Source organism: Hymenobacter jeongseonensis, from assembly GCF_015694725.1.
GTDB classification, from domain to species: Bacteria; Bacteroidota; Bacteroidia; order Cytophagales; family Hymenobacteraceae; genus Hymenobacter; species Hymenobacter jeongseonensis.
In genome coordinates this window covers 286,464-401,806 of record NZ_JADQDQ010000001.1, presented here as the reverse complement: position 1 = coordinate 401,806, position 115,343 = coordinate 286,464, and the positions used below count along the sequence as shown (strand labels likewise).

Below are 115,343 nucleotides of genomic sequence, written 5' to 3'. Positions count from 1 at the left end.
CCGACACGGCAATGGCCCGAATGGTAGTATTCGGCGCTTTGGTCTGGCCCAGGCCGAGGGTGCTCCACGCCCTGCCGTTCCACAGCGCCAGGTTGGGCGCCGGGCGGCCGTCGGCCTCCGTAAAATAGCCACCGACATAGAGCACATTGTCGGCCACCGTCAGGGCCTCCACCCGGCTGTTGACGCCGGGCGTATTGCCGGTGCCCACGGCGGCCCAGGTTCGGCCGTCCCACTGGGCCAGGTACTGCACCAACTGCGCCCCAGGAGGATATACATGAAAGCTGCCGCCGGCAAAGAGCTTGCTGCCCATCACGGCCAGAGTTACTACTTCGCCCCGTAAGCCGTTGGTGGCGCCCATCAGCAGCGGGCTCCAGGCCGTACCATTCCACTGGGCAATGAAGTTGGCCTCGGCGCCGCCGGCTTCGGTGAAACTACCGCCCGCGTACAGCGTCGGCCCGTCCACGGCCAGGGCATACACCAGCTCGTTGGTACCCGCGCCCAAGGGGCTCCAGGTGGTGCCGTTCCACTTCGCCAGGTGCCGGGCCGGCACCCCGCCCGCAGCGGTAAAATCCCCGCCCACGAATAAGTCGGGCCCGGCCACCGCCAGGCACAGCACACCTTTGTTCACGCCGTTGGCCGGACCCGTGCCCAGCGTGTGCCAGGCCCGGCCGTCCCACCGGGCAATGTTGTTGGCCGACACCGCACCGGCCGTACCGAAGTAGCCGCCCACGTACACGTCGGGGCCCATCACCGCCACGGCGGCCACCACGCCCACACTGCTCAGGCCCAGGCCCCCGCCCAGCGAGTTCCAGCTTGTGCCGTTCCATTGCGCCACGTACGACGCGGCCACGCCGCCCGCTACCGTCAGTTCACCGCCCGCGTAGAGCGTGGTGCCGGCCACGCACAAGACATTCACTTGCGCGTTGGCGCCATTGGCTGCGGCAGTGCCTACCGCGCTCCAGGCCGTGCCATTCCAATGGGCCACCGAATTGGCCGACTGGCCCCCAGCCTGCGCAAAATCGCCCCCCACGTAGAGGCCACTGGCTGAAGATTCCAGCGCATACACAATGCCGTTGATGCCCGCGCCGAGCGCGGCCCAGCGGCTACCGTCCCAGCGCGCTATCCGCTGGGCTGGCACGCCGCCCGCTTCCCAGAACTGACCGCCCACAAACAGCTCCGTGCCCTGCACGGCCAGCGCGTTCACGCCACTGTTGGTACCCGCGCCCAGCGCACTCCACACCGTACCGTTCCACTGCGCCACGTGTTCGGCCGGCAAGCCGTTTGCCTTATTGAAGAAGCCGCCCACGTACAGCGTGGAGCCCAGCACAGCCAATGCCTTCACGACGTTGTTTACCCCGCCGCCCACGGCGCTCCAAGAGGTGCCATTCCACTGGGCCAGGTGGGAAGCTGGCAGTCCCCCGGCCGTGGTAAAGCCGCCGCCTACGTACAGCGTGGTACCCATCACCGCCAAAGCGTACACCTCATTTCCGACGCCCATGGCCGGGGCCGGCCCCAGGCTGCTCCACGCCGTGCCGTTCCAGCGGGCCATGTTGCTCACAGGCACCCCGCCGGCTTGGCTGAACCGGCCGCCTACGTACAATGTGTTGCCTATGATGGCCAGCGCATTCACCCGGCCGTTCACGCCGTTGGCCGCGCCGGTACCCACTGCGCTCCAGGCGGTGCCGTCCCACTTGGCTATGTGGTTAGCACTAACTTGGCCAGCAGTTGTAAACTCGCCGCCGATGTAGATGTCCGTACCTACGCGGAGCACGGCATGCACCACGTAGTCCGTGCCGGGAGTGTTGAAGCCCGCCTGCCAGTTTTCATCGCCGGCGCCGGCCGGCCCAGTTGTTTTGGACGGACGAAATACGGGCTGCCCATCGGCGGCTGTAAACATGGTGTAGTCGCGGGCACTGAAGGGGCCGGCCGCACCCTTGCGCAAGGTGCCATCCGGATTGAGGGCGGTGCTCAAGGCCGGGGTTTCGCCCTGAGCTATGCCGGCAACGCTCCCATTCTGCGCCTTGGTGGCCCCCATCGTCAGCACCCACATCCAGACCAGCAACAGCCCGCGACGGAAGTGCGCGCCCCTCCTGCTTGGCCACAATGCTTCCACTAAATCCCCGTCATTAGAACGTAGCATTTTAATCATAATGAGCTGTTTCTATTTTGCGCGGTTAAAGATAGGCCGCAGCCCATCCTAGCGACGCCTCGATGGATTGCTATTTGCCAAGTGCCTACCAAACGCACAAAAAAAGGCCCGTCTCCAGCGGAAACGGGCCTTTTGCGTTGTTCAATACCTAAGGCTTAGCCAGCCGCTAGGGCTTCGGCGCCGCCCACGATTTCGAGAATCTCGGTCGTGATGGCTGCCTGACGCGTCCGGTTGTAGGTTAGCTTGAGGGCCTTGAGCAATTCACCGGCGTTGTCGGTGGCTTTGTCCATGGCCGTCATGCGGGCGCCGTGCTCCGAGGCGTTGCTTTCCAGCACCGCTTTGTAGAGTTGGATTTTCAGCGACTGCGGAATTAGCGTTTGAATGATTTCCTCTTTCGAAGGCTCGAAGATGTAGTCCACGTTGGCGGTGGCTTCCACCAGCGCACTCACGGCTTTGGCATCCCGGGGGGTAGCGGGCGCCGCCAGGGCTTCCACTTTCACCAGGGGCAGCAATTGCTCGGTGCGCACAATCTGGGTGGCCACGTTCTTGAACTCGTTGTACACCATCACCACCTCATCGAAGGTACCGCTGCGGAAGCCGTCCATGGCCAGCTCCGCCGCCTCGCGCACCGTGTCGAACGACAGCTTGGCGAACACGTGGGTGAAGTTGCCCACCACGCCGCCCTTGCGGGTGTAGTAGTCGTGCGCCTTCTTGCCGATGGCCAGGTAGGAAATGTTAGCCGCTGGCAGGCCAGCATAGCGTTCCGCAATGGCCGCGTTCACGCCCTTGAACACGTTCGAGTTGAATGCACCCGCCAGACCACGGTCCGAAGTAACGGCAATGACCAGCACCCGGCGCACCTCGCGGGCCACGCCGTATTCGCTCACGATGTCGTTATCGGTCGTCCGCGTCAGGTTCGCCAAAATGGCGTTCAGGCGCTGGGCGTAGGGCCGCATCCGGATGATGTTGTCCTGGGCACGACGCAGCTTGGCGGCCGCCACCATTTTCATGGCTTTGGTAATCTGCTGCGTGCTGCTCACCGACTGAATGCGGCTGCGGACTTCTTTTAAGCTTGCCATTTATCCTTATTTAGTGTATCCAGGAGTGATTGCGCACTCGCCGTTCAACCCACTCCAAAAGTCGTTGGCCACACGGCTAACATCCATGCCATTCGCAACAGCACTCATCAAAGTCACCATCAGAACAACCCGCCAAAACGGGTTGCCTGATTTTTGGTGTTTAGAAGTTGATGCGTTGTCCATAGGAGCACGAAAACAGGCTACTGGAGTGTAATTCTTGACTACTTAACTGCGTAGTTCGCCGCCACGTCCTTGGCTACCTCGCGGATGGCCTTGGTGCCGGCGTCCTCCAGCTTGCCAGCCTTGAGGGCCTTGAGCACGTCGGGGTAGCGCGAGTTCATTACCTGACCAAACTCCTTCTCGAATTCACGCACGCGGTTCACGGGCACGGTGTCGAGCAGGCCGTTGGTCGAAGCGTAGATGATGGCCACCTGGTCTTCCACCTTCACGGGCGAGAACTGGGGCTGCTTCAGTATTTCGAGGTTGCGACGGCCACGCTCAATGGTGAGCTTGGTCGAGGCGTCGAGGTCGGAACCGAACTTGGCGAAGGCTTCCAGTTCGCGGAACTGAGCCTGGTCCAGCTTCAAGGTGCCGGCCACTTTCTTCATCGATTTAATCTGGGCGTTACCACCCACGCGCGATACCGAGATACCCACGTTGATGGCCGGACGCACACCCGAGTTGAACAAGTTCGTCTCGAGGAAAATCTGGCCGTCGGTGATGGAAATAACGTTGGTCGGGATGTAAGCCGATACGTCACCTGCCTGCGTCTCAATCAGGGGAAGAGCCGTGAGCGAACCACCGCCTTTCACCAAGTGCTTGATGCTGTCGGGCAGGTCGTTCATGTTCCGGGCGATTTCGTCCGAAGCGTTGATTTTAGCGGCCCGCTCCAGCAAGCGGCTGTGCAGGTAGAATACGTCGCCGGGATACGCTTCACGTCCGGGAGGACGACGGAGCAGCAGCGACACCTCGCGGTAAGCCACGGCCTGCTTCGACAAATCATCATAAACCACGAGGGCGGGACGACCCGTGTCGCGGAAGAATTCGCCGATAGCAGCACCGGTGAAGGGGGCGTAGAACTGCAGCGGAGCAGGGTCAGCGGCCGGAGCAGCTACTACCACCGTGTAGTCCATGGCACCGCCTTTGGTCAGCGACTGCACCACCTGGGCGATGGTCGACGCCTTCTGGCCGATGGCCACGTAAATGCAGAATACGGGCTGACCGGCTTCGAAGAATTCGCGCTGGTTCAGGATGGTGTCAATGGCCACGGCCGACTTACCGGTCTGGCGGTCACCGATGATCAGCTCGCGCTGGCCACGGCCAATCGGAATCATGGCGTCAATCGACTTGATGCCGGTTTGCATCGGCTCGGTTACAGGCTGGCGGTAGATTACACCGGGAGCCTTGCGCTCGAGGGGCATTTCGTACACCTCGCCCTGGATGGGGCCGCGGCCGTCGATGGGCAGACCGAGGGTGTTAACCACCCGGCCCACAATGCCCTCACCTACTTTAATCGAAGCAATTTTGTTGGTACGACGCACCGTGGCGCCTTCCTGAATGCCCGAGTAGTCGCCGAGCAATACGGCACCTACGTTGTCTTCTTCGAGGTTGAGCACGAGGCCCTGCAGGCCGGTTTCGAACTCAATCAACTCGCCCGCCTGGGCTTTGCTCAGGCCGTAGATGCGGGCCACGCCGTCGCCGACTTGCAGCACGGTGCCAACTTCTTCCAGCTCGGCTTCGGACTTGAAATTGGACAGTTGCTGCCGCAGGATTGCGGAGACTTCGTCCGGACGTACTTCTGCCATGTTTTTGGGAATTGAGTATGTAGTATTGAGTAGTCGGTGGGCCGGAGCGCAAACCCTGTGGTTTGCGTTTCTGCGCCAATTGCTTGGTGCTGTCGGCGCGAAGACGCGAGCCGCAGGGCTCGCGCTACACCGACTGTCAGCCTACATCTTTTGTTGAAAAGTAGTGTCTTGCAAAGAGATGCGCATTTTGCGGAGGCTGGTGCGCACGGAATCGTCGATTTGCTGGTCGCCCACCCGCAGGATGAAACCGCCGATGAGGTCGGGGTTTACCTTCTCAGTGAGCTTCACCTGGGTGAGGCCAGTTTGCTGGGTTACCAGCTTCTCCATCTCGGCCCGCGACGCTGCCGTGAGCGGGGTAGCCGAAGTCACTTCCGCCATCTGGATGCCCTGCATGGCGTTGTACTGCACCTGAAACTCGGTGCCCATGCCTTCCAGCGCGGCTTCCCGGTTTTTGTTGGTGAGGATGGTGAAAAACCGCATAGTCATGTCCGACACCTTGCCGCCGAAAATGGCGGTCAGGATGGCGAGCTTCTTGTCGTGCTTCACAATCGGGTTGCGCAGCAACAGCCGCAGCTCGCGGCTTTCGGCCATGGTCTTGCTGAGCAGGTCCATGTCTTCTTTCACGCTATCCAGCGTGCCCATTTCCTGGCCTAAGTCGAGGAGCGACTTGGCGTAGCGGGCCGCTACTCGTTGGTCAGCCATTGGTTATTGAGGTTTTGTCAGGCTGAGCTTGCGAAGCATCTTATCGGGTTCGCAGGGCTCGGTAAATCTAAATCTGACGAAAGCAGCGTTGATAAGATGCTTCCTTCGCCAGCATGACAGGCGTTAGTTGAGTTTAACGTCTTTCAAATACGAATCAACCAGCTGCGTTTGCGCGGCTGGCTCGGCCAGCTCGCGGCGCAGGATGCGCTCGGCGATGTCGACGGACAGCTTGGCGGCGGTGTTTTTCACTTCGGCCAAGGCCGCGTTTTTCTCCTGCTGGATGGCTTCGCGGGCTTGGGTGATAATGCGGTTGGCTTCTTCGGTGGCGCGGGCCTTTTCGGCGTCGCGGTGCTGGTTGGCCATCACGGTGGCCTCCTGCATCATGCGGTCGCGCTCGTGGCGGGCGTCGGCGAGCAACTTTTCGTTGCCAGCTTTCAGCTGCTGCATTTCAATTTTGGCCTGGTCGGCCATGCGCAGGGCGTTGTCAATGGTGTCTTCCCGCTCTTTGAGCGACAGCAGGATGGGCCGCCAAGCGAACTTCGCCAGCAGAAACAATACCAACAGGAAGATAACCAGTTGCCAGAAAATCAGGCCGAGTTCAGGATTTAAGAAAGCTGGCATAGGGAATTTGGAATTAAAAAACCGTCGGATAAGGCCGGTTAAGCTTGCTACTTGTTGTAGGAGCAGGTAAGCCCGCCGCGCCAACTGCAATAGCAGCAGCGGGCGGCGGGCTTCCAACTACTTCCGGGCCCAAAGCCCGGCATTGCATCTTAGAGCTTGGTCCAGATAAGTACGCAAACTACCACTGCGAACAGGCCAAGGCCTTCAATCAGAGCGGCGGCGATAATCATAGCCGTCTGGATTTTGCCCGAAGCATCGGGCTGACGACCGATAGCATCCATGGCGCTGCCGCCGATGCGACCAATACCCAGGCCTACGCCCAAAGCAACCAGACCGGCACCGATACCGGCACCCATTACGGCCAAACCAGGACCGTAGTTAGTAGCCATTTGAGCAACAGCCTGCAACAACAAAGAAAGAAGCATAAAAAAAGAAAAAATGGGGAAGAGAAAAAGCTAGCCAATCCCGCAGCGGGGGGGGGGGAGTGCTGCGGTCTGACTAAAGCAGCCGGCAGGTCAGGCGCGAGGCACCTGCCTAATAAGTCTTGGAATTAGTGTGCGGGTACGTGGGCTTGGTCGGCACCGTCGCCGCCGCCAATCTGGAAATCAGCGTCGTGGTGTTCTTCTACTGCGCCGCCGATGTACATGGAGGTGAGCAGCGTGAAGATGAAGGCCTGCAGAATGGCCACCAGCAATTCAAGGATGTTGATAAACAAGCCGAACGCCAGGGTAACCGGGGCCACGGCCCACGATTTGAAGATGAACACCAAGCTGATAAAGCTCAACACCACGATGTGTCCGGCCGTGATGTTGGCAAACAGACGAATCATCAGGGAGAAGGGCTTGGTGAAGATGCCTAGGAATTCCACCACAATCATGATAGGCAGCAGCGGCTTCGGCACGCCGGGTGTGGCGAAAATGTGGGCCCAGTAGTTCTTGTTGCTGGAAGCCAGCGTGATAATCAGGGTGAGCACCGCCAGCACCATGGTCACGGCGATGTTGCCGCTCAGGTTGGCCGCGCCGGGCATCAGGCCGAGCAGGTTGTTGAACCAGATGAAGAAGAAGGCCGTGAGCAGGTACGGCATGTAGCGCTCGTACTTGGGGCCGATGTTCTTCTTGGCAATTTCATCGCGGATGAAGATGATAACCGGCTCAAAAAACGATTGCAGGCCGCTGGGCGCGCGGCCGTGGTTCTTCTTATAGCCACGGGCTACGGCCGTGAATACAAAAAGCATCAGCGCGGCGCTGAAGAGCAGCGAAGCGGTGTTTTTGGTGATGGAGAAGTCGTAAACTTTGCTGCCGTCTTCGGCTACCAGCTTGTCGTGCTCCAGTTTCAGGCCGTTGTGGCTGTGGCCGTGGGCCAATTGGCCGCCCGAAAACATGCTCAGGCCTTTGGTGGGCTGGTAGGCGATGATGGGCAGTGGAACACTGACGTGGGTGGCGTGCTCGCCTTCGCCGAGGGTGGCCAGGTGCCACTCGTGCGAATCGCCGATGTGTTCCAAAATCATTTCGCCGGGATTGAAGCCTTCCCCTTTGGAGGCCTCAGCGGCAGGTTCGTTCGCAAAAACGGACAGGGATACGAAGCAAAGAAGAATCGAGAGTAAACGCTTCATTCAAAGTAGATTAATGAGTGATTCCGGGCTAAAGCGCTATGTTTGCGCTACTTGCTTTTTCGAAATCGGCCGCAAGTTACTCAAAATAGCCCAGATTTCAAACCCAGCCCACGAAAAGTAGAGCACGAAGAAGGCTCCGAGGAAGGTCCAAGTACCTCGTCCTTCCTGGGCGCCGCCACGGGCCAGATGCACCGTAATCAAGGCCAGCGACGACAGCATGCGGACGGTCATACCGATGAGGTAGCCAAGGCCCAAGTTAGTGGGCGACACCGCCACCAAGCGCGCAGTCAGGCTGTAGATAAGGACCGTGAGCCCGGCCATAAAGCCAAACAGCAGCCCCGTGCGTGGATGCACAATGGCCGGACCGTAGATAAAGTGCAAAGCATATATGAGGACGCCTAACACGCTACCAAACAAGAGAAACTGGCGCAGAAACCGCATCATAAGCAAACCGAATGGAAATAAAAAAGCAGGACTGCGTTGCTCAGGACGCGCCTTTGGTGAGGCTGCGAATAATCTGGAACATGGCCAGAAATACGCCGACTAGCATGAGCCCCACCGTGAACCAGGGATTTTTGGACTGGTACCGCTCGTCGAGCCACATGCCCAGCCAGGTGAAGCCGCCGATGATGCCGAGCATCTGAAAGGCAATGCCCGAATACTTGGCAAACGAGCGGGCGCGGCTGGAGCCCGTGGGCTTATCAGCAGGCTCAGGAACAGACGGTGTGGACATAATTGGGAGGAGGTGCGGCAGCCACGCAAAGGTACGACGTGTGAGAGGCGGAGTTTGGCCGGGGAAAAACGTAATTTTACCCCTCCGCCTTCGTTAGTTAGCCGCTGCTTCTTACACGCCAACGAACAATTCGGGTTGCCTCCTGCGTTTCGGGAGCTGCTGGTTGCTTTTACCCTTCCCTTTGGCTTTGATACAACATCTGCTGACATACCGCTGGCCTGCGCTTCTCATCTTCCTTCTGGGATTGGGCGCGGCGGGCTGCGCTTCCGACAAAAATCTGGTGGCGCACGCGTTCAACAACGTAGCAGCCCGGGACAATGCCTACTTCCTCGCACGCGAGAGGCTGCAAGAAACCGAAGCCAAGCTCTACGAAGGGCGAATCAACGACTACAACCAGACGCTGCCGCTGTTTCCGACCCTGGATAGCACCACCGTGCGGGCCAGCCGCGCCGACTTGAACGACATTATCAAAAAGGCTTCGATGCCCATTCAGCACCGGCCGGGTTCGGACTGGACCGATGACGCCTACATTCTGGTGGGCTGGGCGCGCTTCTATCAAATGCAGTTTGACGATGCTGCGCTCACCTTTAAGTACGTCAACTCCACGAGCAAGGACGCCAATGCCAAGCACGAGGCACTGATTGGGCTGATGCGCACGTTTGTGGCGCAGGGCGAATACGAGAGTGCCAAAGCCGTGTCAGACCTATTGGATAAGGAAACGGGCCTGCCCAAAGACGCACGCCAGCTGTTTCTGACTCGGGCCGACTATTACATCCGCACCGAAGAGCCCGCGAAAGCCATTCCGCAGCTGGAAAAAGCCATTCCGCTGATTGAGCTGAAGAACGAACGGTCGCGCACGCGCTTTGTACTGGCGCAACTGTACCAGGATGCGGGCGAAAACAAGAAAGCCTACGAACAGCTGGACCAGATTTTGGCGCGCAATCCGCCGTATGAGCTCGACTTTCAGTCGAAACTGATGCTAAGTCAGGTTTCGGACCTAAACGCCAAAGACCGGGAGCGGCTCAACAAGAACTTCGCGGCATTGCTGAAGGACTCAAAAAACAAGGACTACCGCGACAAGATTTACTACGAGATGGCGCGGTTGAACTACCGCGAAAAGAAATTCCCGGAGGCGCTGAAGCTGCTGCGTGAGTCCATCAAGGCCACCACCACCAACCGGCTGCAGAAAAGCTACACCTACCTGCTGGCCGGTCGCATCTACTACGAAGACCTGCAGAAGTACCGCCTGGCCGCCGCTTACTACGATAGCACGGTGCAGAACTTGGCGCCGGAGGCGAAAACCTACACCGCCATCAAGGAGCGCAGCGAAATTCTGCGGGAATTTGCCAAGCAGTACACCATCATCGAAACGCAGGACAGCCTGCAAGCCCTCGCCAAACTGAGCAAGGAAGCACTGGACGAGAGGCTCAACCTCTACGCCGACGCTGAAATTGCAAACAAGGAGCGCGAAGCTGCCCGCCTGGCGGCGCTACAAAAGGTGAACGACCGTACCGCGGAGCTTGCCGGGCGCACCACAAGCAGCGGCGCGACCTCCCTGCCCGGCAGCACCATTGGGGGCGGCGATACCGACCCGTTGGCTTTTGACCCCACTGCCACGGCTTCGGGGGCGAAGTGGTACTTCGACAACCCGGCTACGCTGGGCACAGCGCGGGCCGACTTCATTCGGAAGTGGGGCGACCGGCAGTTGCAGGACAACTGGCGCACCAGCAGCCAGGCCAGCAGTTCGCCCAACAGTCCCGCCAACGTCGGAGCGCCCGTTTCGCTCTCCAGCCGCGACCTCAATGCCCTCAATGCCAGCCGCGCAGATTCTGCCGCCCTGGCCACCGCCAACGACCCCGCCGCGCAAAAGCAAACGCTGGTGGCCCAATACCGCAACAACCTGCCGCTCACGCCCGAGCAGCTCAAGCTCTCGGACACCCAGGTAGAAACCGCCCTCTACGAGCTGGCCGGCATCTACAAAGAGCAGCTGAAGGAGCGCGAAAAAGGCTTTGAAACCTACGAAAAGCAGGTGGCCCGCTACCCCAGCGGCGAGCACGCCCCCGATGCCTACTACCTGCTCTACCTCTACTACAAGGACAAGCCCGATGCCGCGAAAATGGCGCAGTACGCCGCGGCCCTGCAGCGCGAGTTTCCCACGTCCATTTATGCCAAGCTGATTGCCGACCCGCTCTACCGCGAGCACGAGCTGGCCTTGCACAATGCCGTGGCCGCCCGGCTCGATTCGGCCTTTACCTACTACACCAAGCAGGATTTCAAGAAAGCCTCGGCGGTGCTGGCCCGCACCGAAAAGCAGTACCCCAAAAGTGACCTCGCCGACCGGGTGGCCTACGTGAAAATGCTGCTGGTTATCCGCACCCAGCCGCCGCTCACGGCCCGCTCGTCGGTGGAGAAATTCTACCGCGACTACCCGGAAAGCCCGCTGGTTCCACAGGCCCAGGCCTTGTCGGAAACCTACCGCAAGCAGAGCAACGGTCAGATTGCTGGCGCCCTGGCATCGACGGAAAAGCCCGTGGTGTCGATTTTCCGGCCGGGAGAAGTCGACAACCGCATGCGTATTCAGTACCGCGAAAACGAAACGCCGGCCAAAGCGCTGAACACTGCGCCGCCCGTGCCCGACGCGGCCAAAACCCCACCCAAAACGGCTCCAACTCCCCCTGCAGATAAGCCGACACCCAACACTGCTCCGACCTCCGAGCAGCTGAATCAATCAGCTCCAAAATCGGCACCTGCTCCGCTCAATCCCGCGGCTGCTCCAGCTTCCGTAGCCGGTACGCCAGCGGCCGGCGGCGCGGCCCCGGTGCCAGCGGCTGGCACACCGCCCCCGGCCGAGCCGACGGCGGCGACCACGGCCTACGTTACCCAGCTTAGCGGCGCGCACGCGGTGGTGCTGGTATTCCCGAAAACGGCCCCGGCCGCTGCCGATTTGGTGACACAGCTGGGTACTTACAACAGCCGGTTTTTCCGAGCCAATAACTTGAAAATTGAAACCCCGACGCTGGGCGCCGACCAGGACCTGGTGGTGGTGCGGTCGCTGCCCGGTGCCAAAGTGGCCCAGAGCTATGCCACCAAGTTGCGTGGACCGCAGTCGCCGCTAGCGCGCCTGCGCGGGGCGGGCTACCAAACTTTGGTCATCAGTGCCGAGAACCTGGCCTTGTTGCAGGCCTCGGGGGATTTGGCGGGGTATTTGAGCTTTTATCAGCGCGTGTACAAGTAGGCGGTGGGTTGCTGGCATCTTCTTCCTATCGGTCATCCTGAGTGTAGCAAAGGCCTTTCTCACTGCCTAACAGCTTGCCCTTATTCCACAGAGAGCTGCCGCGATAAAGTCCTTCGCGCCGCTCAGGATAACCGGTAGGAATCCGGTCCATTCTATGCAACTTCTACCCAAAGCCTTCCCGCCCACGCTGGAGGCTTTATTTTTACGGAATTATTTCGCTTTTGCCCCTTATGCCTACGTCCTCCCCCGCCCGCCGTCCCAAACCGTCGCTTCTGAAACCAGCGCGCAACGGGCGGTTCACGGCCTTTGCGCGCACCATGTGGCTGCTGTTTGGGGCGGGCGTGGTGGGCCTGGCGCTGTTTGTGCTGGCCGTGAGCGGCAACTTCCTGGAGCTGTTCGGGCGCATGCCCAACCTCAAAACCCTGGAAAACCCGCGCTCCGAGTTGGCGTCCGAAATCTATTCGGCCGACGGGGTGCTGCTGGGCAAGTATTTCCGCGAAAACCGCACCCCCGTCGAGTTCAAAGACCTGCCCCAAAACCTGATTGACGCCCTCATTGCCACCGAAGACGTGCGCTTCGAGCAGCATTCGGGCATCGACATGAAAAGCGTGTTCCGGGCCGTGGCGGGCGTGGCCACGTTCAATCGCAACGGCGGCGGCTCCACGCTCACGCAGCAGGTGGCCAAGGTGCTGTTTCGGACCCGCGCCGACCTCAACGACGGCCGCCTGAACGGCAATGGCAAGCTGGGCCTGCTCATCACTAAAACCAAGGAATGGATTCTGGCCATCCGGCTGGAGCGCAATTACACCAAGCGCGAAATCCTACGCATGTACCTCAACACCGTGGAGTACGGTTCAAACTCGTTCGGCATCAACACGGCCGCCAAAACCTTCTTCAACAAGAAGCCCAAGGACCTGACCAACGCCGAGGCCGCCACGCTGGTGGGCATCGTGAACGCGCCGGGCCGCTTCAGCCCCGTCACTCACCCGCAACGCTCCAAAAAGCGGCGCAACTGGGTGCTGCGCCAGATGGCGAAGTCCAACTACATCACTTCGGCTCAACTGGTGGCCGACACGGCCAAGCCCATTGTGCTGAAGTATTCGGTGGAAAACCCCAGCAAGGGCCTCGCGCCGTATTTCCGGGCCGAAGTGGCCAAGTCGCTGCTGGCCTGGGCCAAGGAAACCGACCACGACTTGTATTCCGACGGCCTGAAAATTTACACCACCATCGATTCGCGGATGCAGACCTACGCCGAGAAGTCGGTGGCCGAGCATCTGAAGCTACAGCAGAAATGGTTCGACCAGCACTGGAAGGGCCAGTTGCCCTGGCGCGACGAGAACGGCAAGGTCATCCCCGAGTTTCTGAACATCTCGATGCGACGCACCCAGCGCTACAAGTCGCTGATGAACCAATACGACGGCAACCGCGACTCCGTGAACTACTACCTGCGCAAAAAGTACAAGATGCAGGTGTTTACGTGGCAGGGCGAGAAGGAAATGATGATGTCGCCGCTCGACTCGCTGGCGTACTACAAGCGCATGTTGCGCGCCGGCTTCCTGGCCGTGAACCCGCTCAACGGCCAGATTAAGGCCTGGGTGGGCGGGGCCAACTACAAGTTCTTCAAGTTCGACCACGTGCGCCAGGGCAAGCGCCAGCCCGGCTCCACGTTCAAGCCGATTGTGTACGCGGCAGCCATCGACCAGGGCTATTCACCTTGCTTCCCGCGGCCCGATGTGGCCACCACCTTCCCCGCCGTGGCCGGCCGCGAGCCGTACACCCCCAAGAACTTCGAGGGCGGATTTTCAGGCCGCGTGTTCACACTGCGGCAGGCGCTGGCCCGCTCCATGAACTCCATCACGGCGTGGCTGGTGATGAAGCTGACGCCCGAAACCATCGTGAGCTACGCCAAGCGCCTGGGCATTACCTCGGAGATTGACGCCGTGCCAGCCATCGGCTTCGGCTCTTCCGATTGCAGCATTTACGAGCTGTGCGGGGCCTACGGCACCTTTGTCAACAAGGGCGTGTGGACGTCGCCCATCATGGTCACCCGCATCGAAGACAAAAACGGCAACGTGCTGCGCGAATTCGTTCCCCGCACCAAGGAAGTCCTCAGCGAGGAAACCGCCTACCTCATGACCTACATGCTGCAAGCCAGCACCACCGAGCAGGGCGGCACGAGCACCATTCTGCACACCGGTTTCAAGTTCCCGTATGAAATCGGGGCTAAAACCGGCACCACCTCCAACTACTCCGACGCTTGGTTCATGGGCATCACCCCCGACCTCGTGTGCGGCATGTGGGTGGGCGGCGAAGACCGCAGCATTCACTTCCGCAACGGCACCTACGGCCAGGGCGCACGCATGGCCCTGCCGCTCTACGGCCTCTTCATGCAAAAGGTGTACAAGGACAAAAGCATTGGCGTGAGCACCGCACCCTTCCCCAAACCCGCGGCGCCGCTGAGCATCGAAATCGACTGCGCCAAGTACTACGGCGGCCAGCGCGACACCATTCCCGACGACCAGAAAATGGACCGCCGCGACCCGCTCGACCTCAACGAGGAAGAAATCTAGAACCCTAAGGCACGCCCGCGGAAACGCAGTTCGTTCCGAACGACCAATTAGAGGCTCGGAGTGAGCAACTGGTTGCTCCGAACGAACTGTTTGTGGTTCTGCACCTCCTGGCACTCGTTCTAATCCCGTAATTACTTGGTTGGAACGAGCAACTGGTCGTTCCGAACGACCTTTTTCAGGTAATGCCGTTTTTATGGTGTGCTTCGGGCCACTTCCTGGCACAAGTGCCGCTCCGTTCTTGTTTCAGTCCGTAGTCTTTCCTTCATCCTCGCCTCCGCATGGCCGCCAACCCCGAACTGCAAGCCCTTATTAACGCCCTGCCCCACAAGCCAGGCGTGTACAAGTATTTCGACGACGAGGGCATCATCTACGTGGGCAAGGCCATCGACCTGCGCAAGCGCGTGAGTAGCTACTTCACCAAAAACGACCACAACAAAAAAACCCAGCAGCTGGTGCGCAACATCAAGCGGCTCGAGTTCACCATTGTTGATTCCGAATCCGACGCCTTTCTGCTCGAAAACAACCTCATCAAGCAGCACCAGCCCAAGTACAACATCCTGCTGAAGGACGGCAAAACTTACCCCTTCCTTTGCCTCACCAACGAGCGGTTTCCGCGCCTCATCCCCACCCGCAACAAGATTAACGACGGCTCGCGCTACTACGGACCCTACGCCAACGGTACCGCCCTTAACGTGCTGCTGGAGCTCATCCGGGCCCTCTACCCGCTCCGCACCTGCAACTACAACCTCAGCGTCCAGAACGTTGAAGCCGGCAAGTTCAAGCCCTGCCTGGAGCTGCAAATCGGCAACTGCAACGCCCCCTGCATCGCCCGCGAAGACGAGGCCACCTACAACACCTACATCCAGCAAATCCGCAACATCCTCAACGGCGACCTGCGCATTCCTAAGCAATATTTCCGGGAGCGCATGAGCGCCGCCGCCCAGGACATGCAGTATGAGCTGGCCCACGCCTTCAAGGTGAAGCTCGATAAGCTGGAGGCCTTCCAAGCCAAGTCCACCATCGTAAGCGACACGCTCACCAACATCGACGTCTTCGCCATCGCCAGCAACGAGAAATCGGGCTTCATCACGTATTTGAAGGTGATGAATGGCAGCATCATCCTCACCCAATCCCTCGAAGTCACCAAAAAGCTCGATGAAGAGGATGCGGAAATCCTCGCCCCGCTCATCATGCAGCTTCGTCAAGAGTTCGAAAGCGAGTCGCGTGAAATCCTCACCAACGTCGCCGTAGAGCTGCCCCTGCCCGGCGTGAGCCTCGCCGTTCCCCAAATCGGCGACAAGCGGAAGTTGCTCGAACTCGCCATCAAAAATGTGCTCTACGCCCGCAAGGAGAAGGAAAGCATGAACGAGAAGAGCAAGGACGTGAACGAGGTGCGCATCATGGAAACCATCAAGAAGGACCTGCGCCTCACGGAGCTCCCCAAGCACATCGAGTGCTTCGACAACTCCAACTTCCAGGGCGACAACCCGGTGGCGGCCATGGTCTGCTTCCGCAACGCTCGTCCCAGCAAGAAGGACTACCGCCACTACCACATCAAAACCGTCATCGGCCCCAACGACTTCGACAGCATGTACGAAGTCGTCACCCGCCGCTACCGCCGCCTCGTTGATGAAGGCGCCAGCCTCCCCCAACTCGTCATCGTGGATGGCGGCAAAGGCCAGCTCAGCATGGCCGTCAAAGCCCTAAAGGACCTCAACCTTTGGGGTCAGATTCCCGTCATCGGCATCGCCAAGCGCCTCGAAGAAATCTATGTCCCCAACGACCCGCTTCCCATCTACATCGACAAAAGGAGCGAGTCCTTGCGCCTCTTCCAGCGTATGCGCGACGAAGTCCACCGCTTTGGCATCACCTTCCACCGCTCCCGCCGCGACGCTGGCACCCTCAAAACCGAGCTGACCGACGTCAAAGGCCTCGGCCCCGTCACCGCCGACAAGCTGCTCAACAAGTTCAAGTCTGTCAAGAAAATCCGCGAGCTCACCGAAGCCGAGCTAATCGCCGAAGTTGGCAAAGCCAAAGCCAAAGTTCTGCAGAACTACTTCGCCCTGAACGAAGCTCCCTCCCACCCCATGCCCGCCCGCCAGCTACCCAGCTAGTCCGCACGTTCCATTACACAAAAAAGGCCCTTGCATCGCTGCAAGGGCCTTTATCATGTAAGCGTACCAGAAGCTTTAGAAGCTCCACAAGTTGTACTCGTACTCAATCAGGTCAGCCGAGGTCTGCTGTGCAGCCAGGATGCCCTGCTGTGCACCGCCGTAAATGTCGTCCAACCGGCTATCGCCCGCGTTCGACACTTTGGTGATGTAAGAGTTGAACAACCACAGTTCGAAGGCGTCTGCTAGGTTCTTGTGTTGCGCATCGTTCTCGGGGTTGAACCAGATAGCATTTTCTGGATTGGCGCGGAACACCTTCACCAAGTCGCTGTACTTGAAAGTGCCAATTGGCTTTTCAATACCCGACACGTTCGAAGGCAGCGTCGAAGGCACCAGCAGAGTGATGGACTTGATATCGTGGTACATTCTCGACCGTTTCTTGTCGAAAATCATATCCTCTTTTACTTCCATCTCATACAAGTCCTTGGGACGGTACTCGTTGCCAATCGGAGCAGCAGGAGCAGGAGGCGCAACGGCCACCGTTTCCATAATCACTTTGCCCTTCTTGTCCTTCATCGGCTTGCCATTAGCACCCAACTTGGGCTGCCGAACGGTTTTGGCAGCAGTGCTTTTTGCTCCTGCTTTCGGGGCAGGGGTGCCCCAACCGTCGTCGCTGCCACCATTCAAATCCTTCTCGCTGAAACCGGCTGCTTTTTCTTCATCGGTCAGTTTCACCGCCTCGTCAACATACGAAGCGTTGCCTCTTACTTCCTGCGAATTGAAGGTAGACGTCAGCGAGTCGTTCTTGTAAGCTTGCAGTTCACCGCGCTTTACTGCATCCAGAATGATGCGGGTGATTTCCTTGCCTTCCGAGAACATCGGCTTATTCTGCTTCTCGCGCAGGTCCACTTGGCGCCAGATACTCTTGCGAAACATCTGGTCGGAAGGTGGAATGGGCCGGTGCGAACCGGTGCTGCTTGCCGTAGTGGCTTGCTCCTGGGCCGAAGCCGTTAGCGACAGTGATAAGCCCGCCGCAATAGCGGCCAAGGTGTGGATGGATTTCATAACGGGCAAAAGCAGATTTACTTTAAGATAGTTCGCTAACGTGGCCGAAGCCGATATTATTACAACAGGGGCACGTTGAACTGTTTGGATACGTTCACCGACTCCACATTGCCTTGGAAGTTCAAGCGCTGCACGCCCTTCACTTCGATGTAGATTCGGTCACCTTCACGATAAGCGTTTACGATGTCGCTCAAATTAGCCTCTGGGCCATTGATGGTGCGCGGGGGCAAAGCCGGACGACGGCCCCTAACCAGCGTTACCTCGTAGCTCGACACGCGGAAACGTGCATCGTCGGGCAGGAAGGTTGCGAAACCGGCATCTGGAATAGCTCGCAGGGTCATGGAGCGCACGGCGGTACCAGGAGTACCCTGCTTCTCGTTTACCTGACGGCCACCCACGTAGCATTCAATGGTAGGCTTGGGAATGGGACGCACTTGGAAAGTTTGCGAACCGATGGCATTGCCAGCGCTGCTCACGTTCAGGGTTACCTCTTTCGAGTTAGGTACCAGCGTCACGTCGCCTACCTTGCTGCCGGCAATTACCGAAGCACCCGAAGCAGAGAAGCTCGGCTTATACTGCGCGCCGAGGGCTGGAACCGACACGCTCAGTTTGTTGCCACACTTGAAATACAGCGCCTGCACCGAAGCCGACTGAATCTGCATTACCGGCTTGGTAATGGTGTAAGGCACTTTCACGGTGAAAGTGGTATCGCGGCCGTTCTGGTTGAAGCGGATGGTACCCGTCCACGAAGATTTCGCGTTGCCGGAAGCATCAAATGCGCCGGGACGGGCGGTGAACTCCACCTTGCCTTTGCCGTCGGGACTAACTGGGAGCGGGCTACCGTTCAAGGTCATGCGGGGGCGGATGCTGGAAGCCGAAGCCGTCAGGAACAACTCCGCTTTGTACTTGGTGCCGGCCGCTACCGTATTCGACTCAGCGCTGGCGAAAGCTCCGATTTTGTCGAATACAATGGTTTTAGCGCCTACTTTCTCGGCCTGCTTCTGGAGCGCTTCGGCTTCCATTTTCAGGATTTCCGTTTCCTTCTGCGAGATAGTAGCCAAAGCAGCTACTACCGGCGTGTTCTCGAAGTTGAGCTCAGCGAAGTTCTTGGTGCGCTGGTCTTTGGTTACGCGGGTGTCTTCTTTTCCGTCGAGCGCCAAAGGAGCGGCATCGGGCACGAATTGCTTCATGTACGCGGCGTACTCATTCAGCTTGGGCTTCATGGTGGTGTAAGCAATGCCGTTCTTCTTACCGCCGAGCATGGTAATGGCTACTTTGTCTTCACCGCTCATGTTCTTCACATCGGCCGCGGTGTTCTCGGTTGCTTTCAACAGCTCTTCCCGAACACCACGTAGGTACGACACCAACTCCTTGGTCTTCTGGCGAATTTCTTCGCTTTGCACCAAGACGGCCTTATCCCGGGCTTGGTTTTGGTTTTTCACCACCGCTGCCTGTATACCTTTCACGGTGCCATCGGCAGCCACCGAGGTCTTGTCATTGACGCTCAGCAAGCTGTCGTCAATAAACTTGAACTTCAGCAGGATTGCTGAGTTCACTTGAAGCGCCAGAAGAGCCGTTAGCACGAGGTACATCATGCCAATCATCTTCTGCCGCGGAGTTTCTTTTCCGCCTGCCATTATCTGTTTCCTCTAAAATTGAATGGAGAACTGAGTTATGCTGCCCAGCAATTAGGCTTGGGCCGGAGCCCGCATGGCGTTCAGCATGTTGCCGTACACCCGATTGAGCGACGTCAGGTTGCTCGTCAGGTCAGACACTTGCTTCTGGAACTGCTCGGTGTCTTTGCCAGCCTGGGTCATGTTGTCCATGGCCTTGCTGAGCGTACCGTAGAACTGGTTCATGGACTTCAGGTGCGTGTTGGCATCCTGTAATTCCATTTCGTACACCGCGTTCAGAGCGCCCAAGTTCTTGGTCACGTTCTGCACCTGCATGTGGTACTCCTTGGCATCCGAAGTAGCATTCGACATGGCCGAAATGGCTTCTACCGTGTTGCCGTAAGCTACGTTGATTTTGTCTAGCGAATCAGCCGCCGAACGCACCTTCTTGGTGTACTCATCGGTAACGTTGGTAGCCTCGCCCAATTGCGACAACTGCGAAGTAGTAGTGCTGAGGCGGTTCAGGCCCTGGCCCAGGTTGGTGAGTGCCTCGGGAGTAACGTTGGCATTCTTCAACATGTCATCCAGCTTCATCGTCAGGCCTTTGCTGTTGTTATCCAATGCCTTGTTGCCAGTGGAAGGGTCGTAGCCTTCGTTCAGCTCTGGGTAAACCAACGACCAATCGTGTTCCTTCGACTGGGGCTGGAATGCACTCAAAAAGAAGATAATAGCCTCGGTACCAAGACCAACAATAAGCATTTCGTCGGCACCTTTCCAGTGCTCAATTTTGAACAATGCACCGATGATTACAACGGCTGCACCGATGCCATAAATTTTGGGCATCAGCGTATCATAGAGAAAACTTCCTTTAGCTGCCATGAGAATTTAACTTTGAAAGGGATTGAAGAAGGTGTTGAGGGGGGGTGGTTCAGCTGTGGCGTTGGCCCGTAAGAACGTTAGTTGAGCGAGCTGTTGCTGCCCATTCCAATTTGAATCATGGAGCAACGGAAGCCGATGTAAGAACGAGCCGAGTCCTGGTATTCGAAGTTGCGAGTACCCGTTTCGAGGAAGTATGCAATGTCCTTCCAAGAACCTCCCCGGACTACTTTGCGGGGCTCGTTATCATCTGGGTTAGTAGGGTTCAAGTCCCAAACAACCGGCACCGAAGCTTCCATGTAGGCGTCATCGCACCACTCCGACACGTTACCGGCCATGTCATAGAGGCCAAAATCGTTGGGGAAAAACGAACCAACTTCGGAGGTATAAGCAAAGCCATCGGAAGCATAATCACCACGGCCGGGCTTGAAGTTAGCCAGCATGCAGCCCTTGCTATTGCGCAAGTAGGGGCCACCCCAAGGGTAAGTAGCCAAATCACGGCCACCGCGAGCAGCATACTCCCACTCCGCTTCGGAAGGAAGACGGAAGTTGGGGTCGTTGGCATAACCGGCTTCCTCACGTGCTACGTTGCGGAACTTGGTGCGCCAGTTGCAGAAGTACTTAGCAGCAAACCAGTCCACTCCAACCACGGGGTATTCGTCAAAGGCCGGGTGGGTGTAATAATATTCCAACAGGGGGTCGCCCATGTGGTAGGTAAAGTCCCGCACCCATACCGTAGTATCCGGGTACAGTTCCGTCATCACGTATTCTTCTCCCAACACGTCCAAAGAGTCCATCTTGATGGCGTCCATGAACTGACGGTATTCGTTGTTAGTAATTTCCGTTTCGTCCATATAGAAGCCGGCGATAGTCACCTGCTTGTTCATATTGACCATAGAAGCGGAAATATCCTGGTCGGTCTGGCCCATGTGAAAAGTACCACCCGGACAAGGAACCATGCCAAAAGGCACTTCTTGTGGGTTGAAAATGGGCCGGTCGTCGGATCCAATCAGCTCACCCTGAGGACCCTTGCCAAATCCGCACCCACCCAATAATGCTCCGGAGATAGCGAAGAGGGATATTGCTAGAAGCTTGTTCATGAGAAGTTAATTTCTGTTTTAATTGCCAATACTGCTAAAGTACAGTTGGATGGGTTGGCAAATCTACACTTTTTTGGGATGATGTGCAATACCTGGTTTTCCATGCAGGCGACGAAATCGGTGACAAACACGCTGAATGGCGCGAATAACTCGGTTAATCCGTTTTGCAGGCAAGACGCCCGACTAGAATTTATCCTAACTTACGATAAAAAAGGCAGTACCAGTGGCAAGACCATAAAATAGGAAAATTAGAAGCTATAACGAGGCGTACGGATAGCCGGACGTGTATTCAGAATTGCCTTAGGCAAACGATAGGAAAGCATAATTTCGTGTGAGCTAAATGCTCGGGCATCTTGGTTGAAGGCTATAAAATCGAAGGCATAACCAAACCGCATGGCGTTATCTTTTCCGAAACCCAGCCCAACCAGGGCTGATACTGATTCTTCGTGCCGGTAGTTAAGGCCAGCCCAATATTTATCATCAATAGTGGCCCGAACGCCGCCTTCAAAGGAGTAGTTCTTGGCATCGGCAAATTTGCTACTGCTAGAAAACTCGCCGGGCAACACGGCCTTTATCAGTGCGGTGGGCGTCACAACAACGTTTGAAGACGCATCGATATTATAACCAGCTGTTAAATACGCATGATTTTCAGCCAGGTACTGGCTAGGAGTGCCCTCGGTGCCGCCGCTTTTGAAGGAGTATTCGGAACGAAGCAGGTTGTTAACGCTCAGCCCGGCGTAGAACTTTGGCGATTCATACCAAAACCCGGCACCCAAGTCAAATTTGCTGTCGGAAGCATTCTTGGGCACGTTGACGTCGTTCTCGTCGATGGCGATGTAAGTGCCTTTGCCCAAATAAGTGTAAATCCCTTGCAGGCCGATGCCCAGCGTTCCGGCGCCTAACTTGACGTGCTGCGAATACGAGAGCGCCGCATTGGTCATTTTCGCCATGCCGGCTTGGTCATAATACACGGCCAACCCCACGCCGCCATTCGTGGCCAGCACCGGCAGCGACCCGGTAATCAGCCCGGTGCGGGGCGAGCCGTTGGCATCGCCGTAAGTTCCGTAATTAAAGTACTGGTAACGGCCAATCAGGTTGAACTCCCCGTAGCCCTTGATGCCAGCGTAAGCTGGGTTGAGGAACATGCCATTCATCCCGTATTGGGTAAACTGCGGCTGCTGTTGCGCAAAAGCAGAACCGGCTGCAACAGAGAGCAGCAGCGTCGCGAATAACGTTACTTTCATGGTGCAGGGATGGGGAGATAGAAGAAGAAGGGAAGGAAGGCGTGCCAGGAGAATAGCTACCAAATGTAAGCCAAAAACATTCTCTAAAGAAACAGCACAAGGGTAGCTTGCGGCACGGCTTCTTGCTTTGGACTTACTAACCGTTGGAACTGGCGTTTTTGGAACTCGTTTTTCCGGTTTCGCTTTGGGCATGCCGCCGAATATAGGCTTCGATGGCTCCGGTCATCGACGGGGCATTTGGGTGGGGAGCTTCGATATCAAGGATTAGGCCAGCATCGGTTACGGCTTTGGCCGTGGTGGGTCCGAACGCAGCAATGCGTGTGCCATCCTGCACAAAGTCGGGGAAGTTGATGAAGAGGGAGCTAATGCCCGACGGACTGAAAAAGGCGATGCAGTCGTACTTCACATCCGAAAGGTCGGACAGGTCGCTGGCGACCGTGCGGTAGATAACGGCCTCTGAGAATTTCAGGTTGTTGGCGCGCATAAACACCGGCAAGTCGTCTTTGCGGATATCGGAGCAGGGGTACAAGAACTTCTCCCCTTTGTGCTTTTTGATAACGTCGAACAAATCAGCCGCCGTGCGCTCGCCCACAAACAACTTGCGCTTGCGTAGCACGATGTACTTCTGCAAGTAGTTAGCTGTTTGCTCCGAGATGCAGAAATACTTCATCTCAGCCGGCATTTCCAACTTGGCTTCCTGGCAGATGCGGAAAAAATGGTCAACGGCGTTACGGCTGGTAAAAATAACAGCAGTAAATTCCAATATATTTATTTTCTCGCGCCGGAAGTCCTTGTAGGACACAGGCTGTACCTCAATGAACTCCCGAAAATCCACCTGAATGCCATATTTTTCGGCAATTGCGAAGTAGGGAGATACGTCGTTGGTGGGCTTGGGCTGGGTAACCAGGATACTCGTGATGCGCTTGGCATGCCGGCCTGTGCCCGGCTTCTCTGCACTCTCGGCCATACAGGAATGGAAAGGGTAATATTAGGACAATAAGAGGAGGCGAAATGGGCTAATACGACGTATACGGCGACAGCCTATTAGTAGGTAAAAACAATAAGCTTAAGCAAAACCAGCAAAGGCAGTACTTCAGTTGCACAAAGGTAGGCAAACAAATGTAGATTCAGCAGCGACGCGTGGTGGTGCAGGGTGCGGCCAACGCGCAGGACAGTACCAATAAGCACGATTCCAATTGCGGCGCTGGCCACCCAGGCCACCGGTTGCGGGTAGCTGCTATTCAGGCTTAGGTAGAGCAGCAACACCAAGGGCAGCGCCAAACCGGCCAGCAACGTGGTGCGCAAAAATTCCCGATATTGCATATTTACAAGCGACTGCAACCCGAAAATGTATCCCAAAACGCCCACATACAAGTACTTACCGAAGACAAAAGCGGCAATAATGACCGTATAAAGCAGCACCCGCGCCGCAATGGCCGTTTCGGGCACGTTGAAGAAGCGCCGCAGCAAGGGCAGATTTTGCAGGTCGGTGTGAATGGCGGTTAGCAACAGGCCAAACGACAAGGAAAACAACAGGACCAGCAGCAGATTGAGCAGCGAGAAGGCCGGCTTGCTAAGAAACGCCTGCTGGTCGCTGCCGTTGCCGAATAGTTCTTCAATCTGAAAAATGCGCGCCATTCCCGATTGGTAGGTGGAGCGCACGGCCCCATAGGACAACCCAAGCACCAGCAAAAACCCCAAATAAACGTTTTGCCCCTGCGGGCCGGGCACCCGCGGCTGGGCCTCCCCTACGCGCGCTTTCGCTTGGCCATCGACGGCAACAGCGTTGCCCCCCGAGAAGGAAGCCAACGCCGGGGTACCGTCGGGCTGCCAAACGGCCAGCAAATGCCGGCCCGGAGCCAACTGCGCGGGCAGCAGTTGCGCAATGTCGACCGAATATGTGGTGGCGGTACGGGCCGTGAAAACCAATTGGTTGTCCAGAAATAAACTCAAGCCCGGCTGAGCAGCGAAGGACAGCGGGAAAGGCTGGTTCCGCTCAACTAGCACCCACTGGTAATACACATGGGAGGGCTGATGATAGCCCGGCAGGTAGAAGATGAGCCGATTGCGGGCGGCATCGTGAATAAGCCACTCATCGGTGAGGGCGGTGGGCGAAGCGGGCGGCAGCTGTTGGTACTCGCTGGCTCGTGCCGGACTCAGGGCCGCCGCCATTGCCAGCAACAGGCTGCCAATAAGCAGGCAGTAGGTGCGCAATGAGCCCGGGGTTACCATTTGAATGCGGGAAACTAGCTCGTGGTGGTTTCGGCGGCCAGCAGTTGGCGGCGGGAGATACGGCTTTGGTAAACGCCAAAGAAGATGCTCAGCAAAGCTGAGAATGCGGCCAATGCCAGAATAATGACGGTGTTGCCAAGGGCGGCAAATCGAATAACGAATAGAATGACCAGAATATTGAGCAAGCCCAGCAATAGCACGGTGCTGATTTGCTGAAAGCCCATGGCCAGAATGCGGTGGTGAATGTGGTTTTTATCCGGGGAAAAGGGCGAACGGCCCGCCAGCATGCGCAGCGAAAAGACCCGTAGCGTATCGAACAATGGTACAAACAAAATGCCGACAGCCACCGAGGGCGCTGAAGAACCAAAAGGCTCGTCTACCCGCAGGCCCATTTCGATGAACTGAATGGCCAGTACGGACACGATAAATCCGCACACCAACGACCCCGTGTCGCCCATGAAAATGGGGGCGCGATGGAAGTTGTAACGCAGAAAACCCAGCAAGCCCCCAATCAGGCAGACGGCTACAAAAGCGTAGTTACCGTAGCTGGAACCGCCATACATATAGAAATAATACCCAAACGTACTGCTGATTATCAGCACAATAGTACCGGCCAATCCATCCAGGCCATCGATGAGGTTGATGGCGTTGGTGATGCCGACAATGACCCCTAGCGTGAAGGCGTAGCTGATGCCAATCGGCAAACTATGCACCCCCAGAATCCCTTGAAAGCTGGTGATGCGAACGTCGGCCATTATCATCACAATGCCGGTGGCCAGCAATTGGCCCACGAATTTCTTTGAAACCGACATCCCCACCAAATCGTCCTTGAGGCCCACGAAGAAGAGGATAATGCAGCCCGCCAACAGCTCCTTGGCGCCGTTTTCTAACGGGGCGAAGATGGTGAGGGCCGACATGAAGCCCGCGAACACCGCCACGCCGCCCAGCCGCGGGGTGAGCGACATGTGCACGGTGCGCCCATTGGGGGTATCGAGCATATTTTTGAGGTGGGCAATGTAGATAATGGACGGCACGGCAAAGAGCGACACCAGCAGTGCCCACATCCAAGACAGGCCCAAAGGAATATCGAAGTGATTCATATAAAGGTTTTTGTGTTATAAATCGGCGGCTAGCCGAACGACTGTAACGCCGAGCCGGCTAGCTATGCAATACTCCCGCCCGGTTGAGCAAAGCAATGTGGGTGCAGTTGTTGGCGACAATGGAATCAGGGACGAAAATGAATTTCTTGTCAAAAATCTGAGGTCCAGCGTAGTAACTCACCCAGTATTGATTGTTCAAATGAAACAAGGCAGCTTCGATGGGCTCCACGGGGACGGCCGCGTGGGGCGGCACCTCCTCAAAAAGATAGCGCAGAGTAGAAGTACGCACCGGCTCACCGTCTTCCCGCGAGCCGTAGCCATTGGCATTGACAATGACATTTTGCAAAGGGAAATCATTGTGGTTCAACAAGTAAACTTGCCAAATCGGCTGCCCGTCGGGCGTTCGGCCCTCCTCATCGGGAACGATGGCCACCGAAACGCCTGCTACTGGCTCAAAAGGAATATCTTGTTTCACAGAATCAGAGATTTAGCCAGCTTGTACCGCCACCTAGGGCGCAGCGCAAGTTAGGCTTTTGAACTATCGGGAGCGGGGAGATAAGACAATAAATCGGCGCCCAGCAACGCTACTACATGAGGCAGCAGGCGTTCCTGGACCTCGGCTACGGACACGGGCGCCGAATACCCCAACTCTTGTGCCAGAGACGTCACAGCTTTGTCGGTGATGCCGCAGGGCACAATGTGGCCAAAATACGCGAGGTCCGGATTCACGTTCAGTGCGAAGCCGTGCAGCGTCACCCAGCGGCTGCACTTCACGCCCAGGGCGCAAATTTTGCGGGGGTTCGGGGCGCCCTCTTCCCAATCGAGCCACACGCCGGTAAGCCCGGCAATGCGCCCGGCATTAAGGCCGTACTCCGCCAAGGTGCGGATAACGGCCTCCTCCAGCATGCGCAGGTACCAGTGAATATCGGGCCGGAAGTTATCGAGGTCCAGAATCGGGTAGCCCACCAGTTGGCCGGGCCCGTGGTAGGTAATATCGCCGCCCCGGTTGATGCGGTGGTAGCTGGCTCCGTGTGCTGCCAAGGCCGCGTCATCGAGTAGCAGGTGTTCGGGCTTGCCGCTTTTTCCTAAAGTGTACGTGTGCGGGTGCTCGCAGAGCAGCAAGTGATTGGGCGTTGGTGCCGGCGGCAGGCCGTTGGTTTCGGCTTGGCGGTTTTGCGTTTTGATGGCCAGCGTAGCCGCCATCAGGTCTTCCTGGTATTGCCATGTGGCCACATAATCCACCAGACCCAAGCGCTGCACCTGCAAAGTACGGTTGAGCTTGGGGCTGGAGTTCTCGGCCAAGCTGGCGGCGCGCAGCGGAGGCGAGAACGGTTCTACGGAAGCGGCCATGAGCGTGAGGTAGTGAAACGGGACGCAAAGGTACTAAGCGTCGTAGGCATTGCCGACCTTGGCCTTTGTTGGGGCACAACGGCCGTTCCTTGTATCCGCGCGCCAGTGTATAGCTTGCAGCTGCTCATCCAATGGCCGCAGCGGCAACGGCTTTTCGCTTTTAAATGGCTTACGCTCCCCACGAATTAGGCCGAGCCGGCGAAATGGCTACCGCCGATTTTTTCCTCGCCCAGGGGTACCAGGTAGTGGCCCGCGGCTACCGCCATGGCCGCGCCGAAGTAGACCTGGTGTTGCAGCTCGGCACAGCGCTGCTGGTGTTCGTGGAAGTCAAAACCCGTTCATCTGGCCAATACGGACCACCCGAGACGTTTGTATCGGCGCGCAAAAAAGAGCTGTTCCGGCTGGCGGCCACTCACCTGCAAGAAGAACTGGACTGGCGCGGCGACATCCGCTTCGACATCGTGGCGCTGACTTTACGCAGCCGCGCGTTTCACATCGAACACTTCGAGGATGCGTTCTACTAAAATTTGCTCCCGAACAACCGCTTGGCAACCTACTTAACCCACTGACTGCACTTCGGCTTTCGGCCTTACTTGGCCCGCTTGGGGGAGACTTTGGGCGCGGCGCGGGGCACGGGCCGGCGCATGCCCGGCCGGTCCTCGGCTTCGGGCTGGCCGCGCTTGTCGAGGTTCTTCTCTTTGTCAAAAATGATGGTGGCGTTGCGGTTGTATTCCCGCACCAGTTCCGGCTCCGCTACTTCCGGGTCGTAGCCCGATTCGGCATACTGGTACTCGTAATGGCGCCGGCCACGGAAGCCCCAATACTTGGTCCAGATGCCCACGCGCTTGCCGTTCTCAAACTGGCCGCGCCAGTCGGGCTGGCCATTATCCAGGAACTTGGCGTAATCGCCTTCCAGCCTGCCGTTGACGTAAGGCACTACTTCGTTGATTTTGGCGCGGTCCTCACCGTAGTAGCTCACGTTGGCATCGCGCGGAAAGCCCATTTCGTAGTGCACCTTGCTCAGCAGCACGCCATTGCGGTCAAACCGTTCCCAGCGCAGGTGCCGAGTGCCCAGGGCATAAAAGCCCGTTTCGATGACCTGATTATTCTGCAGTTTTTTGTAGGGGCCGTGCAGGATTTTTAGCGTGGGCTCGTCCTCTTCTACGGCCGCCAGCTTCAGGATTCGTCGCTTCTTGGTGTCGTAATAGTAGTGTGCCGGGGCGTAGGCGTTGAGCGGCATCGGATACTTGAGGAAGTAAAACACCTCAATAATCTGGTTGCGGCCTTTGGGTCCCGACTTCGCGAACGCACGCTTGATTTTTTCGCCCAGAAAAACCTTCTTTTTCTTTTTGGGCTTGCGCTGGGCTTCCTTTTCGGCATCTTTGGCGGCGCGTTCCTGCTCCTTGGTAATCACCACCTTGCGCGCGGTGCTTAGCGAAGGTTGGCCATTGAGCGTGTCGCTGGTCCGAGTGAGTGTATCAGCGATGAGCGCCGCGGTGGCGGGCTGTTCGGGGTTGCTGTTGAAGGAAACCGCCTTGCGGGTACACGCCCACGGCAGCAGCGTGCCCAGCACCAGCATCAAACACAGAAAACGTAGCGGCCGCAGCCACAAACGGGAAATACGCATGAATCGCACAGATTGATTTCGCGGCACTAACGCAAAGACCAGCCGCTTTGGTGCCCCTATTGGGGGATGAAGTAACGGGGTAATTAGGTAGCGAAGTCCAAACCGGGGCGCATCTTATCGCCAGCCCTTCACCACGCTTGGCCTTATTTTATTACTTCGCGGCTCGCAAGGTTCAGTTGCTGGCCGGCCACGAGCAGGTGCAGGCACAAGCCGTGGCCGCTTATCATTTGGCCATCGGGCAGGTCCGTCAGGTTGCTATGCGTGACTTGCGTGGCATCGACCACGACCACCACTTCGTCGCCAAAAACCTGCGCAAGCCGGTCGGGACTGATAATAATGCCTGTTTCCTCGCTCAAGCCTACGCCCAACAAGTCGGGCTGCGTCAGCACCGCGTGCATTAGGCGCGGGTAGCGGCCCCGCTCGGCAAAATGCTGGTCGAGTACCACGCCGGGCAGCAGGCCCAGGCCGGGCTTCACGTCAATGTTGCCGCGCTTGAGGCTGCGCCAGCCGTGGCCGTACACCAGCATAAACTCGGCCATGGCCGACGCGCCGGCGCTGGTGCCAGCCAGCACAAAGCCCGTTTCGTTCTGGTACTTGTCCTTGAGAATGGCCAAGAATTCGGTACCTAGCAAGAAATCAGTCAGGCGCTCCTGGTCGCCGCCGCTCATGAAGATGAGCGTGGCTTTGCGCAAGCGGGCCAGCGTGGCGGGGTCGTCGGCGGGGTGCAGCTCGTCTACGCGCAGGTGCCGCACGTGGGGGCAATCGAGCTGGTGCCAAGCGTGGGCGTAGGCGGCCGCGGTGCGGGCTGGCTGGCGCCGGGTGGCCGTGGTAAGCACCTCAATGATGGCCGACTGGCCGGGTATCAGCCCAGCTAACATGGCCAACATAGGGTCGTCGTCGCCGCCGCCTAGCATGACTAAAGTGCCACGCGGCCCAGCAACAGAAGAAGAAGGAAGCATCGAAATAGATTTAAGACAGCAAGATGGCGGTTTTGGCCACAATGCTGCCTTCACCTTTGGTACTTAACGGTTATTTTTGGCCCAAAGCTATGCTTTAGCCCTACTTTTGTAGCGCTACTTTTCTTTCCTATCAATTCCGCTTGCCTAGCGAAGCACCCTCCGCCCTCTTTACATGCAGCCGCAGACCGTGGAAACCATCACGTCCCTGATTCAGGAGGGCGAATTTTTCAAGCTGAAGCAGGTCCTCCGCGAATTTCAGCCGTCGGAGCTGGTCGCACTGATTGAAGAGGAAGAGGAACGGGAGCAGCTCATCATTTTCCGGCTGTTGCCGCTGAAGCTGGCCACCGAGGTGTTCGAGTACCTCGACCTAGAGATTCAGCGGCACTTTCTCGACAACCTGGCCCAGGACAAGATGGCCGACATCCTCAACGAGATGTCGCCGGATGACCGCACGGCCCTACTCGAATTCCTGCCAGCCAATTTCGTGGCAGAACTCGTGCAGAGCCTCTCTGAGGAAGAGCGCAAGGTGACGCTGCAGCTGCTGGGCTACCCCGAAGACTCGGTGGGCCGCCTCATGACGCCCGACTACATCGCCATTCGCGAGACGTGGACGGTGCAGCAGGTGCTCGACTACATCCGCCAGCACGGCGGGCAGTCCGAAACCCTGAGCATGCTCTACGTGACCGATGCGCAGGGCGTGCTCATTGATGACATTCGCATTCGGGAGTTTCTGCTTTCGGCGCCCACGGCCCGGGTGCGCGACCTGATGGACCGCCGTTTTGTGCAACTCACCGCCGACCAGGACCAGGAAGAAGCCATTGACGTGTTCCGCCGCAACGACCGCAACGCCCTGCCCGTGGTTTCGGACCAGGGCATTCTGCTCGGCATCGTCACCATCGATGACATTCTGAGCATTCGGGAGCAGGAAGACACCGAGGACATGCAGAAGCTCGGTGGCTCGGCGGCGCTGGATGAGCCCTACTTGGCCACGCCCCTTTTGGGAATGCTGAAGAAGCGGGCTGGCTGGCTGGTTATCCTACTGATTGGCGAAATGTTTACCGCTACCGCTCTGAAGTCTTTTGAAGACGAAATTGCCAAAGCGGTAGTGCTCACAATATTTATCCCGCTCATTATCAGCGCTGGGGGCAACGCCGGCTCGCAGGCCACTTCGCTCATCATCCGGGCCATGAGCTTGGGCGAACTGAGCATTGCGGACTGGTGGCGCGTGATGCGCCGGGAACTGGCCACGGGGGTGATGCTCGGCGCCATCCTGGGCATGGTGGGCTTGTTGCGCATTCTGCTGTGGTCGCGCATTTTCCCCGGTGAATACGGAGCCTATTATTGGGGCATTGGCCTCACGGTGGGCGCGTCGCTGGTTGGCATTGTGCTGTGGGGCTCGTTGTGCGGCTCCATGTTGCCCTTGCTGCTCAAGCGCCTCGGGGCCGACCCGGCTACCTCGTCGGCTCCCTTCGTGGCAACGCTGGTCGACGTGACGGGGGTAGTGATTTATTTCGCCTTTGCGCTCTTGTTCTTAAGCGGCACATTACTCTAAGAGAGTAGCTACTGTGCATGCTAGCCTGTGATTGGACGGATTGCGCGAGCCAATCCTAAGCATCAAAGCCCAGCTTATTCCAGCTTGCGGCGGTTTGCTTTCTTCTCACCTTGGATTTTCTTGCCTTCCAGCCGCTTGCGGACGGCGCCTTTGCTGGGTTTGGTGGCCTTGCGGGGCTTGGGCCGGCGCAGGCTCTTGAGCAGCAGCTCGTGAAAACGTGCTAGGGCAATTTCCTTGTTCCGATACTGGCTGCGGTCGTCTTGGGCCGTGATAAGGAGCAAGCCCTCAGCGGTCAGTTGATTGGCCACTTTCTCCAAAATCAGCGCCTTTTGCGTTTCGGTCAGCACCTGCGACTCCTGCAAATGAAACCGGAGTTCTACCCGCGACTCTACCTTGTTCACGTTCTGCCCGCCAGGACCACTCGAGCGGCTGGTTTGAAACGTTATTTCGGGCAGGAAAGCATCGGCGTGCGGCAGCATCATTTCAATCTACAGCTAACCAGTTACTGCTACCTATTTTTCCAGCAGCATAGCCCCGTAGGAATAGCCGCCGCCGAATACGGTGATAATCACCTTATCGCCCCCTTTCAGTGTGTCCCACACCTCGGCCAAGCCGATGGCGGCACCGGCACAGCCCGTATTGCCGAGTCGGTCGATGTTGTTCACGGCCCGGCTGGGGTCGATGCCCAACTGCTTCACCACGTTCTTCGAAATGCGCAGGTTGGCTTGGTGCGGAATGAGGTAGGTAAGGTCGGGCGTGGCAATGTGGTGCTTGTCGAGCAGGGTCTGGGTCACCTTGGCCATGTACAGGCACGCCTGCTGAAACACGTCGCGGCCGAAGGGCATCACAATGCCTTTGTCTACGGGCTTGAGGGTCACCGCCTCATCGGCCTTGCTCACGGGAGCGGCACCACCTGTAATGACTTCGGTTATATGCAGGTCATCGGGGCTGATACGCTCTTTGGAGATGAGCAGGGCCGCAGCTCCGTCGCCCCAGAGGTGGCCGGCCATGGTATCTTCCTCGTTATTGTAAGCCGTGTTGTGCTCCGTCACCACAACGATGGCACGCGAGGCTTTGCCCATGGCAAAATACCCCTCCACTATTTCTACCGCATTCAGTAGCGAGGAGCAGGCCGAAGAAATGCTAACCGTGGGGATTTCATTAATGCCAATGTAGCGCTGCACGGCATGAGCGGCCGTGAAAATGGTGTCGTGGGGCGTGTAGGTACCGGCAACGACCAAATCAATCGACTCTTGGGCAAAGGCGGGCGCAGCGGCCAATACGGCGCAGGTGGCCTCAATGGCCATGGTGTTGGCATTTTCGCCGGGAGCGGCTTTGCGGCGCTCCTGAATGCCGGTTCGCTCAATTATCCACTCGCTGGCAAGGCCGTTGAGGCGGGTGAAGTGAGCATTGGTTACGACTGCCTCCGGGAGGTAGGCAGCCACATGGTGAAGGTACACAGGTTGGTGTTGGGTGGGATATTCTAGCGCGCTTTGCAGCCATACAAAGGTACGATACCCGGCCCGCGGCAGCCGGGCTAAAAAACGAGATGCCCGAATTTTACACTTTAGCAAAGTCCGTTGGCAACTTTTTCTGCCTTAAAAGTAAAGCAAGGCACCAAAACCAACCGTCAGGCCCGCTACCACCAACACCACGCTGTAGGACTGCATCAGCACCAGCAGCAAGGCAATGTATACGAACAGTAAACAGTGCGTATGCACCGTGAAAACTAGGTGGCTCACGTAATGGCGGCGGCGCCGGTAATAAGCCAGTTGGAGCAATAGGGCCGCCAGCGGCATCAGCAAAAACAGCATAATCGAGGTGCCCCGGAGCAACTGGTTAAAAATTTCCTTTGGGGTAGCGTCCCGCAAACTCACCAACACCCGCACGCCTTTGCGCGTGAAAAAACCGGTTAGGTATCCTTTTTGAGCAATCAAGGAGTCGAGTTGGGCATCGGTGAGGTCCGTAGTGAGGCGCTTGTACTCCGCCAGCGTAAACCTAGCCGTCGCCACCGTATTCTGCTCTTCGCGGAGCATTCGCATTGCTTGGAGCGGTACCAAGGCTCCGCCAAGGGTAGAAGTCGCACACTGGGGCCGCTGTCGCTAATTTTGCCCCATGTCCTCCCTCCTTCATCACCTCGACCAAGGCCAGGGCCAGCCGCTGGTCATCCTTCACGGCCTGTTCGGCACCCTCGATAACTGGCAAACTCTGGCTAGGCGCTGGGCCACCGAAGCCGGCCTGCGCGTCATCAGCGTGGATTTACGCAACCACGGCCGGTCTTTTCAGAGCCCGGACCATAGCTACGACCTGATGGCCCGCGATGTGCTGGCCCTGTTCAACCACTTAAAGCTAGGCGCCGATGTTTCGCTGATGGGCCACAGCATGGGCGGCAAAGTAGCCATGCGCTTCGCCCTCGACCACCCCGACCGCTTGGCCCGCTTGCTGGTGCTGGATATTGCCCCGCGCTTTTCCAACATGCAGCACCAAGACGATATTTTGGCGGGCCTGCAAGCCGTGCCCCTGGCTACCCTCGCAAGCCGCCAACAGGCCGACGAGGCCATGGCCGTGCACATTCCGCAGTTGGGCGTACGGCAGTTCCTGCTCAAAAACTTGTACCGCCGCGAGGATAACTCTTTTGCCTGGCGCATCAATCTGGAAACTCTGGCGGCTTCCATGGCCGCTGTGGGCGAAGAGACCACGGCCACGCAGCCCTTCCTCAAACCCACGCTGTTTGTGCGGGGCGGCAAGTCAAATTACATCACCGCCGACGACAAGCTCTACGGCATCCCGGCGCTGTTTCCCAACTCGCAGGTAGAAACCGTGGTTGATGCCGGCCACTGGTTGCACGCCGAAAAGCCCGAGGAAGTATTCCAGCTGGTAAAAGCCTTTGTGGAGCAATAGCGCATTCAAAGCACCGGGGCACAAATCAATTAAGCACAACCGTAGCCAAAATGGCGACTTCCATGCGTTGGAAGTCGCCATTTTTTTTGCTCGATTCTGAGCAGTGACGTAGGTTTTGTTAAAAAAATTCTTGTCTTCAGACAACGGTCAATTATTCCCTTGCATCTATAGCATTGTCTGGCCTAGGAGACAAAAAAACTTCTCACTTCTTTTCTGCAAACTGTCATGTTCCGTAACCCGATTCCCCTGTGGGGTGGGCTGTGCCTGCTCTTCAGTGCCGGTGCCGCCTCCGCCCAGGCACCCATTAACACCTTCGCTGCCAGCACCAACCATTCGGCCAGCATCCGCCCCGATGGCAGTCTTTGGCTTAGCGGCATCAATTTCGAAGGCCAGCTTGGCAACGGCACTACGCTCAGTAGCCCGGCGCCCGTGCAAGTGCGGCCGCCCGCCCCCGGCACGGGCTGGTCCCAGGTGGCCATGGGCACCTCGCACACCCTAGCGCTTACCACCGATGGCCGCATCCAAGCCTGGGGCGGCAACCGCGACGGGCAGCTTGGCGACGGGACGGCAAGCGCGCATACCACTCCCGTGGCCGTTGCTCTGCCCGAGGCCGCCGCCCAAGCTCAGTGGAAGCAAATTGCGGCCGGCACCTCCCATTCCCTGGCGCTCACCACCGATGGCCAGTTGTATGCTTGGGGCAACAACGACGAAGGCCAATTGGGCAACGGCTCGAGCCTCGACAGCCCTACGCCCGTCGCAGTGTCCCTGCCCACGAGCGCCGCCAACACCACATGGGCCCAAATAGCCGCCGGCAACGACCATACCCTGGCCCTCACCACCGACGGCCGGCTCTTTGCCTGGGGTAATAACCAATACGGCCAGCTCGGCGACGGTTCCAACCACGACGCGCTGTACCCCGTGGCCGTGGGAATGACCAAGAAATTGTCTCGCCTGCGCTGGTCGTACGTGGCCGCCGGCCGCTTTCATACCCTGGCCATCACCGATGACGGCCGCATTTACACTTGGGGCTCCAACCGGTTTGGCCAGCTCGGGGAAGAACACGACACCCAGCACAACCTGCCCGAGCCCCTGGCAATACCCGGCCACCTCGCCATCGAGCGGTGGGCCCAAGTGGCCGCCGGCGATGCCCACTCGGTGGCCCTAAGCACCGACGGCCACATGATAGCCTGGGGCAACAACTGCGTCGGTCAGCTCGGCGACGGCACCACCGACTGGCAACTGAGCCCCGTGGCCATTGCCGCGCCGCGCAGTGCCGCCCCGGCCCGCTGGGTGCGGGTAGTGAGCGGCGGGTTCCACACGCTGGCAGCTACGGCCGATGGCGAGTTGTATGCCTGGGGCGCAAATAATTTTGGGCAATTGGGTGATGGCACAACCGCCGAACGGCATCAGCCTACCGCCCCCAGCCCAGTCTTTGCTTTGCAGACGACTGCCCGCCAGAATAGCAGTTCCTCCGCAGGCTCATCCAAACCAGTAGAGCCTTGGGGCCTTAATGACAACCGCTTGATTGACGAGATGCCGGAGGCCCCCAGCTTCATGATGCTCCCGCAACCAGAGGAGATGCGGCCCTAGAGGGTCCGCACAACCAACAGGGCTTCATTTGAGCGAAGCGCCCCGATAGCAGCCTGGGCCAGGCCCTACACTTTCAACGGACCGTCCGGCACTGGGCGGCCCGTTTTTTTGTGAGTTTTGGTCCACCAGATGTAGGCGCCGAAGAAAAGTAGGCCCACGCCCGAAATCCAGAGCAAACCGGTTTTGAGCCGTTCGCTGTCCTGGCCTAAATATGCGAGCAAGGCAATGAGGGGGAGAATGGCCACCGCCGTCACGCTGATGAAGCGCAAGTAGCCCATGCACATGGCCCCAGCCACGAAGCTGATGGCGTCGTTGGAAATAACCGGCGTCAGGCGCGCCGCGGCCACGGCGCCCAGCCCATATTGGTCCACGAAGCCAGCTACTTTTTTCTCGCTTTTGTGGCCCAACAGGCGCTGCACAAGGGGGGTACCCAGGGAATTGCCCAGCCAATAGCCGACGCTGGAGGCCGTGAGCACGCCCACCCACGCCAGCAGCGAGCCCCAAATTGGTCCGTAGGCGAGCACCGAAACCAGTATCAACAGGCCGTTGTTGATGACAATCAGGAACATCTGGAGCACCATGGTCACAATTATCAGCACCGGGCCCCAGTAGCCAAATTGGGCTATCCAATCTGCCACCTTGGCCTGGTCGCCGGTGCGGAGCACGGCCCAGCCTTCCTGCACGCCTTCTTGGAAAGCTGGCCACAAAAAATAAGCGCCGACGAGAGGCGCCAGAATAGCCAACGAGAGGTAGAGCGGCAAGCGGCTGGAGCGGGGCTTATCGGGCATGAAACAGCGTAGCGGGTGAAGCCATTCTACGCGCCGGGCCACAGGCGGTTACCGCGGCGGCGAGCGGCTGGGCCGTTCCTTTGCGCCTTCAACCCCTCGCTTATGCCCGCTACGCTGTACCTCCTGCCCACACCTCTCGCCGAGGACACCGCCCCGCAAGTGCTGCCGCCGCAGGTGCTGGCCGCCGTAGCGGCCCTCCCCTACTTTCTGGTGGAAAATGCCCGCACGGCCCGCCGCTTTGTGAAAAGCGTGGCCCCGGCCCGCGTAATTGAGGACATTCGCTTCACCGTCATCGACAAAGACAGTACCGATGCCGAGGTGCGTGCTGCCTTGGTGCCGTTAGTGAAAGAAGGCATCGACGGTGGTATTCTCAGCGAGGCCGGCTGCCCCGGCATTGCCGACCCCGGCGCGGCGCTGGTGCGCGAAGCCCACCGCCTGGGCCTGCGCGTGGTGCCGCTGGTAGGACCTTCGTCGTTGCTGCTGGCACTCATGGCCTCGGGTTTGAACGGGCAGCAATTTGCCTTTCACGGCTACTTGCCCATCGAGAAAGCGCCGCGCATTGCGGCCATCAAAACGCTGGAGCGGGAAGCCCAGCAGCGGCAGCAGTCACAGCTGTTTATTGAGACGCCCTACCGCAACGGGGCCTTGTTCACCGATTTGGTGGCGCACCTGCAGCCCAGCACCCGCCTGTGCGTGGCCGCTGATGTAACGGGCGCGGGCGAGTTCATCAAAACACTGACCGTGAGCGACTGGCGCCGCTTACCGGCTCCGGAATTACACAAGATTCCGACGGTATTTGTGATTGGCACTTAAAAAAATCCCCTCCTTATCAAGGTGGGGATGTTCGAACCGCAGGTTCAGACGGGGGTGGTTGAATCGTTGAACGATGCTTGTACGATTCACTTGCGAGTCGTTCAACGCCGACAACCACCCCATCGCCCGCTTCGCGGCCGCGTCCCTTCCTTGGTAAGCAGGGGAGTTAACTGTTCCGCTACGCTGCTACCATCACCGTTTCGCCGTGCTGGCTGACGTCGAGGCCGTCGGCTTCGTGGCGGGCATTTACCCGAATGGGAATCAGCAGGTTGGTGAACTTGTAAATCAAAAAGGAGCCGCCAAAGGTGAAGGCCGAGATGAACGCCAACGCGCCGAGATGATGCAAAAGCAGCGTGGGCGAACCGGTGATGAGCCCCCCTTCTTTGGCGAAAACGGCCGTCATAATCATACCCACAATACCGCCGACGCCGTGGCACGGGAAAACGTCGAGCGTGTCGTCCAGCGTGGTGCGGTTTTTCATGGCCACGGCCCAGGCACTGATGGCCGCCGCGCTGGCCCCGATGAACAACGCGGGCCCGTAGCTCACGTAACCCGCGGCGGGCGTGATGGCCACCAAGCCCACTACCGCGCCCACCGCCGCGCCCACCGCCGAAGGGCGTTGGCCGCGCACGGCCTCAATCAACATCCACGTCAGCATGGCTGCGGCCGAGGCCATGTGGGTGGTGAAGAAGGCCTGCACCGCCACCGTATTGGCCGCCAGCGCCGAGCCGGAGTTAAAGCCAAACCAGCCGAACCACAACAGGCCAGTACCGAGCAGCACAAAAGGAATATTAACCGGAACATGCTGGTGGCCAGCTTTGTGCGCTTCGCGTCGACCCAAGGCCAATGCCCCCGCCAGCGCCGCAAAACCCGCCGAGATGTGTACCACCGTGCCGCCCGCAAAGTCCAGCACGCCCCACTTGAACAGGAAGCCATCGGGGTGCCAGGTCCAATGGGCTAAGGGGCAGTAAATGAGCAGACTGAACAAGCACATAAACAGCAAGTAGCCCCAGAAACGAATCCGCTCGGCGAAGGCTCCGCTGATGAGGGCGGGCGTGATGATGGCGAATTTCAGCTGAAAGGCCGCGTACAACACCAGCGGCAGGTTGGGCCCCAGGCGCGGGTGCGGCGCCGTGCCCACGTGGTTGAAGAGCAGAAACGTGAGCGGGTTGCCGATGATGCCGCCAATGCTGTCGCCAAAGGCCAACGAAAAGCCCACCACGTACCACAGCACCGAAATCACGCCAAGGGCAATGAAGCTTTGCAGCATGGTCGAAATCACGCTCCGCTTGCTCACCATGCCGCCGTAGAAAAAGGCTAAGCCCGGCACCATGAACAGCACCAGCCCGGAGGCGGTGAGCATCCAAGCCAAATCGGCGGCGATGAAGGTATCCGTCTTCGCTTCGGGGTGGTCCTGCGGTAACAAAGCCGCCACGAGAGCCAACAATAACAATAGGGCAAGGCAGGCAGCAGCCAAATGCTGTTTGCGCGTCATAACAAGTGTAGTTTTAGTAGTCATATGACGACTAAGTTACACTCAATTTCGAAAATGGCCTTTATAATTAGGGTTAATCGTCAATAATTACCTGACCAAATTCGAATAACACCTCAATTAAAAGGCGCTTTTGAAAATACGCGCCTTTTGTAATACCAATAGTTTTCAGCCTAGACGTATCGTGAAAACGGTACGGCCGTTTTCCTCAGAGCGTAGTTGGAAGGCAAATCCATGGGCCAGCAGAATGTCCCGCACCAGCGTCAGGCCAATGCCCTGGCCGTCGCGCTTGGTGCTGAAAAACGGGGTAAAGAGGCGTTGGCTCACCTCAGGCGAGATGCTGGGGCCGTCGTTTTCGATGAATACGGTGGGCGGCCGGGCGGTGGTGCGCACCCATACGTTGCCGTCGTGCCCGATGGCTTCAAGCGCGTTTTTGGTGATGTTGAGTAGGGCTTGTTCCAACTGCTGGGCATCGAAGTTGAGCACGAGCGGCGTGGTGGGCACCTCCATGTGCCACTTGATGTGGCGCTCCTCGCTCTGGGGCTGGAGCAGCCGGCAGATGCCGCGCAGCAGGGCGTGCAGGTCGGTGGGGTGGGTCGTGGGCGGGGGCAGCCGAACCAGGTGCGCGAAGTTGGCAATAAAGTTGGCCAGCTGTGTGTTGCGCGCAATACTCACGTCCAGGGCCTGCGTGAAATCGGGCTGGTCGTCGGAATGGAGTTGGGGGGCGTAGTGGTGGAAGCTGTGCAGAATGGAGTTGATGGCCCCGATGGAATTGTTGATTTCGTGGGAAATCATGCGAATCAGCTTGCCGTAAGCCTGCTTTTCCTGATAAATCAGCTCCTGCGTTAATTCCTCCAGCATAATAAACCGGCGCGTGAAGCCCCGGTCGAGGAAGTGCGCGGCGTGGGCCCGGAAAGTTTGCAGGCCCGACACCCGCAAAGCCTGGGGCTGGTTTTCGGCAAGGCCGGCGAGCGCGGGGCCCCAGGCGCCGGGCAGCTCCGCCGGCCGCTGGCCCAGCAAGGCCGTGGCCGGCTGATTGAGGAACCGCTCCGCGGCGGCGTTCACGCCCTCAATGCGCCCGTCAAAATCAAGAATAAGAATGCCGGCCGGTGAAGCCTGAATGAGGCGTTCGAGCAGGAAGCTCTTTTCGTGCTGACTGACCCGCTCCTGCCGCAGCGCGTCAATCATTTGGTTATACACGTGAATGAGCTGGTCCATCTCGCGCTGGCCCACGGGCACGAACTTCATCGAGAAATCCTTGGCCGCGATGGCCGCCGTGCCCGCCGCAATCAACTCAAAAGGCCGCACAAAGCCCCGGTAAAGACGCACCGTGAGGTAAATGCTCACCAGCAGCAGCGCCTCCGACGCGATAAAGAGCGTGGTATTGGTGGTGCGCAGCTGCGCCGCCAGCGCAATGAGCACGGCGTGGATGATGACAACAAAAAGCAGGAATTGGATACGGAGCGTCATGATTTTATCAACCAAAGAACGTCATGCAGAGCGCAGCGAAGCATCTCGCATGCCACCATTAATTCCATCGATTGAGTTACTATCCCACGCGAGATGCTTCGCTGCGCTCTGCATGACGTTCTTTCTGGATGTCGTCCTTTTGTATTCAGCCGCCATCCGCCGTTTCGAACGGAATGGCGTGCTTTTCCAGCCTTCTGTAGAGGGCGCCGCGGCTCAGGCCCAGGGCTTTGGCCACGCGGCTGATGTTGCCATCGTAATGGCTGAGCGCCTGCCGAATCATCTGGGCTTCCAGCTCGTCCAGGGTCATGGTGCCGGGTGCGGGCAGCTCGCCGGGCTCCGGGTGGCGTATGGGCAGGCGCTGGGCGTTGGCCTGGAAGTCTTCGGGGCCCAGCTCCTCTTTGCCGCTCACGAGCACGGCGCGCTCCACCAGGTTTTTGAGCTCGCGGATGTTGCCGGGGAGCTGCTGCTCGCGGAGCCAGTGCAGGGCGCGGGTGCTCACGCGCAGGGCCGGGCGGTGGTAGGTGGCGCGAAGCTGGTCCACGAAGTGCTGGGTGAGCAGCGGAATGTCGCCCGGCCGCTCGCGCAGGGCGGGCAGGCGCACCGTAATTAGGTTGATGCGGTAGAACAGGTCTTCGCGGAAGCGGCCTTGCGCCACCATCTCGGCCAGGTTGCGGTTGGTGGCGGCAATGACGCGGATGTCCAGGCGGCGGGGTTTGCTATCGCCCAGCACCTCGTAGGTGCGGTCTTGCAGCACCCGCAGCAATTTCACCTGGGAAGCCAGCTCCAACTCGCCGATTTCATCAAGGAAAATGGTGCCGCCGTTGGCCATTTCGAAGCGGCCCACCCGGTCGGCTTTGGCATCGGTGAAGGCGCCGCGGCGGTGACCAAACATCTCGCTTTCAAACAATGAGCTCGAAATACCGCCCAGGTTCACCTTCACAAACGGTTGGTGCTTGCGGTGGCTGTTGCGGTGAATGGCTTCCGCAATGAGCTCCTTGCCGGTGCCGCTTTCGCCTTCGATGAGCACCGAGGCATCGGTGGCAGCCACCTGGCCCACGTTCCGCAGCACGTGCAACAACTGCGGGTCCTGGCCAATGATATCGGCCAAACGGTACTGCTTGTCGAGCTGGCGGCGGCTGGCGGCGGGACTATCGGCTTCGGTAGAGCCGGCCACTTGGCTGGCGCTGAGGCTCAGCACCGTGCGGATGGTTTGCAGCAGGGCCTCGTTGTTCCAGGGCTTGGTCACGAACTCGGCCGCGCCGGCCTTCATGCCCTCCACGGCCAGGCTGATGGAGCCCCAGCCGGTGATGAGAATCACGGGGATTTGCGAAGCCAGCGTTTTCACCTCGCGCAGCAGCGCCAGCCCATCGGCGCCGGTGGTGGCGAGGGAAAAGTTCATGTCCATCAGCACCAGCTGAGGCGGCGTTTCGCGCACCACGGCCAGGGTTTCGGCCGGCGTGGCCACGGCGTGCGCTTCGTAGCCCGCCCGCTTCAGCAGCAGCTTGAGGGAAGTGCGAACGGCGAGGTCGTCGTCGACAATGAGTAACATGACGCAGAAAATAAGTGAGATAGGGAATCAGAAAGCACGTCATGCCCGGCGGTGCCGAGGCATGACGTGCTGGTAATGAAGGACGTACTCGAATAACGCGCCGGCTTAGCGGCTCTTCACGCTGCCGCCGCTGCTGGTGCGCTTGGTTACTTTGGGGGAGCCGCTGTAGCGCACGTCGCCGCCACTCGAAGCGTTGGCGGTAAGGGATTCTTGCACGGCCACGGCCACGGTGCCGCCGCTGGAGGCCGCGGCCTCGCAGGCAGTGGCCTGCAAGTCGCTGCCTTTGAACACGCCGCCGCTGGAAGCCTGCACGTCGAGGCGCTGAATCTTACCGGTCACGGTGGCCACGCCGCCGCTACTCACGCGGGCGTTGAGGGAAGTGGCCGCGAAAGTGGCTTGGAGCGTGGCACCGGAAGAAACCCCCAAGTCAAGATTATCGGTGGCGTACGTGCCAGCCACTTCTACTTTGGAGCCGCTGCTGGCTTTCAGGGCCGTGAGCGAGGCGGCCGTTACGTTCACGCGCAGGTTGCGGACGAAGTTTTTCTTGCCCCACGCCTCGCTCAGCTTGCGGTCGAAGCTGATTTTTAGCACGCCGTTGCTAACTTCGGTTGTGAGGCGGGCCAGCAACTCGGGCGAGTCGGCGCTGGCTTGCACGGCCTGGGGCTGGCCGGATACGAGGTGCAGCTCAACGCCGCTGCTGACCTCTACCGCTTGAAAGCTGGGCAGGGAGCGGGTTTCCGAGGCAGTTTGGGCCAGGGCGGGTACGAGGGCCAGCAGCCAGAGCAGGGCGAGGGAAGTGAGATTTTTCATGTGCAGCAGGTGAAAAAGGGTGAGTGATGAAATAGGTATCGACACCTTTAGATGCGCGCCGACGGGCCCGGGTTGCCCGGCTACCGGAGCGGGCCGCGTTTCGGCACCGTGCTACAGCAAAATAATGCCGGCGGCGCAGGGTTCCTACCCTTTTCTACTCTTCCCGCAGCGCGGCGGCTGGCTGGATGCCCGCCGCCAGACGGCTGGGCTGCCAGGCGCACCCAGCCGCCAGCACATAAATTAATCCTGTGGCCATGAGCATGGCCATGAGGTAAACCTGCGGCTCTATTTCAAAGGCACCCAGCAGCGGAAACTGCACGGCTAGCAGGCTACCGGCCAGTACGCCCAGGGTGGTGAGCACCAGCACCTCGCCCAAAAACTGCCGGCCTATGCCGGCGCCGGTAGCGCCCACGGCTCGACGCAGTCCGATTTCGGCGCGGCGCTGGCTGATGTTGTACCACAGCACCCCAAACAAGCCAAGGGCCACGTTCACCACCAGAAAAATGCCTACCACCGCCAGTGCCACCAGTGGGGCCAGTGTGGGCTTCAGCTTATCGAGTCGGTCAGTTTCCAGCGCGTACACCTGCGTGCTCCACTGGCGGGTGAGGCCGGCCACGGTGTGCACGATGCGCTGCTGCAGGGGCGCGCCTTGTCCCGATGCTACGCGCACCAGCACGGTGGCGCTTTCCCAACTTGTGGTGTCGTGCGGAGCAAGGCGCATCCACACAGACGGCGTAGCCGATGCAAAGTCGCCGCTCATCCGCACTTTGTCCGCCACCCCCACCACTTGGTATTCTTTGGGCGCGTCGCCGCCGAATTGGTCATCGCTCCGGATGAGTTTGCCCACGGCGGTTTCGCCGGCTCCAAACAGGGCCTCGCGGGTATCCTGACTGATGACCGCCAGCGGACGGGTCGCGGCGTCGTCGCTGGCGTTAAACCAGCGGCCTTCCCGTAATTTTAGGCCAAAGAGGGGGCCATAACGGTCATCGGCGTCGTAGCGGTCTACCCCGCGCGCCTTCTTGGAGCCCCGGGCAAAGTCGCCGTTCATGGTGCTGAAGCGGAAGGGCGTGTTGAAACTGGTGAGGGTTATTTCCTGCACCCCTGGCAAGGCGCGCACCTGCCGCAGCACGTCGTCGAGCTGTGGGCGAGGCATTTTTTCGCCTTGCCGAGCCCCAATGGTCAGCCGCCACACATTATCGTGGCGAAAGCCGAATGGCTGCACGTAGTTCCGGCCGAAGTTGAATAGCAACGTGGCCACGCCAAACAAGACGACGAAGGAGAAGAATATTTCGGAAAGCAACAGAACGTTGGACCGTTTGCGGTTCCAGATTAAGCGAAAAAGGTGGCGTACCATGGGAGGAAAGTAAAAGAGTGAGGGTGAGTAGGCCCGGCCGGCGGGGCTCTACTGGGGTCCGCTGCCGCCGCCGCGCAGCGCATCCATGGGGTGCAGGCGCGACATTTTCCAGGCGGGGTACACCCCGCTCATCAGGCCAAATACCACGGCCAGCACCAGGCCCCAGCCAAAAGCCCACCAGCTGAGTCCAAACTGCGCATAGGCAATAAAATGGCTGCCGTTCAGCAGATGCAGCGCCCCGGCCGCCAGGCCCAGCCCCAGCAAGCCGCCCACTCCGGCCAGCACCAAGTTTTCGACCAGGAACTGGCCAACCAGCGCACTACCCGAGGCCCCAAATGCTTTGCGCACGCCAATTTCGCTGGAGCGCTCCAGGATGCGCGTCACGTTCAGGTTCACTAGGTTCAGCGCCGGCAGCAGCATAAATAGCAGGCCGAGCACAGTGCAACCAAGCAGAAAGACGCCCATGCCATCGTCTTCGGTGGTGGTATGGTTGGTGAGCTGCCGCGTGATGCTCGCCAATGCCGGGTCGGCATGGGCCGAGAGTTTCTTCACTGCCTTGGGGTCCGGGACTTCCACTCGCCGCATAACCTGCGCAAACTCGGCGCGGATGGCCGGCAGCGCCTCGGCCCCGGGCCCGGCCAGCAAAATGGGAATGAATTCGCCATCCAAGCGGCTGTCGGTGCGGTAGCTAGTGCTCAGCGTGTAGGGTACCCATACATCAGCACTGCTGTAGAACCGGATAACCGGCACATTGGGTACCACCCCCGCAATGCGGTAGCGGTAAATGCCCAGCTCCATAATGCGCCCGGCCACCCCTTTAGTAGTGCCAAAAAACGCCCGCGCTGTGTGTTCACTTATGACGCACACCCGGTCGGCGCGGCTTACTTCTTGGCCCGTGAAAGGCCGGCCGTCAAGAAACTCGAAATCGGTTACTTTCCAGAAATTCCCATCGGTGTAGCGCACGTCCAGGCTCAGGCTTTCGTTATTCGCGAAGGAGGTAACCGTCGACGTCATCGACGTCAGCGCCACTGTAGCGGGCGTCTTCAGGGTACGCACGTACCGGTCGATGAAGTGAGCACTCATAGGTGAATTCATATTCCCGCCATCGCGGAGCTGCTGGTTGAGTAAGCTCACGAACAGCATTCGGTCGATGCGCTTTTCCGGCGCTTGGGCTCCGGTTATGTGGTTCACCATGGCCATCACCACCAGCATAATCATCAGCGTAAAACTGATGCCGAACAAAGAAATGAAGGTGAAAAACTTGCGCCGCAAGAGCACCTTCCAGGCGATTTTAAGATAGTTGAGAAGCATAGCTGCAGAATTTTATTTTTTTGAGTGAGGCCGTCATGCTCAGCACGCCGTTCAGCCGACCTGGCTGCCGTCGAAAAACCGCACCACCCGCTGCGTTTTCAGCGCCTGGTGCTCGTCGTGAGTCACCATCACGATGGTCACGCCGTCCTGCCGGTTGAGGCCCAGCAGCAAGTCCATAATCTCCTCCCCCATCACCGAGTCGAGGTTGCCCGTGGGCTCGTCGGCCAGAATAATTTCCGGGCCGCCGGCCAGGGCCCGCGCAATGGCCACCCGCTGCCGCTGCCCACCCGAAAGCTGGCTGGGAAAGTGCCCCGTGCGGGCGCTCAGGCCCACTTTGTCCAGCGCAGCCAGGGCCCGCTTCCGGCGCTCCTTGCCGCCCATGCCGGGCCGGTACAGCAGCGGCACCTCCACGTTATCCACCACCGACAGGTCGTTTATCAAATGGTAGCTCTGGAAAACGAAGCCGATTTTCAGGTTGCGAATCGCGGCCAGCTCGCGGTCCGAGAACGACGTCACTAGTCGGCCATCCACGGCAATGGTGCCGCTGGTGGGCTCATCAAGCAAGCCCATCAGGCTGAGCAGCGTGGACTTGCCGCAGCCGCTGGGCCCCATGATGGACACAAACTCGCCGCGGTTGATGGTCAGGTTCACCCGGTTCAGTGCCACCGTCTCGATGGTGCTGGTTTGGTACACCTTCTCGATGTTGGTGAGCTGAAGGACGGGAGTTTCCTCAGCAGCCGGGCCATTCAGCGGCAGTTGGGCGCGGGTATCAGTCGAGGTGGCAAGCAGATTTTCCATGAGAAAAAAGGTGAGAAAAGCGCGTAAAATGAGGTGAAAGCAAGGTTAGCGAGTCGCCACGATGGGCGCCTGTTTTTCAAAGTCGTAGAGCGTGAGGGCCCGCAGGCGGTAGTGCGCCACCCAGCAGGCCCGCAGCGCGAAAATGCGGGTGCGCTTGGCGCTGTCCTTGGCGTTGGAAGCCAGACTCAAATCGGTGAGGCTGATGCGGCCCAGCAGGTAGGTGGCGCGGGCAATGTCGTAGCGGCGCTGGGCCAGCGAGTCGGCCCGCTCGGCGAGGCGCAGCTGCTCGGCCAGAGCGGCGAATTGGCTGGCCTGGGTCAGCACGGTCTGCTCAAAGCTGCGTTCCTCTTGGGCTACCGAGTGCCGCACCTGGTCGCGGGTCAGCTCAGCGGTTTTAACGATGGACTTCTGCCGGCCCCAGTCCACCAGCGGCATCGAAAACACCAGGCCCACTTGCTGCTGGTTCTGCAGGTTCACGTAGGTATCCGTGAAGGAAGCGGCTTGGTTGACATAGCCCATGTTGGCCGTGAGCGTGGCCTGGAAGCCGGTGGTGCCACGGGCCTGCGCCACGTCGCGCTCGGCCTGTAGCAGCCGGCGGCGAAAAGCCAGCGTGGTGCTCCGGTGCAGCCGGGCCTGCTCCAGCGCCTGGGTTGGCGCCACGGCCAGTTGGGGGGCTGAAGCCGGCACGGCGAGGCCAGGGGCATCAGCAAGTCCAGTATAGGCTTGCAAGTCAACCGTGGCATTTTGGGCGTTGAGTTGAGCTTGCGTTTGGGCCTGGCGGGCATCGAGCAGGTTCAACTCGAGTTGCAGCAAGTCGCTTTGCGAGATGCGGCCCAGCTTGAACCGCTCCTGGCCGATGCGCAGCAGCTCGGCGGTGGCTTCGGCATTTTGCCGGGCCACTTCGGCGTTCACTTGTTGGAGGAGCACATCAAAATACAACTCCGTTACGCGCTGGGCAATGGTTTCGCGTTCTTCCACGTACTGGCGCTGGCTTTCCTGGTAGCGCAGCGGCTCGATGCGCCGGGCCCAGCGCAGGCTGTTGAACTGGCCCAGCGGCTGCGTCAGGCCCAGGGTGAAGGGCTGGTTGTTGTAGCGCCGCAGTTGGCCGTTGAAATCATCGAACCGCTGCACTACCGAGCCCACAAACACCTGCCCGCCGGTGAGGCCAATGTTCTGGGTCATGGTCAGGCCCAAATCCGAATTATTGATGCGCACCGACTGGAAACTGGTGGTGCCATCGGGCTGCACCACCGGCGCAATGGCCCGGCTAAAGTTGGGCAGCGTACCCTGCAAGCCCAGCTGCGGGCGGTAGTTGGCCTGGTAGCCGCGCCAGGCCCAGTAGCTGGTTTCGCGGGTGGTGTAAGCCTGCTGGCCTACCGCCGATTGATTGAGCGCCAAAGCAATAACGCCTTCCAGCGTCAGGCCAGTGGTGGCAGGCTGCGCAAGGGCCGGCAGCTTTACCAGCGCCAGCATCCCGAACAGAAAAAGGAGTCGAAGTTTCATCACCGTTTCGCCTTATTCTTTGACCAATAGCTCCGGCGTTTCCGCGTGCTCCTTCATGTCCGACACCACCACTTCCTCCCCGGCCCGCAGGCCGTCCAGGATTTGCACGTGGTCGAAATTGCTGTCGCCGAAGCGCACGGTGCGGCGCACGGCCTTGCCATTGGCCAGCACGTACACGGGCTGCTCTTTGCCACCCGTGTAGAAGGGGCCGTTTTTCACGCGCAGCACCCCGTGGTGGGCGCGGGTCACCACAAACACATCGGCCCGGAGGTTGGGCCGCAGCACCGGGTGCTTGGGGTTCTCGAGGCGCGCGTAAAACGTCAACACGCCCTTGTCCACGCTGGGGCTGACGCTGGCTATGCTGCCGCGCAAATCGGTGTCGTTGATGCGCACCACCACCGGGTCGCCGGGGTGCAGTGCATCGGCGTACGTATCCGAAATCGTGGCCCGCACCCGAAAACTGCTCAAGTCGGCCACGCGGGCCAGCGGGTCGCCGGCCTGCACCGTGGTGCCGATGTCCTCGTTCACCCAGGTCACCACGCCCGGCTGCTGGCTGCTGATGTCGGCTTGCCGCAGCTTGGTGGCCAACTCCGAAATGCTGCGCTGCTGCATCGAAACCGTGTAGCCCAGCTCGCGCACATCGGCCGCGTTGGACCGCTGCTGGGTCTGAATCTGGCGGGCCAGGCGCTGGGCTTCCAGCTGGGCCACGGCGAGGTTTAGCTCGGCTTGCCGCACGTTTTCGGCAGTGCCGCCGCCAATTTTCAGGAGCTGCTGCTCGTCGCGCAGGGCCGATTGCAGGCTATTCACTTTCACGGCCTGCACTTCGGCTTGAATGCGCAAGTCGTTGAGGCTGCGCTCCAGCGTCAACTGCAGCTGCGAATTTTTGTTCTGGTTGCGCAGCTGCTCATCGTCGAGCTTGGCCAGCGACGAATTAGCCAGCTCTTTGTCCAGTTCCAGGATGGTTTCGCCGGGCTTTACCTGGGCGCCAATTGCCACGGCCACCCGCCGAATCGTGCTTTGAATCGGGCTGGTCAACACCGCTTCCCGGCCCGGAATAATGGTACCGGCAGCGGTTAGCGAAGCTTCCACGTCGCCCGTCTCGACTCGTGCCGTGAGAATATCGTTGCGGCTAATGCTGGGTTTCAGGACGAAGCGAAAAGCCAGCACCGCTGCCACCGCCACCGCCACTGCGCCCACTGCGAGCAGCCAGCGCCGCCGCTGTCGTTGGTTTTGAATTGATGGCGCAATGGCTCTGTCCATTTTCGTGCAGAAATAAGGGTGTTTCCTACCCTTATTGCCAAGCCCCGTGCCATTTACACAAACTGCTTACTGACAGATAATTACCTATCATTTGGCAAATTCTCGCCATTAAAAAGATGTCCAATAATGGACACCTCGTTGCCAAATGGACAGTCCGCAATCAATTATGAACAGATAGAGACCCAATATTTTGCGTCTCAACACCAGCGCCGTTAGGTAAACCACCCCGTCATCGCTCAACCCCAAAACGCAAAATATTAGGTCTCTAAGCCAGCACTTGGTACACCGCAAAGGCCGCCACGTAGGCCAGCCCGGTCATATAAACCAACTGCGCCATGGGCCATTTCCAGCTTTTGGTTTCGCGGTACGTCACGGCCAGCGTGCTCATGCACTGCATGGCAAACACGTAGAACACCAGCAGCGAAAACGCCCGCGCCGGGGTAAAAAATGGCTGCCCGTTGGCGTCCTTCTCGGCCCGTAGCTTTTCCTGCAGCGTGCCCATATCGGCATCCTGGCCCACACTGTAAATGGTGGATATAGTACCCACAAACACTTCCCGTGCGGCAAACGAGGTGAGCAGCGCAATGCCAATCTTCCAGTCGTAGCCCAGTGGGCGAATGGCCGGCTCTAAGGCCCGCCCAAATGAGCCGGCATAAGAGGTTTCGAGGCGGGCCGAGGCCACGCGGCGGCTTACTTCATCCTCATCCCACCCTTGGGCGGTGGTCTGCTGGCGCACTTGCGCTTCGGCCGTTTCCTGCTGCTGGCCGGGGCCGTAGCTGGCCAGCACCCACAGCAGCACCGAAATGGCCACAATCACCTTGCCCGCCTGCAACACAAACGCCTGAACCTTTTGGTAAATGGTCAGGGCCACGTTTTTCCAGCGCGGCCACTGGTATACCGGGAATTCCATGATGAAATAGCTGCGCTCCCGGGCTTTGAGCAACTTCTTCAGCACCCAGGCCGAGCCCAGCGCTGAGAACAAGCCCAGCAGGTACAGCCCCATGAGCGTCACGCCGCGCAGGTTGAAAATACCCCACGCCGCTTGGTCGGGCACCACCAACGCCACCAGCACCGTGTACACCGGAATGCGCGCCGAACACGACATCAGCGGCGTCACGAAAATGGTTATCATCCGGTCCTTCCAGCTCTCAATGGTGCGGGCGCCCATGATGGCGGGCACCGCGCACGCTAGGCCCGATATCATCGGCACCACGCTCTTGCCACTGAGGCCAAACGGCCGCATCAGCTTGTCCATCAGAAAGGTAACCCGGGCCATGTAGCCCGTTTCCTCCAGCACCGCCAGGAAGCCAAAAAGCAAGGCAATCTGCGGAATGAATATCAAAACGCCCCCCAAGCCGGCCAGTACGCCCTCCGTTAGCAGTCGCACCAATGGCCCGCTCGCGTTCGCCTGAATGGCCGCGCTCAAAGCCGAAATGCCCTGGTCAATCCAGTCCATGGGATACTGCGCCCAGGCGAAAATGGCCTGAAACAGCAGGAACAAAATCCCCAGAAAAATGAGGTAGCCGCCAATGCGGTGGGTCAGCACCTTATCGATGCGGTTGCTCACCGGCTCGCGCGTTTCGGTGCGCGTCACCGTCACGGTTTCGAGCAGGATTTCGTTGATGCGGGCGTAGCGGGCAATGGTTTCGGCCGCCTGCTGGGCCGTGGCATCGAAGCCGTACTTATGCGTCAGCTCCTGCAAATGCGCTTTATCATCAGCGCTCAGGAAGCTGATGTGGCGGTACTGCTGGGCGTAGTGCAGCGCCAGGTAGTCGTTGTGCAGGTCGAAGTAGTAGCGAATTTGCCGCACCAGCGGCAGCAGCTTTTCGTCGGGCTCCCAGAACCGCACCGGCGCGGCGTCCAGCCGCTGGGCCATCACAATCTTGAGGGCCGCCACGCCGCTCCCGTTCCGGGCGTTCATCGGAATAATGGGCACGCCCAACTCGCGCTCCAGCGCCGGCAGGTCGATGCGGATGCCGTGGCGCTCGGCCACGTCCATCATGTTCAGGGCCAGTACGGCGGGCAGGCCCAGGTCGCCCAGTTGGGTGAAGAGCAGCAGGCTGCGCCGCAGGTTGTTGGCATCCACCGTCACCACCACAAAGTCGGGGTAGTTGGCGGCGGCCCGGTCGTAGAGCAGGTCGGTTATTACCTTCTCGTCCAGGCTTTTGGGGTAAAGCGAGTACGTGCCCGGCAAGTCCACAATCTCGGCCCGCTGCACCGGCGTGAGCTGCGCAAAGCCCGACTTGCGGTCTACCGTCACGCCCGGAAAGTTGCCCACCTTTTGGTTGAGCCCGGTGAGTTGGTTGAATAAAGAAGTTTTGCCGCTGTTGGGATTGCCAATGAGGGCAATGCGCAGCGGCCGCGCACTGGCTGCCGAACCGGCTTGCGGTGCCAGCGGCTCGGCCGTCGCGGGGGTGCTCACTATCGCCGCCATACGCTGCGCCCTATTCTTTCAATAAAATATTAGCGGCCTCGCTGGCCCGTACCGACAGCGTGTATTCCTGGTCGCCGAGCACCAGCATCAGCGGGTCGCCGAGGGGCGCACGGCCGCTCAGACGCACTTTCACGCCGGGCACACAGCCCATTTCCAACAGCTTCAGCGCCATTTCGGGGTCTTCGAGGCAGCAGATGGTTCCGGTTTCGCCCAAGCGCAGGTCTTTGGCGGTGCGGCGGGTGGCCACACCAGCAGCAACAAGCGGGGAAGAACGACGGAATAAAGCCACGGGCAACAGGAGGGTGAAAGCTTATTTAGAAAGAATACAAACAAAGGTACGCCACCAAACGCTTTCGTTCTCCCAAGAGTTTTTCAAAACAAAATAAGCCACTCTGTAGGCCCGCGCACAGGTTCACGGCGTTAAGCTTGATAATAAGGGTTGCTTCTCCTGAAATTTTCCAATAACTTTCAGGCCTACTATTTGTAATTTTGTACTTTCTACCCTTTAAACTATGACCTCACGCTTACTTCTCATAGCATTATTTATAGTCGGCACTGCAACTTTGGGTTGGGGGCAGCAGGCTCAAATTAAGGGCGTTATTGTCGACAAAGACACCAAGGAGCCGCTTCCCTTCACCTCGGTTGGGCTAAAAAGCGAACAAATTGGCGCGCTTAGCAATGAGCACGGCCAATTCATTGTGCCCACTCCCAGCAAGAACGCCGAAGATTCCCTCGTGGTGGAGGCCCTCGGGTATGCCCGGCAAACGGTGTCGGTAAAGCGCGGCGTGGCCGTGGCCAGCCTGACCATTGAAGTAGCCAAGCGCGCGGTGCAGCTGAACAATGTGGTGGTGAAAGCGGGCAAAATCAAAAACTTAGGCCTCGGTGCTAAGTCCGATACCCCCGGCGAAGGCATGATTCAGGGCCTGCCTGGTAGCCAATACGCCTTCTTTGTGAAGAACGACAAGAAGAAGCGTCTGGGCAGCGTGCGCACGGTGTCGTTCTACATCGGCGAAAACGGCTTTCCCCGCGAGCCTTTCCGCGTGCGCATCTACAAGGCCGACGGCAACTACAACGCCCCCAATACCGACCTGCTCACCGAAAACGTGGTGGTGTCGGCGCCCCAGGGCGGCCAGTGGTACACCGTCGACCTGACACCCTACAACATCATGGCGCCGGAAGAAGGCTTCTTTGTAGCCATGGAATGGGTGGTGAGCGGCGATAAGTTCTTCGCCACCAACTTCATGGATGACTACACGCCCTACGGCCAGATTATGCGCCCCACCTTCGAGTTCAAGGAAAGCCGCACTTGGAACTACTCCATGGGCAAGGGCTGGAGCCTCATCACGGCCGCCAACAGCCAGGGCTTGCGCTACAACGCCATGATTAAGGCCGAGGTTGATATGATTAAGTAGCAAAATGGATTGCTAACCTCAACCTTCCGTAAACACCATAAAAAAAGGGCCTGCTCAGTAGCAGGCCCTTTTTTTATTTAGCGAATAGGGTTTTGCTTGGTTTTCCTAAATCAACCATCCACTGACGAATTGTTTCCTGAGCCAGAGGCGAAAACAGGGGCCTCATTTCGCCGTTCATCAGGGTCCATTCAGATTTTGCGGGCTGAAAAAGGTGGTTGACGCCCGGCAAGCGCTTGGCAACCGTTTGGCGATTGGAGCTTTTCAACTCCTTTTCCAACGCCACCAGATGCAATTCGACGGGCGCCACGGCATCGGCCGTACCGCTGAGCAGCAGCACCGGGCAGCGCACCTCGTTCAGGTCTTCCACCGGGTCGAACGCAAGAAAATACCGCTGCCAGGGCGTCAGCAATTGCGAGGCAGCTTTTTGGGCGGCCTGTGGGTCGAGACTGGGCTGGTCTTGGCGCAGCATGTTGCTCACGATGGAGTGGGCTTGTGCCGGATTGGTTAGCCGAATAATATCGTACATGGTGCGCTGCCGCTCGTAGGCCGCCTGCATCACGGCGGGGGCCAGGTTTTGCGAGCGTTGCTCCTGCACCAACTGGTGCAGCAAGGTTTGCTCGCCCGTGAGGCCGTAGCCCGCCAACGAAACCACAAAGGCCGGCGGCAACGGCTGCCCGGCTGCCAGCAACGCCACGTTGGCACCTTCGCCGTGGCCCACCACGCCAATGCGGGCAATGTTAACCTCCAGGCGGGAGCGCAAAAAGTTGATGGCCCCCTGCACGTCGCTAACCCGCATGGCGGTGGTAGCGGTGGCGGTGCTGCCGCCCGATTGGCCCACGCCCCGGTCGTCGTAGCGCAGCACCACCACACCCCGGCGGGTCAGGTAGTCGGCTAACGCGCCCATCATCCGGTAGTCGCCCACGGTCCCGTCGCGGTCCTGGGCACCCAAATCGCTCACCAGCACCACGGCCGGGAAAGGCCCGGCACCCGGCGGCACGGTGAGGGAGCCGCTAAAGTTCAGGCGCGAAACGGCATTATTAAATACCACTTCTTCTTCGCGGTAGGGCGGGGCCAGGCGTGTGCCGGGGCCGTTAACGCTCGGCATCGGGAAGTACCGCAGCCGGAGGGGGGATTTTACCCCGCCTTGGGTCCAGATGCCGACCAACTCGCGCTTGGTGCCATCGAAACGGGCGGCATAGCGGCTACCCGCGGCGGGCATGTGCAACAAAACCGAGTCTCCGCGCACGGTGATGTCGGTGGCCATCCGGTTCACCTTCTGGGCGGGCACGTCGAGGGCGGCAAAGTACTTGCCGTTCGCCAGCGGCACCACGCTCACGGTCAAATCCAATTCTCCTCCCAATACCAGCAGTTTGCCCTTCCACAAGCCCCCCAAAGGCAGCGTTTCTCCGGCCGGCACGCTGTCATTGGCCCGCACGAAGCCAATGCCACATCCAGTCAGTAGCACCACCCAAATCACCCACCTTTTCATTTTGCAAGTATTATAAATAGAATTATGGCACCCTAAAGATAAGCATTAGCATATCGCCTGCAAAGACGGCTAAATGTAGCGGCCAATATATCTTAACCTTGCAAGCAATAACCTGCTTACTATAAACGCATTAAATAATAACAAGCCGTGACGCAACTGCCTTTTATGCCACCTGCTCCCGGTTGCATACGCCAAACCCAATCCGCACCCGCCGACGCTGAGACAACGGGTTTACAGGCTAACTCAGCAAGTCACCTCAGTCAAGGCGAAACTCGACGAATCGGCCATTTTGCCTTTCCAGCAAGGAAACCGTTCAATTGCATTTAAGCAACATATTATTGATTGTTACATCATCAAACAGCCCTGTCTCTGATTTTAACCTATACGGCTGAGCTTCGCTCGCAAAAACATAAAACCTTGATTAATAAATTTATATCCGCTAATTGTCTACTACTGGACGGTATTGACATATTTAATTTGGATTTAACAAATCATTTGCTGCGCTCATTGACTCGGTATGGCGATAGAATGAATGAGAATTTGTAAATTTGCCAGTCTACATCCATTATTATTATTCTCGGCGATGATGAAACGCATACCTTTTCTTGCATTTTGGGTTCTGTTGCTGTTGCCAGCGCTGAGCTGGGCACAGGAAAACCGTATTACGGGCCGCATTGTGGATGCTAAAACCAAAGACCCGGTTCCCTTCGCCTCCATTGGCCTGCGGGAAGAAGGAACGGGCGCGCTAACCAATGAGTACGGATATTTTCAATTGGCGGGGCTCGAGAAGACCAGCGAGGACTCGCTGATTGTAATGACGTTAGGCTATGAGCGCAGTGCTATATTTATCAAACGGGGCGGTACTGAAGACCTCATCATCGAACTGAATAAGCGGGTCATCGAACTCGCCAATGTGGTGGTAAAAGGCGGCAAGGTGAAGAACCTCGAGCTCGGCTCCAGCTCCAACAACCCCGGCGAAGGCATGATTCAGGGCTTGCCCGGCAGCCAATATGCTTTTTTCGTGAAAAACGAGAAGCAGAAAAAATTAGGCAACGTGCGCACGGTGTCGTTCTACATCGGCGAAAACGGTTTCCCGCGCGAGCCTTTCCGCGTGCGCATCTACAAGGCCGACGGCAACTACAACGCTCCCAATACCGACTTGCTCACCGAAAACGTGGTGGTGTCGGCCTCGCGCGGCGGCGAGTGGTACACCATCGATTTGAGTACCTATAACATTCCGGCGCCGGAAGAAGGCTTTTTTGTGGCCATGGAATGGATTGTGGGCGGTGACAAGTTTTACACCACCAACTTCATGGACAACTACACGCCGTATGGCCAGATTATGCGCCCCACCTTCGAGTTCAAGGAGAGCCGCACGTGGAGCTACACCATCGGCAAGGGCTGGAACCTACTCACGCTGGCCAATGGCCAGGGCCGCCGTTACAACGCCATGATTAAGGCCGAGGTCGACATGATTAAGTAAGCGAAAAAGCTGGAAGCGCAGTGTATTCCAGCAAGGCAGCTACCAACGAAAAGGCCCCGCTCGTGAGCGGGGCCTTTTCGTTGGTAGCTGCCTTGCTGGCACTTATTTTTTACTCTGCGCCACAATCCATTCGCGAATGGTTTCCTGCGCTTCGGGAGAGAAGTTGGGTTGCTGCTGGCCATTCACGATGGGCCATTTGCTGGCTTCCGGCTGGAAGAGGTGATTGACCCCGTTCAGCTTCTTGGCCGTCACGTTCTTGTTGAGGGCCAGGCCTTTTTGCAGCGCTTTTTGGTTGGCCTCTGCGTTGATGGTGAGGTCGTTGGTACCGTTCAGCAGCAACACCGGGCAGGAAACGCCCGTGAGCTTCTCCACTGGGTTGAAAGCCAGGAAGTACCGGTAGCGGGCCGAGGTCATCTCGGCTGCACTCGACTGCGCAGTGACGTTATCAATGGCCGCATTGTTCTGCTTCAGCATATTGGCGACAATGGCTTGGGCCTGCGCATTGTCGGTGGTCTGCCGGATGATTTCCAGCATGGCCAGCTGCCGCTTGGTAGCGGCTTCAATCTGACCATTGTCGGTGCCGAGCGTGCGCAGCGTAGTTGCTTGCTGCTGTACCACAATGTCACGCCCTGGCAGGCCGTAAGCTGCCATTGCCACCACAAAAGCCGGCGGTAAGGGCTGCGCTGCGGCCAGCAGGGCCACGTTGCCGCCTTCGCCGTGCCCAACTAGGCCCAGATGTGCCAAATCAATTTCGGGGCGGGTACGCAAAAAATTCATGCCCGCCTGGGCGTCGCTCACCAAATCGGCGGTCGTCACGGCGGGCGTGCCGCCGGATTTGCCCACGCCCCGGTCGTCGAAGCGCAACACAGCCACACCGCGACGGGTCAGGTAATCAGCCAGCAGGCCCAAAGGCGCGAAGTCACCCACGGTGCCGTCACGGTCCTGCGGGCCGGCATCGCTGAGCAGCACCACGGCAGGAAACGGCCCCGGCCCGGCCGGAATGGTGAGCATGCCGTTGAGCCGCGTGTTGATGGTGAGGTTGCTGAAAGTGGCTTCCTCCTCGCGGTAAGGCGGGGTGAGGCGCACGTTTTTGGCGCTCATATCTGGCAGAGCGTTGAAGTTCAGCACCATGGGGGTTTTAAACCCTGGCGACTGCCAGGTGCCGTTCATTTGCTTGCCATCGGCGGAGAGGCGGCCGATGAAGCGAGTGGCCGCTTCCTCGGCATAGAGGCGCACGGTGTCGCCCTTCACTTCGGCTTTCACCGCCATGCGGCTCACTTTCTGCTGGGGCACGTCGAGGTCACAATAGTATTCGTTGCCCATCAGTTTCCGAAACCGGAAGATGACCTCAAGCTGGCCACCCGGCACCTTCAACTGGCCTTTCCACAAGCCGTCGAGGGTCGGGGCATCCGTCGGAGCAGCGGGAGCGGCCGCTACTACGGCCGGCTGCCGGGCTGCTACCGGTAGGGCGCCCGCGAAGGTGAAACCAAGAATAAGACCGCCCACTAGACGGAATAAGCGCAAAGTATTAATTGCCATAGTTACAAAAGAAACGCCTTAGGGCACGATATCAACCCAAAGTTATTAAGGACAGAGGACGCCAACTGTAAAGTAGCAAAATAAATACCTTGCCAACCTTTTATTTGATACCTTATCCGTGAATAATGATTAACTGGCCGGCGCTGAAATAGGCGACGCTGCCAGCCCACCGGGAGGCAGCACAGCGGCTACGGGACGGGAGCGGCCTTATCGAGCAAAACTCAGGCGCCTACTCGCTTATAAATACGCGCTTGACCCGCTCGCTCACGTTGGTAAGCAGCTCGTAGGCAATGGTGCCGATGCGGGCCGCCAGTTCCGGCAGCGGCAGCCCCTCGCCAAATACCAGGGCCACATCGCCGGCCTTTGCCTCCGGAATGAGGGTTACGTCGACCATGCACATGTCCATGCACACCGAGCCCACCAGCGGCGCTGCCTGCCCGTGTATGAGCACCGTGCCGGCGCCGTTGCCGAAGCGGCGGTCGTAGCCATCGGCGTAGCCAATGGCTAGGGTGGCAATGCGCCGATTGGCTTCCGTGGCGGTGCCGCGCCGGCCGTAGCCCACCGTGCGGCCGCTGGGCAGGGTTTTGATTTGGGAAATAGTGGTGCGCAGCTGGCTCACGGGGCGCAGGGCCGCGTTGTCCCGGCCGCTGGCATCCACACCATAGAGGCCAATACCGAGGCGTACCATGTCGAAATGCGCTTCCGGAAAACGCAGGATACCCGCCGAATTCAGGGCGTGCTTAAGCACGGCGTGGCCCAGCGCAGCCTCCAAAGCCGCAGCCATGCGGCGAAACGTAACCAACTGCTCGCGGGTGAAATCGTCGTGGCCCGCCTCATCGGCAGCAGCCAGATGCGTCATGATGCTGGCCACGTGGAGGCGACTGGCATAGCGCTGCAGCAGAGCTATGAGGTCCGGCAAGTCGGCCTCATCGAAACCCAAACGGCGCATGCCAGTGTCCAGCTTGAGGTGGATGGCTGGGGCCCCGGAATGGCCAATGAGCGCAGCTTGCACTGCCGCTCCGTCAGCCGCCACGGGGAAGGCGGAAAGGTATTCCTTCAACATTTCGAAAGAATAGATTTCCGGCTCCAAACGGTAGTGGCGCAGCGTGCCAAAGGAATCCGGAGCCGGGTTCATTACCATGATGGGCAGGCTGATGCCAGCTTCGCGCAGAGCCACGCCTTCGTCGGGGTAGGCCACGGCGAGGTAGTCGGCCCGCTGAAACTCGAGCAGGCTGGCTACTTCGTAGGAACCCGCGCCGTAGGCAAAGGCTTTCACCATCACCATGAGCTTGGTGCCGGGCCGGAGCTGGCGGCGGTAGTGCTGCAGGTTGTGGCTAAGCGCATCGAGGTTCACTTCCAGCACGGTGCCGTGCTGCTGGGCTTGCAAGGCCGCCACGATGCGTTCGAAGCCAAAGCGGCGGGCACCTTTAATAAGAATGACTTCGCGGGCAAACGCGTTGGGGTCGAGCGTAGCCAGAAAGGCTTCGGTGGTGGGGTAAAACTCGGTGGCCGGCGCGTGGGCAAAGAGAGTTTGATGCTGGTTAATCGCAGCACCAATACCGACCAAGCGCGAAATGCCCGCGGCGGGCAACAGCGTCGCCACCCGGGCATACAATTCCGGCGCGCTCAGGCCGGACTCCAGCACGTCGCTCAGTATCAAGGTGCGGCGGCCGGGGCGCGACTGCCGGCCCAGCGCATCCAGGGCCAGCGCTAGACCGGCCAGGTCGTTGTTATACGTGTCGTCGAGCAGGTAAGAATCGTGGCGGCCCAGCTTCATTTCCAGACGCATGGCCACGGGATGCAGGCGGGCCAGACGGCGCTGGATTTCGTCCGGCTCTACCGCCCGGTGTAGCAGGACGGCCAAACAATGCAGGGCATTCTCTACCGAAGGCGCATCGGAAAAGGGCAACGCAAAAGCCGCTTCGAGGCCGACACGGGTATATTGTGCGTGCAGACTGGTGGTGCCGCTGGTGCTTTGGTCCAGGGCAAAATAGATGTCGGCGGGCTGCCCCGCGTGGCGCGTCCAGCTAAAACCGGGGAGTCGTTCGTGGGCCACGGCTGCGCGCACCAGCGGCTGGTCGTAGCAGTAGAACAGGCGCCTAAACTGCGGTCCTTGAAACAAGCGCAGCTTCTCGGCCAGCTTTTGTTCGCTTGACGCAAAGCCGGCGTCATGGGCCGTGCCCAACGTAGTAAAAATCCCTTCGGTTGGTTGAATGACAGCGGCCAGCCGCGCCATCTCCCCTACTTCCGAAATCCCCGCTTCGAAAATACCCAACGTGTGGCGCTCGGGGTTCAAATCCCACACGCTCAGCGGCACGCCAACCTGGGAATTGAAGGACCGCGGCGAACGGCAGATGTCCTCATCGGGGCTCAGCAGCTGGGCCAGCCATTCTTTCACAATGGTTTTGCCGTTGGAGCCGGTGATGCCGATAACCGGACCCGTGAACTCAGCGCGGTGCGTGGCGGCTATGGCTTGCAGCGCGGCCAACGGGCTGCCCACCGCCACAATGCCAGCCGCTGGGTAAGCGGCCAGGCCACCGGGCAGCGCCCGCCCTTCTTCCACGATAAACAGGCGCACGCCCTGGGCGTACAATTCGGGCAGGTAGCGGTGGCCGTCGTGGCTGGGGCCGCGCAGGGCGAAAAACAGGGCGCCCGCCGGCAGCCCCACGCGCCGGCTGTCGAGCAGCAGGTGACGGACTTCGGCGGCCCAGTCGGCGGGAGCTTGCAATAGGCGGCCGTGGAGCAGGCCCGGAAGAGCAGAGAAGAGGAACACGGGGCAAAGGTCGGCGGCGGGTGGGAAAATGCGGAAAGCCAGCGGTGCTACCATGCAGCGGCGGTGCGCTAAACGAGTCATTTAGTTGGCCTTGGCCATATTTCTCGTCGCTGGTTTTTGCCAAATATTGTGTAAATCGGATTTTATTAGCTCTCCCCACTTCACACCTTTTTCCTATGAGACATTTTAAGGTATTTAATCGCAGCCTGCTGTGGGCTCCGGCGGTTGTGCTGGCCCTGGGCGCGTGTAGTCCCAAAGCCACGTCGGTGGTAACCGCGCCAGTGGATGCAAGTCCGGCAACAGCGGCCGTAGCACCCGAAAAAGCGACGCCAGCCGGGCCCGCATTTCAGATTCCGGTGGAGTACTACACCCTGCCCAACGGGCTGCGGGTGGTGCTCTCGCCCGACCACACGGCGCCCACAGCCACGGTGGCCGCGTATTATGCAGTAGGTTTCCGCACCGAGCCGCGCAACCGCACGGGCTTTGCGCATTTGTTTGAGCACCTAATGTTTCAGGGCTCGCAGAACCTGGGCAAGAACGAGTTTATTGGGCTGATTCAAAAGAACGGCGGAGCCCTGAACGGCTCCACGCGCTTCGATTTCACCAACTATTACGAGGTGGTGCCGGCCCACAAGCTCGAAACCATTCTCTGGGCCGAAGCCGACCGGATGCGCGGCCTGGCCATCACCCAAAGCAACCTGACCAACCAGCAGGGCGTGGTGAAAAGCGAGGTGCGCGTGAACGTGCTCAACCAGCCCTACGGTGGCTTCCCGTGGCTGCTGATGCCGCAGAAGGCCAACAAGAACTGGAACAACGCCCACAACTTCTACGGCGACCTGAAAGACCTCGACGCGGCTAACCTGGCCGATGTAAAGCAGTTTTTCAAGACGTATTACGCCCCCAACAACGCCGTGCTGGCCGTGGTGGGCGATTTTGAGCCCGCCGAGGCCAAGGCTTGGGTGGAGAAATACTACGGCAACATTCCCAGCGCCCCGCAGCCGCCCAAACCCGAATTGGCCGAGCCGCGCCAGGAGCAGGAGCAACGGTTCGTGCACGACGACAAGCTGGCCACCAAGCCGGCCCTGGCCTTCGCCTACCACATGCCCGAGCGCAACACGCCCGAGTACTACGCTTTGGTGATGCTCGACCAGATTCTGCTGCAGGGCAACGACAGCCGCCTCTACCAGGCCCTGGTGCAAAAGCGCGGCTACTCCGATGGGGTGAGCGGCGGCATCAACTCGGACCTCGGCAACCAGTTCAACTACAACGGCCCCATGCTCTGGATGGGCAGCCTCGTGTACGACCCCACGGTGCAGGCCGATTCGGTGGTGCGCGTGCTCGACCAGGAAATCGACCGCTTGGCCCACACCGGCATCGACCAAGCAACGATGGATTTGGCGATGGTGAAAATCCGCTCGTCGTTTTACGACCAGGTGAGCGGGTCCGACAATTTTGGGCGGGCCGATTTGCTGGCTTCGTTTGCCTTGTTCGACAACGACCCGAACCGCATTAACCGCATCGAGAGCGAGTTTCGGAAAGTGACGCCCGCGCTGATGCAGGCCACCATTCGCGAATACCTGCGGCCCACCAACCGCACCATCATCACCGTCAACCCACTGGCTAAGAGCTAGTCCATCTTTCCATTGCCATGAATAAGCTATTTATTGGGTTGCTCAGCACGGTCCTCGTGGCCGCCACCGCCCCGGAAAGTTGGGCCCAAAAGGCGCCCACCAAAGCCAAGCCCACGGCCAAGCCCGCTCCCACCAGCCGGGAAGCCGGCGTAGCCAAAGCCGTAGCCGCCGCCAAAGCACCTGCTGCGGCCAAGGAAGCCCCGCCTGCGGGCGGCAAGCCGCGCGACTTTGCCCTGCCCGCCAAAGAAGAATTCACTTTGGATAATGGCCTCAAGGCCCGGCTGGTGCCTTACGGCCAGGTGCCCAAGGTGACGATGATGGTGGCCATTCAGGCCGGCAACGTGCACGAAGGGCCCAACGAAGTGGCCATTGCCGACCTGCTGGCCCGCTTGCTGCAGGAAGGCACCGCCACCATGTCGGCCACGCAGTTGGCGGAGCGAGTGGCGCGCATGGGTGGTACGCTCAGCATCTCGGCCGGCCCCGACCAAACCAACCTGTGGGCCTCCTGCCTGAGCGAATACGCGCCGGAAATGGCCACGCTGCTGGCCGATGTAGTGCTGCACCCGGCGATGCCCGCGTCCGAAGTGGCCCGCCTTAAAACCGATTTGAAGCGGCAGATGTCCTTGGCGCGGTCCCAGCCCGGCGTGCAGGCGCGCCAGAAATTTACGGGGGCCCTCTACGGCAGCCATCCCTACGGCCGGCCCCTGCCCACCGATGCCCAGATTGACGCCTTGACGCTGGAGCAGGCCCAAAATTTCTACAAAACCCAGTACGGCGGTCAGCGCACCAGCGTGTACGTGGCCGGCCGGTTCGAGGCGGCGCCGTTGCGCCAGGCCATCACGGCGGCATGGGCCAGCTTTCCCAAAGGCCCCGCGCCCAGCATCGACGTGGCCAAGCCCGTGAGCAAGGCCGATGTGCTGACCCAGGACCGGCCCAACGCGCCGCAGTCGACCATTGTGGTGGGCTTGCCGGTCATCGACCCCAGCCACCCGGACTACATCAAACTGCGTGTCATGAACTCGCTGCTTGGCGGTTCGTTCGGCTCGCGAATTACGCGTAATATTCGGGAAGACAAGGGCTACACCTACTCGCCCTACAGCTACCTCGACACCAAGTACCGCACCAGCAACTGGACGCAGAACGCCGACGTGACCACGGCCGATACCTATAACTCGCTGCGCGAAATCATGAAAGAAGTCGAGTTGCTGCAAAAAACGCCGCCCTCGGCCGACGAGCTCAAAGGCATTCAGAATTACGAAGGCGGCATGTTCGTGCTTCGCAATTCCAACCCCGGCGGCATCATCGGGCAGCTCAACACCCTCGACCTGCACGGCCTACCTGAAACCTACCTTACCGAGCAGGTGAAAAACATCAACGCCGTGACGCCCCAGCAGGTGAGCGAAACGGCCCGCAAGTACGTGCGCCCCGAAGCCATGACCGTGGTAGTAGTGGGCGATAAGAAGGTGATTGAGCCCCAGATAAAGAAATTCCAAGCGGAGCGCAAGAAGCCAATGTAGCAGCTTCACAGGCTCACAAATCAACAAAAAGGCCGCTGCGATTGCTCGAAGCGGCCTTTTTAATTGGATTCAGGATGACTACGCCAGGGCCGCAGCAGGAGCCGAGCTGTGCTCCGTGGGCATTTCGGCATCGACGCCAAGGCCTTTGGCGATGGCCATGCCCAAGCGGATATCGGCCCGGAACCAGTGGCACAGCTGGCGCTGCGTGATAAGGTCTTTCTTCGGACCTTCGATGCCCGACATGGCACCTACCACGTTGTTGATGAGGTTCTTTTGCGCCTGCGCGTCGAGCAGGCGGAACAGGTTGCCGGCTTGCGTGTAGTGGTCGTCGTTGCCGGGGCCTTCGTTGCGGTCGTAGCGAGCGGCGAAGCCGTCAAGGGCCTGGGCGGGCTCGCCCTGGGTTTTGTCTTCCACGGGGCCGTCGAAGCTGTTGGGGAAGTAGTTCGGGCCGGGGCCGCCGTTGTCGCCGAGGGCCATCTGGCCGTCGCGCTGGTAGTTCGAGAAGCCGAAGGGGCAAGCGTTCACGGGCAGGTGCTCGTAGTTGGCGCCTAGGCGGTAGCGGTGCGCGTCGGGGTAGCTCAGGATACGGCCCTGCAGCATTTTATCGGGCGAGTAACCGACGCCGTCTACCACGTGGGCGGGAGCGAAAGCGGCCTGCTCCACGTGGGCGTGGTAGTTTTCGGGAATGGCGTTCAACTCCATCACGCCCACTTCCTGCAGCGGGAATTCGCCCTGGGGCCACACTTTGGTCAGGTCGAAGGGGTTCCAGCGGAAGTCGCGGGCTTGCTCCTCGGTCATGGTCTGGATGAACATCGTCCACTTCGGGAAATCCCCGTTGTCGATGGCGTCCACCAAGTCGTGCTGCGCGAAGTCGGCGTCCTCGGCCTTCATCATCTTGGCATCGGCATCGCTGAAATTCTTCACGCCCTGCTGGGTGCGGAAGTGGAATTTCACCCACACCCGCTCGTTGGCGGCATTTATCAGCGAGAAGGTGTGCGAGCCGTAGCCGTGCATGTGGCGGTAGCCGTAGGGCGTGCCGCGGTCGCTCATCAGAATGGTGACCTGGTGCAGGCTCTCGGGGTTGAGGCTCCAGTAGTCCCACATCATGGTGGGCGACTTGCGGTTGCTGCGCGCCTCGCGCTTCTGGGTATGGATGAAGTCAGTGAACTTCAGCGGGTCTTTCACGAAGAACACCGGCGTGTTGTTGCCCACTAGGTCCCAGTTGCCGTCTTCAGTGTAGAACTTCAGAGCGAAGCCACGGGGGTCGCGCTCGGTGTCGGCCGAACCTTTTTCGCCACCCACGGTGCTGAAACGGGCGAACATCTTACACTCGTTGCCCACTTTAGCGAACAGCTTGGCGCGGGTGAGGTGGGTGATGTCGTGCGTGACGGTGAATTTGCCATACGCACCACTGCCTTTGGCGTGTACCACGCGCTCCGGCGTACGCTCCCGGTTGAAGTGAGCCGACTTCTCGTGCAGGAAGTAGTCCTGCAACAACAAAGGGCCGCGCGCTCCCGCCGACTGCGAGTTTTGGTTGTCGAAAATAGGGCGACCCGACGCGGTGGTCAGCGTCTTCGGTTGGGTTGACTCTTCCATGAACAGCTTGATAAATAAAGTAAAATGGCACCATATGGACGGGCGCCTAACAAAAGTCCGACTTACCATTCCATAATCAAAATTGATTTTGCAGATGATTTTATAACCACAGATTATATTTGATGTATCGCCATGCAGAGTACCGTGACGCAGGACGGTCTACTTCTTCCGCTGCCCATGAACCTACAGCAACTCACTTACCTCGTCGCGCTTGATACGCACCGCCAATTCGGTCTCGCGGCTGAAAAAAGCTGCGTGAGCCAGCCCGCCCTCAGCGTGCAGGTGCAGAAGCTGGAAGAAGAGCTGGGGGTGCTGCTTTTCGACCGCACCCAGCGCGGCGCCGAGCCCACCGCCGTGGGCGCCAAAGTCATTGCCCAGGCCCGGCTGGTGCTCCGCGAAGCTCAACTGCTGCGGGAACTGGTGCAGGTAGAAAAAGGCGAAGTAGTAGGTGAGCTGCGCTTGGGCGTCATTCCCACGCTAGCGCCCTACCTGGTGCCGCGCTTTTTGGTGGGCCTTACCACGGCCTACCCCGACCTGCGGGTGCGGGTAGAAGAATTGCGCTCCGAGGAAATCATGCAGCAGCTCAAAGAGCACCGCCTCGACGTGGGCCTGCTGGTGACGCCACTCGATGACCGGCAGCTACACGAGCTGCCGTTGCTGGACGAGCCGTTTTTGGTGCTGACTTCGGAGACGCACGAGCTGGCCACCAAAACCACTGTGCGCCCCACCGACTTGCAAAGCTCCGGCCTCTGGCTGATGCAGCAGGGCCACTGCTTCCGCAACCAGGTACTGAACTTGTGCGGCCCGGCCTCCCCTACCGGCGCCATCACCTACGAGAGCGGCTCCATTGAAACCCTGAAGGAACTGGTGCGCCGCCACCACGGCTACACGCTGGTGCCCGAGCTGGCCATGCTAGATGAGGTAGACCGCAACCCGCTCATCAAACGATTTGAAGCCCCGGTGCCGGTGCGGGAGGTGAGCTTAGTGGTGCATCACGGGTTTGTGCGCACCACGCTGCTCACCGCCCTTCGCGACCTGATTCTGGCCAGCGTGCCCGCCCGCCTGCACGCAAGCAAAGCCAGCCAGAAAGTACGCTGGCGTTGATTCTGGGCTGCTTGGAGCATATTCGGCCTTTGGCAAGCCGCCGCATTTGTCATGCTGAGCTAGTCGAAGCATGTGCCGAAAATTAACATTCCCAAACATTCCCTTCGTCCTCATTGCCGAAGGCGAACTCGGCCCCTTTACCATGGAAAACGAAGATGACTCGTTGGCCGGGTTCATGGTCCGAATACCCTTCTAACTTTGCCGCCCGCCGCTTGTCCATTTCCTACATGAAATTCTTTCGTTTGCTATTTGGCCTGAGTTTGGCCGTGCTGCTGGCCGACTGCGCCCGCCGGCCCACCAAGCTGGAGATTTACGACGTGGTTATCAACCACGTAACGGTGGTGGACGTGCTGACCGGCCAGCTCAAACCCAACCAAGTAGTCACGGTTTCGAAGGGCAAGATTGTGGGCGTGGACCCCGCTGACCGCGACAGCTACGCGGCCAAGCAGTACGTGAACGGCAACGGCCGCTACCTCATTCCGGGCCTGTGGGACATGCACGTGCATTTCCGGGGCGGCGACAGCCTCATTGCCGCCAACCGCAAAAGCCTGACGCTCTTTCTGGCCCACGGCGTGACCACGGTGCGCGACGCCGGCGGCGACCTCACGCCCAGCGTATTTCAGTGGCGCGACGACATGGACGCCGGCAAGTTGGCCGGGCCGCGCATCTTCACCTCTGGCCCCAAGATTGACGGCCCCCAGGCCTATTGGCCCGGCTCGCTGGAAGTAGAAACGCCAGCCCAAATTCGCCAAGCTGTCGATTCGCTGAAGCGGCTGCGGGTGGACTATGTGAAGATTTACGACAGCAAGATTTCCGGCGAAGCTTACCTCAACACCATTTCCCAGGCCCAGAAGCGGGGGCTGAAAACGACCGGCCACATGCCTTACTCCGTGACGTTGGGCGAGGCCGTGAAACGCGGCCTCGATGCCACCGAACACTTGTATTACGTGTTCAAGGCGGCGTCCAGCAAGGAAGACAGCCTCACGGCGCTGGTGCGCAACAGCCTGAAAACGCCGAAGCCACTGGGCCTGTTTGCGGTGCTGCCGGCCGTGTACGACACGTACAGCCCAGAGGCAGCCGACCGCATTTTCAAGCTCATGGCGAAGCGCAAAACGGCCGTGGTGCCCACGCTATTCATTGGCAAAACCCTGAGCGAGCTGTCAGAAAACAACCACGTCCAGGACACGCTACGGGCGTACATAGACCCCAAGATTCAGGCCACCTATACTCGGCGGCTGGCCAGCGCCCGCCAGCAGTCGCCCGCCGCCCAGGCGTTTGGCCGAAAGCTGGAGGCCAAGTTTTACACCCTGGTGCCGCTGATGCAGGCGGCCGGCGTCTCCATTCTGGCCGGCTCGGACAGCGGGCCGTTCAACTCCTTCATTTACCCCGGCGCCTCCCTGCAAGACGAGCTCCAGCAGTTGGTCGTAGCCGGCCTCACGCCCCTGCAGGCGCTGCAAGCCGCCACCATCAACGGCGCCAAGTTCATGGGCGTGGCCAACAGCACTGGCACCATCGCCCCCGGCAAAGACGCCGACCTGCTCCTCCTGACCGCCAACCCGTTGGAGAACATCGCCAACATCAAGCAAATTGACGCCGTGGTATCGCGGGGCAAGGCTTATCCGGTTGCAGCGCTTAAGAATTTGATGCGGGCGGTGAAGAATCCGTGAGGTGGTGGGTTGAATCACCCTTTCCTTGAACGCAGCTCCATACCTTGCGGCCCCGCTTCCCGCACCATGACAATAATCTTGAGTTGCCTGTTGTTTTTCAATCTTCTGTGTTTCCTGCTGTTCGCCTTGGATAAACGGAAAGCCCAACGGGACCAGCGGCGCATTTCCGAAAAAACGCTGCACTTGGTTACGCTGCCCGGCGCGGCTCCCGGCGCGTGGGCGGCTATTTTGCTGCTGCACCATAAAAACCACAAAGCCGCTTTCTGGGGCGTTACCTTATTGCTGACGCTGATGCAAGGGGCGGTGCTCTATTTCACGTGGCCCTCTTTTCAGGCGCCGTTTTAACCGTGTCAAACCGCTGTTGGGAGCTGGGCCCTGCACAAGTCAAGTATTGGGAGTTCCAGAACCGAAGCGCAGATGAGGTCATTCGATATGGGTCAAGAAACGACCGTGGCTGTTGCAGAACCCGGTCTAGCCGCACCAGGCGAACGCTCGACGGGTTCGCCGACGCGGGAAACGTGCTCAAATGGGCCTTTTACACGCGCCTCATCGCCCGCTTACCTTGTTTCTGAACCGACCCGTGAGTTCTGCAACAGCCACGACCCTTTGCGTGAACTGAATAAGCTATGGTGTACGCTACTTTGGAATCATACTTAGAAATAGAAGTGCCCAAGCAATGGGCGCAGCAGCTGCTGCGGCGCATTGCCGTGGCCCAGGAAGCGAAACAAGCCCTGTTTGAGGACGAAGGCAACGTGTACCAAGTACTCATCTACTTCGAGCAGAAACGGGTCGAAATCTGGGATACCATCATGCATTACGACAAAAGCCAAGTGCCTTGCCGCATGGCGCTGGAGGACTTCGTGGCCGCCCTCAAAACCCGCTTATAACGATGGCTGGCTTTCTGCACAGCAGCCGCCACTACGGTCTGCCACCTACCAAGCAAATGGCTCCTTTTGCTAGACTGCTGCTCATAGCCCCTTGTCAGGCTGGTAAAGTCCCCTGCGACTCACATTGAGTTTAAGAAACTCGTTCACCTTTCAAAGTTCATTTAATTCGGATGGTCCATGAGTTTCGTGAACTCCTGACAACAGGGAGCAAGCAGTTGCGCCAAGCAGGAAACACACGCACCCGAGGCGGCAGGCACACGCCACTACTGCTCATTTAGAAGCCCAGCCCAATCCGCACACCGGTGCCTAGCTTCTCCCCGCTTTGCAGGGCGGAATAGAAATCGACTCGTAGCACTTTGAAAATGTGCTCGATGCCCACACCCAGCTCCACGTAGTGGCCGGCCTGGCCCGTGGCGAGGTAGTTGAGCGAGGCCACTTCCTGCCACTTCAGCTTGCGCAGCAGCGGGATATTATTGAGAAAGAAGCCGTTGAAGTGGTGGTCGTAGTGGACTTCAAGGTAGCTGCTGTTGGTGCTGAAGCGGTAGTAGTCGAGCAGCTGGAAGTTGCTGAAGCTGCCGGCCAGGATGGTTTGGTTGCCGGAAAAATGGCGGTAGTCCATGAACTGCATGCCCCGTTTCCGCCCCACAAAGCTGCCCACGTTCATCCGGAAAGTGCTAGTACCCAGCAGCCCCAGCGGCACGTTGTCGCGCACGCCGGCTTGCAGCAGCGTGTAGCGCACGTCGGAGCCCAGCACGCCCGGCACCGCCATGCGGCCCTGTACGTTGAACGTGGGCCACTTCGAGCCGAGGTTGAACTTGCCATCGGGCCGGCTGATGTAGCGCTGGCCGGGTTTGTAATCCATCGACAGCCCCACGGCCAGCGCCTGGCTGCTGCCAAAGCTAGGATTGGGCAACTCTTCGCTCACCGGCAGGTTGGGCGTGAAGGCCCGGCCGCGCACGTCGCGCAGCAACTCGGTGGTGGTGTTGAACAGCTCGCGGCGGTCAAAGTAACTCACGCTGGTCACCAGGTTGAGGCCATTCACGGGCTCGGTGAGGTAAGACAGTTCCGCGCCGTCGCGCCGGTAGAGCTTGGCGTAGTTGCGGTTAGCGTAGAGCGTGTAGAGGGTGTTGATGGCGGGCGTGAGCTGCGAGTTGCGGTCAAAATTCTCCACCGTGCGGCCCACCAGGAGCGAGAATTGCTTGATTTTGGCCGGGTGCAGCTGCCACGTGGCTGCCAGGCTCGGGTTCAGCTGTTTGCTGCTGAACCCGTAGCGCAGCGTGGGCGTGAGGGTGAAATTGCGCCGGTCGTCGGTGCGCTGCCGGAACACGGCCTGGGCATTCAGCACCGCGCCCTCCACGGTGTTATACTGAAAAATCTGGGCCAGCGGCAGCACCGCCACCGACTGCTTTTTGAAGGTATTCTGGTGCGTATAGCCACCAATCAGCAGGTTGATGGGCTCGAACTCGTTGCGTTTCCGGTCGAGCGAATCTTGGTAAGGGCGCGATTCGCGGATGACTTCGGTGCTGTCCTTCACGGCGTAATCCTTTGTTTCCTCGGCGGTGAGCGGCACGGGGCGCACTTGGTCCCAGTAGGCCGAGTCGCGCTCGTTCACACCTTTTTCCACCAGCTGCACCTGGCCGCGCGGCATTTGGGCAAAAGGGTCGTTTTTGAGGGAGTCGCGCACGGCCCGCTTCACCTGCTTGCGCACCTGGGCGTTGAGGCCGCGCAGGTCGGGCTTGCGCTTGCGGATTTGGGCGGCGGTTTCCTGGCCGAGTGGGGCATCGTCTTTGGCCTCTACCACCACGGGCGGAGCGGTTTTGGCGGCGGGCGGCGTGGGGTATGTCGGCACCACGTTGGCGTAGTTGGACAGCACGGCCGTGATGTAGCCCGAGCCCTTGAAACCCAAGCCCGATAGCTCGGCCCGGATTTGCTGCGACTGAATAAGCCACACGTTGGGGTTGCCAGGCGCGGGCACGTACTGCTGGGCAATGTGCAGGGCATCAACGTAGTCAATCTGGGCGTCTTTGTCGAGGTTCAAATCCACGGAATGAATGCGCCAAGAATTGTCGACGATGTAGATGAAGCCCGTGAAAACGGGGTCGGTGCGGCGGCGCGGAATCACCCGGATTTTGTGCACCACTTCGCTGCCCCGCGGCGTGCTGCCCACCAGCTCGTACTTGTAAAACAACATGGCATTGCTGGCAATGGGCGACACGAAGCCGCGCTCCGAAAAACCTGGTTTTATGAGGTTTTCGTAGAAACCGAGGTTGCGCGCCGCACTGGCTCGGTTGAAGCTGATGCCCCGCGAGTCACCGCTCACCCGGCTCGATATCATGCGCTCCTTCACCACATTGGGCTGGGCGAAGCTAATGTCGGACAGGCTTTCGGAGAGGTAAAAAATGCCTTTTTTGATGTCCGGGCCGAGCTTGAACAGGCCCATGATTTTTTCGGGCGTGTCGTTGATGCGGCCCAGGCTTTTGATGTAGACGCGGGCCCGGTAGGCGGCTACTTCGCGCCGGTGGTAGGCCCGCCACTGCTGGGCTTGCTGAATGATGGCGTAAGCCGGGTCGCGGTCGGTGGATTTCACCAACACTTCGCCCAGGTTGTAGGATTCCGGCTGTAGCGTCACGTTCACCGTCAGCACGGTATCGCCGCCCTGCACGCGCACCGGCTGAATATGGGGCCGGTAGCCCACGTACTGAAACACCAGCTCGTATTGCCCCGCCGGCAACCGCAATTGAAACTCGCCCTGCTCGTTCGAGCCCGTGCTGGTGGCCGAGCCGCGCACCGCCACGTTGGCAAAAGCCAGGCCTTGCTGGTTGGCACCGCTCACCGTGCCTTTGATAACGCCGGCATGACTAACAATTGGTAACCAAATGAGTAGGAGCAGAACAGCGGGCAGACGCAACACAGCAAATAGCATAAAGCAGAACAAAGGACCTGAGCAAGTTACGGCCTCCTCTCAACTGATGCCGCCTGAGTGCCAACAGTTGCTTGGGACTTTGGATATTAAAACAAGGAGCATTTTTCACCCACAAACCTCGCCGGTCATGCTGAGCGCAGTCGAAGCATCTCGCGTGCTGCCACTAAATCAACCGGTGAACGATGCGAGCGAGATGATTCGACTGCGCTCAGCATGACCGGCATAAAAAGCGGTTTTGCTTACCAATACGACAGCGGCAATTCGGCTACGCCACGACTTCTTCGGCGGGTTTCAGGGCCGCGGCGCGGGCATCAATCCGGCTGGTGTACCAGGCATTCAGGCCCACACCCAGCAGCACCAGCGCCATGCCGCCGTAGGCCAAGGGGCCAAATACTTCGGCAAAGAATACGTAGCCCAAGGCCAGTGCATAAAACAGGCCGAGGTAGTTGAGCGGTGCCACACGGCTCAGGCGCTCAAGCTGGTAGGCACGGGTCATCGTGATTTGGGCGCCTTGCGTGAACGCGCCGCACGCCAGCAGCCAGAGCCAGTCGAAACCCTGCGGCGTTTGCCACTGAAAAAGGCAGCCCACTGCCGCCAGCGGCAGCGAAATCAAAGGAAAATAAAACACGATTACCATGGGATGCTCGCGCCCGCGCAGCTTGCGGATAGCGTTGTAGCTCAGCCCCGAAAGCAGCGCGCCCAGCACGCCCACGCCCAAAAATGCTAAGCCCGCCGCATCCGAACCGGCCGTGTCGGCCACCGTGCTCACGGGCCCGCCCTGCTGCACCAGCACCACCCCGCCAAAGCTCAGCGCGAAGAACAGCCACTGCCAGCCGCGCACCGGCTCGCGCACCAACCAAATGCCCATCACGGCCGTGAAAATCGGGGCCAGGTATTGTGCAGTCACGGCCGTGGCCAGCGGCAGGTTTTGCAAGGCCAGGAAGTAGCAGACCAGTGCCAGCGCCCCCGTGCTGCCGCGGCTGATGAGCAGGCGGTAATTGTTGCCGAACGGCGCCACGCCCAGCTGCCGCAGCGCCACGTAGCTGGCCACAATGGAAAAGATGGACCGGAAGAAAATAATTTCCAGTGCGGGCAGGTGGTGCAGTTGCTTTACGCAGGCATTCATGCCCGCGAAGAGCAAGGTGCTCAGCAACATCTGGCGAATGCCGGGGGAAATATCCAGTTTCAAACCGCAAGGTGAGCCGGTGCCCACGTGTTAATTGCACAAATGTGTGCCCGGTTGGGTAACGAAGTGCCGAACGCATTGTTCAGAATGACTGGCCCTTCACAAGCCGATTTCTATGTTCAAAACCGACAAAACGCCCAAGCAGTACACGCCCGGCGAAGCCTTGCAAAAGATTGCCGCCTTCTGCGCCTACCAGGAACGCACCCAGAAAGAAGTGGAGCAAAAGCTACGCTCCTACGGCTTGGACGAGGACGAAGCCGGCGAAATCATCATCCGCCTCAGCCGCGAAAAGCTGCTCGACGAAGAGCGGTTTGCCCAGGCGTTTGTGCGCGGCCATTACCGCCACAAGAAGTGGGGGCGCCGCCGCATTATGCAAGAGCTCAAGCAGAAAGGAATCAGCGAGTACTGCATCAAGTCGGGCATGAAGGAGATTGACGGCGAGGAGTATTACCAGAACCTGGTCGACGTGATGGAGAAAAAAGACCGCCAGGAAAAGGAAAAGAACCCGCGCGTGCGCCGCATGAAAATCTCGCAGTACCTCACCGGCAAAGGCTACGAGCAGGACTTAATCAAAATCGCGCTTGACGACTTGGGCAAAGCACCGGAAGACGAAGAGTAGCAATAAAGTAGCGTGGACTCTGCGAGTCCGCGTCTACACGAACGATACATCGGATATCCGCCCTAGGCGTGGACTCGCAGAGTCCACGCTACTGCTTGGGGCCCGCTTCTGGCAGGCGCATTTGCTGGCCCAGTATCACGCGGCGGCCGGTGAGGGTGCGCAGCATGGGCACGAGAATCTGCTCGGCATTGCGCTGGGTGGCGGCCAGAATGCCAGACTGGAGCGCGGCGTTGCGCACCTGTGCTTCGGCGTATTTGTACCCTTCGTCCACCAGTTCAGCATCCTGAAAAAGGCCATTTTCGGTGCTGAAAACCCGGCTTTGGTTGTGGTTTATCTGGAAGCTGCACAACTCGGGCGCGGGCAGCGACACGCGCACCACCGAGTCGCCTTCCAGCACCACATCCTGCGGCTTGAGCTTGCGCAAATCGATGCAGCCCACGGCTTCGCCCGCCACCACCAGCGCCACTTTGGACTCGGGCAGAAACCGGTATGTGCGGCGCTTGTACTCCACCACGTCTTTGAAACGGTAGCGCACCAGCTCCAAACGGCCGAGGGCTTCGACCTGCGTTAGCACCGTGTTGTGGGTCACAGTCACCTGCGGGCGCGTATCCGTCATGGTGTTCAGGTCGTCGAGCGCGGGGCTCACTTTGCGCCACAGAAACCAGCCCAGGCCCACCAAAAACAACAGCGGCAGCAAGCGGCGAAAAAGACGAATGAGGTTCATAGGCTCTACAGTACGAGGACGGCGGGGCGGTGTTCGGCAGCGCGGGCAGCTAGCTTTGTAGGCGATGCGGGTATTTTTCCTTTTACGTTCGCTGGGCCTGCGCCTGTGGCCGCACCACCGGGCCGTGCTGCTGGGGTTGTGGGTGCTGGTGCAGCTGGTGTACCTGCGGCAGTTTCACGGGCCGCACTTTGCCAACGACAGCGCCCGCTACCTCGAATACGCCGCTAATATTGCCGAGCGCGGCCACTTCGATTCCGGCCACAACCTGCGCTACGTGCTGTACCCGCTATTTCAAAGCCTTTGGCTATGGCTGGGCCTGGGCTGGTGGGGCATCGTAGCGGGCCAAATGGCCGTTTCGGCGTTGGCCACGCGAGCCATTTACCGGGGCACCCGCCGCTTGGCCAATGGCCGGAGCGAAGCCGCGGCCGTAGCCACGTTGCTCTTCATCGTCTGGCCCGATATTCAGCGCTTCAACGTCTTTCTGCTCACCGAGTCGCTGTTTATCAGCATGGTGGCGCTGTCGTTCGGGGCCTTCACCCGCGTGCGCAAGGGCCAGCTCCAGGACTGGGCGGTGTTGTTCTTGGCCCTGTTGCTCACGGCCCTGACCCGGCCCAATGGCTTCATGGTGGGCTTGGCCGCGGGGGTGGCGGGGCTCGATGTGCTGCGACGCCGGCATGACCCGCGGGCTTGGCGCGCCGCCCTGCTGCTGCTGGTGCTGCTATCGCCCTTGCTGTGGCAGGCGCTCGACCACCAGCTCGCCACCTATTACCTCATGGATACCTACGAGCGGGGCGAGCTCATATTCCGCTACCAGCTCTGGGCCGTGCACCAGGTCGAACCGCTGAACATGCCGCCGCCCGGCACCGGCCCCGCCGCGCGGGTGCTCTACTTCGCCTTTCACAACCCAGTCTATTTAGGTCGGTTGATGCTGGGCAAGCTTTTTGTTTTCATCAGCTACCTCAAGCCGCATTATTCGCTGGCGCACCGGGTGGTGGGCGTGGCGGTGTTGTGGCCGGCCTATTGGCTGGCGGCGCGGGCTGCGTGGCGCCCGGCTATCTGGCGGCCGGCACGGGTGTTTTTAGCAGCCATTCTCTTGCTGCAAACGGCCATCATCATGCTCACCGTCGACGATTGGGATGTGCGGTTTTTGGCGCCGGTTTTGTCGGTGGTGTTCGTGTTGGCCTCTTTGGAAATAGCACACTTCCTGAAGCCGCAACGGTAAAGCCAAAAGCCGGCGGCGCCATTACCCAGCGCGGCCAAACCGCTCATGCCAACCCGCCCAGGCCTGCAAGCCTCCGGTATGAATGGCAACTACCGTACTGCCGCGCCGGAAATATCCTTGCTTAATCAAATCAAGCACGCCAAATAGCAGTTTCCCGGTATAAATCGGGTCGAGCAGTACGCCGTGCCGCACTCCAAACTGCTGAATAAAAGCCAGTAGCGGAGCCGAATATTTAGCATAGCCACCAAAATGATAGTCGGTTTGCACCGAATAATTGGTAAATATTCGGTCCTGGGCCTGCTGCGTGAGCGTGTCAATTTCGGCGCGCAGGAAGCTACCATTTTTTAGAGCGGCCACGCCCACAGCCTGTTGCTCGCCCGCCAAACCGGTGAGCAAGCCGGCCAAAGTCCCTCCCGTGCCCACCGCCACGGCAACCGCATCAAAAGCTGTTTGCGCCTGAAGCTCGGTCACCAATTCGGCACAGCCGGGCAAGGCAAGGGCGTTGGTGCCCCCCTCGGGCAGCACATAGGCCGCACCGAAACGCGCCAGCTGCTCAGCGATAAAATCGGGCTCGGCCCGGCGCCGGTAGGCGGTGCGGTCGAGGTAATGCAGGGCCATGCCGTCGGCGGCGGCCTGGGCCAGCGTAGGGTTGGGCACCGCTGTGGGTTCACCCCGTATCAGGCCAATGGTGTTGAAGCCAAACAGCCGGCCGGCCGTGGCCACGGCGGCAACGTGGTTGGAATATGCGCCACCAAACGTCAGCAGCTTGTGGTGGCCCTGCCGCCGGGCCGCAGCCAGGTTGAATTTGAGCTTGCGGGCCTTGTTACCGGGCAATTCCGGATGCGCTAGGTCATCGCGCCACAGCAGCAAGCGCACTCCCTGCTGCTCAGCGGCGGGCTCCGTTATTTCCTGCAGCAAGTCAGTGGCAGTCGGCATGCACAGCAGGACGTTTAGGTGAGCACCGTTGCTTCAGGAGGAATGTTCGGAACCTAATTATACGGTCCTGCTGAGCGCAGCCGATGCATCTCTCCCGCAGCAGTAATTTATTTTACTATTGCGGTAGAGATGCTTCGGCTGCGCTCAGCAGGACGTTCGAGTGTTTCGGCGATAAAATGCCGTTCTGCTAGCACATCGCAACTCTTTGCCCGTTGTTGCTTTGGTTTCTTTAGGCCACCGGCACGGCGGCTACCGGGGCATCAACTCCCCGCTTGCGGCGCACGGCATACACTACCGCGCCCACCATCACCAAGAGCAGGGCAATGCTGGATGCGAGCGAAACCGCATTACCCACTGCGTACGCCTTGGGCTCAAACTTGAACTCGATGGTGTGCGAGCCGGCTGGCACCTGCATAGCCCGCAGCACGTAGTTGGCCCGGAGGTGCGGCGCTGGCTTGCCATCAATAAAGGCCTGCCAGCCATCGGCGTAGTAAATTTCGGAGAAGACTACCAGGCCGGGATTTTTAGCCGTGTAGCTGTATTTCAACTCGTCGGGCGTGTAGCCCGACAGCGTGATGGTAGAGCCGGTAACGTCGTAACTGGCCGCTTTTTGCTGCGGAAATTTGCTCACGTCCACCACCGCTTCGGTGGCAGGGTTGAGGGTACTGAGGGCCGCCATTTCCTCGTCAGGACTGTTCACGGCTTTCACCTCGCGCACAAACCAGGCATTGCCCAGGGCGCCGGGGTTGCGCTGCACCGGCTGCTTGGGGTCGCCGGTGATGAGGTAGCGCGTGTTCAGCATGTTGAGCACCTGCTGATTATTGTTGGAAATCTGCCGCTCGATGAGGTCTTGGTAGCGGCGTAGCTTGGCGCCGTGGTAGCCGCCAATGCTCTTGTGGAAGTAGGAAGTTTGCGCTTCGTTGAAGGGGTTCTGCATGTTGAGCACGCGGTAGCTCAGGCCCGAATCGCGCAGTATCAACTGGTCGGCGGGCGACGGCTGGAAGGCCTGGGCAATGGTCTCGCTCTGGAACTTATCGGTGCCGAGGTAGCGCTTGTCCACGCCCCACAAATCGACCAGTACCAAAAACACCATAAGGGCCGCCGCGGGCACCATGTTCAAGCGGCCTTTGAGGTAGAAATAGAGCACGGCCAGCGCCGCCCCGATGAAAAACAACCCGCGCCACACGTCGCCGCGCAGCAAATCGGCGCGGTCGGCGCGCAGGGCCCCCAACAGTTCCGGCGTGAAGCCTTGCTTGGTCAGTTCCCCATCAATGGGTGCTGCAAAATCGAAGCTGAAGCTGGCCAGATACGCCAGCACGCAAATACCCGCCGTGATGGCACCCGCATAAAGCACTTTGGGCAGCAACGCGGCGGCCTCGGCCGAGATAGGAGCTTTGGCAGCCCCGGCAGCCTTGGCGAGTGCGGGGTGTTGCTGGGCATCGGCAGGAGCCAGGGGCTGAGCAGCGGCCCGCGGCCGCAACACGCGGCTCAGGGCCAGCGCGCCCAGAATGGGGATGGCCAACTGCGCGATAACCAGCGCCATGCTCACCGCCCGGAACTTGTTATAACCAGGCAGAATATCGAAAATCAAGTAGTTGAAGGTCTCGAAGTTCTTGCCCCAGGCCAGTAGAATGGACAAGACCGTACCCGCCAGCAGCCAGTAGCGCGTGCGCTTATCGACCACAAACAAGCCCAGAATGAACAGGAAGCATACCACTGCGCCCATATAAACTGGCCCGGCGGTGTAGCTCTGCTGGCCCCAGTAAGTGGGCATGCCCGCCAAGTATTCCTGCGGCAGGCCCGCTTTGGCCAAGTTAGAATCGGTGCCGAGCGGCATGGAGCTGGCCCCGCCGTAGAAGTTGGGAATCAGCAGCGTAATGGTTTCGCCCACGCCGTAGCTGTACTGAAAGGCGTAGTCGCGGTCAACGCCGGTGCTCTCGTCAGCGGCACTGGCGGCGGGGGCCTGGCCGGGGGCTGCGGTTGTTAGCTCGGTGCGGCCGCGGTTGCTGTACTTGCTGTATTCGAGGGTGGTATAGAGGCGGCCGAAGCTGACGCCCACGGCCAACGCGGCCCCCAGGCCCAGCAACGCGGTGCGCTTCATAAACTCGGGCAGGCGACCGGCGCGGTAAGCCGCCACCAACTCGATGATGCCGAAGATGGCCACCAGCAGCAGCAGGTAGTAGGTAATCTGGAGGTGATTGGCGCGCACGTTGAGGGTGAGGCCCACGGCAAACAGCGCGGCGCCCAGCCACTTATCGCGGCGGTAGGCCACCAGCACGCCGCCCAGCACCAGCGGCGCGTAGGCCAGGGCAATGCTTTTGGTGTTGTGGCCAGCGGCCAGAATGGCGAGGTTGTAGCTCGAAAAGCCCAGCGCCACGGCCCCGGCCACGGCTACCAGCGGCCGCACGCCCAACGCCACCAGCAAAATGTAGCCGCAGAGCAGCGCCAGAAACAAATTGGCCACCACAGCGGGCAGGCCCAAGGTCATGATGCGCTGCAAGTAGCCCGACCAATCGCCCGGAAAGTGCAGGCTGATGAGGTAGGTGGGCATGCCCGAAAACATGGAATTCGTCCACAGGGCTTCCCGGCCCATGGCCTTGGCGTACTCCTGGGCCTCGTGGGCGCCGCCCTGAAACTGGGTAATATCGTGCTGGGCTAAGGTCTTGCCCTCGAACATGATGGACGAGAAATACAAGCACGCCAGCACCACAAAGAACAGCACCGCCAGCACGTGCGGCAGGGCCCGCTGCCACCACGGCGCGGACGAAATAGGAGAAGCAGAAACAACAGCAGCCATTAGGGCAATTTTGAGGGAACACAAAAACGTGCCCGAAGGTACAGTAGAACCACGCGAAGGCTCAACTTACCGTTCCGCCATTTTCTGGGCGTTGGGTTTAATACTTCGGTCGGGCCGCTCATGCCTCTACCGCAAACCCTACTCAAAACCAAGATTCGCCTCCGCTCTTCGTTTATTTTACCTCCTCAAAATCAACATATTCTCCACCTTTAAAGCCCTTTGGTTTTTCAGGTTCCGCGGCTACGGGTGGCACGTAGTCTACGCGCACTTGGCCCGGCGCGGGCGGTGGGCCCGGCCGCGCCGGTGGCGGCACCACGAAGCCGCCGCTGCGCATTTGCTTGCGCACAAAGCCCGCCAACACCAGCCGCAGCACAATGGGCAGCAGGTAGCGCAGGGCAAAAATCACAAGAATTAGAATGAGCCAGAAACGCATAGAGCTAAAATGGTAAATGCCGCCGCAAGGTACAACCTACCCCAATTTAGCGCCGCTTTCGTGCCTTGCGGAGGGCTTGCGCTACCGCTCCGGCCACCAATCCGCCCACACTATACCACGCCACGGTCATCAGTTGGGTTTGGGGCGTGCGGTTGCTGGGGGCTTCGCCCAAGCCCAACGGGCCGGGCAATACCACGCCGCCCACACCGGCCGCCACACCCAGCAGCAGTCCCCGGCGCACCGCGTGCCGGCCGCTGCCCACCAAGCTGTAGTAAAGCGCGTTGGAAATCACATCCCCGGCCATGGTCAGGCCAAAGGCGGTTTCATCGTCGGGCTGCGGGGCGTCGGCTTTGGCCAGCAGCTTGCGCAGGCCGCGCATGCCGAGAATGTCCATACGCGGCGCATCGGCAGGGCGCAGGCGGCGTGCGGTTTCGTGCAAAGCCGTGAGGGCAAGGGCGCCGGCCAGGCCCGCGCCGAGAGAAGGCAGTAGTTTCATGGAAGCAGTAATTGGTAATTTGTCAAACGCGGCCCCGGCGGCGGGGTTGCTAAACTTTTCCGCGGGGCGGTTGCGCGGCGTCCGGCGCGTTGCCTATCTTTGCAGTCCCTTCCGAAAGCGTTGGTGGGGAAACAAGCCTCTTTAGCTCAGTTGGTAGAGCAGCTCATTCGTAATGAGCAGGTCGTTGGTTCGAGTCCAATAAGAGGCTCCATAGCAAAAACCCGAAAAATCCTTTCTGCTGGGCAGAAGTGTTTTTCGGGTTTTTGCGTTTCGGGAATTTATTCCCGCCGCCCACTTTCAACTGGTTTTTTCACCCGTGGCGGCACTGGCGGGTTGCCCGTCGGGGCCGGGGGCTTGCGGGATTTCCACCGTGAAGGTGGTGCCCTGGCCTTCGGTGCTGTACACGCGCAGGGTACCCTGGTGCCATTCCACGATGGTTTTGCAAATTGCCAGGCCCAGGCCGGTGGTTTGCTCGCCGCGCAGCCCGGCCCGCCGCGCTTTGGTGAAGCGCTCGAACAAATAGGGCTGCAAGGCCACCGGAATCCCGATTCCTTCGTCGCTGACGTGGATGCGCACGCTGCCCGCCGCGGCTTCTACCCGCACCGCCACCCGCTTCCCATCCGGCGTAAACTTGATGGCGTTGCTGACCAAGTTGGTGAGCACCTGGGTTATCTTGTTCACATCCAGCCGGGCATAAACGGGCTCCGCCGGCAGCGTGTAAGCAAACGGATGGCCCAGCAGGTCCTGCTCCCGCTGCAAATCTTCGAGGGGTGCGCGCAAGGCGGCGCCGACTTCTATTCGGTCGCGCTTCAAGTCCGTGTTGGCCGAGGCCAGAAACTCTAGGTTGATAAGGTCGCGAATCATCTTCACGCTGTTTTGGCTGGTGCTTTCCAGCACGCGCAACATCTCCCCTACCCGGCTGTCGGCCGCAATTGCAACCTCCTCGCCGATGTATTGCGCAATTTGCTGCACGATGGCGAAGGCCGCGCTCAGGTCGTGCGAGAGGATTTCCAGGGTGACGTTTTTGCGGGTATTGAAGTTGTCGGCGTTTTGTTGGTAGCGCTTCTCCACGCTGATGTCGCGCAAGGTTCCGCCCAGCCACACGCGGCCGGCTGCGTTGGCGTGGTGCGAGGGCGTGAGGCAAAACCATTGGTCGGGTTGGTCGGGGTGCTGCAACCGCACTTCGGCCTCGTCCGGCATCTGGCCGCGGGCCCACAGCTTGGCGTAGTGAGCGAGGTACGCCCGGTCGTCGGGATGCAGGCGGGCCAGCAGCGCGGGCAACTCCTCGTTGACGCTGGCCCGCCGGCCGTGCAGCACTTTCTCGTAGGCCTCGTTGATAAATACGATGCGCCCCGCCGCCACGTCGTAGATAAACTGGACGTGGGCACTCGCTTCGGCTTGTGCCAGAAAGAAGTCGGCAAATTCGGACACGCGGCACGGCTTGAATGTCTGTGAATATACCTTTTTTCTGCTGCTTGCTGCCATTACGCCCGGCATTTCGCTACTGGCAAAAGGCGCTTCCGGCAGGTGTTTCAGCATCATTACGCGTAAGCGCCGAGGGTCTTTGCCCACGCGCTGTTGCCTACAGCGTGGGTCCTGCCGACATGGGCTGCTCCAGCTTCACCAGCACTTGGTCGATGGTCAATTCGCCGCGCACGAACTGATGCAGCAAGCCCTGCTCGTAGTGCTCGGGGGCCAGGGGAGTGTTGTGGGTGAGCGAAAGGGCGAATTTCACTGCGCGTTCGCGGCCTTGTTCGGTGGCCAGTAGTTGAGGCTGAGGCGACATCTTCTATAACTAATGAGGGGTAGAACGCTGCAAATTTCCCTTACTTTTTGCCCGCATAAAAGCTGAACAAAAGCCTTTCGGCACAGGATAAATACGGGTTCTTCACAGGTAACAGCAAGAATGGCGTAATAAAACCTTAGTTCCCCTGCTTATTTCACTTTAAGAAGATTTCTTCACCACCCAATTTACCCAATCCATATAAGCCAAGTTTTCAAAAATCTGGCAGCATCTGTTCTTTAGGAACTGCTGGCCTCAAGCAGCACATCGACTAAAGCAACGGCAACAATTGGCTGCGTGCTCGCGCAAGGGGCACAGAAATTTGTACAATCCACTCGTCACGAGTTCAGTAAAATAACTCGGATAAAAAAACCGTCCTGCTGAGCGCAGCCGAAGCATGACGCAAGCTGTAACTAATTCAACCGATTGACTTTACTGACTGCACGCGATATGCTTCGACTGCGCTCAGCAGGACGGTTTTGTCTTCCACAACAAGATTCGCTTTGCAGTAGCGGCGCGTTGCTCTAGGCTTCGGCCGCGGCCGCAACAGCGTTGAAGGAGGACACTACGCCCGCTACTTCGGCCAGGAATGAAGGGTCGGCTTCGATGTGGTTGCCGACCACTACGACATCGGCCCCGGCGCTTAGGGCGGCGTATACTTTCTCGCCTGTGTTGAGGCCGCCGCCTACGATGATGGGCGCCACAACCGCTTCCCGCACGGCCGCAATCATAGCGGCTGATACCGGGTTTTGGGCTCCGCTGCCGCCATCCAAGTACATAAGCTTCAACCCCAACTGTTCGCCAGCCAAGGCGGTACAGGCGGCAATGCCGGGTTTATCATGCGGCAGGGGGACGGTGCCGCTCATGTACGACGCCGTGGTGGCGCGTCCCGAATCGACCAGCATGTAGCCGGTGGGCAGCAGCTGCAGGCCACTGGCTCGCAGGCGTGGCGCGGCCACTACGTGCTGGCCAATCAGAAAATCGGGGTTGCGGCCGGAGATGAGCGACAGCAGCAGCACGCCATCGGCGGGGCCGTCGAGGTGCAGGCTGTGGCTGGGAAAGAGCAGCACGGGCACCGCCGAATGCTCTTTTATCAACGCAATGAGGGCAGCCTGGTGCGAACTAAGCACCAAGCTGCCCCCCACGAAAAAGTAATCGACCGGGTGCGCCTGAGCCAGGCGCAGCAAGTCCAACAGACTGGTTTCGGTTAAATTATCCGGGTCGAGCAGCACGGCCAGCGCTTTGCGGCCTTGGTGCTGCCGAGTCCGGAGCGCGTCATATAGCAGGGGTGTGGGTGGACGCATCCGGGGAATCAGGAGAAGCGAGCGAAACGGCGGGCGCAAACCCGGTTTCAGCGGGGGCAACGGCCGGGGAACTCGCAAGGTCGGGATTTTTGTCCGCCGGGAAAAACTCGCTCACTTTTTTTGTCACCACGGCCAGCACCACGGCGGCGGCCTGGGCCACCAAAACCTTGCCGGTATCGGACTTCAGAAAATTCTGCAGGACCTGGCCCACGAAGCTTGGGCGGGCCGGCGCAGGATTCGCTTCCTGCTCGCCATCAGCGTCATCAAACGCGTGCGAAGCGGGCAAGCGGCGGCTGTCGTCGTAAGGCAAATCTTTGAACGGGTCGTCCTCAAATTCTTCGGGGTCGAAGGCCGACGAGGCCACCGGGCTTGGGGTGGCAGGCTGGGCCTGGGGAGCGGCTTTGGAGCCAAAGCCTAAGTCGTCGGCTTCGTGGCCCTGGCCGTGCTCGGGGCGGGGTTTCTGAGGCTCGTTTTCCATGAACGCCTGCGCAGAATCGGCAGCCGACTTGCGGTAGGTGACGCTTTTGTAGCGCTTGCCGTTGCCGGCCGTGTAGTACTCGGCGCCAAACCCGTTGTCGCCTTCGAACCCTTCATCAAAATTCTCGCCTTCGGCCTCGTGGCGGTCGTAGCCGTTGTCGTGGCCGTTTTTCGCGCGGCGCTTCTTCTTTTTGCTGCCGAAAGCTTTGGTGATGAGCCAAACGCTACCCGCCAGGCCCGCGCCCACCAAGGCCACTTTGCCGGCAACTACCGATTTTTCTTTGATGCCTTCGACATCGCCGCGCAGGGCCCGCTCGTACTCGAGCTTCTTGCGTTCCAAAAATTCTTTTTCCTCGTCGAACAAGGGATTTTGCAGGTCACTCATGGCAGGCTAGGCTTGGCGTTTGTCAGATTTATAAATGGTGTCCTTGAGCGCCTTGTTGGCGAGGCCCTGGAACGCGGCTTTGTCGACGCCCACCAGCACCAGAATCAGCAGTACCAGGTAGAAACCGGCCACAATGCCGAAGCCCCAGAAAGGACTATCAAGGACCGAATTAAGGGCCAGGCCCGCAAATACGCTGAGAAAGATGACGAACATCAGTCCCAGAATGGCCAGGGTGGCCCCGTGAATGGTGCTCACAAATACCGTCGACGCCTTTTGCTGGAGCTCTAGGCGCACCAAGTCGATGCGAGTGTCGAGGTAGCCGGTCAGGTTGCCAATCAGGCTGTCGTTGCGGGGTGTTTTGGAGGTGTCGTCGTCGAGAATCATACGGCGCGAAATGGAGTGGCAATTATTAAAAAGGAACCGTTACCAGCCCGAAAGCTGTACGAAAACGGCAGTGGACTGAGCCGGTTCTACGGAAAAGTTCGGGGCGTGGCTGACTTTTGTGCAGTCCTTTGTGTTTGGTGCCCAGCGTGAGTCAAAATCATTATCAAGTCCTCGGAGTAGCTCCCACCGCCCCGGCCGCCGAAATCAAGCGGGCCTACCGGCAGCTGGTGGTGCGCTACCACCCCGACAAGCACGGCGGTGATGTGCGCTTTGAAGACCAGTTCAAAGCCGTGGCCGTGGCCTACCGCGTGCTGAGCGACCCCGGCCGCCGCGCCACCTACGATTTCCAGCTGGCCCAAACCGCCCGCCGGGCCGACGAGGCCCGCCGCCAGCAGCAGCACCGTCCTGCCACGCAGCACGTGTACGGCGTGCCCATGCCGCCGCCCGCGCCGCTGCGCACCCGCCCGCCCGCCGGCAGCCACGAGCGGCACTACCAAACCATTCCGCGCCAGCGCACCCGTTTTAATCGCCGCGACTGGACGCTGACGCTGCTCTTTATTCTGGGCATCGCGCTGTTTACGCTGGCCGTGAAAGTGACCATGGACCGCGTCACGGCCACCAGCAACTACGAGGATGGCCTGCGGGCGTATGGGCAGCAGCAATTGGCGGCTGCTTACAGCTTTATGGATGAAACCCTGCACTTCCGGCCCGACTACGCGCCGGCCCTGCGCCGCCGAGGCGAACTGGAACTGCTGGTGAACCGCGACCCGCGCGCCGCCCGGGCCGATTTTCAGGCCGCCCTGCTCCAGCCGCAGCCCCGCCAAGTAGCGGCCAATATGCTCTACCGCCTAGCCCGCTGCGAAACCGAGCTAGGTCTGTCCACGGCCGCCGAGCTGAGCCTAAGCCGGGCCCTGGCGCTCGACAGCACTTTGAGCGCCGCCCACTTGGCACGCGGCAAAGCCCGCTTGCTCGACCTCAACCAACCAGAAAAAGGCTTGGCTGACCTGAACCGTGGCCTCGCTCAGCGCCGACGCGCCGGGGCTGCCACGCCATGGCATTACGTGCAGGTGCGCGGCCTGGCGCTCACGGCCTTGGGCCGGTACGACGCGGCCCGCAACGAGTACTTCCAAGTACTTCAGGCCCACCCGCGCGACGGCCGCACCCATTTTCTGCTGGGCCGGCTGGCTGCCCGCACCGGCGACCCAGCGGCCGCCTGCGAGTTTTACCGCCGGGCGTTGCGGCTGGGCTACGAGTATGCCCGCACGGCGGAAACGGAGTGCCCGTAACGGCGTATCCTGACGTTTATACAGTGATGCTTAAACGCAAACAACCGCTGCTGGCACGAGGCCGGCAGCGGTTGTTTGCGTTTGTTGGCTAGCTCAGAAAAATTAGTTGGGCAGCACCACCGAGTCGATAACGTGGATGACGCCGTTGCTCTGCAGGACGTCGGCGATGGTTACCGTCGAAACGCCGCCCTTCTCGTCCTTCAACGAAATGGTTTTTCCTTTGGCCATGGCCGTCAGGGTGCCGCCGCTCACGGTTTTGAGGGTAGCGGTGCCCTTGCCGGCTTTGATGGCCTTCATCAGGTCGGAAGCTGTCATGCGGCCGGCTACCACGTGGTAGGTTAGGATTTTGGTGAGGGTTTCCTTGTTCTCGGCCTTCACCAGGGTTTCTACCGTGCCGGCGGGCAGCTTGGCGAAGGCGTCGTTGGTGGGCGCAAATACAGTGAAAGGACCGGCGCTTTGCAGGGTTTCTACCAGGCCCGCGGCTTTCACGGCGGCCACCAGCGTAGTGTGGTCCTTCGAGTTAACGGCGTTTTCTACAATGTTTTTCGTGGGGTACATGGGCGCGCCGCCTACCATAACGGTCTTGGTAGCCTGGGCCGAAACAGTGGTGGTAGCGGCAGTGCTGAACAGGGCTACGAAGGCGAGCGAAAACAAAGTCTTTTTCATCGGTATAAGTAAATGATTGGATGTTTTGAAAGATGCCTCACCTACGCGGCTGGTTCGGCTCACGGATTGCCTGAACTGTTTTTTTCTCTGGAAGAAGCAAGCTCTCCATGGTCTGCAGCACCACATAAGTCCGTCGTGCAGAGCGCCGCGCCGCATGGCAATTCTTTCCAGCCAAACATTATTTGACGCTACTACTTCCCTATTTATGCGAATTTTTACCCTGCTGCTTTTCCTTCTTCTCAAGCTCACGGCCCACGCCCAAAATGTGAGCACCGTAGCCGGCACCGTGCGTGACCGTGCCACCCAGGAAGTGCTGCCTGGCGTGAGCATCACGCTGGAAGGCACAGAATTCGGCACCGCCACCGATGCCGAGGGGCGCTACCGCCTCACGGGCGTACCAGCCGGCGCCTACAACCTGCGCGCCGCTTTCGTGGGTTACGACCCGCTTGTGCGCTCCAACATCGCCCTGAGCACCGGCAACGTGAATACCCTCAACCTGGAACTGAACACTGCCCCCCAGGCCCTGGAAGAGGTGACCGTGACGGCCAGCCGCGCCATTCGGGTGGCCACGGCCGAAACACCGCTTAGCGTGCAGCGCCTCACCACCGAGGAAATCAAGAGCAACCCCGGCGGCAACTTCGATATATCGCGGGTGGTGCAGAGCCTGCCCGGCGTGGGCGGCGGGGGCAGCGGCGGCACGGCCGGCTTCCGCAACGACATCATTATCCGGGGCGGCGCACCGAACGAAAACGTGTACTACCTCGACGGCATCGAGGTGCCGGTCATCAACCACTTTCCGACGCAGGGCAGCGCCGGCGGGCCGGCGGGCATTCTCAACGTCAGCTTTATTGAAGACGTGACGCTGAGCAGCTCCGCGTTTCAGGCGCGCTACGACAACGCGCTGAGTGCGGTGCTGCAATTCCGGCAGCGCGACGGCAATTCGGAGCGGATTCAGGGCAACCTGCGGACGTCGGGCACCGAAGTCGCGGCTACGTTGGAGGGGCCGCTCACGAAGAACACCACCTTTCTGGCCTCGGCCCGGCGCAGCTATTTGCAGGTCCTGTTCAAGCTGATTGACCTGCCCATCCGGCCCGATTTCTACGACTTTCAGTTCAAAACGACGACCAAGCTTTCGCCCAAAACCACCCTCACCAGCCTGGGGCTGGGCGCGATTGACCACTTCGAAATCAAGGCGCCCAAGAACAGTTCGCCTTCCAAGGAATATACCCTGCGCTCCAACCCCACCATCGACCAGTGGAACTACACCGTGGGCCTGAACCTGCGCCATCTGGTCGAGAACGGCTTCGTGAACGTGGCCTTGAGCCGCACCCAGCAAGCCAACGACGCCGATGCGTTTGAGTACGGGTTTGAGGGCCAGGAAGCGTACCGCAAGCTGGGCGCCCGCACCCACGAAACCGAAAACAAGCTGCGCGCCGACGTGAACAAGCGCGTGGGCCGCTGGCAGTACAGCTACGGCGTGGTGGGCCAGTTGCAGCACTACGACAACAACCTCATCAACCGCATTCGGTCGGAAGTGCGCGATGAGAACGGCGCGCTCGTGAGCCCCGCTGTCACGGTTCGTTTCCAAACCGAGCTGGACTTTTTGCGCTACGGCGCCTTCGCGCAGGCCACGCGCACCTACGGCGCCGACAGCCGCCTTACTGTGTCGGCCGGCCTGCGGGCCGATGGCACCACGGCCCTGCGCGAAGGCTACCGCCTCGACCGCACGCTCTCGCCGCGCGCCTCCGTGTCCTACGCCCTGCTTCCAACGTTGAACCTGAACGCCTCGCTGGGCCGCTACTTTAAGATTCCGCCCAGCACCCTATTGGGCTACCGCGACGAGGCCGGCAACCGCGTGAACGCCAACGGCCGCTACATCCGCTCCGACCACGCGGTGGCCGGGCTGGAGTGGCTGCCGGGCAAGGCCACGCGCCTCACGCTGGAGGGCTTTTATAAGAAATACGCCTACTACCCGGTGTCGGTGCGCGATGGCATCAGCCTGGCCAACCTGGGCGGCGACTTCAACGCCCTCGGCAACGAGGCGGTGACCAGCACCGGCAAGGGCCGCGCCTACGGGGCCGAAGCTTTTTTCCAGCAGAAGCTCAGCGGCAAGCTTTTCGCCATTGTGTCGCTCACGGGGTTTCGGTCCGAGTTTTCGGGGCTGGACGGCGTGTACAAGCCCACGGCCTGGGACACGCGCTTTCTGGGCTCGGCCCTGCTGGGCTACCAGCTGGGGCGCGGCTGGGAGTTGGGCGCCAAGTACCGCGTGGGCGGCGGCTCGCCCTACACGCCTTATGATGAGGATGCCAGCCGCGCCAGCTACCAAGCCGTGGGCACGGGCATCCTCGATTACAGCCAGCTCAACACGCGCCGCCTCGGCGGCTTCCAACAACTGGACCTACGCCTCGACAAGAAAATCAGCCTGCGCCGCCTAAGCTTCGATTTTTACATTGACGTGCAAAACGCGCTGCTCACCAAGCCGGCCTCGCCGCCCACCTACACCTTCGAGCGCACCGCCGACAACACCGCCTACACCACCACCGACGGCCAACCCCTGCGCCCCGATGGCCGCAATGCCAACCCCATTCTGCTGCTGGACGACGACGCACTGGTGGTGCCCACCATCGGGTTCATCGTGGAGTTCTAGGACTACAATGCGAGTTACTGCTTGGTAGCTACGGCCCTAGTTTTCGGTTTTGAAGCGGGTCAAACCAATCTGAAAAAGTTGGATGCTGCTTGGAAACACCCCAAGCAAGCTGAACCTTGAAAATCAGCTTTGGCAGAAGATATTATTCCTGGGAATCAAAAACAAAACAGAAAGACCGCCTCAATAGGGTGGTCTTTCTGTTTTGTTGTTACTGCCCGGACCGCTTGCTGAATACCGCAGTAAAGACCCTCTGTTTTAAGCACAAAGTACTCGCCAAGCCCAACAAAACGCCATCTCTAATTTTAATGAGAATTTAATCTCATAAAGTTCAATCTAATATCATGTGAGTACCGTAGTTGTCCTATTATTGCCATGCCCCGTTTGGCTGGCGCTGTCATTCGTTCGTTCACTTTTCCAACACTCCATAAGTAAGTATGAACACAATGGTACCTTCCTCCGCATCAGGTTTATGGCGACATGCCCGAAAGGCAGTGTTCGGCGCGGCCCTCACAATGGGCTTGTTCGCCGCTGCTCCCGCCGCGCAAGCGCAAACTGCTTATGGCCTTGGCCCTGGCGGTACAATTTTGGTTTCGCTAAGTCTCTCGAGCCCCACTACGCCCACTTTCGTGCCTATTACAGGCGTGGTAGGCTTTGCACTGGTCGGCCTCGACTCGCGACCGGCTACCGGCGAACTGTTTGCGCTGGGCTACAACGGCGCGGGGTCGGGCCAACTCTACACCATCAACAAAACCACAGGCGTGGCCACCGCCGTCGGCACCCCGCAAATCTTACCACTGGGTAATGCCACTGAACGCATCGGCTTCGACTTCAATCCCACTGTGGACCGCATTCGGGTGACGAGCAGCAACCTAACGAACTACCGTCTCAACCCCAATAACGGAGCCATTGCCGCCATGGATACGCCCCTCAACGGGGCGCCCGGGGCCGTTATTGATGCTGTGGCTTATACCAACAGTTTCATTGGCGCGGCCAGCACCGTTTTGTATGACGTGGATGTGGCCGGCTCGCGTCTGTACAAGCAAACTAACCCCAACGGCGGGGTACTGGGCTCGCCGGTTTCAATTACTACGAACGGAACCACTCCTTTGCTGTTGGCCACCGACGTAACGGACCTCGATATTTTCACCAACCCCGCTGGCGGCGGGCAAGTGGCCGCATTGTCGGTGGTTCGGGGCACCACTACTACGCTTTACATCCTTGATTTAACTTCCGGCATCGCTACCGTGCCGCAAGCATACCCGGGCTTCGTTGTTACCGACATCACTTTCGGCATCGACCGCACGGCGCCTGCGCCCAGCGGCCAGCTGCTGTATGCGGTGAACACCAACAACGCCCTCATCTCCTTCTACTCGGGCACGCCAGGGTATATTCTTTCAGCGGTGGGCATCACGGGTATTGTCGCCGGCCAGACGCTGGTGGGCACCGACTTCCGCCCCAACACCGGCGAGCTATTTGGCTTGGGTTACGATGGCACTGGCATGGGCCAGCTCTACCTCATCAACAGGTCCACCGGAGTGGCTTCGGCCGTCGGAACCGCACAGCCCTTGGCGCTGGGCACCACACCCGCTGAGATTAACGGCATCGGTTTCGACTTCAACCCCACCGTGGACCGCATCCGCGTGACGGGCTACAACACCAAAAACTTCCGCCTCAACCCCAACAACGGCGCGATTGCCGCAACCGACGGCGACCTAAACTTTGTGAGCGGTGCCACTGGCACGCCCACCATCGGTGCCGTGGCCTACACTAACTCTTTTGCCGGCAGCACCAGCACCACGCTCTACGACATCGACGATGTTCGGAACCAACTGTTTGTACAGAGCAATCCCAACCTGGGCCAGCTAACCTCGGCAAGCGGCACCAACTTGCTGCCCAGCAGCGGCGCGGTCAATGACCTCGACTTTTACTACGACGCAACGGCCCAGTCGAACCGCGGCTTCATCGTGTCGAACCCAGATGGTGCCATTCCTACAACTGGCTTCAGCACCCTCTATACTTTGAACTTAAGCCCGATGGCTAGTACAGCTACGGCTGTGGGCACCATTGGTCTGGGCATTCCGGTGCGCGATGTGGCGGCGCTGATTGCCCCGCTTACCCAGCCCACGCTGGTAGGCCGGTTGCTGTACGGCGTGGCCGGCGGCAACCTGATTTCGTTTGATTCGAGTAATCCGAGCAACATCCGCTCGGCCGTGAACATCACGGGATTGCCTACGGTTGCCGGGCAGGTGCAAGTACTGGTAGGCCTCGATTTTCGCCCTGCCACGGGCGAGCTATTCGCCTTGGGCTACAACGCTGCTGCCGAGCAAGGCCAGCTCTACACAGTGAACCTGAGCACCGGCGCCCTCACGCCAGTGGGCAGCCTCCAAACCATTCCGCTGGGCATGACAGCGTCGGGCATCGCCTTTGACTTCAACCCCACGGTGGACCGTATCCGCATTATTTCGGCCACCAACCAGGTCAATCTGCGCATGAACCCCGCCGACGGAACGTTCCTGACCGATACGCCCCTGACCAACCCGGATAACAACACGCCTCCGGCAGTATCCGGCGCGGCTTATACCAACAACGATAACAACGCCGCCACGGGTACCATGCTGTTTGGCTACGACCAAGTGGCCAATGTATTGGTGCAGGCAACGCCGCTGGCTCCCGGCGCGAATGCCGCCAATGCTGGCACCTACCGCAACGTGGGCTCCGGTTCGGGCATCACGGTGAATCCCGGTGTTGATTTCGACGTCTTCTCTGACCTTACAAATCCAAGTACCCCTGTTAACAATGCCTTCTTGGTAGCATCGCCCACGGGCGCCACCGCTGATAACCTCTACATGGTGAACCTGACCTCGGGGGCGCTCAGTTCTGTGGGCCGCATTGGCAACGGCACCAACCTGACCGGCCTGGCCGCTTTCCCAACTGCTCCCGTGGTTGGCGACCTGACCTGGACCGGTGCAGTATCGACGGAATGGGGATTAGCCGGCAACTGGATGCCCATGCGGGTGCCCACGGCGGCTGACAATGTGGTCATTCCGAACGTGGATAACGACCCCGTGGTAGACAACGCCCAGCAGGCTAATAGCCTCACGCTGGCTTCCGGAGCCACCCTGACCACTGCACCCGGCGGCACGCTCACGCTGAATGGCAACTTCGTGAACAACGGCGGCACCACCCTCGGCAGCGGCACGGGCACAGTAGCCTTCGCAGGCTCCGCAGCCCAGAGCGTTATCGGCACCACTACCTTCTTCAACAACCTCACCGTTGGGAGTTCCGGCGTTACGGCGGCAGCGCCAGTACAGGTGCAGCGGGTGCTGCTCCTCAACGGCAACCTGGCCTCCAGCGGCAACCTGACCTTGCTCTCCAACGCCACCGGCACGGCCCACGTGGTGAACGCCAGCGGCGCGGTATCCGGCAATGCCACGGTGCAGCGCTACATCACCCCCATCAATACGGGCCTGGGCTACCGTCACTATTCCGCCCCGGTCACGGGCTCGACCGTAGCCGACCTGGCCACGACGAGCTTCACGCCCGTGGTAAACGCGGCCTACAATTCGGCGCCAATGCCCAATACGGTTAAGCCTTTCCCCACAGTATTTGGCTACGACGAAACCCGGGTGAACACGAGCGGCAGCGCCGGTACCATCGATTTTGACAAGGGATTCTTCTCGCCCGCCGCGTTGAGCACGGCGCTGGCAGCAACCCGTGGCTACACGGTGAATATTCCTTCGACGGCCAAAGTTGATTTCGTAGGCATCCTGAACAACGGTGCTTACATCGCAACAGGACTGACGCGCGGCACGCAGGACAAATCGGGCTGGCACTTACTTGGCAACCCCTACCCCTCGCCCATCACTTGGGACGCAGTAGGGCGCACCAATGTTGGCGCCGCCGTGTATGTGTACCGCTCTACCAGCCAATACGCTGGCAATTACTCTTCTTATGTAGCCAACGGCGTGGGCGTCAACGGAGGCACCGCCGAAATTGCAGTAGCCCAAGGATTCTTTGTGCGCGTGAACGCAAGCGGCAACATCGGCAGCGTGAACTTCACCAACGCCGCTCGCCTGACCACCTATGCTAGCCCTGTTTTCCAGCGTGGCGCTAACACGGCACCGCTAGTTCGGCTCGATATTCGGGGCGCCAGCGGCTCGGTTGATGAAGCGGTGGTGTACTTCGACGCTGCTGCCACAACCGGCTTCGACGCTGAATTTGATGCCTACAAATTGGGCGGCAATGGCCCATCGATAGCGACAGAATCCGAATCGCCAGCTACAGCCCTGGCCATCAATGGCCTGCCCGCCCTGGGCACCGCCGATGTTGTGGTGAACTTACAAGTGACGGCCCCCCAGGCCGGAACCTACCGGTTGCGCGCTTCGGAGCTGCTGCGCTTGCCCACGGGCACTTTCGCCTACCTGCGCGATGCCCAGACCGGTGCCCGCATCGACCTGGCTACCCAGCCCGAGTACTCGTTCCAGCTGGCATCTGGCTCGGCGGCCGGCCGCTTCACGCTGCTGCTTACCCAGCAAACGGTGTTAGCCAACGCTCCGGCCGCGGTAGGCCAGCAAATATCGGTGTTCCCGAACCCGGCCCGTGGCGCCGTATCCATCAGCTTGCCCGCTGCCCTGGCCCGCCAGGCCACGGAAGTGCAGCTGGTGAATGCCCTCGGCCAAACCGTGCTGCGTAGCACGCTGGCCGCTGGCTCGGAGGCCCGCACCCTGTCGCTGAACGGGGTATCCCGTGGCGTGTACACGCTGCGCCTGCAAACCGAGCAAGGCACGGTGAACAAGCGCTTGGTAGTGGAATAACAAGCTTCGTTTCACTCATCTAAAAAGCCCCGTCTGCACTTGCAGACGGGGCTTTTTTTTACTTTCCAGCATCTTGTAGTCGCACCATGTTTTGTGTTGCGGTGCTGAGCGACGACTCACCGACAGATGCTGGGACGCTACGAATGGCGGCGCTGCACCGGGCCCACTGCACTTGACAGGAAGCTGAACTATTCACAGCAAAAAACCCCGGCCACTGCTGCGGCCGGGGTTTTCCTTGGATAAGCGAGTGTCAACCCTCGCACTGATTTTACTAACGGCACCGTCTAAGCGGGCTGTTTCCACTGCGCTGCTTATTGCTGCACCACGCGGGTTTGCTGCGTGAATTCGCCTTGGTGCACGCGCACCACATACGAACCGGCTGCCAAGTGCTTGCCACGTAGCGATACAACGTTGCCGCCGGTTTTCAGGAGTTCCGATTGGCTGTGGATTTTCTTGCCCAATACGTCCAGCACTTCTATTTCGGCCGCGCCGGCTTTGGTGGCTTCCACTCGCAGGGCGAAGCGCTGTCCGGGACCCGCGGGATTGGGATAAGCTTCGGCTTTGAGGGCGGCGTTGTTGGCTGCTTTCGTGGCCGTGGCAGTGGTGATTAGGGTTAGTTCCCAGCGCTGGGCGGGCTCGAAACCGTTGTCATCCCAAAGGTTGACGCGGGCACCGGGCGCATTACTGCCGGAACCAATTTCGAGCACCTGCGAAACACCGGCCGCGTTGGCCGAATTTTTTAGCGTGAATTTGTAGCGCCCGTTGTTGTTGGGGTCGGTGATGAACCAGCGCTGGCTATCGTCGCCGGTAGTCAGGAGCACATTCTGTTCAATCTGGGTGCCGGCCGTTTTGCCGAGGGCAACGGGCTGCACGTACATCACGGTGCCTTTGTGGCGCAGCTTATACGAGCCATCGGCTTGCACCTCGAAGATGTAGCGCTGTGCGTCGTTGCCATTGTCAACCCATTGACCAATGCTAGTGCCGGCAGTGGCAAGGTTGAGGTCTACGTCCATGCACAGAGGCAAGCCAGCGTCAGCACCTGGTGTGGTGCTACCGGATAGTACCCCGTAGTGCGTCATTTTGTAGGTGCCGCCGTTCACGATGGCCCCCTGGGCCCAGGCAGAAGTTGCAGAGCCTGTTAGGCAAATGGCCAACAGAGAACCCAAGAGTAAAGATTTCGTCATGAGAGTTTGAAGAAATGAAGAATGAGAAAAACAAACGATTGATAAGAGTCAGATGGTACTTCAATGCAATATTCATGTGCATTGTATGGCAATAATAAGGAATTAAGTTTATTTTTACACAATCGTTTGCGTAAAATTTCCAATAATTCCATCTTGGCTCCGCCGGATGCGTGCGGGTGCTGCTCCGTTATGTGCTCAGTGCAGGTACTGCTTATGTTGCCGGACCTTTTTTATACTCCCCCCTCCTGTTCGGGACACTCTGAGGTAGCCAATTATCGGTAACGTCCCCTGATACTGCCCGCTGGCAACACCTAATTCAACGGCTTCTTTGGCCACAGCTGCTTCTCTTAGGGCATCCGTTAATTACAATAGAGCCATTGTGCCCAACCAATGGCCTGGATGCGGCTCGGACTTTCTAGCCGGTGCCACATTATCTTCCCGCCAATGTCCCCTGCTTCTTTTATACCCTTATTGCTCAGCCGCGTGGCTATTGGGCTGCTCGTCCTCACCCTCGGCCCAAGGGCCTACTGCCAAGCGCCTCCGGCCTGGCAATGGGCCCGCGCCAGCACCAGCGCCAATGATGTGTGGCCCAGCAAAATGATTACCGACCCCGCTGGCAACGTGTACGTGGGCGGCACCTTTATTGAACCCCTCACCTTGGCGCCCGGCACGGTGTTCAATTCGCAGGGCCAGCAAGACGCTTACGTGGCCAAGTACAGCCCTTCGGGCGCGCTGCTTTGGGCCCAGCACCTGGCCGGCGACGGCATGGACGATGTGGCAGGACTGGCCCTGGACACGGCCGGCAACCTTTGCCTGGCGGGCAATTGCAGCAGCTCGATGCAGTTGGGTTCCCTGAGCCTGAGTCCTCCTTACGGCGCGGCCCTGTACCTGGCGCGGCTAAGTGCGCAGGGCCAGCCGCTCTGGCTTAGCCAGGCCACCAACACTGGAGTCAGGGCGCAAAATATGGGGCTGGATGCGGCCGACAATTTTTACGTCAGCGGCCAGATTTCCGGCACCGTGGGTTTCGGTTCGCTGTCGCTGAGCACTGTCAACGGCATCGACATCTTTCTCGCCAAGTTTGACCCGCAGGGCGAGGCCGTGTGGGCCAGGCAGGGCGGCCGCGTGGCCCTGCTGCCGGGCGGACCAGCCGTGATGACAGTTAACCACACCCTCACCGTGAGTCCGGCCGGCGACTGCTACCTGAGTTGCACTCTCAACTCGCAGTTTGGCAGCTTTGGCGCCCTTCAGACCCCGGCCGGCTACGGCGCTTACGACGTGGTACTGGTGAAATACGACGGCCAAGGCACGCCCCGCTGGCTCCAGCGCTACGGCTCTGGGTTGGCCGATTACGCCGGCAATACCGCCCTCGACGCCAACGGGCACTTGCTGGCCACCATGCGCTTCGCCGGGTCCTTCGCCGGAGGGCCCACCGCCGTGGGCTCCCAAACCCTGACTGGCACCGGCCTTTATTTCGCCTCCCTGTTGCAACTCGATGCCGCCACCGGTGCGCTGGGCTGGGCCCGCACCATCAGCGCCGACCGCAACTGCTTCTTCCGGAGCATTGCCATCGATGCGGCGGGCAACAGCTACGTGGCAGGCAGCATCACGGGCACCGCTACCGTGGGCACGCAGCAGCTTAGCAGCGTCGGGAGCATCAACGGGGATGCGCTGGTGGTCAGCTATTCGCCGCAGGGCAGCGTCCGGTGGGCTCAGCAGTCCGGCAGCTACTTGGACGAAGGGGCCGACCTTGTTTCGCTCGATGGCACGGGCCAGTTGGCTGTCATGGGTTTTTTCAGGGGCGAAGGCCGCTTTGGCAGCACCACGCTCACCAGCCCAGCCACTCCCAACAACTCAGCGAGCGGCTGGGTAGCGCGGCTGGCCGGGCTCCCCACGGCCACGCAGCCCACAGCCGGCCCATTGGCCCTCGCCTTCTACCCCAACCCCGCTACCGACCAGTTGCACCTGCCCACTCTGGCCGCCGGCAGCCGCGTGCAGTTCCTCGATGCCCTTGGCCGCGTGGCGCGCGACACCCAAGTATCCGCGGGCGCGCTCGTATCGGTGCGCGGCCTGACGCCGGGTTTCTACACCGTGCGGGCCATCACGGCAAAGGGCCAGCACCTTACGGGCGGCCTACTGGTGGAATAGTGGATTAGAGGTTGCGGCTGAAGTATTCTGCGACTTCGGCCTGAACGCAGCAACTATTTTGGGGAGCGCACCTGTGTTTTTATAATCTTAAAAAGGCTAGATGAGGGTGGTGCTCACGTAACCAAAGCAGAAGGTGAAATGCTTTCGAGATGAGAATCAAGGGTGGCTGCTCTGGCAATCACAACCCCGGTATAACAGTGTGTGAAGGGCCAAAGTAGTTGGCGCTAAGCGTCCCATTTATTGCGAGTGCTTGGCTGCAACTTACTTTTGTCTGTAAAGCAGAGCAAACTGCACGCTTGTCAAAGGGCAATTGATGCCGTCATACACTACCGCTTTCATGAAAGTATACGTCATAAGCCTGCGTCGTGCCACCGAGCGACGGGCCTACATGCAAAAGCAGCTTACGCTTTTGGGGCTGGAATACGAAATTATTGACGCTGTTGACTACCAAGAAATGACTCCCGCTGATTATGCGGAATGCGTAGACCAGGAAGCGGTAAGTGCCAACCCTTACTTAACCAAAGGAGTGCTTGCCTGTGCGCTGTCTCACGCGAAAGTGAGTCGTCTTATGGCGGCGAATAACGTCAAAATGGCCTTGGTTCTCGAAGACGACGCCCAATTGCCCGACAGTATTAAAGAATCACTATCCCTGATTGAGCAACACATTGGCAGTGAAGAGGTAATATCATTGCATTACTATAGCCACTTTGGTTCGCCGGTGGAAATCAGCTTGCAGAACGTTCAAAAGTTAGATAACGAGAGCAGTCTGTTTTATCCTGCTAATCTTCATAACCTCGGTTCGGCCATGGCTTATGTGATAACCCATGCGGCGGCGGCCAAACTTTCGGCAGCAATAATCCCAGTTCGAGTAGCTGCAGACTATTGGGAAGCACACTACCGGAAAGGGGCTTTTACTTCTTTCCGATGCCTCTATCCAATAATGACTGATGATGCAGAGTTTCGCAGCACCCTGAATTACAATTCAATAAAGACATCTTTTACACGCCAAATGGCCAAAAATGTGCTCGGTAGCGTAGCCTCACTCGTGCGCAAAACAAAATTCCCTTTCTTATTTCAATACCTGGAAAAGAGGAATAAAAGCAGGTTGGAGGCCAGAAACATTCTGCGCTTTGTAGATGCCAAACCGTTTAATTCAATATAAAAAAGCAAATGGTTTTTGCCTACAGCTATTGAAGAGGCCAGCCTGTCTTCATTCCGTAGCACGGGTCCAGCATTTGTCTCCTAAGCCCTACCCTTGCTCCTTGAGACTAAAGTCTGGAGTTGCCTTTTTTGCGCAACGAAGCAGCGATTTTTCAATGTTATGCGCTCCAGCAATCTGCTCTGCAAAAAAGTATCTTTTCAGTTATCACAATAGCTAGCAAGTCCCTTCCCCCCCATCTGCCGCACCCCTTCTTCTATGCAACCATTAGTATTACTGATTCCCAACTTGGGCCTGGGCGGCGCCCAGCGGGTGTTCCACGACCACAGCGTGGAGCTGGCGAAGCACTATGCGGTAACGGAAGCCGTCTTCAACCTGGAGGGTGGCGACCTGTACCCGAGTGGCAACCCGGTTGAGAGCCTGGAAGTGAGTGGCGGCGGCGGCGTAGTAGCCAAGCTAACCAACTTCCGGCGGCGCATCGGGGGCTTGCGCCAGCTGCGCGAGCGCCTACAGCCGACGGCCTGCATCAGCCACCTCGAAGGGGCCGACTATGTGAATCTGCTCAGCGGCGGCCCCGGCAAAACCATCCTCTGCGTGCACGGCTCGAAGCTGCACGATGCCAACATTAAAGGGCCAGTGGGGTGGTTACGAAAAAAAGTACTGATGCCCTTGCTCTACAACCGCGCCGACCGCATTGTAACGGTGAGCCGCGACATCATGCCCGAGTTGATAACGGGCTTTGGCGTGAAGCCGGAGAAACTGCTCACGATTAATAATTTTTTCGACGTCCCCCAAATCGAGGCCAAAAGCCAAGAGCCCCTGTCGGCCTCCGAAGCCGCTGTGTATGCCGCCGCGCCGGTGCTGGTGACCTCAGGCCGGTTGACGATTCAAAAAAACCAAGCGCCATTGCTCGATATTTTTGCGGCGGTGTTGCGCCAGCAGCCCGCCAAACTGGTCTTTGTTGGCGATGGCGAACTGCGCGAGGAGCTCACGAGCCACGCGCGCGGGCTGGGCTTGCGGGTGTACGCCGCCTGGGAAAATACCGCGGCCCTCACGCCGGACTTCGACGTGTATTTTCTTGGCCTGCAGCAAAACCCGTTTAAGTACTTGCGGCCGGCCACGGCCTTCGTTTTCCCTTCGGCCTGGGAAGGGTTTCCCATGGCATTGGGCGAAGCCATGGTCTGCGGGTTGCCGGTCGTAAGCACCGATTGCCCCACCGGCCCGCGCGAGATGCTGGCACCGGCCACCGCCACCCCGGCAGCGCCGCTGCGCCGGGCTGAGCAAGGAGAGTTCGGGATTCTGCTGCCCATGCTCACCAGTCCGGCCACGGCGGCGGCCGACCAAGGCATCTGGGCCAGCGCGCTAACGACGCTCCTCAGCAACGCTTCCGAACGGGAGCAACTGGGCAAGCTGGCCCGGGAGCGCATGCAGGACTTTACCCGGGAGCGCATCTTTGGCCAGTGGCTGCAGTTGTTAAAGGAAGTGTGTCGTGATTAAGCCGAAGCACACGATTCTGGTGGTAGATAATTCCCGAGCCGTGACGGGCGCGCTCAATGCCATCCGCCATGCCACGGGGCCCTTGCGGCCCGACCTGGCTTTCGAGTACGTGCTGCCTACCGGCAGTACGGGCCGGGCCGTGCTCGAAGCCGACGGCTATGTGGTGCACGAACTGCCGTTCGTGGAAATCAGCCGCCGTAAGGCCGACCTGCTGCGGTATGTTCCGATGCTGCTGCTCAACGGCTGGCGGCTGCGCCAGTTGGCCCGCCAGCGCGGGGCCAGCCTCATTCACCTCAACGATTTTTATAACCTCACCGGCTACGTGGCCCGCCTTTTTAGCCTGGGCAAGTTGCAGGTAATCGTTCACGTCCGCTTTTTACCCCAGACGCTGCCGCAGTCTTTTGCGCGGATGTGGAAGTGGCTGGCCGAACACGGCGCGCACCAAGTCCTGTGCGTCTCGGAAGCGGTACGTTCATATTTCACCCCGACGAATGGCCGCGTGCACACGGTATATGACCCGTTGCCCGCACGCGGTGAGACGCAGCCGCCCCACACGCCAAATTCCGCTATTGACGGCTGCACGCAACTGCTTTACCTGAGCAATTACATCCGAGGCAAAGGCCAGAACTTTGCCTTGGCGGCATTTCGGCTCGCTTATGCTCAAAACCCTGCCCTGCGCCTTCGTTTCGTGGGCGGCGACATGGGCATGGCCAAGAATCAGCAGTTTCGGCAGGAACTGGAAGCCACGGTGCAAACAGCGGGGTTGTCGAAAGTAGTCGATTTTAAAGGGTTTGCGGCCGATACCGAGTTGGCTATGAAAGCCCACGACATCGTCCTCAATTTCTCTGAGGCCGAATCGTTTTCCCTTACCTGCCTCGACGCCCTTTACTACGGGGTCCCCCTCATTGCCACAGACTGCGGCGGGCCAGCTGAGTTGTTTGAATCCGGCAAGTCGGGATTGCTGGTCCCCAACCGGGACGTTAATGCCATGGCAGCGGCCATGCTCCAGCTAGCCGACGACGCCGCGTTACGACACCGGTTTTCGGTGGCAAGCCGCCTTTTTGTGCGTGAAAAATTTGCCCCGGTCCACACGTATCAAGCACTGGCAAGTTGCTACCGGCGGGCTTTAGAGGAAGCCTAGCATGTCGGCGGGCCAATCCGGGGCCAAGTCATTGCTGCTTGGTTTTGGGCATAACAAAACCCGCCCTAACCAAGGACGGGCTTTGTTATGTTTATCACTTCGAGCCAAGAACTGAGCAATTACTTTGCGATGCGTTGGCTGAAAGCGCCCGAGTCCGTCAGCAGCCGTACGATGTACATCCCCGTGGGCAAGGCGGTCAGGTCCAGGGTCCAGCGGCCGCTTTGGGTAGCATCGGCGGTGCTGTTCACCGCTTGCACCCGCCCCACAGCATCCATCACTTCCACAGTAGTCGCGCCCGTCAGCAGTTCGGCGGGAAGGCTGCTGCTAACCACCCATTCCTGAGTTGTACGGCCGGGGTAGACGGCTAGGCTGTTGCGGGCGGTGCCCATGGTCACGGCCCGCACTGGCGAAAAAGTAGCCTTGCCGTCGAAGTCGGTCTGCCGCAGGCGGTAATAGCTGGTGCCGGGCAGCGGCTGCTCGTCAACCACGGCGTAGGAGGTGCGGCCCTGCACCGTGCCTGCTCCGGCCAGCGTGTGAATGCCGCGGAAGCTCTTGCCATTGCCGGAGCGCTCCACAAGAAAGCTTTCGTTGTTGGTTTCGGAAGCCGTGGTCCAGCGCAACGACACCGCCTGCCGGCCTGTTGGCTCAACCGCAAAGAAAACAAGCTCCACTGGCAGCGGATTAAAGGGCGAGCAACCTGGACCGGATGTGGTTACCAAGGCATCGCAAGCCGACTCTGATATGTTGGTGGCCGCGATGGGGCCGGCGCACCCAATAGGCGCCTGCTGCTGCGCACAGATAAGGGGCACCGCCAGGGAACCGGCACAATTCGAAATAATGCGGTTAGAAGCGCCATTCCCCCCGAATACGCAGCCCCGGATGGCCACCTTGCCACTACCGCAGAGTGTGTTGTTGGCTCCGCCCAAGGAGAGGTCCAGGTTTCCGTAAATCACCATCTCGTTATTATCGACAATGGAGGAATTGAGCAGTATCAGATTGCAAGAGGTGCTGAGCCGCGAGGTAGCATCAACGTTAATAGACGCCTTATCAACCGTGAGCTGCCCCACTGCCACAGTGCTCCCGACCAACGTCAGTTTGGTATCGCTCTGACTACCGGTGCCATCGCCCAGTTTCAGGTTGGCACTGCCTACTAGCGAGCCCCCGCCTGACACCGTAATCGAACCATTCCTTCCTACTACATAATCTTTGTTAAGTTCAATACTAAATCCGTTGATAACGATTACTGCCGCACTTCCGGAAGTTGGAGTCATCGAGCAATTCACCTTGCCTCGCGCATCAACTGCAAAGACCGTTGGGTCGGACATATTGCCGCTTTTGACAGCGGTATAAATGCACTGCGCCCGGGCCAATTGGGGGCAAAAGGTACTGAACACTACCAGTACCAAAAGGGTGTTTAGAAATCTTTTCATAGCAATATTTTGTAAAAAGTGTGAAAGCGCTTGGCTCTATTACACAATATCCATGAATAATATACGAGTAGTTTAGTTAAAATAAACTTAATATTTGATAAATACATTTAATGAATTTCTATACGTGACTCCAATTGGCGTTTTTATTCGCTTGAAAACAGCAGATAATATGCTCTACAATAGGGGGTATATGCTCAAAATGGGATTGGTTTCCTCCGCTGGAGGAGCGGACAGTTGGGCATTATGTCAAAACCCATAGCATTTGAAATAGAAGAGCACTGAATAATGCTAATTGAAGCAAATGGTAAATTAAATTAATTATATTTTATACCTAGTCTGTAATAGGATCTCTTTCTCCCCTGTGCATCTGCTTACAATTCATGCCTATAGCTTTTCCTTCAAGCACGAATTCAGTTGAGGCACGGTAGCTCTTTTTGACCAGAAAGGGAGGCAGGACAACAGCGCTTCCTTGCTCGTGGCAAGGCTTTGCGCTGGGGTTTCACTCTAACTTTACAGTCATTTTACTTCTTGCCAGCCCTTACTCTATTTTTATGACCGACGCCTATGACGCCTATATTGTTGACGGCATCCGCACTCCCATTGGCAATTTCGGCGGTACGCTGGCTCCGGTTCGGGCCGACGACATGGCGGCGCTGGTTATCCGTGAGTTGTTGGCCCGCAACCCCACGGCCGATCCCGCCGGCATTGCCGACGTAATTATGGGCTGCGCCAACCAAGCCGGCGAAGACAACCGCAATGTGGCCCGCATGGCCCTGCTGCTGGCCGGCCTGCCCGCTTCCGTGCCCGGCGAGACCGTCAACCGACTCTGCGCTTCGGGCCTGTCGGCGAGCATTGCGGCAGCGCGCGCCATTCAGAGCGGCGACGGCGACCTGTTTGTGGCCGGCGGTGTGGAAAACATGACCCGCGGCCCCCTCGTGATTTCGAAAGCTAGCGCCGCCTTTGGCCGCGATTCGCAGATGTACGATTCCAGTTTCGGCTGGCGCTTCGTCAACCCGCGCATGGAGGAGCTTTACGGCACCGACGCCATGGGCGAAACTGCCGAAAACCTGGCCGAGCGCGACCACATTAGCCGCGAGGACCAGGACAAGTTTGCATTCGATTCGCACCAGCGGGCGGCCGCAGCCCGCGACTCAGGCCGCTTTGCCGAGGAAATTGTGCCTGTGCCCATTCCGCAACGCAAAGGCGAGCCTCTGCTATTTGCGCACGACGAATTCATCAAGCCCAACACCACCCTGGATGGCTTGGCCAAGCTGCGCCCCGCCTTCCGCAAAACCGGTTCCGTGACGGCCGGCAACTCCTCGGGCCTGAATGACGGCGCCGCAGCCCTACTGCTAGCTTCCGAAACGGGCTTGAAGCAACATCGCCTCACGCCCCGCGCCCGCATCGTTTCCATGGGTGTGGCCGGCGTCGAGCCGCGCATCATGGGCATCGGGCCGGTACCCGCCAGCCAATTAGCCCTCAAGAAAGCCAGGCTTACCCTCAACCACATCGACCTGATTGAGTTCAACGAGGCTTTCGCAGCCCAAGCGCTGGCCTGCATTCGGGGCCTGGGCTTGGCCGATGACGACCCGCGCATTAACACCAACGGCGGGGCCATTGCCCTGGGCCACCCGTTGGGCATGAGCGGCGCCCGCATCCTCAACACCGCCGCGTTGGAACTGCACAAACAAAACAAGCGCTATGCCCTCGTGACCATGTGCATTGGCGTAGGCCAGGGCTACGCCGTAATTATTGAGCGGACTTAGGCATTATGCCTAGCGGCACGCACCAAAGCATTTTTAGCTGGCCATAGCGGCTCAAACGAATGCCTGAAAAGAAAAAAGGCCCTTCAACATCTCGTTGAAGGGCCTTTTTTGTGGCAACAGTTGGAATCGAACCAACGACACCAGCATTTTCAGTGCTGTGCTCTACCAACTGAGCTATGTTGCCGTTTCCCCGCGGCAGAGTGCGCTTTGGGGACCGCAAAGGTACGAAACCAAAGCAATGACGCAACAAGCAAAGCAAAAAAAGTAGTTCAGCCAAGGTATTTCTATCAAAAGTGTTCGGCATGCCGAGTATATTGCAGTCGCAAACGTTCCCACTTCCTTACCTTTACCGCATGTTGCAATCCATCATTTTTCTGCTGCTCCTGGTAGCTGCATTTGGTTTTTTCGCGTGGCAGGTCCGGAAAATCCGCGCCAACATCCTGGTTGGCCGCGACCGCGACATGAGCGGCAACGTCGGCGAACGGTTTAAGAAGACAATGCTGGTGGCCTTTGGTCAGCAGAAGATGTTCAAGCGCCTCACCCCTGCCCTGCTCCACCTCATTGTGTACGTGGGCTTTCTGGTGATTAACATTGAGGTAATCGAAATTGTGGTCGATGGTCTGTTTGGCAACTACTTCGGTTTCCACCGGTCGTTGAGCTTCCTCGGGCCGCTCTACGATGCGCTCATGGCGACCAATGAGATTCTGGGCGCGCTGGTGATTGTGGCCGTCATCGCCTTTTGGTGGCGCCGCAACCGCACCCAGCCCGTGCGCCGCCTCACCGGCGTGGAGCTGCGCGCCTGGCCCCGGCTCGACGCCAACATTATTCTGTATGTGGAGGTGATTTTGATGGTGGCCCTGTTCACAATGAACACCGCCGACCTCAAGCTGCACCAGCTGCGCGGCGAAGACCTGCCCGGCACTTTTCCCATCAGCAGTATGCTCACGGGCTTGTTTCCGGCCAGCGAAAGTGCCTTGCACGTGCTGGAACGCGTGGGCTGGTGGGCGCACATCGTAGGTATTCTATTGTTTCTGAACTACCTGCCCAGCTCCAAGCACTTTCACATCATCATCACCTTCCCCAACGTGTGGTTCTCGCGGCTTGTGCCGCAGGGGCAATTCTCGAACGTTGAGAGCATCACCCACGAGGTGAAGGCCATGATGGACCCGAGCTACGTGGTGCCGCCCGCGCCTACCGCGCCCGATGGCTCGGCCCTGGCGCCGACATCTTTCGGGGCCAAGGACGTGGAGGACCTGCCCTGGACCAACCTGCTGAACGCCTACTCCTGCACTGAGTGCGGCCGTTGCACCTCGGTGTGCCCGGCCAACCTCACGGGCAAGCTGCTCTCGCCGCGCAAAATCATCATGGATACGCGCGACCGGGTGGAAGAGAAATATAATTCGCCCCTGATTTTCCGACCCAACGTGTATGGCGCCGAAGCCAAGCACGAGCCCATCACGGACTTGGCCAACGCCACGCTGCTGCGCGGCAAAGTGACGCCTGAAGAGCTCTGGGCCTGCACCACCTGCAACGCTTGCGTGGAAAGCTGCCCCGTGAACATCAACCCATTGGAAAGCATCATTGAGATGCGTCGCTTCTTGGTTCTGGAAGAGTCGGCTGCTCCTAACTCGCTCAACGTCATGTTCTCCAACATCGAAAACAACGGTGCGCCGTGGGCTTTCTCGCCGTCGGACCGGTTCAACTGGGCCGATGACTTGTTTGCAGCGGAGAAGCCGGCAGCTACTGCGGTTGCCTAAATTGTTTATCATGCTGACGCAGGAAGCATCTTATCAGCGCTGCTTTCGTCAGGTTTACTAACTCACCGCGGCGCGAACGTGATAAGGTCCTTCGCACCGCTCAGGATGACAGTTCCGTCTTCCATTCTCAAGCTTCCATGTCCCCAACCACTCCCGCCGCTGGCGAAAAGCGCCAAATCAACGTTCCCGTCATGGCCGATTTGGCGGCCCGCAACGAGTCGCCCGAAATCCTGTTTTGGGTGGGCTGCGCCGGCGCTTTTGACGACCGGTACAAGCGCGTGACCCGCGCCTTTGTGCGCATTTTGGAGCATGTGGGCACCAAGTACGCCGTACTCGGCCTGGAAGAAAGCTGCACCGGCGACCCCGCCAAGCGCGCCGGCAACGAGTTTCTGTTTCAGATGCAGGCCATGCAAAACATCACGACGATGAATGGCTACGGCATCAAGAAAATCGTGACGGCTTGCCCCCACTGTTTCAACACCATCAAAAACGAATATCCCGCGTTGGGTGGTGATTATGAGGTGATTCACCACAGCACCTACTTGCAGCAGCTCATCAACGAAGGCAAGGTGGGCGTGAGTGGTGGCGAAAGCTTCAAAGGCCGCCGCATCACCTTCCACGACTCGTGCTACTTGGGCCGCGCCAATAACATCTACGAAGCCCCGCGCGACGTGCTGGCCGCCCTCGACGCCGACTTGGTGGAGATGAAGCGCAGCCGCGCCAACGGCCTGTGCTGCGGCGCGGGCGGCGCCCAAATGTGGAAGGATGCCGAGCCCGGCAAGAAGGAAATCAACATCGAGCGCACCGAGGAGGCCCTGGCCACTTTGAGCGGACAAGCAGCCGCTTTGGCCAACTTGGGCGGTGTGGAAACCGAAACCAGTGCCCCCGGCCCGCACGATTTGCAAGGCAGCATCATTGCCGTGAGCTGCCCGTTCTGCCTGACCATGATGAGCGACGGCGTAAAAAACAAGGAACAAGAGAGCCGCGTGCAGGTGTTTGACCTGGCAGAGCTCGTTGCTTCGGCCGAAGGCATCAACGCGTAGTATTCTTCCCGTTTAAGAGCATAAGTACGTCTTATCGGGCTTGCCGAAACACCTCGCTCGCGTCGTTGGCCGAACCTAACGATGCCCCGCGGGTTGTGTCGGCAAGCCCGATGTGACGTACTTTATTTTTGCATTTCCCGTTAGGGAAGGGCCTTTTCGTGGTTTAATTCCCCCTTTGCTTATGTACGTTGCTTTTGACCAACTCCCGCCCGAAGCCCGGGTGTGGATTTACCAAGCCAACCGGCAGCTCACGGGACCGGAAATCGTGTCGGTGCTGCCCACCATGGCCCGCTTTGCGGAGGAATGGACGAGCCACGGCCGCACCCTGCACGCCTCGGCCGAGTTCCTGCACCAACACTTTCTGGTGATTGGCCTCGACCAGGAAATTGCCGGCGCCAGTGGCTGTTCTATCGATGCCTCGGTGCGTTTTGTGGCGGAGCTAGAGAAGCTGCTCACCGTGGAATTGCTGGACAAGTCGCAGTTGGCTTTTTTGCACAATGGCGCGGTGCTGCTACTGAAGCGCAGCGAGTTGAAGGAAGCCGTGGCCAGCGGCACCGTGGGCCCCAACACATTTTACTTCGACAATACCTTGGCAACGAGAGCGGAACTGGATACCAAGTGGCCCCGCCCGGCCGGCGATACTTGGTTGGCACGCTACTTCGGGCAGGCAGAGAAAAACCGGCAGCCGGCGTGAATCCTATCCAAACGTAGTATTATTGCTAACCCAACAAAGCCAACAGAAATCCCTTCCCTTGGCTTCCTTTTCCCTACTACCGCCTAATTCCATGAGGAAACTATTGTTCGTCTGCGCCGCAGCTGGCTCTGCCGCGTTGCTAAGCAGCTGCGCCACGACGGGCAGCATGAGTAAGGCCGACAAGCAGTTTGCCCGCGGCCAGTACGAGCTAGCCATTCCGCTTTACAAAGCCGACGTGGCCAAAGGCAAGGGCGCGGCCATGGCCAACTTCCGCATTGGCGAGGCCTACCGCCTGTCGAACCGCGTGGAGCAGGCCGAGCCGTTTTACAAAGCGGCCCTGGATGGCGGGGTGAAAAACGCCGACGCCGGCTACCGCTACGCCGAGGCGTTGCGGGCCAACGGCAAGTACGACGAAGCCGCCGCGCAGTTTGCTACCTACGCCAGCAGCGGCGGCAACCGCACCCTTGCGGCCCGCGCCGACGCCGAAAGCAAAAACGCCCTGGCCAGCAAAGAGGTAGCCGCCATCAAAAACAAATACGACGTGGCACCGGTGGACGCGCTCAATTCACCTGCCTCAGACTTTGGCGGCACGATGGTGGCCAGCACCGGCGATTTGGTATTTACCTCTGGCCGCGATGGCAAAAAATACCTCGGCAACGGCGAGAATTTCAACAGCCTCTACGCCATCAAGTTTGACAACGCGGCCACGATGAGCGGCGGCACCGCCCGCAAGCTGGAAGGCCCGTTCAACACCGAAAACAAGCACGAAGCCAGCGCCACGTACACACCCGATGGCAAAACGATGGTATTTGCCCGCTCGAACGACGGCAGCAAAAAAGGCTATCTGAGCGTCGATATCTGGATTTCTTACAACAAAGCCGGCACCTGGAGCGAGCCCGTGCTGGCCAACATCAACGACCGGACGGCCGACGACTTCTCGCCGGCCTTTGGGCCCGATGGCACCACGCTTTACTTCGCCTCGAGCCGCAAGGGCGGCCAAGGGGGCAACGACTTGTACAAGGCTACGCTGGGCCCCAACGGCCGTTTCTCGCCCGCCGAAAACCTGGGCGAAACCATCAACACCGCGGGCAACGAAAACTTCCCGAGCATGGCGGCTGATGGCACACTTTACTTCTCTTCCGACGGCCGACCGGGCGTGGGCAAGCTCGACCTTTTCACGGCGAAGGGCGGCAAAGTCACGAACATGGGGGCCGATGTGAACAGCATTGCCGACGACTTCGCCCCTGCGCCGATGGGCGCCGACATGGGCTTGTTCAGTTCGAACCGAGCCGGCGGCAAAGGCTCCGACGACCTGTATAGCTTCAAAAAGAGGTCACCCAAGCTGGTGACCTTCTACGTAGACGGCACCGTGCTGGAACGCGACGACAAAGCCAAAACCACCGTGCCCGTTGCGGGCGCTCAGGTAACCGTGCTGGGCCCCAACAACCAGCGCCTAACCCTAACGAGTGGCCCGGACGGCAAATTCACGACCAAGCTGGACTCGGTTTCGAGCTACACCTTCCTGGCCGAGCGGCCGGGCGATTTCGCCGCGCGGGCCTCGCTGAGCACCGTGGGCCGCAAGCCCCCGCAGGACCAGTTGCCCAACCCGACCAACGACATCCGGCTGCCGGTGACGCTGACGCTGAACAAAATCATTCTGGCCCGGGCCATCGAAGTCAAAGACATTTTCTACGACTACGACAAGTTCAACATCCGTCCGGACGCGGCCATCCGCCTCGACACCCTGGTGCAAACGCTGGTGGACAACCCCAAAATTTCCATCGAGTTAAGCTCCCACACCGACCAGCGCGGCAAGGACGCCTACAACCAGAAACTCTCGCAGCAGCGCGCCCAGGCGGCCGTCGATTACATCGTGAGCAAAGGCATCGACAAGGCCCGCATCACGGCCCGGGGCTACGGCGAGTCGCGGCCCATCATTGCAGCGCCCAAGTCGGAGGCCGAACACCAGCTCAACCGCCGCACCGAGTTTAAGGTAACACGCGTGGCAAAGTAACCAGCCGCTTTAAGTACAGAAAAAGGCCCCGCAGTTCGAATTGCGGGGCCTTTTTTCATGTTGCCTCGGCCGTAACCCGGGGGAGAATACCGTTCGGCTTCGAAGGCGTCCAAACGTGGCATACCTTTTGAAAACAGGGAAAACAGCGCCCGACTTTACCGGGCAGCTTTTCTCTTTAGCGCCATGAAAAAGGCTTTACTTCTTGCGGTGGCTGGGTTGTTTGCCGCCATTGCGCCGGCGTTGGCGTATCCCCCGCCTGCGGCCAATGTTAACTTTTCTTCGGAGCGCGGTGTGCCTTTTGGCCTCGTGCTCGACGGGCGGCCCCTGACCCGCGGCGCGGCCCGGCAGGTGCACGTGGACCGGCTGGCTCCCGGGCTGCACTGGGCCGAATTCACCGTGCCCGCAGCCTACGGCCGCGTGGTGCGCTTCCGCAGCCGGGTGTGGCTGGAGCCGGGCCTCGAAACCACTTTTGTATTGATAGCCCGCCCCGGCCGCCCGTTGGGATTGCGGCAGGTGGCGACGGTGGCCCTTTACGGCCCCAACCGGGGCCAGGGCAACCGAAACGGCTACAACGGCGGAAGCTACAACAACCGCCCCACGCCCTACGACCAGGGTGGAAACGGCAGCTACCCCTACGACGCTGGCAACGCGAACAGCGGCTACGACAACCCGCGCCAATCTGCCCCCGGGTATGAGAACACGCCCAGCAACGGCGGCTATTATCCGGGTTCGGCAGGAAACGGCAGCCGCACCATGACCTCGCAGGATGTAGACGCCCTGGTGCAAGCCGTGCAGCAACGCTCCTTTGAGGCCAGCAAACTCAGCATTGCTAAAGAAGCCTTGGCCCAAAGCAGCATTCAGGCCGATGATTTGAAGCGGCTGCTGCGGAGCCTGGAGTTTGAAGCATCCCGCGTTGAGCTGGCCAAGTTTGCCTACCCGCGCGTGGCCGACCCGCAAAATTTCTACCGCGTGTACGAAGCGTTTCAGTATGACGACAGCATCCGGGACGTGCAGCAAGCCGTGCGAGCCGGGCAGTAATCAAGACAACGCAAAAGAGGCCGCTGTGATTGTCACAGCGGCCTCTTTTGCGTTGCCAGATATTTGTTCAGCATGACCGAATAACCGGCAAAATCACCCTTTATTCTTACCGCAGGCGGTCCATGCTGCGCACCAATTGCTCGTCGCGGCGAATGAAGCGGTTGGCCAGCAGGTTGAGCAACAGGGCCAAGGTGGGCAGGTAAAAACCAGCCAGAAATTTGCCTTCCAGCTTGATATTGAGGGCTTGCTCGCCGAGGTTGGAGAAGTAGAACGAGGCGCCGAGCGTGGCCGTGATGAGCAACAGGTTTATCGAGCCCAGCAGGAGCTGCCGGCCGCGGTTGCGGAACTGAAAAATCTCGAAGGCCGCCACTGCCGCCGAAGCGCCCGCCAGCAAACCGATAACCCAAACCGGGCCCGGTGGCACAGCTAGTGGCTTGCCCGGGGTTGTGAAGCCGAAGGCCGTGAGGGTGAGTTCCTGGCCCGTGAGGCCGTCGACTTTGTGCCACAGGGGCAGGGCTAACACGCTGAGCATGGCCAGCGCCAGCAACAGTAAAAACACGCTTTGGATTCTTTGTATCATCTTTGTTGTAAGTATAGAAAAAGGTCCGGGTTTAGGCCGGGCCCACAAATTTAGTCCCATCCGGCGCTTGCGCCGCAATTGATACCTCGAATGCCAACTGCTTATGTCGTGGACGCGGTGCGTACCCCGATTGGAAAATTTGCCGGCGCGCTCAGCAGCGTCCGCCCCGATGATTTGGCCGCCCACGTCCTCCGTGAGCTCATGCGCCGCAATCCTTCCGTTGATAAAAATGCCATTGAGGACGTCATCATTGGCGCCGCCAACCAAGCCGGGGAAGACAACCGCAACGTGGCCCGCATGGCCGCGCTGCTGGCCGGCCTGCCCATCACCGTGCCCGGCAACACCGTGAACCGTCTGTGTGCCTCCGGCCTGCAAAGCATCATGGACGCCGCCCGGGCCATTAAGTGCGGCGAGGGCGACGTGTACCTGGCCGGCGGGGCCGAAAGCATGACCCGTGCGCCGTTTGTGATGGCCAAGTCGGAATCGGCCTTCGGCCGTGAGCTCACCGCCCACGACACCACGTTGGGCTGGCGCTTCATCAACCCGCGCCTCACCAAGCTGCACTACCCCTTTGCCATGGGCCAAACGGCCGAAAACGTGGCCAGGCAGTACAACGTCACCCGCGAAGAGCAGGACGCATTTGCCTTCGAGAGCCAGCGCAAATACGCCCGCGCCCTAGAGAAAGGCCGCTTCCGCAAGGAAATCGTGCCTGTGTTCATCCCCAACCCCAAGGGCGACACGGCCTTGTTTGACACCGACGAGCAGCCCCGCTTTTCGTCGATGGAGAAACTCGCTACCCTCAAGCCGGCTTTCCAGCCCGAAGGCGGCACCGTAACGGCCGGCAACTCGGCGGGCATCAACGACGGCGCCGCCGCCGTGCTGCTGGTGAGCGAAGACGCCCTGAAGCGCTACAACCTGAAGCCCTTGGCGCGGGTGGTGGCCTCGGCCGTGGCCGGCGTCGACCCCTCGGTGATGGGCCTGGGCCCCATTCCGGCCACCCAAAAAGTACTGCAGCGCGCCGGCCTGACCTTGGCCGACATCGACCTGATTGAACTCAACGAAGCCTTCGCCGCCCAAAGCATTGCCTGCGTGCGCGAGCTAGGCCTCGACATGGCCAAGGTGAACGTGAACGGCGGCTCCATTGCCATGGGCCACCCGCTGGGCAGCTCCGGCGCCCGCATCACGGCTACGCTGCTGCACGAGATGCACCGCCGCGGCGAAGGCATGCGCTACGGCCTGGCCGTGATGTGCGTGGGTGTGGGCCAGGGCGCCGCCGTGATTTACGAGAAGCTGTAGTAGCTACTTGATTTTGACTGGTAGGAGGCCGTCTCTTGCTGGTAGTTTTATTTAGCTAAAGGCGCACGCAAAACGGCAGGAATACACTTACTTACAAGTTGTGTTCCTGCCGTTTTGCGTGGCAAGCGGATGTGGCTGGCAACGCCGGAAAATGGGAACTTGATAGCTTGTCCCAATGGCGTTTATTTGCCGAAACTATTACGCGCTACGATAGTATTGTATACGCCACCGATGGCTTCTAATACTTTGTTGCCCTTCATGGTTCTTGCTAAATGGCTGTGTTGGGTGGTGCGGGGAAGTGGTTGGTGGATTATATTATTCACTATAGGGCTTGCGGCTGGGATTCAGGCCCAGCCCCGGCAGTATAAGCCGACCGAGTTGCGGCGCCAGGACAGCCTGCGCCGGCTGTTGAGTTCCGACCTGCGCCCCGATACGGTGCGGGTAAACCGGCTCTACCAGTTAGCCTTTGGCCTGCGCACCAACGAGGGGCCGCGGGCGGCGCAGTTGTTTCGGGAGTCGTGGCGGCTGGCCCGGCAGTTGGGCTACCTGCAAGGGCTGGCCCACGCCGAGTTTGGCCTGGGCTACTGCTATCGCGCCGATAACCACTACGATTCGGCCCAGTTCTACACGCAGCGGTCCATCAAGCACTTTGCCCAGTTGGGCGATGGCTTCAACCACGCGCGTGGCCTCTACAACCTGGCCCGTATCTACAACGAGCAAGGCCGTTACGGCGAGTCCCTGACCGCCAACCTCGATGGGCTGGCCATTTCCCAAGCCAACCACGACCGCCGAAGTCAGCTGTTTCATAACATCCAACTGGGCTTTACCAATACGGACCTAGACGAGTACGCCGCAGCCCGGCAGTACTTTGACCAAGCCCAACGCCTGGCCCGCACCGTGCCCGACCCGCTGAGCCAAGCCGGCATTTACACGGGGCTGGCCGAGATATACCAGGAGCAGGGAAACTGGCGACTAGCCCGCGACTATTATGCCAAGGTAGCCCATTACCAGCGCAAGGTGTACAACGCCGCCGGCATGCTGCCCAACGAGCTGAGCTTGGCCGAGATGAACGCCCACCTTGCCCCTCCCGCCTCGGAGCTGACGGCCGCGTACGCGCTGCGACGCCGGGCGGCCGCTGGCACTGCGGGCCAGTTGGCCCGCGCCGACCTGCTGCTGGCGCGGCTACTACTGGCCACCGGTCGCCTCGACAGCGCCCGGTATTACGGCGCCCGCAGCCTGGCCGCCAACCAGCGCCTAAAGGTGCGGCGCGAAGCCCGCGACGCGGCCCGGGTGCTGGCCCAGACCAATGCCCAGGCCGGCCGCTGGGCCGCCGCCTACCGCCACCAAAGCCTGGCCACTGCCTTGGCCGATACTTTGAATGGGGTAGCCACCCAGCAGCGAGCCGCAGCCCAGCAGATAACATTCGCCCGCAGTCAGCAGCAAATCCAGATTTGCCTCCTTACCCAGCAGACCCGGCTGCAGGCCCAGCAGCAGGAGTTGGACCGCCTCCGCTACCGCCAGCAAATAGTGGGCTTCACAGCCCTGATTGGCTTACTTGCACTGCTGGGCGGCACCCTGCTTTGGCGCACGCGCCGCCGCGAGGCCGCCCGCCAGCAGGCCTTGCGCACCCGCATTGCAGCCGACCTGCACGACGAGGTAGGCAGCGCCCTGACTCAGATTTCGATGCAAAGCACGCTGCTACGCGAGGGAATTCATGGGCCCGCCCAGCAACAGGCCTACCTCGACCAGATGCAGCAGGCCAGTCAGCGCGCCGCCCGCCAGATGAGCGACGCCGTGTGGAGCATTGACGCCCGCCACGACTCGGCGGCCAGCTTACTCGACCGGCTACGCGACCACGCCCACGAGGTGCTGCCCCCCGCCGGGGTGGAACTGGACTTCGCAGCCGAGGCTGGTTTGGAAACCGCCGTGCTTCCCCTGGCCACTCGCCAAACACTTTACTACATCTACAAAGAGGCGCTGCACAATGTGGTGAAGCACGCCCAGGCCCGGCAGGTGCGGGTACGACTGCGGCGGCAGGGACCGGAGCTGGAGCTGGAAGTAGGCGATGACGGCCGCGGCCTGCCCGGAAACGGCAGTAGTGTGGGCCGCAACAGCGGGCAGGGCTTAGCCAACATGCGGATGCGGGCCGCCGCCGTGGGGGGAAGCGTCACCTTCGCGGCCGCGGGTGTTGGCACAGCGGTGGTCGTGCGCCTGCCGCTACGGTAAGAGAGCATGACAGGCTTTTAACCTCCCATCCACAAACTCCTCCCTGATTTTCACATGTTCATGCGATACCGACGCTTGTGGCTGGCCCCGACCTTTACGGCATGATTATCCTCGGCATTATCGAAGACCAAGAGGCCATCCGCGACGCGCTGTTTGCTTACCTGTGCGCGCAACCCGAATTTGACTGCGTGCTGTGCGCCGGCTCGCACGAAGAATTTGTGGCCGGGCTGTCCGGGCTGGCCCAGCGGCCCACCCTTGTGCTCTCCGATATTGGCCTGCCCGGCCGCTCCGGTATAGAAGGACTGGCGGTGTTGCGGCAGCAACTGCCCGGCGCCGAGGTGGTGCTGCTGAGCGTGCACACCGACGCGGCGCGAGTGTTTGAAGCCCTGCGCCAAGGTGCGGTGGGCTACCTCGAAAAAACCACCCCCCTACCCCTCATCAAAGAGCACCTGCTGCAGGTGGCCGCCGGAGGCTCGGCCATGAGCCCGAGCGTGGCCCGCCATGTCACGCGCTACTTCCGGCCAGCAACCCCCGAGCCTCCCGCTCCCCTCACGGTACGCGAGCAGGAAGTAGTGCAGGGCATTGCCGAGGGCCTGAGCTACCAGCGCATCGCCGACCGCCTCTTCGTCAGCATCGACACGGTGCGCACTCACATTCGGTCGGTGTATAGCAAGCTCGAAGTCAATTCCAAAACCGAGATGCTGATGCGCACCCAAGGGGGAGTAGGGACGAGGAGGAGCGGCCCTGTGGCTGGCAAATAAGCCTTGCACCCTGATGGCCGGCTG

At 59.6% G+C, this 115,343-nt stretch carries 90 protein-coding genes and 2 tRNA genes (1 of these 92 only partly in view); 35 read left to right on the top strand and 57 right to left on the bottom strand.

The window, feature by feature from the left end; all coding sequences use genetic code 11:
* From I2I05_RS01725 to I2I05_RS01685, 9 genes are all read right to left on the bottom strand, one after another.
* Positions 1 to 2,140: the 5' portion of a T9SS type A sorting domain-containing protein gene (locus I2I05_RS01725; RefSeq protein ID WP_196280474.1), read on the bottom strand. 776 nt of this gene lie to the left of the window's left edge; only the first 2,140 of its 2,916 coding nucleotides appear in the window; the start codon lies at positions 2,138 to 2,140; the stop codon falls past the left edge of the window.
* A gap of 164 nt (positions 2,141 to 2,304) precedes the next feature.
* The gene (gene atpG, locus I2I05_RS01720) at positions 2,305 to 3,228 is read right to left on the bottom strand and encodes an ATP synthase F1 subunit gamma (RefSeq protein ID WP_196280473.1); all 924 of its coding nucleotides are present in this window, start codon (positions 3,226 to 3,228) and stop codon (positions 2,305 to 2,307) included.
* Positions 3,229 to 3,449: 221 nt separating this feature from the next.
* The gene (gene atpA / locus I2I05_RS01715) at positions 3,450 to 5,033 is read right to left on the bottom strand and encodes a F0F1 ATP synthase subunit alpha (protein WP_196280472.1); all 1,584 of its coding nucleotides are present in this window, start codon (positions 5,031 to 5,033) and stop codon (positions 3,450 to 3,452) included.
* Positions 5,034 to 5,174: 141 nt separating this feature from the next.
* Entirely contained in the window at positions 5,175 to 5,735 is a 561-nt protein-coding gene (gene atpH, locus I2I05_RS01710) for an ATP synthase F1 subunit delta (RefSeq protein WP_196280471.1), read from the bottom strand.
* Positions 5,736 to 5,858: 123 nt separating this feature from the next.
* Positions 5,859 to 6,356 carry a F0F1 ATP synthase subunit B gene (gene atpF / locus I2I05_RS01705; RefSeq protein ID WP_196280470.1) on the bottom strand — a complete coding sequence of 166 codons (498 nt, stop codon included), beginning with the start codon at positions 6,354 to 6,356 and terminating at the stop codon, positions 5,859 to 5,861.
* A 149-nt stretch (positions 6,357 to 6,505) separates the two neighbouring features.
* Positions 6,506 to 6,781: an ATP synthase F0 subunit C gene (atpE, locus tag I2I05_RS01700; RefSeq protein ID WP_046243983.1), complete on the bottom strand. Its 276-nt coding sequence runs from the start codon at positions 6,779 to 6,781 to the stop codon at positions 6,506 to 6,508.
* A 125-nt stretch (positions 6,782 to 6,906) separates the two neighbouring features.
* On the bottom strand, positions 6,907 to 7,968 hold the full coding sequence (atpB, locus tag I2I05_RS01695; RefSeq protein WP_196280469.1) for a F0F1 ATP synthase subunit A: 1,062 nt from the start codon (positions 7,966 to 7,968) through the stop codon (positions 6,907 to 6,909).
* Positions 7,969 to 8,004: 36 nt separating this feature from the next.
* Positions 8,005 to 8,412, bottom strand: coding sequence for a hypothetical protein (locus tag I2I05_RS01690; protein ID WP_196280468.1), 408 nt, complete (start codon positions 8,410 to 8,412; stop codon positions 8,005 to 8,007).
* 40 nt (positions 8,413 to 8,452) lie between these two features.
* Positions 8,453 to 8,701 (bottom strand): AtpZ/AtpI family protein, encoded by a 249-nt coding sequence (locus I2I05_RS01685; protein ID WP_196280467.1) that lies wholly within the window; start codon positions 8,699 to 8,701, stop codon positions 8,453 to 8,455.
* A 187-nt stretch (positions 8,702 to 8,888) separates the two neighbouring features.
* Here I2I05_RS01685 and porW point away from each other — a divergent pair, with 187 nt between their 5' ends.
* From porW to uvrC, 3 genes are all read left to right on the top strand, one after another.
* The gene (gene porW, locus I2I05_RS01680) at positions 8,889 to 11,936 is read left to right on the top strand and encodes a type IX secretion system periplasmic lipoprotein PorW/SprE (protein WP_196280466.1); all 3,048 of its coding nucleotides are present in this window, start codon (positions 8,889 to 8,891) and stop codon (positions 11,934 to 11,936) included.
* Positions 11,937 to 12,166: 230 nt separating this feature from the next.
* The gene (locus I2I05_RS01675; protein WP_230688077.1) at positions 12,167 to 14,506 is read left to right on the top strand and encodes a penicillin-binding protein 1A; all 2,340 of its coding nucleotides are present in this window, start codon (positions 12,167 to 12,169) and stop codon (positions 14,504 to 14,506) included.
* 278 nt (positions 14,507 to 14,784) lie between these two features.
* On the top strand, positions 14,785 to 16,620 hold the full coding sequence (gene uvrC, locus I2I05_RS01670) for an excinuclease ABC subunit UvrC (RefSeq protein ID WP_196280465.1): 1,836 nt from the start codon (positions 14,785 to 14,787) through the stop codon (positions 16,618 to 16,620).
* A 75-nt stretch (positions 16,621 to 16,695) separates the two neighbouring features.
* On the opposite strand, the gene porN is transcribed toward uvrC, so the two are convergent.
* From porN to lipB, 10 genes are all read right to left on the bottom strand, one after another.
* A complete protein-coding gene (porN, locus tag I2I05_RS01665) occupies positions 16,696 to 17,682 on the bottom strand; it encodes a type IX secretion system ring subunit PorN/GldN (RefSeq protein WP_196280464.1) in 987 nt (328 codons plus the stop codon).
* Between the two features lie 59 nt (positions 17,683 to 17,741).
* Positions 17,742 to 19,319, bottom strand: a complete 1,578-nt coding sequence (gene porM, locus I2I05_RS01660; protein ID WP_196280463.1) for a type IX secretion system motor protein PorM/GldM — start codon at positions 19,317 to 19,319, stop codon at positions 17,742 to 17,744.
* 51 nt (positions 19,320 to 19,370) lie between these two features.
* Positions 19,371 to 20,138: a type IX secretion system motor protein PorL/GldL gene (porL, locus tag I2I05_RS01655; RefSeq protein ID WP_196280462.1), complete on the bottom strand. Its 768-nt coding sequence runs from the start codon at positions 20,136 to 20,138 to the stop codon at positions 19,371 to 19,373.
* A 113-nt stretch (positions 20,139 to 20,251) separates the two neighbouring features.
* Positions 20,252 to 21,271, bottom strand: coding sequence for a T9SS ring complex lipoprotein PorK/GldK (gene porK, locus I2I05_RS01650; protein ID WP_196280461.1), 1,020 nt, complete (start codon positions 21,269 to 21,271; stop codon positions 20,252 to 20,254).
* Between the two features lie 248 nt (positions 21,272 to 21,519).
* A complete protein-coding gene (locus I2I05_RS01645; RefSeq protein ID WP_230688076.1) occupies positions 21,520 to 22,707 on the bottom strand; it encodes a PorP/SprF family type IX secretion system membrane protein in 1,188 nt (395 codons plus the stop codon).
* Positions 22,652 to 23,482, bottom strand: a complete 831-nt coding sequence (locus I2I05_RS01640) for a uroporphyrinogen-III synthase (protein ID WP_196280460.1) — start codon at positions 23,480 to 23,482, stop codon at positions 22,652 to 22,654. Before I2I05_RS01640 ends, I2I05_RS01645 begins: the two co-directional genes overlap by 56 nt.
* Positions 23,483 to 23,559: 77 nt before the next feature.
* Positions 23,560 to 24,747, bottom strand: coding sequence for a DUF4271 domain-containing protein (locus I2I05_RS01635; protein ID WP_196280459.1), 1,188 nt, complete (start codon positions 24,745 to 24,747; stop codon positions 23,560 to 23,562).
* A gap of 14 nt (positions 24,748 to 24,761) precedes the next feature.
* A complete protein-coding gene (locus tag I2I05_RS01630) occupies positions 24,762 to 25,847 on the bottom strand; it encodes an MraY family glycosyltransferase (protein WP_230688075.1) in 1,086 nt (361 codons plus the stop codon).
* Between the two features lie 58 nt (positions 25,848 to 25,905).
* The gene (locus I2I05_RS01625) at positions 25,906 to 26,322 is read right to left on the bottom strand and encodes a hypothetical protein (RefSeq protein ID WP_196280458.1); all 417 of its coding nucleotides are present in this window, start codon (positions 26,320 to 26,322) and stop codon (positions 25,906 to 25,908) included.
* A 50-nt stretch (positions 26,323 to 26,372) separates the two neighbouring features.
* A complete protein-coding gene (gene lipB / locus I2I05_RS01620; protein ID WP_196280457.1) occupies positions 26,373 to 27,197 on the bottom strand; it encodes a lipoyl(octanoyl) transferase LipB in 825 nt (274 codons plus the stop codon).
* Between the two features lie 164 nt (positions 27,198 to 27,361).
* Here lipB and I2I05_RS01615 point away from each other — a divergent pair, with 164 nt between their 5' ends.
* Entirely contained in the window at positions 27,362 to 27,721 is a 360-nt protein-coding gene (locus tag I2I05_RS01615; RefSeq protein ID WP_196280456.1) for a YraN family protein, read from the top strand.
* A gap of 65 nt (positions 27,722 to 27,786) precedes the next feature.
* On the opposite strand, the gene I2I05_RS01610 is transcribed toward I2I05_RS01615, so the two are convergent.
* Positions 27,787 to 28,824 (bottom strand): toxin-antitoxin system YwqK family antitoxin, encoded by a 1,038-nt coding sequence (locus I2I05_RS01610; protein ID WP_196280455.1) that lies wholly within the window; start codon positions 28,822 to 28,824, stop codon positions 27,787 to 27,789.
* Between the two features lie 143 nt (positions 28,825 to 28,967).
* A complete protein-coding gene (locus I2I05_RS01605; protein ID WP_196280454.1) occupies positions 28,968 to 29,783 on the bottom strand; it encodes a cyanophycinase in 816 nt (271 codons plus the stop codon).
* 172 nt (positions 29,784 to 29,955) lie between these two features.
* Here I2I05_RS01605 and mgtE point away from each other — a divergent pair, with 172 nt between their 5' ends.
* Positions 29,956 to 31,335, top strand: coding sequence for a magnesium transporter (gene mgtE, locus I2I05_RS01600; protein WP_196280453.1), 1,380 nt, complete (start codon positions 29,956 to 29,958; stop codon positions 31,333 to 31,335).
* 74 nt (positions 31,336 to 31,409) lie between these two features.
* Here mgtE and arfB read toward each other — a convergent pair whose 3' ends face one another.
* The 3 genes from arfB to I2I05_RS01585 form a co-directional block, all read right to left on the bottom strand.
* Positions 31,410 to 31,817 carry an alternative ribosome rescue aminoacyl-tRNA hydrolase ArfB gene (arfB, locus tag I2I05_RS01595; RefSeq protein ID WP_317192299.1) on the bottom strand — a complete coding sequence of 136 codons (408 nt, stop codon included), beginning with the start codon at positions 31,815 to 31,817 and terminating at the stop codon, positions 31,410 to 31,412.
* Positions 31,818 to 31,847: 30 nt separating this feature from the next.
* A complete protein-coding gene (locus I2I05_RS01590; protein ID WP_196280452.1) occupies positions 31,848 to 32,795 on the bottom strand; it encodes a 3-oxoacyl-ACP synthase III family protein in 948 nt (315 codons plus the stop codon).
* A gap of 138 nt (positions 32,796 to 32,933) precedes the next feature.
* A complete protein-coding gene (locus I2I05_RS01585) occupies positions 32,934 to 33,377 on the bottom strand; it encodes a hypothetical protein (RefSeq protein ID WP_196280451.1) in 444 nt (147 codons plus the stop codon).
* 73 nt (positions 33,378 to 33,450) lie between these two features.
* Between I2I05_RS01585 and I2I05_RS01580 the strand changes: the two genes are divergently transcribed.
* On the top strand, positions 33,451 to 34,236 hold the full coding sequence (locus I2I05_RS01580; protein ID WP_196280450.1) for an alpha/beta fold hydrolase: 786 nt from the start codon (positions 33,451 to 33,453) through the stop codon (positions 34,234 to 34,236).
* 225 nt (positions 34,237 to 34,461) lie between these two features.
* Positions 34,462 to 35,826, top strand: coding sequence for an RCC1 domain-containing protein (locus I2I05_RS01575; RefSeq protein ID WP_196280449.1), 1,365 nt, complete (start codon positions 34,462 to 34,464; stop codon positions 35,824 to 35,826).
* A gap of 65 nt (positions 35,827 to 35,891) precedes the next feature.
* On the opposite strand, the gene I2I05_RS01570 is transcribed toward I2I05_RS01575, so the two are convergent.
* Positions 35,892 to 36,614 carry a TVP38/TMEM64 family protein gene (locus I2I05_RS01570; RefSeq protein WP_196280448.1) on the bottom strand — a complete coding sequence of 241 codons (723 nt, stop codon included), beginning with the start codon at positions 36,612 to 36,614 and terminating at the stop codon, positions 35,892 to 35,894.
* Positions 36,615 to 36,716: 102 nt separating this feature from the next.
* Between I2I05_RS01570 and I2I05_RS01565 the strand changes: the two genes are divergently transcribed.
* Positions 36,717 to 37,427: an SAM-dependent methyltransferase gene (locus I2I05_RS01565; protein ID WP_196280447.1), complete on the top strand. Its 711-nt coding sequence runs from the start codon at positions 36,717 to 36,719 to the stop codon at positions 37,425 to 37,427.
* A gap of 178 nt (positions 37,428 to 37,605) precedes the next feature.
* Here the strand turns inward: I2I05_RS01565 and I2I05_RS01560 are convergent, their stop codons facing one another.
* The 11 genes from I2I05_RS01560 to I2I05_RS01510 all read right to left on the bottom strand — a co-directional run bounded on the left by I2I05_RS01560 (position 37,606) and on the right by I2I05_RS01510 (position 51,697).
* Positions 37,606 to 38,922: an ammonium transporter gene (locus I2I05_RS01560; protein WP_196280446.1), complete on the bottom strand. Its 1,317-nt coding sequence runs from the start codon at positions 38,920 to 38,922 to the stop codon at positions 37,606 to 37,608.
* A gap of 165 nt (positions 38,923 to 39,087) precedes the next feature.
* Entirely contained in the window at positions 39,088 to 40,389 is a 1,302-nt protein-coding gene (locus I2I05_RS01555; protein WP_196280445.1) for a sensor histidine kinase, read from the bottom strand.
* 145 nt (positions 40,390 to 40,534) lie between these two features.
* Positions 40,535 to 41,938 carry a sigma-54-dependent transcriptional regulator gene (locus I2I05_RS01550; protein ID WP_196280444.1) on the bottom strand — a complete coding sequence of 468 codons (1,404 nt, stop codon included), beginning with the start codon at positions 41,936 to 41,938 and terminating at the stop codon, positions 40,535 to 40,537.
* Between the two features lie 105 nt (positions 41,939 to 42,043).
* A complete protein-coding gene (locus I2I05_RS01545; protein ID WP_196280443.1) occupies positions 42,044 to 42,748 on the bottom strand; it encodes a head GIN domain-containing protein in 705 nt (234 codons plus the stop codon).
* Between the two features lie 154 nt (positions 42,749 to 42,902).
* Entirely contained in the window at positions 42,903 to 44,102 is a 1,200-nt protein-coding gene (locus I2I05_RS01540; RefSeq protein WP_196280442.1) for an ABC transporter permease, read from the bottom strand.
* 48 nt (positions 44,103 to 44,150) lie between these two features.
* Positions 44,151 to 45,413 (bottom strand): ABC transporter permease, encoded by a 1,263-nt coding sequence (locus I2I05_RS01535; RefSeq protein WP_196280441.1) that lies wholly within the window; start codon positions 45,411 to 45,413, stop codon positions 44,151 to 44,153.
* Between the two features lie 51 nt (positions 45,414 to 45,464).
* On the bottom strand, positions 45,465 to 46,211 hold the full coding sequence (locus I2I05_RS01530) for an ABC transporter ATP-binding protein (RefSeq protein ID WP_196280440.1): 747 nt from the start codon (positions 46,209 to 46,211) through the stop codon (positions 45,465 to 45,467).
* Between the two features lie 45 nt (positions 46,212 to 46,256).
* On the bottom strand, positions 46,257 to 47,714 hold the full coding sequence (locus I2I05_RS01525; protein WP_230688074.1) for a TolC family protein: 1,458 nt from the start codon (positions 47,712 to 47,714) through the stop codon (positions 46,257 to 46,259).
* 12 nt (positions 47,715 to 47,726) lie between these two features.
* Entirely contained in the window at positions 47,727 to 48,974 is a 1,248-nt protein-coding gene (locus I2I05_RS01520; protein WP_196280439.1) for an efflux RND transporter periplasmic adaptor subunit, read from the bottom strand.
* Between the two features lie 265 nt (positions 48,975 to 49,239).
* Complete coding sequence (feoB, locus tag I2I05_RS01515) at positions 49,240 to 51,396, bottom strand: ferrous iron transport protein B (RefSeq protein ID WP_317192297.1); 2,157 nt, start codon at positions 51,394 to 51,396, stop codon at positions 49,240 to 49,242.
* 22 nt (positions 51,397 to 51,418) lie between these two features.
* Complete coding sequence (locus tag I2I05_RS01510; RefSeq protein ID WP_317192296.1) at positions 51,419 to 51,697, bottom strand: FeoA family protein; 279 nt, start codon at positions 51,695 to 51,697, stop codon at positions 51,419 to 51,421.
* 223 nt (positions 51,698 to 51,920) lie between these two features.
* Here I2I05_RS01510 and I2I05_RS01505 point away from each other — a divergent pair, with 223 nt between their 5' ends.
* Entirely contained in the window at positions 51,921 to 52,820 is a 900-nt protein-coding gene (locus I2I05_RS01505) for a carboxypeptidase-like regulatory domain-containing protein (RefSeq protein ID WP_196280437.1), read from the top strand.
* A gap of 73 nt (positions 52,821 to 52,893) precedes the next feature.
* Here I2I05_RS01505 and I2I05_RS01500 read toward each other — a convergent pair whose 3' ends face one another.
* Positions 52,894 to 54,309 (bottom strand): alpha/beta hydrolase family protein, encoded by a 1,416-nt coding sequence (locus tag I2I05_RS01500; RefSeq protein WP_196280436.1) that lies wholly within the window; start codon positions 54,307 to 54,309, stop codon positions 52,894 to 52,896.
* A gap of 583 nt (positions 54,310 to 54,892) precedes the next feature.
* Here I2I05_RS01500 and I2I05_RS01495 point away from each other — a divergent pair.
* Complete coding sequence (locus tag I2I05_RS01495; protein WP_196280435.1) at positions 54,893 to 55,792, top strand: carboxypeptidase-like regulatory domain-containing protein; 900 nt, start codon at positions 54,893 to 54,895, stop codon at positions 55,790 to 55,792.
* A gap of 102 nt (positions 55,793 to 55,894) precedes the next feature.
* Here I2I05_RS01495 and I2I05_RS01490 read toward each other — a convergent pair whose 3' ends face one another.
* Positions 55,895 to 57,331 carry an alpha/beta hydrolase family protein gene (locus I2I05_RS01490; RefSeq protein ID WP_196280434.1) on the bottom strand — a complete coding sequence of 479 codons (1,437 nt, stop codon included), beginning with the start codon at positions 57,329 to 57,331 and terminating at the stop codon, positions 55,895 to 55,897.
* Positions 57,332 to 57,560: 229 nt separating this feature from the next.
* Complete coding sequence (locus I2I05_RS01485) at positions 57,561 to 60,185, bottom strand: bifunctional UDP-N-acetylmuramoyl-tripeptide:D-alanyl-D-alanine ligase/alanine racemase (protein WP_230688073.1); 2,625 nt, start codon at positions 60,183 to 60,185, stop codon at positions 57,561 to 57,563.
* Between the two features lie 95 nt (positions 60,186 to 60,280).
* Between I2I05_RS01485 and I2I05_RS01480 the strand changes: the two genes are divergently transcribed.
* A complete protein-coding gene (locus tag I2I05_RS01480; protein ID WP_196280433.1) occupies positions 60,281 to 61,735 on the top strand; it encodes a M16 family metallopeptidase in 1,455 nt (484 codons plus the stop codon).
* 17 nt (positions 61,736 to 61,752) lie between these two features.
* Complete coding sequence (locus I2I05_RS01475; RefSeq protein ID WP_196280432.1) at positions 61,753 to 63,252, top strand: M16 family metallopeptidase; 1,500 nt, start codon at positions 61,753 to 61,755, stop codon at positions 63,250 to 63,252.
* A gap of 78 nt (positions 63,253 to 63,330) precedes the next feature.
* Here the strand turns inward: I2I05_RS01475 and I2I05_RS01470 are convergent, their stop codons facing one another.
* Positions 63,331 to 64,848 (bottom strand): catalase, encoded by a 1,518-nt coding sequence (locus I2I05_RS01470; protein WP_196280431.1) that lies wholly within the window; start codon positions 64,846 to 64,848, stop codon positions 63,331 to 63,333.
* Between the two features lie 177 nt (positions 64,849 to 65,025).
* On the opposite strand from I2I05_RS01470, the gene I2I05_RS01465 reads away from it, so the two are divergent.
* From I2I05_RS01465 to I2I05_RS01450, 4 genes are all read left to right on the top strand, one after another.
* A complete protein-coding gene (locus tag I2I05_RS01465) occupies positions 65,026 to 65,952 on the top strand; it encodes a hydrogen peroxide-inducible genes activator (protein ID WP_196280430.1) in 927 nt (308 codons plus the stop codon).
* A gap of 227 nt (positions 65,953 to 66,179) precedes the next feature.
* Positions 66,180 to 67,619 carry an amidohydrolase family protein gene (locus tag I2I05_RS01460; protein WP_196280429.1) on the top strand — a complete coding sequence of 480 codons (1,440 nt, stop codon included), beginning with the start codon at positions 66,180 to 66,182 and terminating at the stop codon, positions 67,617 to 67,619.
* A 66-nt stretch (positions 67,620 to 67,685) separates the two neighbouring features.
* Positions 67,686 to 67,964: a DUF1294 domain-containing protein gene (locus I2I05_RS01455; protein WP_196280428.1), complete on the top strand. Its 279-nt coding sequence runs from the start codon at positions 67,686 to 67,688 to the stop codon at positions 67,962 to 67,964.
* Positions 67,965 to 68,260: 296 nt separating this feature from the next.
* Entirely contained in the window at positions 68,261 to 68,506 is a 246-nt protein-coding gene (locus I2I05_RS01450) for a hypothetical protein (RefSeq protein ID WP_196280427.1), read from the top strand.
* Between the two features lie 274 nt (positions 68,507 to 68,780).
* Here the strand turns inward: I2I05_RS01450 and I2I05_RS01445 are convergent, their stop codons facing one another.
* Together I2I05_RS01445 and I2I05_RS01440 are read right to left on the bottom strand one after the other, a co-directional pair.
* Positions 68,781 to 71,417: a DUF5686 and carboxypeptidase regulatory-like domain-containing protein gene (locus I2I05_RS01445; RefSeq protein WP_196280426.1), complete on the bottom strand. Its 2,637-nt coding sequence runs from the start codon at positions 71,415 to 71,417 to the stop codon at positions 68,781 to 68,783.
* A 277-nt stretch (positions 71,418 to 71,694) separates the two neighbouring features.
* A complete protein-coding gene (locus I2I05_RS01440) occupies positions 71,695 to 72,618 on the bottom strand; it encodes a DMT family transporter (RefSeq protein WP_230688072.1) in 924 nt (307 codons plus the stop codon).
* A 112-nt stretch (positions 72,619 to 72,730) separates the two neighbouring features.
* On the opposite strand from I2I05_RS01440, the gene I2I05_RS01435 reads away from it, so the two are divergent.
* Positions 72,731 to 73,234 (top strand): regulatory protein RecX, encoded by a 504-nt coding sequence (locus I2I05_RS01435; RefSeq protein WP_196280425.1) that lies wholly within the window; start codon positions 72,731 to 72,733, stop codon positions 73,232 to 73,234.
* Between the two features lie 88 nt (positions 73,235 to 73,322).
* Here I2I05_RS01435 and I2I05_RS01430 read toward each other — a convergent pair whose 3' ends face one another.
* Positions 73,323 to 73,958 carry a DUF4230 domain-containing protein gene (locus tag I2I05_RS01430; RefSeq protein WP_196280424.1) on the bottom strand — a complete coding sequence of 212 codons (636 nt, stop codon included), beginning with the start codon at positions 73,956 to 73,958 and terminating at the stop codon, positions 73,323 to 73,325.
* 64 nt (positions 73,959 to 74,022) lie between these two features.
* Between I2I05_RS01430 and I2I05_RS01425 the strand changes: the two genes are divergently transcribed.
* Complete coding sequence (locus I2I05_RS01425; RefSeq protein ID WP_196280423.1) at positions 74,023 to 75,180, top strand: hypothetical protein; 1,158 nt, start codon at positions 74,023 to 74,025, stop codon at positions 75,178 to 75,180.
* 21 nt (positions 75,181 to 75,201) lie between these two features.
* Here the strand turns inward: I2I05_RS01425 and I2I05_RS01420 are convergent, their stop codons facing one another.
* From I2I05_RS01420 to I2I05_RS01405, 4 genes are all read right to left on the bottom strand, one after another.
* On the bottom strand, positions 75,202 to 76,116 hold the full coding sequence (locus I2I05_RS01420) for a 1-aminocyclopropane-1-carboxylate deaminase/D-cysteine desulfhydrase (RefSeq protein ID WP_196280422.1): 915 nt from the start codon (positions 76,114 to 76,116) through the stop codon (positions 75,202 to 75,204).
* Between the two features lie 229 nt (positions 76,117 to 76,345).
* On the bottom strand, positions 76,346 to 78,913 hold the full coding sequence (locus I2I05_RS01415; protein WP_196280421.1) for a YfhO family protein: 2,568 nt from the start codon (positions 78,911 to 78,913) through the stop codon (positions 76,346 to 76,348).
* A 172-nt stretch (positions 78,914 to 79,085) separates the two neighbouring features.
* Positions 79,086 to 79,346 (bottom strand): DUF4834 domain-containing protein, encoded by a 261-nt coding sequence (locus I2I05_RS01410; RefSeq protein WP_196280420.1) that lies wholly within the window; start codon positions 79,344 to 79,346, stop codon positions 79,086 to 79,088.
* Positions 79,347 to 79,392: 46 nt separating this feature from the next.
* Positions 79,393 to 79,842, bottom strand: a complete 450-nt coding sequence (locus I2I05_RS01405) for a hypothetical protein (protein WP_196280419.1) — start codon at positions 79,840 to 79,842, stop codon at positions 79,393 to 79,395.
* Between the two features lie 135 nt (positions 79,843 to 79,977).
* On the opposite strand from I2I05_RS01405, the gene I2I05_RS01400 reads away from it, so the two are divergent.
* Positions 79,978 to 80,053 (top strand) — tRNA-Thr (locus I2I05_RS01400).
* A gap of 86 nt (positions 80,054 to 80,139) precedes the next feature.
* Here I2I05_RS01400 and I2I05_RS22260 read toward each other — a convergent pair.
* The 5 genes from I2I05_RS22260 to I2I05_RS01375 form a co-directional block, all read right to left on the bottom strand.
* Positions 80,140 to 81,273 carry a PAS domain-containing sensor histidine kinase gene (locus I2I05_RS22260; protein WP_196280418.1) on the bottom strand — a complete coding sequence of 378 codons (1,134 nt, stop codon included), beginning with the start codon at positions 81,271 to 81,273 and terminating at the stop codon, positions 80,140 to 80,142.
* A 151-nt stretch (positions 81,274 to 81,424) separates the two neighbouring features.
* Positions 81,425 to 81,628 carry a hypothetical protein gene (locus I2I05_RS01390; protein WP_196280417.1) on the bottom strand — a complete coding sequence of 68 codons (204 nt, stop codon included), beginning with the start codon at positions 81,626 to 81,628 and terminating at the stop codon, positions 81,425 to 81,427.
* A 521-nt stretch (positions 81,629 to 82,149) separates the two neighbouring features.
* On the bottom strand, positions 82,150 to 82,929 hold the full coding sequence (locus I2I05_RS01385; RefSeq protein WP_196280416.1) for a geranylgeranylglyceryl/heptaprenylglyceryl phosphate synthase: 780 nt from the start codon (positions 82,927 to 82,929) through the stop codon (positions 82,150 to 82,152).
* Positions 82,901 to 83,791 carry a hypothetical protein gene (locus I2I05_RS01380; protein WP_196280415.1) on the bottom strand — a complete coding sequence of 297 codons (891 nt, stop codon included), beginning with the start codon at positions 83,789 to 83,791 and terminating at the stop codon, positions 82,901 to 82,903. The genes I2I05_RS01385 and I2I05_RS01380 overlap by 29 nt, the downstream gene beginning before the upstream one ends.
* Before the next feature lie 6 nt (positions 83,792 to 83,797).
* A complete protein-coding gene (locus I2I05_RS01375) occupies positions 83,798 to 84,175 on the bottom strand; it encodes a phage holin family protein (RefSeq protein ID WP_196280414.1) in 378 nt (125 codons plus the stop codon).
* 146 nt (positions 84,176 to 84,321) lie between these two features.
* Between I2I05_RS01375 and I2I05_RS01370 the strand changes: the two genes are divergently transcribed.
* A complete protein-coding gene (locus tag I2I05_RS01370; protein ID WP_196280413.1) occupies positions 84,322 to 85,461 on the top strand; it encodes a J domain-containing protein in 1,140 nt (379 codons plus the stop codon).
* Between the two features lie 102 nt (positions 85,462 to 85,563).
* Here I2I05_RS01370 and I2I05_RS01365 read toward each other — a convergent pair whose 3' ends face one another.
* A complete protein-coding gene (locus I2I05_RS01365; protein WP_196280412.1) occupies positions 85,564 to 86,127 on the bottom strand; it encodes a fasciclin domain-containing protein in 564 nt (187 codons plus the stop codon).
* A 205-nt stretch (positions 86,128 to 86,332) separates the two neighbouring features.
* Between I2I05_RS01365 and I2I05_RS01360 the strand changes: the two genes are divergently transcribed.
* Entirely contained in the window at positions 86,333 to 88,774 is a 2,442-nt protein-coding gene (locus I2I05_RS01360; protein ID WP_196280411.1) for a TonB-dependent receptor, read from the top strand.
* Positions 88,775 to 89,208: 434 nt separating this feature from the next.
* The gene (locus I2I05_RS01355) at positions 89,209 to 93,588 is read left to right on the top strand and encodes a DUF4394 domain-containing protein (protein ID WP_317192295.1); all 4,380 of its coding nucleotides are present in this window, start codon (positions 89,209 to 89,211) and stop codon (positions 93,586 to 93,588) included.
* Between the two features lie 311 nt (positions 93,589 to 93,899).
* On the opposite strand, the gene I2I05_RS01350 is transcribed toward I2I05_RS01355, so the two are convergent.
* The gene (locus I2I05_RS01350) at positions 93,900 to 94,772 is read right to left on the bottom strand and encodes an RICIN domain-containing protein (RefSeq protein WP_196280409.1); all 873 of its coding nucleotides are present in this window, start codon (positions 94,770 to 94,772) and stop codon (positions 93,900 to 93,902) included.
* A gap of 444 nt (positions 94,773 to 95,216) precedes the next feature.
* On the opposite strand from I2I05_RS01350, the gene I2I05_RS01345 reads away from it, so the two are divergent.
* The 4 genes from I2I05_RS01345 (at position 95,217) to I2I05_RS01330 (ending at position 100,714) form a co-directional block, all read left to right on the top strand.
* Positions 95,217 to 96,917, top strand: a complete 1,701-nt coding sequence (locus I2I05_RS01345) for a T9SS type A sorting domain-containing protein (protein ID WP_196280408.1) — start codon at positions 95,217 to 95,219, stop codon at positions 96,915 to 96,917.
* 337 nt (positions 96,918 to 97,254) lie between these two features.
* Positions 97,255 to 98,079, top strand: coding sequence for a glycosyltransferase family 25 protein (locus I2I05_RS01340; protein WP_196280407.1), 825 nt, complete (start codon positions 97,255 to 97,257; stop codon positions 98,077 to 98,079).
* 255 nt (positions 98,080 to 98,334) lie between these two features.
* Complete coding sequence (locus I2I05_RS01335) at positions 98,335 to 99,573, top strand: glycosyltransferase (protein WP_196280406.1); 1,239 nt, start codon at positions 98,335 to 98,337, stop codon at positions 99,571 to 99,573.
* Positions 99,566 to 100,714, top strand: a complete 1,149-nt coding sequence (locus I2I05_RS01330; RefSeq protein ID WP_196280405.1) for a glycosyltransferase family 4 protein — start codon at positions 99,566 to 99,568, stop codon at positions 100,712 to 100,714. The genes I2I05_RS01335 and I2I05_RS01330 overlap by 8 nt, the downstream gene beginning before the upstream one ends.
* Before the next feature lie 119 nt (positions 100,715 to 100,833).
* Here the strand turns inward: I2I05_RS01330 and I2I05_RS01325 are convergent, their stop codons facing one another.
* Positions 100,834 to 101,985: a T9SS type A sorting domain-containing protein gene (locus I2I05_RS01325; protein ID WP_196280404.1), complete on the bottom strand. Its 1,152-nt coding sequence runs from the start codon at positions 101,983 to 101,985 to the stop codon at positions 100,834 to 100,836.
* Between the two features lie 710 nt (positions 101,986 to 102,695).
* Here I2I05_RS01325 and pcaF point away from each other — a divergent pair.
* Positions 102,696 to 103,910, top strand: a complete 1,215-nt coding sequence (gene pcaF, locus I2I05_RS01320; RefSeq protein ID WP_196280403.1) for a 3-oxoadipyl-CoA thiolase — start codon at positions 102,696 to 102,698, stop codon at positions 103,908 to 103,910.
* 111 nt (positions 103,911 to 104,021) lie between these two features.
* On the opposite strand, the gene I2I05_RS01315 is transcribed toward pcaF, so the two are convergent.
* A tRNA-Phe gene (locus tag I2I05_RS01315) sits at positions 104,022 to 104,094 on the bottom strand.
* A 169-nt stretch (positions 104,095 to 104,263) separates the two neighbouring features.
* Between I2I05_RS01315 and I2I05_RS01310 the strand changes: the two genes are divergently transcribed.
* The 5 genes from I2I05_RS01310 (at position 104,264) to I2I05_RS01290 (ending at position 110,456) form a co-directional block, all read left to right on the top strand.
* Positions 104,264 to 105,667 carry a (Fe-S)-binding protein gene (locus tag I2I05_RS01310; RefSeq protein WP_196280402.1) on the top strand — a complete coding sequence of 468 codons (1,404 nt, stop codon included), beginning with the start codon at positions 104,264 to 104,266 and terminating at the stop codon, positions 105,665 to 105,667.
* 191 nt (positions 105,668 to 105,858) lie between these two features.
* Positions 105,859 to 106,710, top strand: coding sequence for a (Fe-S)-binding protein (locus I2I05_RS01305; protein ID WP_196280847.1), 852 nt, complete (start codon positions 105,859 to 105,861; stop codon positions 106,708 to 106,710).
* A gap of 181 nt (positions 106,711 to 106,891) precedes the next feature.
* Positions 106,892 to 107,404: a hypothetical protein gene (locus tag I2I05_RS01300; RefSeq protein ID WP_196280401.1), complete on the top strand. Its 513-nt coding sequence runs from the start codon at positions 106,892 to 106,894 to the stop codon at positions 107,402 to 107,404.
* 91 nt (positions 107,405 to 107,495) lie between these two features.
* Positions 107,496 to 109,418 (top strand): OmpA family protein, encoded by a 1,923-nt coding sequence (locus I2I05_RS22255; protein WP_317192294.1) that lies wholly within the window; start codon positions 107,496 to 107,498, stop codon positions 109,416 to 109,418.
* A gap of 183 nt (positions 109,419 to 109,601) precedes the next feature.
* Positions 109,602 to 110,456: a DUF4476 domain-containing protein gene (locus I2I05_RS01290; RefSeq protein WP_196280400.1), complete on the top strand. Its 855-nt coding sequence runs from the start codon at positions 109,602 to 109,604 to the stop codon at positions 110,454 to 110,456.
* 106 nt (positions 110,457 to 110,562) lie between these two features.
* Here I2I05_RS01290 and I2I05_RS01285 read toward each other — a convergent pair whose 3' ends face one another.
* Positions 110,563 to 111,036, bottom strand: coding sequence for a DUF4293 family protein (locus tag I2I05_RS01285; RefSeq protein WP_196280399.1), 474 nt, complete (start codon positions 111,034 to 111,036; stop codon positions 110,563 to 110,565).
* A 90-nt stretch (positions 111,037 to 111,126) separates the two neighbouring features.
* Between I2I05_RS01285 and I2I05_RS01280 the strand changes: the two genes are divergently transcribed.
* The 3 genes from I2I05_RS01280 to I2I05_RS01270 all read left to right on the top strand — a co-directional run bounded on the left by I2I05_RS01280 (position 111,127) and on the right by I2I05_RS01270 (position 115,319).
* On the top strand, positions 111,127 to 112,332 hold the full coding sequence (locus I2I05_RS01280; RefSeq protein ID WP_196280398.1) for a thiolase family protein: 1,206 nt from the start codon (positions 111,127 to 111,129) through the stop codon (positions 112,330 to 112,332).
* Positions 112,333 to 112,590: 258 nt separating this feature from the next.
* On the top strand, positions 112,591 to 114,558 hold the full coding sequence (locus I2I05_RS01275) for a tetratricopeptide repeat-containing sensor histidine kinase (protein WP_196280397.1): 1,968 nt from the start codon (positions 112,591 to 112,593) through the stop codon (positions 114,556 to 114,558).
* A gap of 77 nt (positions 114,559 to 114,635) precedes the next feature.
* Entirely contained in the window at positions 114,636 to 115,319 is a 684-nt protein-coding gene (locus I2I05_RS01270; RefSeq protein WP_196280396.1) for a LuxR C-terminal-related transcriptional regulator, read from the top strand.
* The last annotated feature ends 24 nt before the right edge of the window (positions 115,320 to 115,343 follow it).

Coding starts and splice junctions, on each gene's coding strand:
- atpG (WP_196280473.1), bottom strand. CDS start 3,228: ATGGCAAGCTTAAAAGAAGTCCGCAGCCGCATTCAGTCGGTGAGCAGC.
- atpA (WP_196280472.1), bottom strand. CDS start 5,033: ATGGCAGAAGTACGTCCGGACGAAGTCTCCGCAATCCTGCGGCAGCAA.
- atpH (WP_196280471.1), bottom strand. CDS start 5,735: ATGGCTGACCAACGAGTAGCGGCCCGCTACGCCAAGTCGCTCCTCGAC.
- atpF (WP_196280470.1), bottom strand. CDS start 6,356: ATGCCAGCTTTCTTAAATCCTGAACTCGGCCTGATTTTCTGGCAACTG.
- atpE (WP_046243983.1), bottom strand. CDS start 6,781: ATGCTTCTTTCTTTGTTGTTGCAGGCTGTTGCTCAAATGGCTACTAAC.
- atpB (WP_196280469.1), bottom strand. CDS start 7,968: ATGAAGCGTTTACTCTCGATTCTTCTTTGCTTCGTATCCCTGTCCGTT.
- I2I05_RS01690 (WP_196280468.1), bottom strand. CDS start 8,412: ATGATGCGGTTTCTGCGCCAGTTTCTCTTGTTTGGTAGCGTGTTAGGC.
- I2I05_RS01685 (WP_196280467.1), bottom strand. CDS start 8,701: ATGTCCACACCGTCTGTTCCTGAGCCTGCTGATAAGCCCACGGGCTCC.
- I2I05_RS01675 (WP_230688077.1), top strand. CDS start 12,167: ATGCCTACGTCCTCCCCCGCCCGCCGTCCCAAACCGTCGCTTCTGAAA.
- uvrC (WP_196280465.1), top strand. CDS start 14,785: ATGGCCGCCAACCCCGAACTGCAAGCCCTTATTAACGCCCTGCCCCAC.
- porN (WP_196280464.1), bottom strand. CDS start 17,682: ATGAAATCCATCCACACCTTGGCCGCTATTGCGGCGGGCTTATCACTG.
- porM (WP_196280463.1), bottom strand. CDS start 19,319: ATGGCAGGCGGAAAAGAAACTCCGCGGCAGAAGATGATTGGCATGATG.
- porL (WP_196280462.1), bottom strand. CDS start 20,138: ATGCCCAAAATTTATGGCATCGGTGCAGCCGTTGTAATCATCGGTGCA.
- porK (WP_196280461.1), bottom strand. CDS start 21,271: ATGAACAAGCTTCTAGCAATATCCCTCTTCGCTATCTCCGGAGCATTA.
- I2I05_RS01645 (WP_230688076.1), bottom strand. CDS start 22,707: ATGCCCAAAGCGAAACCGGAAAAACGAGTTCCAAAAACGCCAGTTCCA.
- I2I05_RS01640 (WP_196280460.1), bottom strand. CDS start 23,482: ATGGCCGAGAGTGCAGAGAAGCCGGGCACAGGCCGGCATGCCAAGCGC.
- I2I05_RS01635 (WP_196280459.1), bottom strand. CDS start 24,747: ATGGTAACCCCGGGCTCATTGCGCACCTACTGCCTGCTTATTGGCAGC.
- I2I05_RS01630 (WP_230688075.1), bottom strand. CDS start 25,847: ATGAATCACTTCGATATTCCTTTGGGCCTGTCTTGGATGTGGGCACTG.
- lipB (WP_196280457.1), bottom strand. CDS start 27,197: ATGGCCGCTTCCGTAGAACCGTTCTCGCCTCCGCTGCGCGCCGCCAGC.
- I2I05_RS01615 (WP_196280456.1), top strand. CDS start 27,362: ATGGCTTACGCTCCCCACGAATTAGGCCGAGCCGGCGAAATGGCTACC.
- I2I05_RS01610 (WP_196280455.1), bottom strand. CDS start 28,824: ATGCGTATTTCCCGTTTGTGGCTGCGGCCGCTACGTTTTCTGTGTTTG.
- I2I05_RS01605 (WP_196280454.1), bottom strand. CDS start 29,783: ATGCTTCCTTCTTCTTCTGTTGCTGGGCCGCGTGGCACTTTAGTCATG.
- mgtE (WP_196280453.1), top strand. CDS start 29,956: ATGCAGCCGCAGACCGTGGAAACCATCACGTCCCTGATTCAGGAGGGC.
- arfB (WP_317192299.1), bottom strand. CDS start 31,817: ATGATGCTGCCGCACGCCGATGCTTTCCTGCCCGAAATAACGTTTCAA.
- I2I05_RS01585 (WP_196280451.1), bottom strand. CDS start 33,377: ATGCGAATGCTCCGCGAAGAGCAGAATACGGTGGCGACGGCTAGGTTT.
- I2I05_RS01580 (WP_196280450.1), top strand. CDS start 33,451: ATGTCCTCCCTCCTTCATCACCTCGACCAAGGCCAGGGCCAGCCGCTG.
- I2I05_RS01575 (WP_196280449.1), top strand. CDS start 34,462: ATGTTCCGTAACCCGATTCCCCTGTGGGGTGGGCTGTGCCTGCTCTTC.
- I2I05_RS01570 (WP_196280448.1), bottom strand. CDS start 36,614: ATGCCCGATAAGCCCCGCTCCAGCCGCTTGCCGCTCTACCTCTCGTTG.
- I2I05_RS01565 (WP_196280447.1), top strand. CDS start 36,717: ATGCCCGCTACGCTGTACCTCCTGCCCACACCTCTCGCCGAGGACACC.
- I2I05_RS01560 (WP_196280446.1), bottom strand. CDS start 38,922: ATGACGCGCAAACAGCATTTGGCTGCTGCCTGCCTTGCCCTATTGTTA.
- I2I05_RS01555 (WP_196280445.1), bottom strand. CDS start 40,389: ATGACGCTCCGTATCCAATTCCTGCTTTTTGTTGTCATCATCCACGCC.
- I2I05_RS01550 (WP_196280444.1), bottom strand. CDS start 41,938: ATGTTACTCATTGTCGACGACGACCTCGCCGTTCGCACTTCCCTCAAG.
- I2I05_RS01545 (WP_196280443.1), bottom strand. CDS start 42,748: ATGAAAAATCTCACTTCCCTCGCCCTGCTCTGGCTGCTGGCCCTCGTA.
- I2I05_RS01540 (WP_196280442.1), bottom strand. CDS start 44,102: ATGGTACGCCACCTTTTTCGCTTAATCTGGAACCGCAAACGGTCCAAC.
- I2I05_RS01535 (WP_196280441.1), bottom strand. CDS start 45,413: ATGCTTCTCAACTATCTTAAAATCGCCTGGAAGGTGCTCTTGCGGCGC.
- I2I05_RS01530 (WP_196280440.1), bottom strand. CDS start 46,211: ATGGAAAATCTGCTTGCCACCTCGACTGATACCCGCGCCCAACTGCCG.
- I2I05_RS01525 (WP_230688074.1), bottom strand. CDS start 47,714: ATGAAACTTCGACTCCTTTTTCTGTTCGGGATGCTGGCGCTGGTAAAG.
- I2I05_RS01520 (WP_196280439.1), bottom strand. CDS start 48,974: ATGGACAGAGCCATTGCGCCATCAATTCAAAACCAACGACAGCGGCGG.
- I2I05_RS01505 (WP_196280437.1), top strand. CDS start 51,921: ATGACCTCACGCTTACTTCTCATAGCATTATTTATAGTCGGCACTGCA.
- I2I05_RS01500 (WP_196280436.1), bottom strand. CDS start 54,309: ATGAAAAGGTGGGTGATTTGGGTGGTGCTACTGACTGGATGTGGCATT.
- I2I05_RS01495 (WP_196280435.1), top strand. CDS start 54,893: ATGATGAAACGCATACCTTTTCTTGCATTTTGGGTTCTGTTGCTGTTG.
- I2I05_RS01490 (WP_196280434.1), bottom strand. CDS start 57,331: ATGGCAATTAATACTTTGCGCTTATTCCGTCTAGTGGGCGGTCTTATT.
- I2I05_RS01485 (WP_230688073.1), bottom strand. CDS start 60,185: ATGACTCGTTTAGCGCACCGCCGCTGCATGGTAGCACCGCTGGCTTTC.
- I2I05_RS01480 (WP_196280433.1), top strand. CDS start 60,281: ATGAGACATTTTAAGGTATTTAATCGCAGCCTGCTGTGGGCTCCGGCG.
- I2I05_RS01475 (WP_196280432.1), top strand. CDS start 61,753: ATGAATAAGCTATTTATTGGGTTGCTCAGCACGGTCCTCGTGGCCGCC.
- I2I05_RS01470 (WP_196280431.1), bottom strand. CDS start 64,848: ATGGAAGAGTCAACCCAACCGAAGACGCTGACCACCGCGTCGGGTCGC.
- I2I05_RS01465 (WP_196280430.1), top strand. CDS start 65,026: ATGAACCTACAGCAACTCACTTACCTCGTCGCGCTTGATACGCACCGC.
- I2I05_RS01460 (WP_196280429.1), top strand. CDS start 66,180: ATGAAATTCTTTCGTTTGCTATTTGGCCTGAGTTTGGCCGTGCTGCTG.
- I2I05_RS01455 (WP_196280428.1), top strand. CDS start 67,686: ATGACAATAATCTTGAGTTGCCTGTTGTTTTTCAATCTTCTGTGTTTC.
- I2I05_RS01435 (WP_196280425.1), top strand. CDS start 72,731: ATGTTCAAAACCGACAAAACGCCCAAGCAGTACACGCCCGGCGAAGCC.
- I2I05_RS01430 (WP_196280424.1), bottom strand. CDS start 73,958: ATGAACCTCATTCGTCTTTTTCGCCGCTTGCTGCCGCTGTTGTTTTTG.
- I2I05_RS01425 (WP_196280423.1), top strand. CDS start 74,023: ATGCGGGTATTTTTCCTTTTACGTTCGCTGGGCCTGCGCCTGTGGCCG.
- I2I05_RS01420 (WP_196280422.1), bottom strand. CDS start 76,116: ATGCCGACTGCCACTGACTTGCTGCAGGAAATAACGGAGCCCGCCGCT.
- I2I05_RS01415 (WP_196280421.1), bottom strand. CDS start 78,913: ATGGCTGCTGTTGTTTCTGCTTCTCCTATTTCGTCCGCGCCGTGGTGG.
- I2I05_RS01410 (WP_196280420.1), bottom strand. CDS start 79,346: ATGCGTTTCTGGCTCATTCTAATTCTTGTGATTTTTGCCCTGCGCTAC.
- I2I05_RS01405 (WP_196280419.1), bottom strand. CDS start 79,842: ATGAAACTACTGCCTTCTCTCGGCGCGGGCCTGGCCGGCGCCCTTGCC.
- I2I05_RS01390 (WP_196280417.1), bottom strand. CDS start 81,628: ATGTCGCCTCAGCCTCAACTACTGGCCACCGAACAAGGCCGCGAACGC.
- I2I05_RS01385 (WP_196280416.1), bottom strand. CDS start 82,929: ATGCGTCCACCCACACCCCTGCTATATGACGCGCTCCGGACTCGGCAG.
- I2I05_RS01380 (WP_196280415.1), bottom strand. CDS start 83,791: ATGAGTGACCTGCAAAATCCCTTGTTCGACGAGGAAAAAGAATTTTTG.
- I2I05_RS01375 (WP_196280414.1), bottom strand. CDS start 84,175: ATGATTCTCGACGACGACACCTCCAAAACACCCCGCAACGACAGCCTG.
- I2I05_RS01365 (WP_196280412.1), bottom strand. CDS start 86,127: ATGAAAAAGACTTTGTTTTCGCTCGCCTTCGTAGCCCTGTTCAGCACT.
- I2I05_RS01360 (WP_196280411.1), top strand. CDS start 86,333: ATGCGAATTTTTACCCTGCTGCTTTTCCTTCTTCTCAAGCTCACGGCC.
- I2I05_RS01355 (WP_317192295.1), top strand. CDS start 89,209: ATGAACACAATGGTACCTTCCTCCGCATCAGGTTTATGGCGACATGCC.
- I2I05_RS01350 (WP_196280409.1), bottom strand. CDS start 94,772: ATGACGAAATCTTTACTCTTGGGTTCTCTGTTGGCCATTTGCCTAACA.
- I2I05_RS01345 (WP_196280408.1), top strand. CDS start 95,217: ATGTCCCCTGCTTCTTTTATACCCTTATTGCTCAGCCGCGTGGCTATT.
- I2I05_RS01340 (WP_196280407.1), top strand. CDS start 97,255: ATGAAAGTATACGTCATAAGCCTGCGTCGTGCCACCGAGCGACGGGCC.
- I2I05_RS01335 (WP_196280406.1), top strand. CDS start 98,335: ATGCAACCATTAGTATTACTGATTCCCAACTTGGGCCTGGGCGGCGCC.
- I2I05_RS01325 (WP_196280404.1), bottom strand. CDS start 101,985: ATGACTCCAACTTCCGGAAGTGCGGCAGTAATCGTTATCAACGGATTT.
- pcaF (WP_196280403.1), top strand. CDS start 102,696: ATGACCGACGCCTATGACGCCTATATTGTTGACGGCATCCGCACTCCC.
- I2I05_RS01310 (WP_196280402.1), top strand. CDS start 104,264: ATGTTGCAATCCATCATTTTTCTGCTGCTCCTGGTAGCTGCATTTGGT.
- I2I05_RS01305 (WP_196280847.1), top strand. CDS start 105,859: ATGGCCGATTTGGCGGCCCGCAACGAGTCGCCCGAAATCCTGTTTTGG.
- I2I05_RS01300 (WP_196280401.1), top strand. CDS start 106,892: ATGTACGTTGCTTTTGACCAACTCCCGCCCGAAGCCCGGGTGTGGATT.
- I2I05_RS22255 (WP_317192294.1), top strand. CDS start 107,496: ATGAGGAAACTATTGTTCGTCTGCGCCGCAGCTGGCTCTGCCGCGTTG.
- I2I05_RS01290 (WP_196280400.1), top strand. CDS start 109,602: ATGAAAAAGGCTTTACTTCTTGCGGTGGCTGGGTTGTTTGCCGCCATT.
- I2I05_RS01285 (WP_196280399.1), bottom strand. CDS start 111,036: ATGATACAAAGAATCCAAAGCGTGTTTTTACTGTTGCTGGCGCTGGCC.
- I2I05_RS01280 (WP_196280398.1), top strand. CDS start 111,127: ATGCCAACTGCTTATGTCGTGGACGCGGTGCGTACCCCGATTGGAAAA.
- I2I05_RS01275 (WP_196280397.1), top strand. CDS start 112,591: ATGGTTCTTGCTAAATGGCTGTGTTGGGTGGTGCGGGGAAGTGGTTGG.